Source organism: Paenibacillus sp. FSL L8-0641, from assembly GCF_038006265.1.
In the GTDB taxonomy this organism is placed as follows: Bacteria; Bacillota; Bacilli; order Paenibacillales; family Paenibacillaceae; genus Paenibacillus; species Paenibacillus polymyxa_D.
This window is the reverse complement of the sequence record NZ_JBBOUW010000001.1, coordinates 4,530,626-4,645,968: the sequence shown is the minus strand read 5'-3', so window position 1 is coordinate 4,645,968 and position 115,343 is coordinate 4,530,626. Positions and strand designations below refer to the sequence as shown.

Annotated in this window: 91 protein-coding genes, 5 pseudogenes and 1 riboswitch (2 of these 97 running past the window's edge); of the genes and pseudogenes, 63 read left to right on the top strand and 33 right to left on the bottom strand. The window is 45.4% G+C overall.

Translation table 11 applies throughout. The features are described from left to right. Positions 1-870, bottom strand: the 5' portion of a protein-coding gene (locus MKY16_RS21115; protein ID WP_340956901.1) for an ABC transporter ATP-binding protein. Its footprint begins 90 nt before the window's first position; only the first 870 of its 960 coding nucleotides appear in the window; it begins with the start codon at positions 868-870; its stop codon lies beyond the left edge, outside the window. A gap of 366 nt (positions 871-1,236) precedes the next feature. Here MKY16_RS21115 and MKY16_RS21110 point away from each other — a divergent pair, with 366 nt between their 5' ends. The 4 genes from MKY16_RS21110 (at position 1,237) to MKY16_RS21095 (ending at position 6,883) form a co-directional block, all read left to right on the top strand. Continuing rightward, the gene (locus MKY16_RS21110) at positions 1,237-2,469 is read left to right on the top strand and encodes a radical SAM/SPASM domain-containing protein (protein WP_340956900.1); all 1,233 of its coding nucleotides are present in this window, start codon (positions 1,237-1,239) and stop codon (positions 2,467-2,469) included. Positions 2,470-2,490: 21 nt separating this feature from the next. Then, on the top strand, positions 2,491-3,537 hold the full coding sequence (locus MKY16_RS21105; protein WP_340956899.1) for a radical SAM/SPASM domain-containing protein: 1,047 nt from the start codon (positions 2,491-2,493) through the stop codon (positions 3,535-3,537). 128 nt (positions 3,538-3,665) lie between these two features. Beyond that, on the top strand, positions 3,666-4,343 hold the full coding sequence (locus MKY16_RS21100) for an ABC transporter ATP-binding protein (RefSeq protein ID WP_039273985.1): 678 nt from the start codon (positions 3,666-3,668) through the stop codon (positions 4,341-4,343). Continuing rightward, positions 4,340-6,883 carry an ABC transporter permease gene (locus MKY16_RS21095; protein WP_340956898.1) on the top strand — a complete coding sequence of 848 codons (2,544 nt, stop codon included), beginning with the start codon at positions 4,340-4,342 and terminating at the stop codon, positions 6,881-6,883. Before MKY16_RS21100 ends, MKY16_RS21095 begins: the two co-directional genes overlap by 4 nt. Before the next feature lie 44 nt (positions 6,884-6,927). Here the strand turns inward: MKY16_RS21095 and MKY16_RS21090 are convergent. Further along, a pseudogene (locus MKY16_RS21090) lies at positions 6,928-7,824 on the bottom strand (IS30 family transposase). Positions 7,825-8,208: 384 nt separating this feature from the next. Here MKY16_RS21090 and MKY16_RS21085 point away from each other — a divergent pair. The 3 genes and pseudogenes from MKY16_RS21085 to MKY16_RS26185 form a co-directional block, all read left to right on the top strand. Continuing rightward, complete coding sequence (locus MKY16_RS21085) at positions 8,209-8,343, top strand: hypothetical protein (RefSeq protein ID WP_268988512.1); 135 nt, start codon at positions 8,209-8,211, stop codon at positions 8,341-8,343. Positions 8,344-8,675: 332 nt separating this feature from the next. Then, complete coding sequence (locus MKY16_RS26190; protein ID WP_445744868.1) at positions 8,676-8,852, top strand: transposase; 177 nt, start codon at positions 8,676-8,678, stop codon at positions 8,850-8,852. 181 nt (positions 8,853-9,033) lie between these two features. Further along, positions 9,034-9,204 (top strand): annotated as a pseudogene (locus MKY16_RS26185) (transposase); the annotation flags it as partial. Positions 9,205-10,332: 1,128 nt separating this feature from the next. On the opposite strand, the gene MKY16_RS21075 reads toward MKY16_RS26185, so the two are convergent. From MKY16_RS21075 to MKY16_RS26175, 4 genes and pseudogenes are all read right to left on the bottom strand, one after another. Continuing rightward, positions 10,333-10,473 carry a hypothetical protein gene (locus MKY16_RS21075; protein ID WP_155271719.1) on the bottom strand — a complete coding sequence of 47 codons (141 nt, stop codon included), beginning with the start codon at positions 10,471-10,473 and terminating at the stop codon, positions 10,333-10,335. 532 nt (positions 10,474-11,005) lie between these two features. Then, a pseudogene (locus tag MKY16_RS26180) lies at positions 11,006-11,273 on the bottom strand (sensor histidine kinase); the annotation flags it as partial. 14 nt (positions 11,274-11,287) lie between these two features. After that, on the bottom strand, positions 11,288-12,133 hold the full coding sequence (locus tag MKY16_RS21070) for an IS4 family transposase (protein ID WP_340956896.1): 846 nt from the start codon (positions 12,131-12,133) through the stop codon (positions 11,288-11,290). A 231-nt stretch (positions 12,134-12,364) separates the two neighbouring features. Then, a pseudogene (locus tag MKY16_RS26175) lies at positions 12,365-12,840 on the bottom strand (histidine kinase dimerization/phospho-acceptor domain-containing protein); the annotation flags it as partial. 111 nt (positions 12,841-12,951) lie between these two features. Between MKY16_RS26175 and MKY16_RS26170 the strand changes: the two are divergent. Then, a pseudogene (locus MKY16_RS26170) lies at positions 12,952-13,144 on the top strand (IS3 family transposase); the annotation flags it as partial. A gap of 714 nt (positions 13,145-13,858) precedes the next feature. On the opposite strand, the gene MKY16_RS21055 reads toward MKY16_RS26170, so the two are convergent. From MKY16_RS21055 to MKY16_RS21010, 10 genes are all read right to left on the bottom strand, one after another. Further along, positions 13,859-16,450: an ABC transporter permease gene (locus MKY16_RS21055; protein WP_340956892.1), complete on the bottom strand. Its 2,592-nt coding sequence runs from the start codon at positions 16,448-16,450 to the stop codon at positions 13,859-13,861. Beyond that, the gene (locus MKY16_RS21050; RefSeq protein WP_322252841.1) at positions 16,447-17,124 is read right to left on the bottom strand and encodes an ABC transporter ATP-binding protein; all 678 of its coding nucleotides are present in this window, start codon (positions 17,122-17,124) and stop codon (positions 16,447-16,449) included. The genes MKY16_RS21055 and MKY16_RS21050 overlap by 4 nt, the downstream gene beginning before the upstream one ends. Positions 17,125-17,453: 329 nt before the next feature. Next, positions 17,454-19,997, bottom strand: a complete 2,544-nt coding sequence (locus MKY16_RS21045) for an ABC transporter permease (RefSeq protein ID WP_340956890.1) — start codon at positions 19,995-19,997, stop codon at positions 17,454-17,456. Further along, positions 19,994-20,671 carry an ABC transporter ATP-binding protein gene (locus MKY16_RS21040; protein ID WP_340956885.1) on the bottom strand — a complete coding sequence of 226 codons (678 nt, stop codon included), beginning with the start codon at positions 20,669-20,671 and terminating at the stop codon, positions 19,994-19,996. Before MKY16_RS21040 ends, MKY16_RS21045 begins: the two co-directional genes overlap by 4 nt. A gap of 331 nt (positions 20,672-21,002) precedes the next feature. Then, positions 21,003-23,552 carry an ABC transporter permease gene (locus MKY16_RS21035; protein WP_340956889.1) on the bottom strand — a complete coding sequence of 850 codons (2,550 nt, stop codon included), beginning with the start codon at positions 23,550-23,552 and terminating at the stop codon, positions 21,003-21,005. Further along, positions 23,549-24,226, bottom strand: a complete 678-nt coding sequence (locus MKY16_RS21030; RefSeq protein WP_340956888.1) for an ABC transporter ATP-binding protein — start codon at positions 24,224-24,226, stop codon at positions 23,549-23,551. Before MKY16_RS21030 ends, MKY16_RS21035 begins: the two co-directional genes overlap by 4 nt. 331 nt (positions 24,227-24,557) lie before the next feature. Continuing rightward, complete coding sequence (locus MKY16_RS21025) at positions 24,558-27,095, bottom strand: ABC transporter permease (protein ID WP_340956887.1); 2,538 nt, start codon at positions 27,093-27,095, stop codon at positions 24,558-24,560. Next, a complete protein-coding gene (locus MKY16_RS21020; RefSeq protein ID WP_340956885.1) occupies positions 27,092-27,769 on the bottom strand; it encodes an ABC transporter ATP-binding protein in 678 nt (225 codons plus the stop codon). Before MKY16_RS21020 ends, MKY16_RS21025 begins: the two co-directional genes overlap by 4 nt. Before the next feature lie 109 nt (positions 27,770-27,878). Next, on the bottom strand, positions 27,879-28,796 hold the full coding sequence (locus MKY16_RS21015; RefSeq protein WP_340957615.1) for a sensor histidine kinase: 918 nt from the start codon (positions 28,794-28,796) through the stop codon (positions 27,879-27,881). Then, positions 28,793-29,470: a response regulator transcription factor gene (locus MKY16_RS21010; RefSeq protein WP_209949891.1), complete on the bottom strand. Its 678-nt coding sequence runs from the start codon at positions 29,468-29,470 to the stop codon at positions 28,793-28,795. The genes MKY16_RS21015 and MKY16_RS21010 overlap by 4 nt, the downstream gene beginning before the upstream one ends. 323 nt (positions 29,471-29,793) lie before the next feature. On the opposite strand from MKY16_RS21010, the gene MKY16_RS21005 reads away from it, so the two are divergent. The 7 genes from MKY16_RS21005 to MKY16_RS20975 all read left to right on the top strand — a co-directional run bounded on the left by MKY16_RS21005 (position 29,794) and on the right by MKY16_RS20975 (position 35,881). After that, a complete protein-coding gene (locus tag MKY16_RS21005) occupies positions 29,794-30,747 on the top strand; it encodes an ABC transporter permease (protein WP_340956884.1) in 954 nt (317 codons plus the stop codon). Beyond that, positions 30,737-31,687: an iron chelate uptake ABC transporter family permease subunit gene (locus MKY16_RS21000; RefSeq protein ID WP_340956882.1), complete on the top strand. Its 951-nt coding sequence runs from the start codon at positions 30,737-30,739 to the stop codon at positions 31,685-31,687. The genes MKY16_RS21005 and MKY16_RS21000 overlap by 11 nt, the downstream gene beginning before the upstream one ends. Next, entirely contained in the window at positions 31,681-32,439 is a 759-nt protein-coding gene (locus MKY16_RS20995; protein WP_029519266.1) for an iron ABC transporter ATP-binding protein, read from the top strand. The genes MKY16_RS21000 and MKY16_RS20995 overlap by 7 nt, the downstream gene beginning before the upstream one ends. A gap of 12 nt (positions 32,440-32,451) precedes the next feature. Further along, on the top strand, positions 32,452-33,432 hold the full coding sequence (locus MKY16_RS20990) for a siderophore ABC transporter substrate-binding protein (protein ID WP_340956880.1): 981 nt from the start codon (positions 32,452-32,454) through the stop codon (positions 33,430-33,432). Positions 33,433-33,465: 33 nt separating this feature from the next. Further along, the gene (locus tag MKY16_RS20985) at positions 33,466-34,209 is read left to right on the top strand and encodes an alpha/beta hydrolase (RefSeq protein ID WP_340956878.1); all 744 of its coding nucleotides are present in this window, start codon (positions 33,466-33,468) and stop codon (positions 34,207-34,209) included. Between the two features lie 280 nt (positions 34,210-34,489). Beyond that, a complete protein-coding gene (locus MKY16_RS20980; protein WP_340956874.1) occupies positions 34,490-35,401 on the top strand; it encodes an aldo/keto reductase in 912 nt (303 codons plus the stop codon). A 153-nt stretch (positions 35,402-35,554) separates the two neighbouring features. Next, on the top strand, positions 35,555-35,881 hold the full coding sequence (locus MKY16_RS20975; RefSeq protein ID WP_025721930.1) for a thioredoxin family protein: 327 nt from the start codon (positions 35,555-35,557) through the stop codon (positions 35,879-35,881). A gap of 136 nt (positions 35,882-36,017) precedes the next feature. Here MKY16_RS20975 and bacA read toward each other — a convergent pair whose 3' ends face one another. Both bacA and MKY16_RS20965 read right to left on the bottom strand, forming a co-directional pair. Next, a complete protein-coding gene (bacA, locus tag MKY16_RS20970) occupies positions 36,018-36,815 on the bottom strand; it encodes an undecaprenyl-diphosphate phosphatase (RefSeq protein WP_029519259.1) in 798 nt (265 codons plus the stop codon). Positions 36,816-36,940: 125 nt separating this feature from the next. Next, the gene (locus MKY16_RS20965) at positions 36,941-38,311 is read right to left on the bottom strand and encodes a hemolysin family protein (protein WP_029519258.1); all 1,371 of its coding nucleotides are present in this window, start codon (positions 38,309-38,311) and stop codon (positions 36,941-36,943) included. Between the two features lie 225 nt (positions 38,312-38,536). Here MKY16_RS20965 and MKY16_RS20960 point away from each other — a divergent pair, with 225 nt between their 5' ends. From MKY16_RS20960 to MKY16_RS20825, 28 genes are all read left to right on the top strand, one after another. After that, positions 38,537-39,337, top strand: a complete 801-nt coding sequence (locus MKY16_RS20960) for a DUF1836 domain-containing protein (RefSeq protein ID WP_039273781.1) — start codon at positions 38,537-38,539, stop codon at positions 39,335-39,337. Positions 39,338-39,541: 204 nt separating this feature from the next. After that, the gene (locus tag MKY16_RS20955) at positions 39,542-40,483 is read left to right on the top strand and encodes a glycosyltransferase family 2 protein (protein ID WP_029519255.1); all 942 of its coding nucleotides are present in this window, start codon (positions 39,542-39,544) and stop codon (positions 40,481-40,483) included. Positions 40,484-40,523: 40 nt separating this feature from the next. Continuing rightward, on the top strand, positions 40,524-41,477 hold the full coding sequence (locus tag MKY16_RS20950) for a glycosyltransferase family 2 protein (protein WP_340956872.1): 954 nt from the start codon (positions 40,524-40,526) through the stop codon (positions 41,475-41,477). A 73-nt stretch (positions 41,478-41,550) separates the two neighbouring features. Next, positions 41,551-42,930 carry a lipopolysaccharide biosynthesis protein gene (locus MKY16_RS20945; RefSeq protein WP_028541812.1) on the top strand — a complete coding sequence of 460 codons (1,380 nt, stop codon included), beginning with the start codon at positions 41,551-41,553 and terminating at the stop codon, positions 42,928-42,930. Then, complete coding sequence (locus tag MKY16_RS20940) at positions 42,905-43,879, top strand: polysaccharide pyruvyl transferase family protein (RefSeq protein WP_029519250.1); 975 nt, start codon at positions 42,905-42,907, stop codon at positions 43,877-43,879. The genes MKY16_RS20945 and MKY16_RS20940 overlap by 26 nt, the downstream gene beginning before the upstream one ends. 340 nt (positions 43,880-44,219) lie before the next feature. After that, positions 44,220-44,801, top strand: coding sequence for a peptide deformylase (def, locus tag MKY16_RS20935; RefSeq protein WP_023990342.1), 582 nt, complete (start codon positions 44,220-44,222; stop codon positions 44,799-44,801). 170 nt (positions 44,802-44,971) lie between these two features. Next, positions 44,972-46,762 carry a cache domain-containing sensor histidine kinase gene (locus tag MKY16_RS20930; protein ID WP_340933203.1) on the top strand — a complete coding sequence of 597 codons (1,791 nt, stop codon included), beginning with the start codon at positions 44,972-44,974 and terminating at the stop codon, positions 46,760-46,762. After that, the gene (locus MKY16_RS20925) at positions 46,755-48,413 is read left to right on the top strand and encodes a response regulator transcription factor (RefSeq protein WP_340956870.1); all 1,659 of its coding nucleotides are present in this window, start codon (positions 46,755-46,757) and stop codon (positions 48,411-48,413) included. Before MKY16_RS20930 ends, MKY16_RS20925 begins: the two co-directional genes overlap by 8 nt. 403 nt (positions 48,414-48,816) lie before the next feature. Next, a complete protein-coding gene (locus tag MKY16_RS20920) occupies positions 48,817-50,223 on the top strand; it encodes a cytochrome ubiquinol oxidase subunit I (protein WP_069011655.1) in 1,407 nt (468 codons plus the stop codon). Beyond that, the gene (gene cydB, locus MKY16_RS20915; RefSeq protein WP_080710733.1) at positions 50,210-51,223 is read left to right on the top strand and encodes a cytochrome d ubiquinol oxidase subunit II; all 1,014 of its coding nucleotides are present in this window, start codon (positions 50,210-50,212) and stop codon (positions 51,221-51,223) included. Before MKY16_RS20920 ends, cydB begins: the two co-directional genes overlap by 14 nt. Next, positions 51,223-52,980, top strand: coding sequence for a thiol reductant ABC exporter subunit CydD (gene cydD / locus MKY16_RS20910; protein WP_069011656.1), 1,758 nt, complete (start codon positions 51,223-51,225; stop codon positions 52,978-52,980). The genes cydB and cydD overlap by 1 nt, the downstream gene beginning before the upstream one ends. After that, positions 52,964-54,772 (top strand): thiol reductant ABC exporter subunit CydC, encoded by a 1,809-nt coding sequence (cydC, locus tag MKY16_RS20905; protein WP_340956863.1) that lies wholly within the window; start codon positions 52,964-52,966, stop codon positions 54,770-54,772. The genes cydD and cydC overlap by 17 nt, the downstream gene beginning before the upstream one ends. 90 nt (positions 54,773-54,862) lie before the next feature. Then, complete coding sequence (locus MKY16_RS20900; protein WP_209949899.1) at positions 54,863-55,279, top strand: cupredoxin domain-containing protein; 417 nt, start codon at positions 54,863-54,865, stop codon at positions 55,277-55,279. Between the two features lie 482 nt (positions 55,280-55,761). Further along, complete coding sequence (locus MKY16_RS20895; protein ID WP_029519240.1) at positions 55,762-56,775, top strand: ABC transporter permease; 1,014 nt, start codon at positions 55,762-55,764, stop codon at positions 56,773-56,775. Positions 56,776-56,790: 15 nt separating this feature from the next. Beyond that, positions 56,791-57,693, top strand: coding sequence for a carbohydrate ABC transporter permease (locus MKY16_RS20890; protein ID WP_029519239.1), 903 nt, complete (start codon positions 56,791-56,793; stop codon positions 57,691-57,693). Positions 57,694-57,766: 73 nt separating this feature from the next. Continuing rightward, positions 57,767-59,461, top strand: coding sequence for an ABC transporter substrate-binding protein (locus MKY16_RS20885; RefSeq protein WP_039273751.1), 1,695 nt, complete (start codon positions 57,767-57,769; stop codon positions 59,459-59,461). 106 nt (positions 59,462-59,567) lie between these two features. Beyond that, the gene (locus MKY16_RS20880) at positions 59,568-62,039 is read left to right on the top strand and encodes a glycoside hydrolase family 95 protein (protein ID WP_340956861.1); all 2,472 of its coding nucleotides are present in this window, start codon (positions 59,568-59,570) and stop codon (positions 62,037-62,039) included. Between the two features lie 5 nt (positions 62,040-62,044). Then, positions 62,045-63,391 (top strand): GH1 family beta-glucosidase, encoded by a 1,347-nt coding sequence (locus tag MKY16_RS20875; protein ID WP_069011659.1) that lies wholly within the window; start codon positions 62,045-62,047, stop codon positions 63,389-63,391. A 220-nt stretch (positions 63,392-63,611) separates the two neighbouring features. Beyond that, on the top strand, positions 63,612-63,860 hold the full coding sequence (locus MKY16_RS20870) for a hypothetical protein (protein WP_029519233.1): 249 nt from the start codon (positions 63,612-63,614) through the stop codon (positions 63,858-63,860). A 344-nt stretch (positions 63,861-64,204) separates the two neighbouring features. Next, positions 64,205-65,188 (top strand): ubiquinol oxidase subunit II, encoded by a 984-nt coding sequence (gene cyoA / locus MKY16_RS20865; protein ID WP_029519232.1) that lies wholly within the window; start codon positions 64,205-64,207, stop codon positions 65,186-65,188. A gap of 25 nt (positions 65,189-65,213) precedes the next feature. Then, complete coding sequence (locus MKY16_RS20860; RefSeq protein WP_025723659.1) at positions 65,214-67,190, top strand: cbb3-type cytochrome c oxidase subunit I; 1,977 nt, start codon at positions 65,214-65,216, stop codon at positions 67,188-67,190. Next, positions 67,190-67,798: a cytochrome o ubiquinol oxidase subunit III gene (gene cyoC / locus MKY16_RS20855; protein ID WP_013373104.1), complete on the top strand. Its 609-nt coding sequence runs from the start codon at positions 67,190-67,192 to the stop codon at positions 67,796-67,798. The genes MKY16_RS20860 and cyoC overlap by 1 nt, the downstream gene beginning before the upstream one ends. Next, a complete protein-coding gene (gene cyoD, locus MKY16_RS20850; RefSeq protein ID WP_029519230.1) occupies positions 67,799-68,134 on the top strand; it encodes a cytochrome o ubiquinol oxidase subunit IV in 336 nt (111 codons plus the stop codon). 186 nt (positions 68,135-68,320) lie between these two features. Next, complete coding sequence (locus tag MKY16_RS20845) at positions 68,321-69,445, top strand: NADH:flavin oxidoreductase (protein WP_029519228.1); 1,125 nt, start codon at positions 68,321-68,323, stop codon at positions 69,443-69,445. Between the two features lie 149 nt (positions 69,446-69,594). Continuing rightward, a complete protein-coding gene (locus tag MKY16_RS20840; protein ID WP_007432172.1) occupies positions 69,595-69,963 on the top strand; it encodes an ArsR/SmtB family transcription factor in 369 nt (122 codons plus the stop codon). 188 nt (positions 69,964-70,151) lie between these two features. Then, the gene (locus tag MKY16_RS20835) at positions 70,152-72,488 is read left to right on the top strand and encodes a heavy metal translocating P-type ATPase (RefSeq protein WP_340956859.1); all 2,337 of its coding nucleotides are present in this window, start codon (positions 70,152-70,154) and stop codon (positions 72,486-72,488) included. Between the two features lie 305 nt (positions 72,489-72,793). Continuing rightward, positions 72,794-74,245 (top strand): PEP-utilizing protein, encoded by a 1,452-nt coding sequence (locus tag MKY16_RS20830; RefSeq protein WP_340956856.1) that lies wholly within the window; start codon positions 72,794-72,796, stop codon positions 74,243-74,245. A 430-nt stretch (positions 74,246-74,675) separates the two neighbouring features. Next, a complete protein-coding gene (locus MKY16_RS20825; RefSeq protein WP_340957611.1) occupies positions 74,676-76,658 on the top strand; it encodes a heavy metal translocating P-type ATPase in 1,983 nt (660 codons plus the stop codon). 88 nt (positions 76,659-76,746) lie between these two features. On the opposite strand, the gene MKY16_RS20820 is transcribed toward MKY16_RS20825, so the two are convergent. Both MKY16_RS20820 and MKY16_RS20815 read right to left on the bottom strand, forming a co-directional pair. Further along, a complete protein-coding gene (locus tag MKY16_RS20820; RefSeq protein ID WP_029519221.1) occupies positions 76,747-78,270 on the bottom strand; it encodes a DHA2 family efflux MFS transporter permease subunit in 1,524 nt (507 codons plus the stop codon). A 9-nt stretch (positions 78,271-78,279) separates the two neighbouring features. After that, a complete protein-coding gene (locus tag MKY16_RS20815; RefSeq protein ID WP_025724158.1) occupies positions 78,280-78,915 on the bottom strand; it encodes an HlyD family secretion protein in 636 nt (211 codons plus the stop codon). Between the two features lie 134 nt (positions 78,916-79,049). Here MKY16_RS20815 and MKY16_RS20810 point away from each other — a divergent pair, with 134 nt between their 5' ends. Together MKY16_RS20810 and MKY16_RS20805 are read left to right on the top strand one after the other, a co-directional pair. After that, positions 79,050-79,607: an NAD(P)H-dependent oxidoreductase gene (locus MKY16_RS20810; protein ID WP_165149444.1), complete on the top strand. Its 558-nt coding sequence runs from the start codon at positions 79,050-79,052 to the stop codon at positions 79,605-79,607. Positions 79,608-79,617: 10 nt separating this feature from the next. After that, positions 79,618-80,079, top strand: a complete 462-nt coding sequence (locus tag MKY16_RS20805; RefSeq protein WP_165149442.1) for a hypothetical protein — start codon at positions 79,618-79,620, stop codon at positions 80,077-80,079. 82 nt (positions 80,080-80,161) lie between these two features. Here MKY16_RS20805 and MKY16_RS20800 read toward each other — a convergent pair whose 3' ends face one another. Then, positions 80,162-80,893 carry a ZIP family metal transporter gene (locus MKY16_RS20800; protein WP_013311970.1) on the bottom strand — a complete coding sequence of 244 codons (732 nt, stop codon included), beginning with the start codon at positions 80,891-80,893 and terminating at the stop codon, positions 80,162-80,164. Positions 80,894-81,174: 281 nt separating this feature from the next. On the opposite strand from MKY16_RS20800, the gene trxB reads away from it, so the two are divergent. Both trxB and MKY16_RS20790 read left to right on the top strand, forming a co-directional pair. Next, the gene (gene trxB / locus MKY16_RS20795; RefSeq protein ID WP_039273728.1) at positions 81,175-82,116 is read left to right on the top strand and encodes a thioredoxin-disulfide reductase; all 942 of its coding nucleotides are present in this window, start codon (positions 81,175-81,177) and stop codon (positions 82,114-82,116) included. A gap of 58 nt (positions 82,117-82,174) precedes the next feature. Further along, positions 82,175-82,405: a glutaredoxin family protein gene (locus MKY16_RS20790; protein WP_069012164.1), complete on the top strand. Its 231-nt coding sequence runs from the start codon at positions 82,175-82,177 to the stop codon at positions 82,403-82,405. Positions 82,406-82,497: 92 nt separating this feature from the next. Here the strand turns inward: MKY16_RS20790 and MKY16_RS20785 are convergent, their stop codons facing one another. Then, positions 82,498-83,670: an ROK family transcriptional regulator gene (locus MKY16_RS20785; protein ID WP_069012163.1), complete on the bottom strand. Its 1,173-nt coding sequence runs from the start codon at positions 83,668-83,670 to the stop codon at positions 82,498-82,500. 134 nt (positions 83,671-83,804) lie between these two features. Between MKY16_RS20785 and xylA the strand changes: the two genes are divergently transcribed. Together xylA and xylB are read left to right on the top strand one after the other, a co-directional pair. Continuing rightward, positions 83,805-85,121 carry a xylose isomerase gene (gene xylA / locus MKY16_RS20780; protein WP_039273722.1) on the top strand — a complete coding sequence of 439 codons (1,317 nt, stop codon included), beginning with the start codon at positions 83,805-83,807 and terminating at the stop codon, positions 85,119-85,121. Between the two features lie 58 nt (positions 85,122-85,179). Next, positions 85,180-86,703 carry a xylulokinase gene (gene xylB / locus MKY16_RS20775; protein WP_340956852.1) on the top strand — a complete coding sequence of 508 codons (1,524 nt, stop codon included), beginning with the start codon at positions 85,180-85,182 and terminating at the stop codon, positions 86,701-86,703. 86 nt (positions 86,704-86,789) lie between these two features. Here the strand turns inward: xylB and MKY16_RS20770 are convergent, their stop codons facing one another. The 3 genes from MKY16_RS20770 to MKY16_RS20760 are packed head-to-tail and all read right to left on the bottom strand — an operon-like array spanning position 86,790 to position 89,432. After that, positions 86,790-86,966 (bottom strand): FeoB-associated Cys-rich membrane protein, encoded by a 177-nt coding sequence (locus MKY16_RS20770; RefSeq protein WP_080658679.1) that lies wholly within the window; start codon positions 86,964-86,966, stop codon positions 86,790-86,792. 37 nt (positions 86,967-87,003) lie between these two features. Then, positions 87,004-89,013, bottom strand: coding sequence for a ferrous iron transport protein B (gene feoB, locus MKY16_RS20765; protein ID WP_340956851.1), 2,010 nt, complete (start codon positions 89,011-89,013; stop codon positions 87,004-87,006). Further along, positions 89,004-89,432: a FeoA family protein gene (locus MKY16_RS20760; RefSeq protein WP_239645267.1), complete on the bottom strand. Its 429-nt coding sequence runs from the start codon at positions 89,430-89,432 to the stop codon at positions 89,004-89,006. Before MKY16_RS20760 ends, feoB begins: the two co-directional genes overlap by 10 nt. Positions 89,433-89,533: 101 nt before the next feature. Here MKY16_RS20760 and MKY16_RS20755 point away from each other — a divergent pair, with 101 nt between their 5' ends. Further along, positions 89,534-90,661 carry a transglutaminase domain-containing protein gene (locus tag MKY16_RS20755; RefSeq protein ID WP_340956849.1) on the top strand — a complete coding sequence of 376 codons (1,128 nt, stop codon included), beginning with the start codon at positions 89,534-89,536 and terminating at the stop codon, positions 90,659-90,661. Between the two features lie 46 nt (positions 90,662-90,707). After that, positions 90,708-92,084: an MFS transporter gene (locus MKY16_RS20750; protein ID WP_029519207.1), complete on the top strand. Its 1,377-nt coding sequence runs from the start codon at positions 90,708-90,710 to the stop codon at positions 92,082-92,084. A 130-nt stretch (positions 92,085-92,214) separates the two neighbouring features. Here MKY16_RS20750 and MKY16_RS20745 read toward each other — a convergent pair whose 3' ends face one another. From MKY16_RS20745 to MKY16_RS20730, 4 genes are all read right to left on the bottom strand, one after another. Beyond that, positions 92,215-93,681, bottom strand: coding sequence for an amino acid permease (locus MKY16_RS20745; protein WP_029519205.1), 1,467 nt, complete (start codon positions 93,679-93,681; stop codon positions 92,215-92,217). A gap of 134 nt (positions 93,682-93,815) precedes the next feature. Next, positions 93,816-94,018: riboswitch (Lysine riboswitch) on the bottom strand. Between the two features lie 121 nt (positions 94,019-94,139). Beyond that, entirely contained in the window at positions 94,140-95,273 is a 1,134-nt protein-coding gene (locus MKY16_RS20740; protein WP_340956848.1) for a virulence factor, read from the bottom strand. 290 nt (positions 95,274-95,563) lie between these two features. Further along, positions 95,564-96,802: an MFS transporter gene (locus tag MKY16_RS20735; protein ID WP_340956845.1), complete on the bottom strand. Its 1,239-nt coding sequence runs from the start codon at positions 96,800-96,802 to the stop codon at positions 95,564-95,566. A 90-nt stretch (positions 96,803-96,892) separates the two neighbouring features. Then, positions 96,893-97,447 (bottom strand): MarR family winged helix-turn-helix transcriptional regulator, encoded by a 555-nt coding sequence (locus MKY16_RS20730; RefSeq protein ID WP_340956843.1) that lies wholly within the window; start codon positions 97,445-97,447, stop codon positions 96,893-96,895. 351 nt (positions 97,448-97,798) lie between these two features. Between MKY16_RS20730 and MKY16_RS20725 the strand changes: the two genes are divergently transcribed. The 4 genes from MKY16_RS20725 (at position 97,799) to MKY16_RS20715 (ending at position 101,512) form a co-directional block, all read left to right on the top strand. After that, a complete protein-coding gene (locus MKY16_RS20725; protein WP_340956842.1) occupies positions 97,799-99,145 on the top strand; it encodes a cytochrome ubiquinol oxidase subunit I in 1,347 nt (448 codons plus the stop codon). Beyond that, the gene (locus MKY16_RS20720) at positions 99,142-100,173 is read left to right on the top strand and encodes a cytochrome d ubiquinol oxidase subunit II (protein WP_165179345.1); all 1,032 of its coding nucleotides are present in this window, start codon (positions 99,142-99,144) and stop codon (positions 100,171-100,173) included. The genes MKY16_RS20725 and MKY16_RS20720 overlap by 4 nt, the downstream gene beginning before the upstream one ends. Before the next feature lie 6 nt (positions 100,174-100,179). Beyond that, on the top strand, positions 100,180-100,290 hold the full coding sequence (cydS, locus tag MKY16_RS26165) for a cytochrome bd oxidase small subunit CydS (RefSeq protein ID WP_007432143.1): 111 nt from the start codon (positions 100,180-100,182) through the stop codon (positions 100,288-100,290). Between the two features lie 211 nt (positions 100,291-100,501). Further along, positions 100,502-101,512 carry an MBL fold metallo-hydrolase gene (locus tag MKY16_RS20715; protein ID WP_340956838.1) on the top strand — a complete coding sequence of 337 codons (1,011 nt, stop codon included), beginning with the start codon at positions 100,502-100,504 and terminating at the stop codon, positions 101,510-101,512. A 121-nt stretch (positions 101,513-101,633) separates the two neighbouring features. Here the strand turns inward: MKY16_RS20715 and isdG are convergent, their stop codons facing one another. From isdG to MKY16_RS20695, 4 genes are read right to left on the bottom strand one after another with little or no spacing between them, the layout of a single operon-like run. Beyond that, entirely contained in the window at positions 101,634-101,984 is a 351-nt protein-coding gene (gene isdG, locus MKY16_RS20710) for a heme oxygenase (RefSeq protein WP_013311953.1), read from the bottom strand. Between the two features lies 1 nt (position 101,985). Continuing rightward, positions 101,986-102,777 carry an ABC transporter ATP-binding protein gene (locus tag MKY16_RS20705; protein WP_340956833.1) on the bottom strand — a complete coding sequence of 264 codons (792 nt, stop codon included), beginning with the start codon at positions 102,775-102,777 and terminating at the stop codon, positions 101,986-101,988. Then, complete coding sequence (locus tag MKY16_RS20700) at positions 102,774-103,772, bottom strand: FecCD family ABC transporter permease (protein WP_340956831.1); 999 nt, start codon at positions 103,770-103,772, stop codon at positions 102,774-102,776. Before MKY16_RS20700 ends, MKY16_RS20705 begins: the two co-directional genes overlap by 4 nt. Positions 103,773-103,781: 9 nt before the next feature. After that, positions 103,782-104,762 (bottom strand): ABC transporter substrate-binding protein, encoded by a 981-nt coding sequence (locus MKY16_RS20695; protein ID WP_340956829.1) that lies wholly within the window; start codon positions 104,760-104,762, stop codon positions 103,782-103,784. A gap of 399 nt (positions 104,763-105,161) precedes the next feature. On the opposite strand from MKY16_RS20695, the gene isdC reads away from it, so the two are divergent. The 8 genes from isdC to MKY16_RS20655 all read left to right on the top strand — a co-directional run. After that, entirely contained in the window at positions 105,162-105,677 is a 516-nt protein-coding gene (gene isdC, locus MKY16_RS20690; RefSeq protein WP_340956828.1) for a heme uptake protein IsdC, read from the top strand. A 72-nt stretch (positions 105,678-105,749) separates the two neighbouring features. After that, a complete protein-coding gene (locus tag MKY16_RS20685) occupies positions 105,750-106,217 on the top strand; it encodes an NEAT domain-containing protein (RefSeq protein ID WP_340956826.1) in 468 nt (155 codons plus the stop codon). 32 nt (positions 106,218-106,249) lie between these two features. Continuing rightward, a complete protein-coding gene (locus tag MKY16_RS20680) occupies positions 106,250-106,747 on the top strand; it encodes an NEAT domain-containing protein (RefSeq protein WP_340956823.1) in 498 nt (165 codons plus the stop codon). Positions 106,748-106,846: 99 nt separating this feature from the next. Then, positions 106,847-110,818 (top strand): NEAT domain-containing protein, encoded by a 3,972-nt coding sequence (locus MKY16_RS20675; RefSeq protein ID WP_340956821.1) that lies wholly within the window; start codon positions 106,847-106,849, stop codon positions 110,816-110,818. A gap of 280 nt (positions 110,819-111,098) precedes the next feature. Further along, positions 111,099-112,058: a heme ABC transporter substrate-binding protein IsdE gene (gene isdE, locus MKY16_RS20670; RefSeq protein WP_340956820.1), complete on the top strand. Its 960-nt coding sequence runs from the start codon at positions 111,099-111,101 to the stop codon at positions 112,056-112,058. A 14-nt stretch (positions 112,059-112,072) separates the two neighbouring features. Beyond that, the gene (locus MKY16_RS20665) at positions 112,073-113,056 is read left to right on the top strand and encodes a FecCD family ABC transporter permease (protein WP_241113419.1); all 984 of its coding nucleotides are present in this window, start codon (positions 112,073-112,075) and stop codon (positions 113,054-113,056) included. Beyond that, positions 113,046-113,825: an ABC transporter ATP-binding protein gene (locus MKY16_RS20660; RefSeq protein ID WP_029517161.1), complete on the top strand. Its 780-nt coding sequence runs from the start codon at positions 113,046-113,048 to the stop codon at positions 113,823-113,825. Before MKY16_RS20665 ends, MKY16_RS20660 begins: the two co-directional genes overlap by 11 nt. A 283-nt stretch (positions 113,826-114,108) precedes the next feature. Then, positions 114,109-115,343, top strand: partial view of an ABC-F family ATP-binding cassette domain-containing protein gene (locus tag MKY16_RS20655; protein WP_013311942.1) — the 5' portion only. 394 nt of this gene lie beyond the right edge of the window; 1,235 of the gene's 1,629 nt are visible here — the first part of the coding sequence; it begins with the start codon at positions 114,109-114,111; its stop codon lies off the right edge, out of view.

Sequence of the window (115,343 nt, the reverse complement as noted above, 5' to 3'; positions counted from 1 at the left end):
TTTAATGGGGCCTATAATCTGATTCGAATAATAAACAAATACCGTTAGTATACCCATGCTGGTTTGACCATCCATTACTAAAATGGCACCAACGCCTAAAAGAAGAACACTTCCAACAGAGGTAATGATTGAAGGAACAGTGGAGGCAATTATAAGTGTGTTTACTCTCTTTCTATTAGCCTCAAGTGATTTCCCCTCCAAAGGCATATACTTTCCAAGAATATAGTCCTTTATGTCCATTCCGATGGAATAAAGGAGTGAAACAAGGGTATTTCTGATATAAAAAAAAGAATTGTCGTAGGCTTCCATAACTAATTTAGTCTTTTGAGTGATTTTTTTATTAAGGAATATTTGACAAATTAAAGTGAAAATCATGATCAAAAGGATAAGTGCAAATAATTTGTAGTTGTAAAGTAGTAATACGATACAAATCACAATTAGAAAAAGTAAGTTGGATATTAGCACAGGAATACCATTGGATATCAATCTTTCGATTATCCCGATGTCGTTCATAAACAGAGATAATAATTTATCATTGTTAGCAGTTATAATTTCTCCTGGTAAAACAAACATCTTTTCTAATAACTTCTTCTTCATATTGTAAGATATTCTTTTTCCTAATTCTGCAAATACAAATTCAGAAATTAAACTACATAGGTGAGAAAATATATATAATCCAACTGTAATACCTATAAATTTTATAATTAAAGACAACTCTTTTGAAACTAATCCTGCATCAACAATTCTACTTATGTATTGAGGAATTATCATGCTGAGTATTGTATCTAAAGCTTGGAAAACCAATATCAATATAGTAAAGAAATGAAATTTGTGAACCCCTTTAAAAAGCCAATTATATTTTTTATACATAAGTTTATCCGCCTTCCTGATGCAATTATAAAAGCTTTAAAGAAATAGGTTAAAGAATATGTACTATACTTTGACGTTGTGAAACTATTCATTACTTTCTATTTTACTATTGGATATCTGATTATTATATTCATGACATAAACCACTTTTTTAATGTCATGAAATACATTTTATTAGACTTCGATACAAACCATTTGTATGTAGCACCATAATCTTTTTATGTCATTAAAGCATCGAATTATGACATAACAACAATTATTAGAGGATTTAATGATGTATTTAATAGAAAAAAGCAATTGGATTGTATGGGTCTATCTAGTTTTAGTAGATCACTTATTCTTGAACTAGTCGAAAGGAGATTAGATTGTGGCATATGTTTTTAATCCTTATTCACATGAATTATTTCATGATGATCAGGTGATTATTGCAAATACAAAGTCAGGTATTTATATGAAAACATCTAAATCTTATTATCTTGTGCTAAAGGATATGGTTAATAACGGGGAAATTCAGTTGCTACTAAATCCCGCAAAAAGTTCACAGCATATCGAAGTTGTTCATAATTTAACGAATCTTTTTCATGAATTAGTGAATATTCAATGCATTCTCACGGAAGATCAATTATCAGATGTTTATAAGGAGTCAGTTGATGTTGTATATCTAGCTTTAACGAATAGGTGTAATTTACATTGTAAACATTGTAGTGCTTCGGCTGATATAAGGTTTACCGACGCTTTAACAACAGAGAAAGTAAAAAAGGTTATTGATCAAATTGTTGTCCTTCGCCCTCAGGCTATTAATGTAACTGGTGGGGAACCTATGATGCGTATTGATATCATGCATATATTGGTGTACCTGAGAAGCAAATTTGATGGTATGGTTTTGTTGTCCACGAATGGTCTATTCATTTCTGAGAAAAATGCTGAACAGCTTCTTGAATACGTAGATAAGGTTTCCTTTAGTGTGGATGGTTATGATGAAGACACTTGTTCCCAAATTAGAGGAAAAGGCGTTTTTAATAGGGTGATTAAAAGCATTAAATTATTGCAAAGCAAGGGTTTACAAAAAATTGCCTTGTCGATGACAATTACTAACTATACCCTTGATGGGGGAAAAGAAAAATTTTTGAGTTTATGCAAGGAATTAAAGGTTGAACCTATATTGCGCACCATGACACCTGAAGGAAGAGCTGGAGAAAATAGCGATGAGATTTTCCCGGTGAAACCTTTTGATGGTGATCTCACCTCAGAAGATGTTGCATGTCGTCTTTGTTCACCTGGAAAAAGGGAATTGTTCATCGGGGGGGATGGGAATATTTACCCCTGTGGTGGACTGATGGAGTCTGTAGATTTTGTGTTAGGAAATGTATTTGACAATAATATAGTAACACTCCTAGCCGATAGCAATCTAACAACGGATTATGCTCAAATTGAACGTATACGACCTTGGAACTTTGAGCCATGTGCTGATTGCGATGTTCATTTATTTTGCCATCACTGCATTAGTAATATTTATTATCTGTATCAAAATCAACAGTTATTCGATTCCGTTTGTCAAAGGAAAAAGAAGCAACTTCAGAAATTAATTTGGAATAACTAAGTTCATAAGGAGGGCGACAAAATGAATTTCACCTTTTGGGTGACAGAAGATTGTAATTTGAAATGCAAATATTGCTATGTTAACAAAGCACCAAAAACGATGGAGCAAAAAACTGCAACTAAAGCTATTGAATTTATAGAAAAAGTACTTACTGCAAACCCTGAAAAGCAAAATGATAAGATCCATATAGGGTTACATGGGGGGGAACCACTGCTTAATTTTCCGATTATTCGATTTTTTATTGAGGAACTGAAGTTAAAATTCTCAAATAACATTGATTTTTCAATGACAACAAACGGGACAATTCACAGTAAAGAGATACTTGACTATGTTGTAAACCATGTCCAATTAACTGTAAGTGTGGATGGCGAGCAGGGAAGCCATGATCTTAATAGGGTATATAAAAATGGACAGGGTAGTTATAGACGGGTTATGGAGACTATTGAGTATTTAAACAACCAAGCACAATTTTATCGTGTAAGAATGACGGTTACGGCTAACAACGTCATGCATTTTGCTGAAAACTATATTTATCTTTCTGAGAAAGGCTGCCCGCTTGTCACCTTTGCTATAGATGAAAGCGATCCCCATTGGAACAAGGAGCTTATGCGAATTTATCACCATAATCTTAATGATATTTTTACCTATATGGTTGAAAAGGATCTCAGGCATGCGCAATATCATTTATACAACTTTAAAAATGAGTACTTCCGTCCAAGAGGGGCCTGCGATGCTTGCTTAACAAGCTTCCATTTCTCCAGCACAGGTGAAATTTATCCTTGTATTTATGCGGTAGGACACAGCGAATTTTCTATGGGCAATGTGTTTGATGGTTTGAATTTACAGCAATTGTCCAACTTGCATAAAGTTAATCAACACGAAGAGGGAACTTGTACTCGCTGTGCAATGTATAATAATTGTCGCAGCAAAATGTGTAAAATTATCAACAAAATACAAACTGAAAATTATTATAAAGCTTCTCCTGTATTCTGTACGGCTCAAAAAATCCATTATTCCACGGTAAAAAGCTTTGAGCATATATTAGAAAACTTTGCGGTAGGTAAGTAATTTACAATTAAATCGTTAGAATTATTACAATACTGTTAGATTTGAGAAAGATTGTGGAAAGATTAATATGATAATGTCTGTATTGTGGATTACTACGATACAGACATTATTTGTTTGGAGGAGAGCAAATGAAGATATTAGAGACCAAGAATCTAAAGAAAATTTACGGCAGTGGAGATACCACTGTTCATGCTTTGAACGGAGTGGACTTGAAGGTAGATCATGGAGAGTTTGTTGCCATCATTGGTACATCTGGGAGTGGAAAATCCACCTTGCTACATATGCTCGGTGGGCTGGACCGACCAACAAGTGGAAACGTCACGGTGGATGGAAAAGATATTTTTCCACTAAAAGATGAAGAGTTAACGATCTTTCGTAGACGAAAGATCGGGTTTATTTTCCAAAATTATAATCTGGTTCCTGTTTTGAATGTACGAGAGAATATAATACTACCCATTGAATTGGATGGGAAGCAACCAGATAAAGTCTATGTAGAAAAAATTGTGAATACGCTGGGGCTTGAGAATAAACTAGACAATCTGCCGAATAATCTTTCGGGAGGACAGCAGCAGCGTGTAGCTATTGCAAGAGCATTGGCGACGAAACCGGCTATCATTTTGGCAGATGAACCCACTGGTAACCTAGACAGTAGAACCACTCTGGATGTCATGGGACTTATTAAGGTGTCAAGCCAACAGTTTCGCCAAACGATCGTGATGATTACCCATAACGAGGAAATCGCGCAAATGGCGGATCGTATCATCCGTATTGAGGACGGTAAAATTATCGGTGGTGATATAAAATGATCAAAGTTAGAAATAAAAAGGCAATCCGCAATTTGGCAGACAAAAGCTATAAGGCCAATAAAACGAGAAACCTCATTGCCATTATAGCCATAGCTCTCACTTCATTGCTATTTACAACATTGTACACTATGGGGCTGGCCACCGTGGATAACATGCAACGAGCTATGATGCGGCAGTCTGGTGGGGATGGGCACGCCGTGCTTAAAAATATCAATGAAGAGGTATTTATAAAGATTAAACAGCACCCGTTGATCAAAGAAATAGCGTATAGACGTATATTATGTGACGGTGTTTTGAACAAGGAATTTTTAAAACGCCAAACGGAGTTCTGGTATTACGATGATGTGGCATTAAAGCTAGGATTCATTAAGTTGGATGGAGGTCATAGACCTATAGCCGAAAATGAAGTGATAGTAGATACTCATACGTTGCAATTGATGGGTGTTCCCTTGAAAATTGGCGCACCTTTGACACTAAAGCTTAATATTCGGGGTGAAGAAGTGCGACGCGATTTTGTTCTTTCCGGTTGGTGGAAGAGCGACCCACTATTTAATGTAGGACAAATCTACGCTTCTAAAGCATATCTAACGGCATATGCCACTGAACTGCAAAACACACATAAAGAAAACCACTTCTACACTGGTACTATTAATCCCTATATCATGTTCGACGATAGCCTTAATCTGCGGAGCAAGCTTGATCAAGTAATTGTAGAAAGCGGATACTCCTTGGATAAAGAAGCAGAAAACTATGTGGAAAGCAATGTTAATTGGGCATACCTATCAACCAACTTCATTATGAGTCCTGGAATTATCGTGGCACTCATTTCAGGCCTACTACTAATCATGTTGACAGGGTATTTGATTATCTATAACATATTTCAGATTTCTGTAATGCGTGACATTCGTTTTTATGGTCTTCTGAAGACGATTGGGACAAGTGGCGGGCAGATTCGCAGGATCATCCGCAGACAAGCTCTACTCCTTTCCACCTTCGGAATTCCCATTGGCTTAATTATAGGTTACATGGTTGGTAAGTCGCTTGTGCCATTGATCATGAAAAACACCAAGGCAGCTAGCATAGAAATATCGGTATCCCCAAGTCCATGGATTTTTATATTAGCTGCGTTGTTCGCAATTATGACTGTATCTATCAGCATCTATAAACCAAGCAGGACGGCTTCAAAAGTGTCACCAGTTGAGGCGATAAGATATGTGGACCGAGACCTCAAGAACAAGGTAATGCTGAAAAAAACTACTCAAGGAGTAAACATGCACAGCATGGCACGTACCAATTTGGGACGTAACAAAAAACGAACTATTTTGGTGGTCACCAGCCTCTCTTTGAGCCTTGTATTACTGAACACGACGTTTGCGCTCTCCCAAAGTATGGATATGGATAAATATTTGTCTTCCCGATTCAGTGACACAGACTTCCTAATTGGACATGCAGATTTGTTTAGACAGAATTTTGAAGGTTTAGAGAGTGAAACTTCTGGAAGTATTATTCGGGCCGTACAATCTCAACCTGGATTTGAAGGAGGAGGCCGTTTGTATGGTGACCCTCAGCTGTTAACAGTGGAGAAACCAAAGAATACTACTATAGAAACAAGTGATAGGCTTGATGCTTACAATAACTATACGGCACAAGTATATGGGCTTGAAGAGCTGCCGTTACACCAACTGCAATTAATTGACGGTGAACTGGATTACGGTTTATTAACTTCAGGAAAGTATATTCTGGAAGGAGTTGAGCTCAATGATAACGGCAAACCGAAATCGGATTGGATAAAATACAAGGTTGGTGACAAGATAACTCTCCATAGCTATATGGGCACCAAGGAAGCTCCAATGGACAAAGAGTATACAACGCATAAATTCATAATACTTGGTCACGCAGCAATTAAAAACTCCAATTCTGATCGCAGATTAAGAGACTACAACTTTTATCTTCCAGCGGATATTTATAAAAGATTGACACCGCATCCTATTGTGATGAGTTATGCTTTTAATGTATCCTCTGATAAGGAAACAACCATGGAAACTTTCTTAAAAAGCTACACAAAAATAGTAGAACCCCTAATGGATTACCAATCCAAGTTTACAGTAGAAAATGAAGTATCGGATATGCGAAAGACGGTCAGTTTAATTGGGGGCACGCTTAGTCTGATCATTGGCTTGATTGGGATCCTGAACTTTTTTAATGCGATTTTAACCAGCATATTAACGCGACGGCAGGAATTTGCCATGCTACAAAGCATTGGTATGACCAAAAAACAGCTGCGCAGTATGCTAGCCTTTGAAGGACTGTACTATACAGTTTGTACAAGCGTATTTTCTATCCTTTTGGCTATCATGTCCTCTTTGTTTATTGTAAAACCTATCAGTAGCATGATATGGTTTTTTAGTTATCATTTTGTGATCTGGCCTGTATTAGTTATATTGCCGCTTTTATTTGCTCTTGGAGTGATCATTCCATTAGTAATTTATTTTTTGAACAACAAACAAAGTATTGTAGAGCAACTTCGGCAGGCAGAGTAAATATTATTTTTATTGAAATTTTCTATTATTTATAAGACGGATTGTCAAGCCAAGTGCGACAGTTCCTCTGAAAAGGATTCGTGAGCGGTTTTCCAGCCCATGCATTTTCGGGGGCTGTGATTTATGAAGTGGAGAGCTGCCTCCAAGGTCTCATCTGTGATTTGGGCGAAATCCGTACCTTTAGGGAAGAATTCACGCAAGAGGCCATTGGCATTCTCGTTAGAGCCTCGTTGCCAGGAGGAATACGGATCTGCAAAATACACCTGTACGTTATGGGTAGCTTCCAGACTCGCATAGCAGGCAAACTCTTTGCCACGGTCAACTGATGCGGTTTGAAATGCCCCGGAGGGGTATTGGGAGGCGGCTACTCCAAAGGCGATCTCCATGGACAACGCAGTACGGTCAGGCACCGAATGGCGGTGTACAGACGTGTTTTGCGTTCGATAAACGTGGTCACACAGCCCTTGCTTTTTCCACGGCCGGAGACGACCGTGTCCAGTTGCCCATGACCAAATGTTTTCCGGGATCGAACCTCTTTGGGACGCTGGGTGATAGACTTGCCTATCGCAAATGTACCACGTCTCTCCGCTGGCTTCTGCCCTTTTCCTTTGTGCCTGAGGACCGTGAGAATGCCCTTCTCTAAACGTCCGTGATACAGCCAACGATATATCGTTTTAAAGCATACGATCGCACGCCTCTCCTGACGCAATCTCTCCATGATCTGCTCGGGGGACCAGGTCGCTTGAAGCTTATTTTGGATGCTACTAGCCAGCTCTGGCGTCCACTTGCCCTGCAGGAACCGAAGCCTTGCGGCGCTGGACATAGCTCTTCTGAGAGGTCTCAGCACGGTAAGGCTGCTCTGTTGCATTTCGGCGGATTCCCGGCTGATGCAGGATTTCTAGCTTGCTGCGTTCGATTATGCTAAGATGTGAGTAGCTCATGGTGGATTCTCCTTGTGTGAATGTGGGTGTAGGAACTTTCATTCTACACGAATCCGGTCATGGGCTCTTTGTCTATTTATATCCAGTAGGTGTCGCACTTCATATTACAATCCGTCATAAATTAAAGTATTCTGCAAAATATCGATTACGTAACTGACATTGTATATTGGTATCCATCTGGAAAGTTTATATATAATACCTAACATAACAGAAGAACGGTTTTTTATTACATTTGTATTTTAATCTTGGTTATTGATTGTATTCTATATAAGATCAATTATATAAATAAGAAGCTACTATTACCTCTCAAGGGTTGATGGAGAACTATTAAATAAGTTAACTATGCATCTGATATATATTAATTTAATTAAAGGAGAGTATACAATGGAAAAATTAGAATTATTGGATGTGGATGAATTTGATATGTCAATTCAAAAATGTGATGGGAGCAGATGTCAGTATGATTGTGCTCCTGATAGTAATGGGAACTGTAGTGCTGCTTGGACTGGATATTTATAAAATAGCAAATTTAAATTTCTGAATTATAAAAGACATGTGCGGATCTAAGCAGTAAAACTCAGATGCATAGTTATCCTTTTTGTGAAAAAAGTAATCTGAGTTTGGAGTATTGGTATGAATAAACGCAAGAGATTCTCTACTAAAACAACGATTTTCTTTTTATTAGAAAATCGTTGTTTTGTTATCTTTAATTTTACCTTCTTTTAAAAAGAAGACAACTGTACTATTCGTAAAATACTCACTAGGGAGTGTCTGAAAACTATCTATTGATTCAAATAAGGAATCACAGCATAATTTTACAGGAGAGAAATCACAAGGAGGCCTGTAATCCAATGCTAAGTCATGAAATTAGGGATCAGGATTGGGAACGGATTCACGGTCTATTGCCAGCCGAAAATACAGGCGAAGGCAGACCCTCGAAGCCCAATCGAGTGATGCTGAATGGGATTTTTTGGAAGGTGAAAACAGGCGCTCCCTGGCGTGATTTGCCGGGACGTTTTGGTCCCTGAAAAACCGTGTATTCCCGGTTCGCTTGTGGAGCCAAAATGATCTTTTTCAAAACATATTTGAGGCCTTGGCCAGCGACGCTGACTTGCAGGATGTCTCCATCGATAGCACTTCCTGCAAGGTTCATCAGCATGCAGCGGAGGCTAAAAAGGGGCTGAGAACGCCGAAACCCATCAAGAGACCGGACTGTCCCGAGGCGGCCGAAACACCAAAATTCACGCTGTAGTAGATGCCTTGGGTAATCCCATTCGCCTGTTTTTAACACCTGGAAATATCCATGACAGCACGGTGGCCATTGAAGTTCTCTCTGGTGTAACGCGGCCTGGAACTGTGGTTTTAGCTGATAAAGCCTAAGGAACTCTGAACATTAGAACATATATCGAATCTTAAGACGCTATGTTCTGCATCCCGCCAAAGTCTAATGCGGCACATCCTTGGGAATGCGACTTTTACTACTATAAAGAACGGCATGTGGTGGAATGTTTTTTCAACAAACTCAGGCAATTCCACGGGATTGCCACACGGTATGATAAGCTTTCTCGAAACTTTCTGAGCTTTGCCTTTTTTGGCTTTTGCCATGGTTTTATTGATTTAGCACCACTTGGTTGAGTTTTCAGATACACCCTAGTTAATTCCGTTGAATCTTTAAAGAAAGTAATCGTGGAGGCTCGTAGGAGATTTTTTCTACCCAAGATCCACTACGATTAACGTAGCAAACAAGGTTGCCTAGGTTCTTTATCATGGAAAATGAAGAGGAATAAGGCTGCATATAGCCTTGAATTCGGTGTTTCCTCTAGTGTCTATAGTCGCCATGAAAGTCCGGTTGGTTAAGAATTTTATCAGCTAGGCAACATACTAATTAAGAAACAAAACTTGAAAAAATAAATCATTATTACCTCTTCATTAACGAAGGGCAAGGAAATCTTACATACCAGTGGGGAACCACGCAATGACGTTCTGAGAAGTGCCTGCGTAGTGATTTTTGGCGATGTCAACAGACATTAAATTAGCGTGACGATGAAACTGATGTATGTTGCGGAGTAGAAGTCGCAGCGATGTACAGAGCCTGTTGGCGGATCGCACTGTTTTTTCGAGGATTAAGCAGGATCTAAATGTGTTACTCTGTTTGGATTACCTATGACGGGCAACGCTTCTCAGCCTTAATCGACTATGTCTTACTCTATAAATGTCACACACGATTTGCATGAAAAAAACCTCGCATTATGGAAGGATTTCCCGATATTTTAAATGTTATATTTAATTAATCTAATAAGATGTATTTCAGGTAAACTAGGGATTTTATACAATCAGCAGATGCGCTATTAAAATTTTAAAGTTTTGATGCTAAACACAAGCAGCACGTATCGGCAGAATGCTGAAACGTGCTGCTTGTGTTTAAAATAAGATAACTATGCATCTGAGTTTTAGTACCTAGATGTATACATACCGTTTATTGAAATTTAAAAAATTAATTTGCTATTACTACAATAAACCAGTAAAAGCAGCACTACAGTATCCCTTACTATCAGGTGCACAATCATACTCACAGCTATCTGCATCACAAATTGGTCCTTGGATTGACATATCAAAATCTTCTATATTCAATAACTCCAATTTTTCCATTGTTTACTCTCCTTTAATTAAATTGATATATATATCAGATGCATAGTTAACTTAATTAAATAGTGCCCATAAGTTTTGGGAAGCGATAGTAGACCTTTAACAGACTATTCATATACAGGATACGACCAAACGCCTAGTGAAAAATACAATTGTAATAAAAAACACTTTTTCTGTAATACTTGGTTGCCTGTGAAATTTTAATAATCCATTAAACCATGCCCTTTTTATGGATGAAGCTTTTTATTTCATTCACTGACTAATCCATTTCTAATATCGAACATTCGTTCTGTTTGTCACTAATAATGGTAATAATGAACCAAATAACATGGAGAATTAAATACTTAGCTTACTACTGCAGGATGTACCAGTAATCGCGACTAAAGGTACATTACCTCTTAAGGAGTCAACGACAATATCCTCGTTGCTCACCTCTTGAGTTTTTAATAGAGTAATTAAACTTCTCCTCCATGAGAAAATAGTATGTATTTCAGTGTTTTATAAAACAGGACATGCCATACTTAAAATTCCTCAATTAAATATTTTTCATAGAATTACTTGCTATCGGAAGAAAAATTGAGAAGGTCGAGCCGCTCCCCGGACTTGGTCGTAACTTGATGTTGCCCCCTCAGCGGCAATGATTTCTCTCGCCCAAAATAGCCCAATACCAACTCCCTCCTTCGAGTTCACAGTTTGTGATCGATAGAACGCTTAAAGATTTTGCTGTGTTCTTCCTGTGAAATTCCAATTCCGTTATCGGTGTTATCAATACGGCCGAATAAATCATAGGCAATCACCTGAATAACAGGTCTGTTGATTAACCAGAATAAGTAATTTGATTCATAGAAGCAGAGATACGCTCAAGAAGAACATGCTGAATCTGGATCAGCCATTCCACTGGTAGTTTTTGCAGAAGAAAAAGACGAGAAAATCGAGCAAAGGAAAGAATGGCATGTTTGGGCCACGCCGTTTGAGCAGCATCAAATAACCATTTAAGCAGGACATAAACGATGAGCGCGCAAAAGAGTTGACCATAGACCGCATTTTCGGTCGTGCCAAACAGCGTTGGGATATTCAAATGTTGCTTGATCCATCGGAAAAAGACTTCAATCTGCCATCGAGCCTTATACATCTGTGCGATTTGTTCCGCCGTGACCTGCATTAAATCGGTAACGACTCGGATTTCTCGACCTTCAAAATCCCGAAACATCACCACACGATGACGCTGCTTGGAACGACACTGTGGTGTCCCTAACTGGCAGGTGATATCCCGAATGACGGATGAATCTACCTCCTTGAGACGGGAAAGGGCATGAGGCTTTTCCAAATGGACGTTGTCCCGAAGCCGAATGACAAAGGATTGTCCTTGGATTTTGAACTCATCCAGACGCTCCAATTTTCCATAGGCACGGTCCATCACCACGATGTAATCCGGTTGAGCTAACGCTTCACTCATGGGGCCATCATGCTTGGAGCCCAGCGTTTCGACCACTTGAAGAGGTTGCCCATCTTCTGCTCGTAAAGCGACATTAAGCTTAATACCTGCACGCTCCCCGTGATAATGAGCCCAAGGTAACCGCGTTTTTCCCACCGTCATCGTGGTAGAATCGATGAGTAATAGTTCTTTTGGAAAGTTAGCTTCCGGCGAGCTTCCCAGTTGCATTTGCGAACAAGTAGATGGAAAAGTTCCTTAAATACGGAAAACGGGACTTCGGCGGCTTTGGTGGAAAAGCGTGAATAATGGACGACAGGCAGGCCAGAGAGAGGCGCAAAATCTACGCTGGATCGATAGCTTCTCCATTGTTCCAAGGCAGCCACACACCAGTATTGGAGTACATGGTATACCGTGAACTTGCGGGCTTTGTCTTCATAGCAACGGAGATCCCTTTAGCATCTGCCTTGGCGAAACTGTGATAATCTCCGTTTCAAGTTTGCGAGGTTTTCAACATTGCATGTATAAGGAAATGAAGTTTTTCGGCTTGTGTGGATAGAGATTTTATAAAGAGGAGCTATCCTCCAGCAAATCATATTCGCTAAGCAGTTGTGAGTAAAGGAAGATGTTAGCAATAGGTGTTTCGTTTGATGTGAGATGTCAGAAATGAGCTCGTTTATTTTATTTGTTTATGCCAACAAATTTTTCGAAGAAACGGAGCAAATGGAAAGAAATTGCGCAGGCTTGGCCTCTACTGCTGACATAACGGATTCGTCAAAAAAACGCTCTGAGAACTCGCCACTAATTGCAGCTTCAACCATATGATCAATAGTTTTCATTGTTTTACGTACGTTATTACGATATATAAGAATGACAGCCCCAGCAAAGAATAAAGTAGTAACGGCACCTCCAATACACACATAGTTCAGGGGAGTCATTTTTCACCGCCCATGTGTAAGCCGATCCCATATATGTCTTAATGTACTGGGGACAGGAGGGAAGATTCTCTAGCTTGTCACGTAGCCTTTTTATGGTGACTGACAAGCTAGAGGATCTTCCTAGATCCATGCCGTTTGTATGGCAGCCAGAAGGTTAATAAAGCTTTGGTTCAACAAGGAGTTACCGTGTCGGAAAAAACGGTAGTACGAATCATGAAGGAGCTTGGTTTAAAGTCCAAAACCATGAAAAAAATACAAAGCAACCATGAACTCCAAACATCAGCTGCCTGTTGATGCGAACCTCTCTAAATCAGTATGAACGGTTGCACCGAAAACCCAATTGAAATCCTCTACTTTGGGTATCCATTCTAACAGTAGTCCACTCTATTTAATTATGTCGAAAAAGTAGCTGATTTTTACATTAAAAGAATCAGGGGTACATACTAATGTATCTTAATAGTGAAGGGAGGTGATTACATGGAAAATCTCGAGATTTTGGTAGCCAATGATTTTGATATGATAGTACAAAAAGACTGTACTGGTAGTTGTACCTCAGATTGCCAAACACAAGATGGTCATTGTGATTGTAATGTCACCTGTTGGTGGTAGCATTCCCACATTAGAATTTTTGCTTGTTAAACGATTAAAGGCGGAAAAGGAGAAGTGTTTACATTTCTTCTTTTTTTTGCGTTCTATAGATATGCTTATAATTTCCTCATCTTTCTTGACTTTATAGTAGATCTGCGTCCATATAGACAATCGAATAGATACCTTCATAGGGCGATTATGAAGACGATTTAAGAGTTTCGTGGGTGATCCAATTCTGTGCCGTAGTCAGCTTATTCTCCTTGATGGATGTCCACAGTTGCTCTTTCACCAAGGTCCTATGTTTTTTCTCATTATTTTAATAAATTCAGGGAGGTTAGGGAACGGGCACTAATTATACAGTTGAGCAACTAAGAAATGACCTAGCCAGAAGTTTTTGCTAGGTCATTTCGTTTCTTGACTAGGGGGAGATTTATTCTGCTGTTCGCAGTCGTTCTACGATAGTTTTCTTGTTGCTCAGAGAATAAATAGCGAGAGGAAGACAGATCCCAAGCACGAGCAGAACAGGCAGCACGAGGATCAGCGGCCAAATAATAAATTTATAACTCATAAACCACATTACGTTACTCAAGGGTCTTGCAATCAAGACGGAAAATAAGCTTCCTAATAAGATGGAGCATATGCTAGTACCGAGCACATAGTACAGACCCTCATAAATGAGCATTGTCTTTAATTGTTTATTAGTCATACCGATACTTTGTAGTATAGCAAATTCTTGATGGCGGGTCAGAATGCTAGTTAGAAGCGCGTTTGCAAAATTAAGAGTACCAATCAAACCGATAATAACGCTGAGCATACCGCCAATCATCAAAATAGTATTTCGCATACCTAATAACGCGGTAATTACGGTAGATTTGGATCGATAGTGCATCGTTCGCTCCTTTACTCCGGTATAGTTCTTTAAGAAGCTCTCCATCGTTTTTTCTTTACTGTTGGATACATTAAAATCATAACTCATCACCGTAGGCTTCTTCACAAGTGTTTTGTAGATATCCGCCGGAAGAAAGAATTCAACATTAGCCCCTATTACACCATTATTAATTCCTTTTCGGGCGACATGACCGAGGACTGTGAATTCATGGCTAGTATACTCCTGGACTTTTGCTGTGTCCATATAGTTATGAAGGACAACCTTTTCACCTATCTTATATGCCGAATATTTCATTTTGGGATTACCATCGTTATCCAGTATGACATTTTCCAGGATATATTTACCCGAAGCCAGCTTGCCATAATCAAGCTCACCGTCAATTAGTTGTAGTCGGTGAAGAGGAAACTCTTCGAGACCATATGCTGCTGCTGATATGTTGCCACGAGCGTCGGTGTCGTATGGTAAAGAGCCACAAGCATTAATGCCTGGGGTTGCAGATAAGTTGACACGAGCGTCGGTGCCGTCTCCCTTTAAGGTCTCTTTACAATCAGCAGTGAGTAAATTGCTGCCACTGTACAATCGTCCACCTTCTTCAAAGCCAGGTTGTGCTTGTACGGCCTGGATATAACTTTCCGTCGTTGCATTGTCAGGACCTGTGAAATGTTCTTGAAAATAACCTGCATGTGCAATCACAAAGTCAGCGTCAATGCTTCTAGACACATATTTATCCATATCCAGACTTTGGGATAATGTAAAAGTAATATTCAGTAGCGCCAGACTTAGAGAAAGGCCAATCAGCACTAAAGTAGTCCGTTTCTTATTGCGCCCTAAGTTGGCTTGAGCCATCAGCGGCATTTTAGCACCGTTAGTTGATTTTTTCAGTTTTTTCTTACCCTTTTTGATAGCTCCGTCTACGTATCTTACTGCCTCGATTGGAGATACAGTCGCTGCAATCCTAATAGGCTTATAAATACTGATGATAACTGTAATGGCTGCAAACAAAGCGGAGCTGATAAAAATCCATGGGTTGGGGGATAGGGTTACCTCAGCGTGCCCAAAAGTGTTCATAAGCAGAGGGAGAAGCGATTTTCCGACCCCAAAACCCACAAGTAAGCCGATGGGAACTCCGACCAAGGAAAGAAATAATGCCTGTCTATGAATGAGCCTACGGAGTTGGCTACTGCTTGTGCCGATGGTTTTTAGAAGACCGTAGAAACGAATATCACGCATCACCGAGATTTGGAAAATATTATAGATGATCAAATAGCCAGTAAGCATGATCAGTAACAGACCACCAGCTAAGATAAAGACGACTTCAGGGTTTGAACTGAAAGTGTTGGAAAAATATGTCCAGTTCACAGAACTTGCAATGTAGTTCGGTGCATTTTGGTCTAGGGAATAACCGCTTTCTGTAATCACTTGATCAAGTTTTCCCTGGATGTTCGAGCTGTTATCGAACATGATATCTGCCCTGATGGCTCCGGTCCGATTATAATCCTGCTTATATGTGTTAATTAATTCTTCAGCATGGGCATCCACATAAGCTTTAGAAGCATAGATTGTGCCTACGTCCATCCCGGCGGCGAGGTCACTCTTCCACCAGCCGGCGAGGATAAATTCACGCTGCACCGTTTTGCCGTGAACCTCAAGCTTCAAGGTCAACGGAACGCCCTCTTTCAGGGGAATACCCAGTAACTGTAAGGTGCTAGAGTCCGCGATAACCTCATTTTCTGCCACCGGTTTGTGGCCTTTTTCTAGCTCAACCAATCCTAGCTTTAGCCCTAGATCGTCACGATACCAGAACTCTGTTTTGCGCTTTAAAAATTGCTCGTTTGTTACCTTTTGACTTAACGAGCGGCAATATGCTATCTCCTTAATAAGAGGGTGGTCTTTGATGTGATTAAATTCCTCATCGTTGATAAATTTGAGAGAAGCATGCGCTTCCCCACCGGCCTGTCGCATCGTTGCCTGCTGGAAACTTTCCATCGCGCCAATCCCCATAGTAAACACAGATGTAAATAACAAAGTGGACAAGGCAATAGCGATAATCGCAATAATATTGCGAGTTTTGTTCGTTTTCAAGCTCTTGTCTGATAAATTACGGATTACTCTTTTGTTCTTTACCTTGATCATTTGCCTTTACCACCAACTATTTTACCGTCCTCAATACGAATGATCCGATCGGCCATTTGCGCAATTTCCTCGTTGTGGGTAATCATCACCATTGTTTGGGCGAACTGTTGGCTGGATACCTTAATCAATCCCATTACATCCAGACTGGTTTTACTGTCCAGATTTCCGGTGGGTTCATCAGCCAAGATAATGGCGGGCTTGGCTGCCAGTGCTCTGGCAATGGCTACACGCTGCTGTTGTCCACCGGAAAGATTGTTTGGCAGATTATTCATTTTGTGGTCAAGGCCCAAGGTATGTACTATTTTATCTATGTGGGTTTTGTCTGGTTCTTTACCATCCAGTTCAATGGGGAGCACAATATTTTCATAGACATTTAAGACGGGCACCAGGTTATAATTTTGAAACACGAAGCCAATCTTTCGTCTGCGGAAAATAGTTAATTCTTCGTTTTTCAATGTGAAAATATCTTTGCCGTCAATCGTAACACTTCCGCTTGTCGGACGATCCAGTCCACCCAGCATATGGAGAAGGGTGGATTTGCCGCTCCCGGACGTACCAACAATAGCGACAAATTCACCGCTTTCCACCTCCAGATTCACGCCGTCTAAGGCATGAACAGCAGTATCTCCGTTCCCGTAATGCTTCCTTAATGCCTGAGTTTTCAATAAAGTCACTTTTGTTTCCCTCCAAGAAATAGTCTGTATCTCCTTGCTATACTATACAGACCGTATCATAATAATCTTTCAACAATCTTTCTGAAATCTAACAATGTTGAAAGAATAACCTGCCTATGGAAAGAAAAATGGAAGAGGTGGAGCCGCGAAGATTTTACCATATTCCTCTTCCACAATGCCTATGGAATGCAGAGTAGGGTATGGGGAAGCAGCTACGGTAAGTAGGTCTTTCACCAAAAGGCCTTATATAGCCAGCGATAGATGGTTTTAAAGCATACGATAATGACCTAGCTATAAGTTTTTGCTAGGTCATTTCGACTAAGGGGGATTTATTCTGCTGTTCGCAGTCGCTCTACGATAGTTTTCTTGTTGCTCAGAGAATAAATAGCAAGGGGAAGACAGATCCCAAGCACGAGCAGAACAGGCAACACGAGGATCAGCGGCCAGATAATAAATTTATAACTCATAAACCATATTTGGGCACTCAAGGGTTTCGCAATCAAGACGGAAAGTAGGCTTCCTAATAAGATGGAGCATATGCTGGTGCCGAGGACATAGTACAGACCCTCATAAACAAGCATTGTTTTTAATTGTTTGTTGGTCATGCCAATGCTTTGTAGTATAGCAAATTCCTGATGCCGGGTCAGAATACTAGTTAGAAGTGCGTTTGCAAAATTAAGAATGCCAATCACACCAATAATAATACTGAGCGTACCACCGATCATCAGAATTGTTTTTTGCATACCTGAAAGCTCGGCAATTACGGTGGATTTGGACCGATAGTCCATAACGGGCTCCTTTGCTTCGGTATAATTCGTTAAAAAGCTCTCCATCGTTTTTTCTTTACTGTCGGATACATTGAAGGCGTAACTCATCACTACAGGCTTCTTGACAAGCGTTTTGTAGATATCCGCCGGGAGATAGAAGTCAGTATAACTAGCAACGTCTACACCAGAATTGGATGATTTTATTCCGACATGACCTAGAACTGTGAATTTATGGCTAGTATACTCTTGGGCATTTGCTGTGTCTATATAGTTATGAAGAGTAACCTTTTCACCTACTTTGTATACGGATCGTTTCATTTCAGGATTTTCGTAATCGTCTAACCAGACTCCTTCCAGAATGTACTTTCCCGAAGCTAGCTTGCCATAATCAAGTTCACCATCAATTAATTGTAGTCGGTGAAGGGGGAGATCTTCAAGCCCATACATTATTGCAGATAAGTTGCCGCGAGCGTCAGGAGTGACGATTTCCCCCTTCCCCTCTTTGTTATCTTTATGCTCGATAGCGAATAGATTGCTGCCACTGTACAATCGTCCACCTTCTTCAAAACCGGGTTGTGCCTGTACGGCCTTAATATAGCTTTCCGTTGTTGCATTGTCATGGCCTGTGAAATGTTCTTGAAAATAATCAGCATGTGCAATTAGAAAGTCAGTGTCATGGCTTTTAGACACATACTTATTCATATCCAGACTTTGGGATAATGTAAAAGTAGTATTCAGTAGCACTAGACCTAGAGAAAGGCTAAGCAGCACCAAAGTAGTCCGCCTCTTATTGCGCCCTAAGTTGACTCGAGCCATCAGCGGCATTTTAGCACCGTTAGTTGATTTTTTTAGTTTTTTCTTATCCTTTTTGGTAGCTCCGTCTACGTATCTTACTGCCTCAATCGGAGACACAGTTGCCGCAATTCTGCTAGGCTTATATGCACTGATCATAACTGTTATGACTGCAAACAGAGCGGAGCCGATAAAAATCCATGGGCTGGGGGATAGGGTTACCTCAGCGTGCCTATAATTGTTCATAAGCAGCAGAGGGATAAGCGATTTTCCGACCCAAAAACCCCCGAGCAAGCCGATGGGAACCCCGATCAAGGAAAGAAATAATGCCTGTCTTCGGATAATTCTGCTGATTTGCCTGCTGGTTGTGCCGACGGTTTTTAGAAGACCGAAGAAACGAATATCACGCATCACCGAGATTTGGAAAATATTATAGATGATCAAGTAGCCAGTAAGCATAATCAGTAACAGACCAATGGCTAGGGGAAAGACGGCTTCAGGGTTCGAACTGAAAGTGTTGGAAAGATAAGCCCAGTTAACATTACCGTTAATATAGTTTGGTGCATTTTTGTCCAGGGAATAACCGCTTTCTGTAATCACTTTATTAAGATTTTCCCGCATGTTCGAGCTGTTATCGAACATGATACCTGCATTGATGGTTCCGGTCATATCATGATCCTGCTTATATATGTAGCGTAATTCTTCGGCATGTGCATCTACATAAGCTTTAGAAGCATAAATTTGACCTCTGGCTATCCCGGCGGCGGGGTCACTCTTCCACCAGCCGGAGAGGATAAATTCACGCTGTACCATTTTGCCGTGAACCTCAAGCTTCAAGGACAATGGGGCGCCTTCTTTCAGGGGAGTACCCAGTAACTGTAGGGTCTTCGAGTCTGCGATAACCTCATTTTCCGCCACTGGTTTGTGGCCTTTTTCTAGCTCAATCAATCCTAGCTTTAGCCCTACATCGTCATGATACCAGAACTCCGCACGACGCTTTAAAAATTGCTCGTTTGTCACCTTTCCACTTAACAGGCGGTTATATGCTATCTCTTTAATAAGAGGGTGGTCTTTGATCTGATTAAATTCCTCATCGTTGATATATTTGAGATAACCATGCCCTGCACCACCAGACTGTCGCATCGTTGCCTGCTGGAAACTTTCCATCGCGCCAATTCCCATAGTAAACAGAGATGTAAATAACAAAGTGGTTAAGGCAATAGCGATAACCGCAATAATATTACGGATTTTATTGGCTTTTAAACTTTTATCTGATAAATTACGAACCGCCTTACTGTTTTTTACTTTGATCATCTAGTCGCACCACCTACTATTTTACCGTCCTCAATCCGAATGATCCGATCGGCCATTTGCGCAATTTCCTCGTTGTGGGTAATCATCACCATTGTTTGGGCGAACTGCTGGCTGGATACCTTGATCAATCCCATCACATCCAGACTGGTTTTACTGTCCAGGTTTCCGGTGGGTTCATCTGCCAAGATAATGGCGGGCTTGGCTGCTAGTGCTCTGGCGATAGCTACACGCTGTTGTTGTCCACCGGAAAGATTGTTTGGCAGATTATTCATTTTGTGGTCAAGGCCCAAGGTAAGTGCTATTTTATCTATGTGGGTTTTGTCGGGTTCTTTACCATCCAGTTCAATCGGAAGTACAATATTTTCGTAGACATTCAAGACAGGTACCAGGTTGTAATTTTGAAACACGAAGCCAATCTTTCGTCTGCGAAAAATGGTCAATTCTTCGTCTTTCAGTGAAGAAATATCTTTGCCGTCAATCGTAACGTTTCCGCTTGTTGGACGATCAAGTCCACCCAGCATATGGAGAAGGGTAGATTTGCCGCTCCCGGACGTACCGACAATAGCAACAAATTCACCGCTTTCCACCTCCAGATTCACGCCGTCTAAGGCATGAACAGCAGTATCTCCGTTCCCGTAATGCTTCCTTAATGCCTGAGTTTTCAATAGGCCCATATACATTCTCCTCCACAAAAAAATGTCTGTATCGTAGTCATCTACAGTACAGACATTAGCACACTAATCTTTCTACAATCTTTCTGAAATCTAACAGTGTTGAAAGAATAACCTGCCTATGGAAAGAAAAATGGAAGAGGTGGAGCCGCGAAGATTTTACCATATTCCTCTTCCACAATGCCTATGGAATGCAGAGTAGGGTATGGGGAAGCAGCTACGGTAAGTAGGTCTTTCACCAAAAGGCCTTATATAGCCAGCGATAGATGGTTTTAAAGCATACGATAATGACCTAGCTATAAGTTTTTGCTAGGTCATTTCGACTAAGGGGGATTTATTCTGCTGTTCGCAGTCGCTCTACGATAGTTTTCTTGTTGCTCAGAGAATAAATAGCAAGGGGAAGACAGATCCCAAGCACGAGCAGAACAGGCAACACGAGGATCAGCGGCCAGATAATAAATTTATAACTCATAAACCATATTTGGGCACTCAAGGGTTTCGCAATCAAGACGGAAAGTAGGCTTCCTAATAAGATGGAGCATATGCTGGTGCCGAGGACATAGTACAGACCCTCATAAACAAGCATTGTTTTTAATTGTTTGTTGGTCATGCCAATGCTTTGTAGTATAGCAAATTCCTGATGCCGGGTCAGAATACTAGTTAGAAGTGCGTTTGCAAAATTAAGAATGCCAATCACACCAATAATAATACTGAGCGTACCACCGATCATCAGAATTGTTTTTTGCATACCTGAAAGCTCGGCAATTACGGTGGATTTGGACCGATAGTCCATAACGGGCTCCTTTGCTTCGGTATAATTCGTTAAAAAGCTCTCCATCGTTTTTTCTTTACTGTCGGATACATTGAAGGCGTAACTCATCACTACAGGCTTCTTGACAAGCGTTTTGTAGATATCCGCCGGGAGATAGAAGTCAGTATAACTAGCAACGTCTACACCAGAATTGGATGATTTTATTCCGACATGACCTAGAACTGTGAATTTATGGCTAGTATACTCTTGGGCATTTGCTGTGTCTATATAGTTATGAAGAGTAACCTTTTCACCTACTTTGTATACGGATCGTTTCATTTCAGGATTTTCGTAATCGTCTAACCAGACTCCTTCCAGAATGTACTTTCCCGAAGCTAGCTTGCCATAATCAAGTTCACCATCAATTAATTGTAGTCGGTGAAGGGGGAGATCTTCAAGCCCATACATTATTGCAGATAAGTTGCCGCGAGCGTCAGGAGTGACGATTTCCCCCTTCCCCTCTTTGTTATCTTTATGCTCGATAGCGAATAGATTGCTGCCACTGTACAATCGTCCACCTTCTTCAAAACCGGGTTGTGCCTGTACGGCCTTAATATAGCTTTCCGTTGTTGCATTGTCATGGCCTGTGAAATGTTCTTGAAAATAATCAGCATGTGCAATTAGAAAGTCAGTGTCATGGCTTTTAGACACATACTTATTCATATCCAGACTTTGGGATAATGTAAAAGTAGTATTCAGTAGCACTAGACCTAGAGAAAGGCTAAGCAGCACCAAAGTAGTCCGCCTCTTATTGCGCCCTAAGTTGACTCGAGCCATCAGCGGCATTTTAGCACCGTTAGTTGATTTTTTTAGTTTTTTCTTATCCTTTTTGGTAGCTCCGTCTACGTATCTTACTGCCTCAATCGGAGACACAGTTGCCGCAATTCTGCTAGGCTTATATGCACTGATCATAACTGTTATGACTGCAAACAGAGCGGAGCCGATAAAAATCCATGGGCTGGGGGATATGGTTACCTCAGCATTTGCGTGCATAGAAGTGTTCATAAGCAGCAGAGGGGTAAGCGATTTGCCGACCCCAAAACCCCCGAGCAAGCCGACGGGAACTCCGATCAAGGAAAGAAATAATGCCTGTCTGCGGATGATTCTGCTGATTTGCCTGCTGGTTGTGCCGATGGTTTTTAAAAGACCGTAGAAACGAATATCACGCATCACCGAGATTTGGAAAATATTATAGATGATCAAGTAGCCAGTAAGCATGATCAGTAACAGACCAATGGCTAGGGGAAAGACGGCTTCAGGGTTCGAACTGAAAGTGTTGGAAAGATAAGCCCAGTTAACATTACTGTTAATATAGTTTGGTGCATTTTTGTCCAGGGAATAACCGCTTTCTGTAATCACTTTATTAAGATTTTCTTGCATGTTCGAGCTGTTATCAAACATGATATCTGCATTGATGGCTCCGGTCATATCATGGTCCTGCTTATATGTGTAGCGTAATTCTTCGGCATGGGCATCTACATAAGCTTTAGAAGCATAAATTTGACCTCTGGCTATCGTGGCGGCGGGGTCACTCTTCCACCAGCCGGAGAGGATAAATTCACGCTGTACCATTTTGCCGTGAACCTCAAGCTTCAAGGTCAATGGGGCGCCCTCTTTCAGGGGAGTACCCAGTAACTGTAGGGTCTTAGAGTCCGCGATAACCTCATTTTCTGCCACTGGTTTGTGGCCTTTTTCTAGCTCAATCAATCCTAGCTTCAGCCCTACATCGTCATGATACCAGAACTCCGCACGACGCTTTAAAAATTGCTCGTTTGTCACTTTTTCACTCAACAAGCGGCTATATGCTATCTCTTTAATAAGAGGGTGGTCTTTGATCTGATTAAATTCCTCATCGTTGATATATTTGATAAAAGCATGCGCTTTCCCACCAACCTGTCGTATCGTTGCCTGCTGGAAACTTTCCATCGCGCCAATTCCCATAGTAAACAGAGATGTAAATAACAAAGTGGTTAAGGCAATAGCGATAATCGCAATAATATTGCGGATTTTATTCGCTTTTAAACTTTTATCTGATAAATTACGAACCGCCTTACTGTTTTTTACTTTGATCATCGGGTCGCACCACCTACTATTTTACCGTCCTCAATGCGGATGATGCGGTCTGCCATCTGCGCGATTTCTTCATTATGAGTAATCATCACCATCGTTTGGGCGAACTGTTGGCTGGATACCTTGATCAACCCTATGACATCCAGGCTGGTTTTACTGTCCAGGTTGCCAGTAGGCTCGTCGGCCAAAATAATGGCTGGTTTCGTCGCCAGTGCTCTCGCAATGGCTACCCGCTGCTGCTGCCCTCCCGAAAGATTACCCGGTAGATTATTTAATTTGTTCTCAAGCCCCAGCGTATTCGTAATTTGGGTCAGATAGGCTTTGTCTGGTTGTTTCCCATCCAGTTCAATGGGGAGCACGATATTTTCGTAGACATTTAAGACTGGAACTAGATTATAATTTTGAAATACGAAGCCAATCTTTCGTCTGCGAAAAATAGTCAATTCTTCATCTTTGAGAGAGAAGATATCCTTGCCGTCAATCGTGACATTTCCACTGGTTGGACGATCAAGTCCACCCAGCATATGGAGAAGGGTAGATTTGCCGCTCCCGGACGTACCAACAATAGCGACAAATTCTCCGCTTTCCACCTCCAGATTCACGCCGTCTAAGGCATGAACAGCAGTATCTCCGTTCCCGTAATGCTTCCTTAATGCCTGAGTTTTCAATAGGCCCATATACATTCTCCTCCACAAAAAAATGTCTGTATCGTAGTCATCTACAGTACAGACATTAGCACACTAATCTTTCTACAATCTTTCTGAAATCTAACAGTGTTGAAAGAATAACCTGCCTATGGAAAGAAAAATGGAAGAGGTGGAGCCGCGAAGATTTTACCATATTCCTCTTCCACAATGCCTATGGAATGCAGAGTAGGGTATGGGGAAGCAGCTACGGTAAGTAGGTCTTTCACCAAAAGGCCTTATATAGCCAGCGATAGATGGTTTTAAAGCATACGATAATGACCTAGCTATAAGTTTTTGCTAGGTCATTTCGACTAAGGGGGATTTATTCTGCTGTTCGCAGTCGCTCTACGATAGTTTTCTTGTTGCTCAGAGAATAAATAGCGAGAGGAAGACAGATCCCAAGCACGAGTAGAACAGGCAGCACGAGGATCAGCGGCCAAATAATAAATTTATAACTCATAAACCACATTACGTTACTCAAGGGTCTTGCAATCAAGACGGAAAATAAGCTTCCTAATAAGACGGAGCATATGCTAGTACCGAGCACATAGTATAGACCCTCATAAATGAGCATTGTCTTTAATTGTTTAGTAGTCATACCGATACTTTGTAGTATAGCAAATTCTTGATGCCGGGTCAGAATACTAGTTAGAAGCGCGTTTGCAAAATTAATAATACCAATCACACCAATAATAATACTGAGCGTACCGCCGATCATCAAAATTGTTTTTTGCATACCTGAAAACTCGGCAATCACGGTGGATTTGGATTTATAATGCATCGTTGGCTCCTTTATTTCGGTATAGTTCTTTAAGAAGCTCTCCATCGTTGTTTCTTTACTGTCGGATACATTAAAGGCATAACTCATCACCACAGGCTTCTTCACAAGCGTTTTGTAGATATCCGCCGGGAGGTAGAAGTTAGCATAACTAGCACCGTCTATATTCAAATTGGTTCTCACGCTAACATGACCAAGCACTGTAAATTCATGGCTGGTATACTCCTGATTCAGCGAAGCTTTTGCTGTACCCATATAGTTATGAAGAGTAACCTTTTCACCCACCTTATATTTTTCACTTTCCAAATACGGCTTGTTATTGTCATCTAGGTTAACGTTCTCCAGAATGTACTTCCCCGAAGCCAGCTTACCATAATCAAGCTCACCGTCAATTAATTGTAGTCGATGAAGAGGTAACTCTTCCAGCCCATATGCTATTATAGGCAAGTTACCGTGAGCGTCGGTTTCGTACCCCTCTTTGTTCTCTTTATACTCGACAGTGAGTACATTACTGCCACTGTACAATCGTCCACCTTCTTCAAAACCGGGTTGTGCCTTTATGGCCTGAATATAGCTTTCCGTCGTCGCATTGTCAGGGCCTGTGAAATGTTCTTGAAAATAATCAGCATGTGCAATCAGAAAGTCAGTGTCATGGCTTTTAGACACATACTTATTCATATCCAGACTTTGGGATAATGTAAAAGTAGTATTCAGTAGCACTAGACCTAGAGAAAGGCTAAGCAGCACCAAAATAGTCCGCCTCTTATTGCGCCCTAAGTTGACTCGAGCCATCAGGGGAATCTTAGCACCGTTAGTTGATTTTTTTAGTTTTTTCTTCCCCTTTTGGGTAGCTCCGTCTACGTATCTTACTGCCTCAATCGGAGACACAGTTGCCGCAATTCTGCTAGGCTTATATGCACTGATCATAACTGTTATGACTGCAAACAGAGCGGAGCCGATAAAAATCCATGGGCTGGGGGATAGGGTTACCTCAGCGTGCCTATAATTGTTCATAAGCAGCAGAGGGATAAGCGATTTTCCGACCCAAAAACCCCCGAGCAAGCCGATGGGAACCCCGATCAAGGAAAGAAATAATGCCTGTCTTCGGATAATTCTGCTGATTTGCCTGCTGGTTGTGCCGACGGTTTTTAGAAGACCGAAGAAACGAATATCACGCATCACCGAGATTTGGAAAATATTATAGATGATCAAGTAGCCAGTAAGCATAATCAGTAACAGACCAATGGCTAGGGGAAAGACGGCTTCAGGGTTCGAACTGAAAGTGTTGGAAAGATAAGCCCAGTTAACATTACCGTTAATATAGTTTGGTGCATTTTTGTCCAGGGAATAACCGCTTTCTGTAATCACTTTATTAAGATTTTCCCGCATGTTCGAGCTGTTATCGAACATGATACCTGCATTGATGGTTCCGGTCATATCATGATCCTGCTTATATATGTAGCGTAATTCTTCGGCATGTGCATCTACATAAGCTTTAGAAGCATAAATTTGACCTCTGGCTATCCCGGCGGCGGGGTCACTCTTCCACCAGCCGGAGAGGATAAATTCACGCTGTACCATTTTGCCGTGAACCTCAAGCTTCAAGGACAATGGGGCGCCTTCTTTCAGGGGAGTACCCAGTAACTGTAGGGTCTTCGAGTCTGCGATAACCTCATTTTCCGCCACTGGTTTGTGGCCTTTTTCTAGCTCAATCAATCCTAGCTTTAGCCCTACATCGTCATGATACCAGAACTCCGCACGACGCTTTAAAAATTGCTCGTTTGTCACCTTTCCACTTAACAGGCGGTTATATGCTATCTCTTTAATAAGAGGGTGGTCTTTGATCTGATTAAATTCCTCATCGTTGATATATTTGAGATAACCATGCCCTGCACCACCAGACTGTCGCATCGTTGCCTGCTGGAAACTTTCCATCGCGCCAATTCCCATAGTAAACAGAGATGTAAATAACAAAGTGGTTAAGGCAATAGCGATAACCGCAATAATATTACGGATTTTATTGGCTTTTAAACTTTTATCTGATAAATTACGAACCGCCTTACTGTTTTTTACTTTGATCATCTAGTCGCACCACCTACTATTTTACCGTCCTCAATCCGAATGATCCGATCGGCCATTTGCGCAATTTCCTCGTTGTGGGTAATCATCACCATTGTTTGGGCGAACTGCTGGCTGGATACCTTGATCAATCCCATCACATCCAGACTGGTTTTACTGTCCAGGTTTCCGGTGGGTTCATCTGCCAAGATAATGGCGGGCTTGGCTGCTAGTGCTCTGGCGATAGCTACACGCTGTTGTTGTCCACCGGAAAGATTGTTTGGCAGATTATTCATTTTGTGGTCAAGGCCCAAGGTAAGTGCTATTTTATCTATGTGGGTTTTGTCGGGTTCTTTACCATCCAGTTCAATCGGAAGTACAATATTTTCGTAGACATTCAAGACAGGTACCAGGTTGTAATTTTGAAACACGAAGCCAATCTTTCGTCTGCGAAAAATGGTCAATTCTTCGTCTTTCAGTGAAGAAATATCTTTGCCGTCAATCGTAACGTTTCCGCTTGTTGGACGATCAAGTCCACCCAGCATATGGAGAAGGGTAGATTTGCCGCTCCCGGACGTACCGACAATAGCAACAAATTCACCGCTTTCCACCTCCAGATTCACGCCGTCTAAGGCATGAACAGCAGTATCTCCGTTCCCGTAATGCTTCCTTAATGCCTGAGTTTTCAATAGGCCCATATACATTCTCCTCCACAAAAAAAATGTCTGTATCGTAGTCATCTACAGTACAGACATTAGCACACTAATCTTTCTACAATCTTTCCGAAATCTAACGGTGTTGAAATAATTAAGTATCCATAGGAAGAAAAATAGAGAAGGCAGAACCACGGCCGTAGTGTGACCGTACTTTGATGTACCCACCCTCCGCAGCGATGATTTCTCTAGCTAAAAACAGACCAATCCCGACGCCCTCCTGCGAGTTAACAGTAGGGGAGCGATAGAAGCGAGTAAAGATCTTCCCTTGTTCTTCTTCTGCAATGCCTATGCCGCTATCAGTAATATCAATTCGACAAAACAATTCGTATGCCATCACTTTTATATCCATGCTTCCGCCTGTCTCTGTATATTTTATAGCGTTATCCATAATGTTATAGACAGCTTCACTGGTCCACTTTAGGTCAAAATAAGCATGAATAACGGTGTCCTCCCTAATAACTGAAATCCCTTTGGCATCTGCTTTTGGCGTTATTTGCTCCAGTGCAGCATCAAGGAGCTTATGAACAGATTCTTGCCTTGGCGCTACCGTGATAATCCCCGTTTCAAGCCGCGATGTTTTCAACAATGCCTGGATTAGGAAATTAAGCTTTTCGGCCTGTGCAGATAGAGCTTTCACACAAGTGGAGGTATCCTGTGATAGTTCGTATTCGCTAAGTAGTTGGGAATAAAGCAGGATGTTGGCCAATGGTGTTTTCGTTTGGTGTGAAATATCGGAAATCAGCTCATTTATTTTATTCTTTTCAGCAAGCAGATTTTTGGAGGACACGGAACAAATGGAAAGAAATCTCACGAATTTAGCTTCTATTGAAGAAAGAACGGATTCATCAAAGACATCCTCTGAGAAGCTGCCATTTATCGCGGCATCCAGCATGTCCTCAATGGTTTTCATTGTTTTATGGATGCTCCTGCGATACAGCATAATAGCACCCACAGCGGTGCATACAGCAACAACGGCAATTCCAATACATATATATAGGAGTGTTGTCATTTCAACGCCCATGTGTAGCCCAGCCCATAAACCGTTTTAATATATTGTGGGGAAGAAGGATGATCCTCGAGCTTGTCACGTAGCCTTTTTATCGTAACCGACAAGGCATTTTCACCTACATATTCAGCACCGTCAGTCCAGATGCTGTCTATCAAATGATCACGCGAAACGGTATTTCCTCGATTGTTGATTAGGATGCGCAACAATTTTTGCTCCGTTTTACTTAGTTCAATAGGTGTACCATTTTTAATAAATTCCATTCTCTCGAATGAAAAAGAAAAATTGTCTAGCTGAGTGGAGTCTGCAAGCGAGTATCTGGATTTCTTTAGCTGAACGCCAACTCTTGCTCTCAGTACCATAAGACTGAAGGGTTTGGTGATATAGTCGTCAGCACCCAGCTCAAAACCAGTGACGACATCTGTTTCCATATCATTCGCAGTCAGAACGATGACGGGTATAGTTGTTTTTTTTCGTATATCTGTTAAAAGATCAAGCCCGTTTCCATCTGGTAAATTAATATCAAGAATGACTAAATCAAAAGCAGTGATGTTCAATTGTTCTTTTGCAGCAGCAATGTCATACGTTTGTGTAAATACGTTGTTAGGTTCTTTAAGAGCAAGAACAATACCGTTACTCAAGGCGATATCGTCCTCGACGATTAGTATGTGATTCATCATTCTCCTCCTGTTTTTTTGGTCCATCAAATTAATGAAACCCCAATTCCAATATTTTCTACAGTAATGAAAGAAAGGGCAATCCTAAATATTCCATCTCTATTTTACAGGATATTGCTCTTATTTGCTCATTCGCTCTTTAGACTATTCAGGTTTTGCTAACACCTTTCTTGATATGGTTTATTCATTGCAAAAAAATTTGACAGATACAATATCACTGATATAATTTATGCTAGTTGATTTTGATAATCATTATCATTATTGGAGGGGAGGACAGGGCCGAAGCTTGGTACAGGTTATTGGACAGGCTCCCTTAGTTAGAGATGAAATTGCGCTATTTAATACTGGCTTTTCTGGTACTGGCTTTCGCCTCGGTTTTTATTGGTGTTCATGATGTAACTCCACTTGATTTGTTCCACTTAACCAACGATCAGGCGCAGGTACTCCTGATTAGCAGATTCCCACGATTGATCAGTATCATTATCGCAGGGGCGAGTATGAGTATCTGTGGATTGATCATGCAGCAGCTTACCCGGAACCGATTTGTTTCTCCCACCACTGCAGGGACGATGGATGCGGCACGATTGGGTGTGCTGATGGCTATTATGGTGTTTGGAGCGGCGGAATTCTGGACGAAGATGCTGACGGCTTTCGGATTTGCTCTAGGGGGAACACTGATTTTTATGAAAATACTGGATAAAATCCGTTTCAAGGACCCGGTATTTATCCCGCTGGTCGGTTTGATGTTTGGAGGCATCTTAAATTCGGTAACGACTTTTTTTGCCTACAAATATAATCTGATTCAGGGCATTTCTTCGTGGATGCAGGGAGATTTTTCTCTCATTATGAGTGGTCGCTATGAGATGCTGTATCTTAGTGTTCCTTTGGTCGCGTTGGCGTACATATATGCGAATCGTTTTACAATTGCAGGCATGGGTGAGGATTTTGCAGCCAATTTGGGAGTTCATTACAAGCGTACCGTCAATGTCGGGTTAGTGATCGTGGCTTTGGTTTCCTCTGTTGTCATCTTAACGGTCGGGACAATTCCCTTTTTGGGGTTGGTTGTACCTAATCTCGTCAGTATGTATATGGGGGATAATCTGAAAAAAAGCCTGGCCCATACAGCGATCTTGGGCGCCGTTTTTGTGCTGTTTTGCGATATTTTGGGGCGGGTGATCATTTATCCGTATGAAATTTCTGTAGGGCTTACGGTGGGTGTGATCGGGAGCGCGTTGTTCTTGTATTTGCTGCTGAGGAGAAGGGCTTATGAATCCTAAATTAAAAATCGGCATATTAGCCGCTGCCGCGCTTGTGTTGATTGCTGCTTTCGTGTTTATAGATCTTCCGCATACCTGGCATTACGCGCTGCCACGACGATTGAAAAAGATCGCAGCTTTCATTCTGACAGGTGGCTCCATTGCTTTTGCAACCGTTATTTTCCAGACGGTTACGAATAATAAGATTTTGACTCCGGGTATTATCGGGCTGGATTCGCTGTATATGCTGATTCAGACGACGATTATTTTTGCATTTGGTTCCGTTCCTTTCATTTCGACCAGCAAAGAAGTGAACTTTTTGCTGTCGGTGGGGCTGATGGTGCTGTTCGCAGGACTGCTATACAAATTAATTTTCCGCAAAGATGGACGCGGGATTTATGTGCTTTTGCTGATTGGTCTGGTGTTCGGCACACTATTCAACAGTCTGTCTACCTTTATGGAGGTACTGATTGATCCGAACGAATTTGCGAAAATTCAGGACAAGAGCTTTGCCAGCTTTAGTAATGTAAACACCGAACTGTTATGGCTTTCTGTATTCGTGCTTGTGCTCGTATTTGCTTATGCGTGGAGATTCATCAAGTATCTGGACGTGCTGTCGCTCGGACGAGAGCATGCGATTAATTTAGGTCTCCCTTATGGTTTTATTATCAAAAGGCTGCTAATTATCGTAGCGATTCTCATTTCCATTTCTACAGCGCTTGTCGGGCCGATTACGTTTCTCGGATTAATTGTGGCCAATGTGGCTTATCAGGTGATGAAAACCTATCAGCATCGTTATATTATTCCGACCTCTATCTGTGTCAGTGTTATTGCGTTGGCAGGATGCCAACTGCTGGCAGAAAGAGTATTCGACTTATCGACAACAGTCAGCGTCATTATTAACTTTATCGGGGGGGTGTACTTCCTGTACCTTTTGCTGCGGGAGAATAAGTCATGGTAGAAGTCAAAAACGTAACCAAACGCTACGGGAATAAAAATGTGGTGGATCAGGTATCTGTCACTGTACCTAAAGGCACGATTACCTCCTTTATTGGACCTAACGGCGCTGGAAAAAGCACCTTGTTGTCGATGATCAGTCGCCTGACTGACAGTGATGAGGGAGAAATCCTCATTGACGGGCAGGCCGTGAGCCTGACGAAAAGTGAGGAGCTAGCTCGGAAGATATCGATTTTAAAACAGACCAACGATGTCAACATCCGCTTAACCGTGAAGGAACTAGTCAGTTTCGGTCGTTTTCCGTATTCCAAGGGCAGATTGAACAGCGAGGATCGCAAAATGGTGGAGCAATCTATGGCTTACATGGGACTGGAGGATATGAAGGACAAGCATATTGATTTGCTTAGTGGGGGACAGCGACAACGGGCTTTTATTGCCATGATTTTGGCTCAGGACACAGAATACATCCTCCTGGATGAGCCACTGAACAATCTGGATATGAAGCATTCGGTTCAGATTATGAAGACGTTGCGTGGTTTAGTTGATGATCTCGGCAAAACGATTCTAGTCGTGCTGCACGACATTAATTTTGCATCCTGCTATTCAGACTATATTGTGGGGATGAAGGATGGCAGGTTGCTAAAACAAGGAACGGCAGACGAGATGATTGATAGTCAGGTATTAAAGGACTTGTACGATATGGATATTCCGATTCAACAGATTGGTGACCATAAAATTTGCGTTTATTTCACTTAGGGGGAATGTTAAATGAAGAAAAATATGATGTTTTTAACGCTGATGCTTGCATTGGTACTGATCGCGTCAGCCTGTGGCAAAGCAGCTCCGGCAACACAAGAGACGACTGGAAACGGCTCCTCTGCTGCAACAACGGAATCCAAAACCATCTCGGTCAAACACGCACTGGATGAAAACCCGGTCCAAGTCAAAGTTAACCCCAAAAATGTCGTTGTCTTTGATTTTGGTTCATTGGATACGCTCGATAAGCTGGGTGTTGACGTTGCGGCAGTGGCGCAGCAGGATCTTCCTACGTATTTGAGCAAATATAAAGATTCCAAATATGCAAGTGCGGGCACGCTGTTTGAACCGGATTACGAGAAAATCAGTGATCTGTCTCCTGAACTGATCATCATCGGCGGCAGACAAGCTGATGCATATAAAGAGTTGAGCAAAATTGCACCGACCATTTCGATGGCGGTAGACACCAAGGATTATATCCATTCCTTTAAGAAAAACGTTGAAACACTGGGGCAAATCTTCGACAAAGAGGATGCTGCCAAGCAGGAACTGGCTGCGATTGATAGCTCCATCAAGGGCGTACATGACAAGGCTGTAGCGAGCAAAGCTAAAGGACTGATCGTGCTGACAAATGAAGGAAGCCTGAGCGCATATGGCTCACAATCCCGTTTCGGTATCATTCATGATGCTTTTGGCGTAACCCCTGTAGATCCTGGCATTAAAGTATCCACGCATGGACAAAAAGTTTCTTTTGAATATGTACAGCAAAAAAATCCGGATTATATTTTTGTCGTTGACCGTGGAGCAGTGGTGGTCGAAGAAGGCAAGGAGCAGGTTACAGGTAAACAAACCATGGAGAATGAACTGGTGAAGAAAACCAATGCATTTAAAAACGGTCATATTATATACCTTGATCCTAACTACTGGTACCTGTCAGGTAATGGTCTGGAATCCGTATCTGAAATGATCAAGGAAATGGATGCTGCATTGTAATGCATACATTTACATCATGGGGGACTGTGTAGGATGAAAGGTCATGTAGATGAAATTTCATTAGATGGGTATCTTGTGCACGTCTATACACCTCCCGTCTCCGTGAATCATAATGAGCTGTATCCGGTGCTGTATGTGCAGGATGGTAGCTCTTTATTTCTAAGCGGATTAGATGAGCTGGAAAGAGGTTTTTCTACGGGGGAGCTGCCCCGTGTGGTGCTGGTAGGTATTCAGCCCGTAAATCGGCTGGATGATTATACGCCTTGGAAGGCAGCTGCTTTAGTAGAAGGAAGACCTGCTTTTGGTGGTGGTGGAGATGCCTATCTGGCGTTTGTGGTTACAAAAGTAATGCCATACGTCGAGGCAAAATATCCAGTGCATACTGGAACGGAGCATACGGGCATTATCGGCGCCTCATTGGGCGGATTAATTTCCATGTATGCCGTCTTCCAGTATAAGGACGTATTCGGACGCGTCGGTTCTATCTCAGGCTCGTATTGGTATCCGGGTATGATTGATTATATGCAATCTGCATCATGTGCAACTGTGAGGGATGGGACACAACGCTTTTATATATCTGTCGGGACCCGTGAAGGTGAAGGAAAGACGAATGTACAAAAAGATATGGTTCCGCTCACCCTCCAGGCATACGAGTTGCTGCGGACACAGGGACTGGATGCAAAAGATGTGCTTCTTGAGCTGGATCAGGATGCGGTGCATCGTGTGGATTGTTTTCAACGTCAATTTCCTAAGGCCGTCCAATGGCTGTTCGGATAGCATGGGATGGAATACGAATCTCATACAACAACCTCAGAGGATTGGAGAGCGTGGAGTCTCTATGCCTTTGGGGTTGTTTTTTTTGTATATTTTTTTCGTATAATAGAATCAATTTCATAATACCTTCAGTAGCTTTAATAAAGAGTACATATAGATCAAAATGGTTTAATTTGTCTATATGTACTATACACTTCGTTGGTTTAATCATTTATGAAATTGATTCAATAGAGAAATATTGAAAATTTAAAGTTATACGTTATTGGAAGTGAGGGGAGCATAAATGAAAAGAAACCGCCTAGGATCATCAGATTTGCTGGTAGGTGAGATTGGCCTGGGATGTATGTCGGTCGGTACGGAGGAGCAGCAAGCTGTTTACTTGATTCATGAAGCGTTGGATAAAGGCGTAAATCTGTTGGATACGGCTGATTTGTACCAGCATGGACGCAATGAAGAAATTGTGGGGGCAGCGATCCGTGGACGGCGGCAGGATGTTATCCTGGCGACCAAGGTTGGGAATCGGCGCATACCAGGGCAGGAGGGCTGGGAATGGGACCCGTCCAAGAAATATATCCTGTCAGCTGTTAAAGAAAGTCTGCGTCGCCTGGGAACGGACTATATCGACCTGTATCAGCTGCATGGAGGGACAATTAACGATCCGATAGACGAAACCATTGAGGCTTTTGAGCAGCTACAGCGGGAGGGCGTCATCCGTTATTATGGTATTTCCTCCATTCGCCCGCACGTCATCCGTGAATATGTCAAACGCTCGAATATCGTTAGTGTTATGAATCAGTATAGTTTACTGGACCGACGTGCAGAGGAAGAGGTACTGTCTTTGCTTCAGGAGCGGGGAATCAGCGTGATTGCACGTGGACCCGTAGCGAGCGGTGTATTGGCTGATAAGGGGGAAGAAAAGGCAGCGAAGGGATACCTAGACTACGAAGAAGCAGAGCTGCTGGACGTGCGTAAGCAATTAAAGGCTTTTGCAGGGGCGGACCGTAGTATGGGGCAGACAGCTATCCGTTATAGCCTTTCACATCCGACTGTCGCTGCTGTGATCCCGGGTGCAAGCTCTTTGGGACAATTGGAGCATAATATTTCTGCTGCGGATATTGCACCGCTAACTCAACAAGAGCGGCAGGCGCTACAGCAAATTAGCCGAGCCAATCGTTATGATACGCAATACCGCTGATCCGGGCAATGATGGGACAAGTGTCAAACATGTAGCCGTCCCAGTTGCAATTTATAAAAGAACCATTACAATATAAGAATAAGCTTCCGTTTATATAATTCCATATGTGAATATGGAGATGTTTTGTAAATACAACCTAGGAGGGACTAACGAATGGAACGCATCGAATCTCAGCAGCAATATCAGGATTTAATTAACGGTGACGGTCTGACCGTCGTGAAATTTGATACAACCTGGTGTCCGGATTGCAAGACACTGGATAAATTTATGGACGGCATTATTGAAGAAAACGCGGATAAGCGTTTCTTTGCGCTTGATGCGGAGAAATTCCAGCCGATTGCCGACGAAAATCAAGTGCGCGGCATTCCGAGTCTGCTCGTGTTCCGAAATGGCGAAAAAATTGCTCATTTGCACAGCAAATACGCTAAAACGCCAGCTCAAATCTCGGAATATTTGACTACGCTGGAATCCAAACAATAATCAGAACGCATGATAGGGGGATCGTTCAGTACGATCTATCCTTTCTGCAAAATAGTAAAAGGGATATCCAAGGCTGATCATTCAGACCCTATGGATATCCCTTTTTAGTTATTGGTTATTGGTACCAAACAATGGCTTATAAAATAATGAAAAAGAACACAGCCGCCAGCACGAAGCGGTAAATGGCGAACGTAGTCAGACTCAAGCGTTTGAGCAGACCGAGGAATGTTTTGATCGCCAGCATCCCGACGATAAAGGAAGTAATAAAGCCTGCTGCGAACACCGGAAAATCACTCATAGACAGATGATCCATACTTTTAATCATATCAATACCCGATGCACCCAGCATGACCGGAACCGATACGAGGAATGTAAATTCCGCGGCTGCCGTATGACTTACACGTGCGAATAGGCCCCCAGACATGGTTGAGCCTGAACGGGAGAAGCCTGGCCATAGAGCTAGGACTTGGAACAGACCGATGGTAAAAGCCTGTTTGTACGTGATCTCATCCAACGTATGTGATCTAATGGGCGGATGAAATTTCTCGGCCGCAATCATCAACAGGCCTCCGATGACCAAACTATAGAGAACCGTTTCAGGACCAAACAGGTATTGCTTAATTACATCACGGAACAGTACGCCAATTAGCCCAGCTGGGATCATGGCTAAAATAATATGTAGCAGGTTTAGACGTGGCTGACTCGAGATTTTGCGTCTGAAATCAAACAGGCTCAGGAATCTGCGCCAGTATAATACGACGACTGCCAGCACAGCACCTAATTGCACGATAACCTCAAACGTTTTGACCGTATCATTCTCTGTGTTTAATCCTAGAAGATCAGCCGTGAGGATCATGTGACCCGTCGAAGAGACCGGCAAAAACTCTGTCAGCCCTTCAATAATTCCCATAATAATAGAAGATAAAATATCCACTTTACTAGCTCCTCCTTACACGCGTGCAGGGCAAACGACCTAAGCCGTTTGCCCTGGAGATATGTCATTTCAGTAGGAGTGAACACAAGTGTCAAGTGCAAAGATAAACGCTCAGGTCACACGGTTCATTCCCGGGAAGAAGTGTCCGATTCTGCTTCCAATTCAGATGCGGGGGATGTGTAGTGTAAAATAATCTCCACCCGACGAATACGATTTTTACCCATTTCACGAATGATAAATTTCACATCTTCTTCTATGAATTCCTTGCCCTGTCTAGGTTCCGGAACCCGGCTATACACCCACCCTCCGACAGTATCCACGTCTTCATCGTCCAATGTCAAGCCAGTCAGATCACTCAGATCGGAAAGCATCACTTTACCATCCATCAAATAACTGTTCTCCGTCAGTTTCTCGATTTCCTTCCGTTCATCCTTATCAAATTCGTCCCGAATTTCGCCAACAATCTCCTCCAAAATGTCCTCGATGGTAATGAGACCGGAGGTTCCACCGTATTCATCGACCAGGAGAGCGATATGAACCTGCTCCTTCTGCATACGTTTCAGCAGTGTGTTGACGGGGATAACTTCCGGAACGGTCAAGATCGGTTGAATCAGGCTGTCGAAAACAAGCTCGGGATTGCGATCATACTCAAGGAATAGCTGTTTGGTATTAATCATACCAATGATCTGATCCTTGCTATCTGTCGCCACCGGAAAACGGGTATACTGCTCTTCGTGAATAGTCAGCATGTTTTCTTTTAGCGAGCGATTCGTAAACAAGCATACCATATCTGTACGTGGCACCATAATTTCTTTGGCAACGGTCTCGTCAAAAGCAAAGATACGATTTACGTAGCCATATTCGGTGTTATTGATCTTACCACTTTCCACGCTTTCGGACAAAATGATCTGAATTTCTTCCTGAGAGTGCGCTTCTTCATGCTCACTAGCCGGTTGAAGACCAAACAGACGAACCAGACGATTGGCCGAGCCGTTAAGGAGCCAAATAAACGGATACATAATCCGGTTAAACCACACGATGACTGGAGAGGTTAACAAACTGACAGCTTCCGCTTTGCGGATCGCCAATGTTTTGGGAGCCAGTTCGCCGATCACCACGTGCAGGTAAGTTACAATGACGAATGAAATAATAAAGGCCAGGATATGTGAAAAATCCCCATTGATGTTGAGCTGTTGAAAGAGAGGCTCCAGCAATTTGACTACGGTCGGTTCACCGAGCCAGCCGAGTCCCAACGCTGTAATCGTAATACCAAGCTGACAGGCGGACAGGTAGCCGTCCAGATTATTGACGACCTTTTGTAGCGCCAGTGCGTTTTTACGGTTCTCCACAACCAGCTGATCGACCCGGCTGGAACGGATTTTAATAATCGCAAACTCGGTAGCCACGAAGAAAGCACTAAATAAAATCAACACCGCAAACAAAAATAGACTGACACCTATACCCATATAATTTTCACTCATCCCTTTTTCGTTCAATTTTTTTAAGGAACTCCATTTTAAGTTCACTTGAACTTATTTTAAGAACTTAAAAGAAAATATACAAGGTTCATATGGAATCGTAGCAGGTCGCCTACCTCCAATTTACACAGAAAATAAGGCATAATAGAACCCGCACGTCTCATTGCTTCACTTTACAAGCCTAGTTTGAGGGCGTATGATGAGTTCAAATGAACTTGAAATGTAATAAAGGGAGGAAAGCAGATGGAGTCTTTTACCCTTACTCGTCGTGATATGGCCCATTTGCTGCTGGCCATGGAAGGTCGCCGCGAATTGCAGCCTTTGGCCGTTCTGCAGGACGCCTGGAGGCGCACTCATAGCCATCTCGCCCGCTCCGGGAGCGCGATGCCGACATTTTTATACACCGATGTGACACCTGTGCTAGATAAAATCATCAAGGGTAAGCACAGCGCAGCCTTTTCGCTGCAAGAGATTGTTTCCCTGGGACAACTAGTCGAGTACAGCCATGTGTCACTAGCATCTATGCAAAATTGGGTCAAACGCGACTTCAAGGAATTTCTCGGCGCTCCGAAGATCGGCAAAAAATACTCGGTCAACCAGGCAGCTATATTGCTCATTGTAGAAGATTTAAAATCATGTCTTGATTTTGAATCCATTCGTCAGCTATTTCATATCCTGTTCCAACAGCCCGAAGATGATACGGACGATCTGATTCAGCCGGTCGATTTGTACGCTGCCTACTCAACTTTGTTTGAGGAGCTGGATGCGAACGGAGACCAACTGCTCGATGTTGCTGGTGCAGGCTATGTAAAGGATAACGGAGATTCCGTTACAGTACAGCAGCGTCAGGAAGGTGCGACAGAGGAGTTGCTGGTTCAGGCGGCTGATCAATACACCAGTCGTTTACAGCATTTGACCCCTAACCAGTGTGAAGCAGTGCGTAATACTTTGCTGGTGGCAGCAGTAGCGGTGCAAAATAGTTATTTTTTGTCCATGGCACGTCGGTATGTGAATGCGACGTTGTTTCTGGACTTCCAAGGGTAAATAAGGATTGGCACTAGAAGCCAATCCTATTTTTTTACTCTTTTTAGAGGATTGTCTACCCTTTTGGAGACTGAAAAAGTATACAAAAGAGGTATATACACTAAAACGCTGTCAAAGATACAATAAACATATATAATCCAGCAATTGGAAAAACTTTGAATATCTCTTCCAAAGCATCTGGATACACACACAGGAGGTAATGGCATGTCCGATGTCTCCATCATCATTTGTACCCGCAACCGGATCGAAGACCTGACACGCTGTATACAATCTATTGCAGTACAGCAGCAATTGGAGCATACGGCTGTAGAACTGCTGATTGTTGATGACGGCGATATTTCCGACCAACAGATCGAGCAGTACCGTCACATGGTATCCGGATTGCCTCAAAGCGTTTTGAAATATTATAAAAAAAGTCGTCCCGGCGTTTGGTTATCTCGCTATGAGGCCTTGTCCCTTGTGCGGTATGATATTGTGCTGTATTTTGACGACGATGCAGAACTGGACGATAAACTCTATATCCGGCGCTTGCTCGATACCTATGATCAGGATAAAACGATTGTGGGTGTTGGAGGGATTGCAAAGGGATTACATTCGAGCCGGGCAGGAAAGCTGCTGGGCGTTTTGACATTTCAGATGTCTTCATCCCTCGGCAAGCTCTCGCCTAGTAGTCTGGCAGGTTCTTTGCTGCGATGGGGCGAAGCAACAGAGGTTTTCGATACAGAATTTTTCCATGGCTGCAATATGTCATTTCGGAGGGATGCGCTTCGGGACATGAAGCCGTATCCGTGGATGACCAGTTATGCCGTGGCTGATGATTTGTACATGTGCCAGTTAGCGAGCCGTTACGGCAAATTGGTTATCAATCCTGACTTAACCATTATTCATCATGAATCTCCAAGCTCGCGCGATAAGGCGGGCAAAGTAGCCAAGGCTACAGCGATTAACCACTATTATTTTCTTGCTTTGAAAAAGGCTGGAGTGATTCAGTATGGAGCCCTTTTATGGACCTTATCCTACTTGATGCTCAAAGAAACGCTGCGTCGCAATTTTAATGCCGCAGATGGATACAAGCAGGGGGTGTTGTTCATTCTGAACCCGCGCAAGCAAAAATATAACGAATATTTAGGCCCGGCGGTTCAGTAATCTGTTTTTTTACACATTGACAGGATAAAGGGGGAGTATGATGTTAAGCTTGTCCATTGCTCTGTGCACCCGAAATCGGGTTGACGATCTGACCCGATGCATCAATTCAATTGCCATTGGGGGAGCACCGGAGGCATGTGAAACCGAGCTATGGATTATTGACGACGGAGAACTGCCGAAGCATGTGCTGGAACGCTATGAGCGTCAGTTGGGCGGAGCGGGAATTACCTACCGATATCATCGTAAGGAGCAGCCGGGATTATGGTTATCTCGTGTAAAGACAGCTGAACTTGCGCAGGGTGACATTATTTTGTTCCTTGACGATGATGTTGAGTTGCCGAGCAACTATTTAAATGAGTTGATGCGTACCTATGAGGTTTACCCGCAGGCTGCTGGTGTCGGCGGTATTGCACAGGGAATGAGTAACAGCTTCATGGGAACGATTCGATGCTTGCTGTCATTCCAGCAGTCTTTGTCCAAAGGGAGGTTGTCCCTCAGCGGTCAGTCCGGCTCGATGTATAACTGGCATAAGGCCAAGAAGACGTTTAGAACCCAGTTTTTTCATGGCTGTAATATGTCATTTCGCCGTGAGGCGATTCGCAGTCTAGAGCCGGTACCTTGGTTGCAAAGCTATAGCGTAGGCGAGGATTTATTACTTTCGCGCATCGCGATGAAAAGCGGTCCGTTATACATTAACCCGGCGCTTACGCTACTTCATCACGAATCGCCGTCCTCACGCGACAATATGGAGCAGGTTACTTATATGCGGGTGATGAATCATATTCATCTACTGCGTGAAGAGGGATCTGGACCGATTGGTTATGCAGCACTATATTGGACGACGTTGTATCAGATTTTGAGAGAAAAGCCCAAGAAAAATCATACTGCCATTCAAGGCTATAGAAGAGCGTTGAAAGCGATCTTTTCAAGTCCGAAGGAGCCTGTTGGTGGGGGACAGTTGCCTGAACGCAATTCCAAAAAAACGGTAGGCTGATGGAGGTGCGTCAAAAGACGCGATGCGAGCATAGAGACGAGAGGCTTAATAAGGAACAGGAGTTGGACGTAACATGAGCACTTGGACAGCAGCAAGGAAAGTATTCACGGGTGACAGTCTCGCCAAAACGATCATGCGCACGAGCTTTAACAATTTTTTTGTGCTAATCGTTACGACCCTGACTTCCATCCTGACCGCACGTATGCTCGGAGTAGAGGGGAAAGGAGAACTGGCGGCAGTTCTGTTCTGGCCTACGCTGATCGGCAGTGTGTTGAGCTTCGGGTTACCAACGTCGTTAATTTATAACATCAAGAAGAAAACAGGCACGACGGAAGAATTGCTGGCGTTGTCGCTCTGGATTCAGTTGCCTGCCAGCTTGTTGGCAGGAGCGGTGGCCTGGATATGCATGCCGCTGTGGCTGAATGGTTATGGTGCGGACATCATCCAACTGTCCCAGCTTTATTGTGCGGCAGCCATACCGCTGGCAGTGCTTACAGCGCTGACGACAGCATTGTCGCAAGGGCTGGATCGATTTAGCGTATATAATGGTCTGTTGTTTTACTACCCCCTACTGAATTTCATCGGTCTGGTGACACTGTGGCTGATGGGCTTGCTCAATGTGCAGCTGGCAGGAGCAGTGAATTTTGCCGCGAGTTTCCTAGCACTAGTGTGGGCGTTCCTCCGTTTGCGCAAGTATATGAATTTGCGTGCTTTCCGCCCATTTACCAGCCGCCAAGTGCTTCGTCCTTATTATAGCTATGGAGCGAGGGTTTACGGGATGGAGCTGATGGGGACGCTGTCCACACAAACGGACAAAATCGTTATTGTGGCGCTGCTATCACCCAAAGCGTTCGGTCTGTACTCTGTCGTCTACGCCTTGTCTCGTGTGTTCAATGTGGTGCAAAATGCCGTCACAAACGTTACCTTTCCCAAGGTGACGGGGATGGAGCACAGCAAGATTGTCGAAACGGTAGGTCGTGCTTTTCGCATCTCTATGGCTGCGATGCTAATCGTCATTGTGCCTGCTCTCTTCATTGGACGATACATGCTGGGTTTGCTGTACGGCCCCGCTTTTCTGGAAGCATCGCTAACGTTCTACCTGCTGTCACTGGAATGTATCATTGGTGGCGGCTCATGGATTCTGGCTTCGGCCTTTAACGCGCTGGGACGTCCGGGACTGGTATTGTTCCGGCAAATTGTAGCCTATGCGATCACCGTTGGTCTATTTTTTATTTGTACACCAATCTTTGGTCTGGACGGCATTGCGATTGCTTTGCTTGTAGGCGCTTGTGTACGGTTGGCGTTCTCACTGTTCTCGTTCCCCATGTTTTTCAATGTTCCGCTATCACGGATCATTTTTGATAAAAGTGATATTACATTTGTCATTCAGACTATACAAAAGAAGCGCAGGAAGGGAGAACTGAAAGATGCCGAATTTGCATCCCATGGCTAAACTGAAAAACAAGCTGAGCGTCATTCTCGACGTAGTCCCCCAAGGTTCGAATATCATTTATGTCGACTATCCCGTCTATAATAACGGTGGGGATGTACTCATCATGAAAGGCACTGAGGCGTTCTTCAAGGATAATGGCATCCGTGTCCGTGCCCGTTATAGCGCCATGGATATTCCCGATCAGCTTCAAATCCCGGGTGACTGGATTATCGTGTGTCACGGCGGCGGCAACTTCGGCGATCTCTATTCAAATCACCAAAATTTGCGGGAACGCATCGTTCGCGATTTCCCTAACCACCGAATTGTGATTATGCCGCAAACGATCCACTTTCAATCTGAACAGAAGGCTAATGAGGTCGCTGCCCTGTTTAATGCTCACCCGGATCTACATATGTTTGTGCGGGATACTCGCTCTTATCAGTGGGCTAAGGACAAGCTGAACCAGTGCAGTATCACACTATGTCCTGATATGGCTCACCAGCTCTGGCCATTGAAGCCGACTACGGAAACGGTGAAGGATGTATTGTATTTCCTGCGGACTGATATTGAAACGGTGGGTGGACAAAAGAAGTTCGATGACGAGGCAGATGCCGCTCACCGTCTGGACTGGGATACTTTGTTCACTCCGCTGGAAGTGAAGGGAATTGTCTATTTCCAGAAGTTTTACCGACTGGATAAGAAAATCGGCGGCCCGTTGCCCACGCGTACATTCTGGTACAAGTACACAGATCATCTCATGAACAAAGCGGTTACCCTGTTCAGCTCTTACCGCGAGGTTCGCACTTCACGGCTGCACGGTCACATTCTGGCCTGTCTGCTTGATATGCCGCACGTTGTCATTGACAACTCCTACGGCAAGAACTCGCAATATTATAATACCTGGACACACCCGAATCCAAAGGCGAAGCTGTTTAGTGAAGCTCCAAGTGCGTTGGAGCAGCCATCTTAATAGTAAGAAAAATTATTTTCAAAAGCCTCCTGATCATTGAAATGATTTAGGAGGCTTTTATATAGAGACAAAATCATTTAATGTGATAAATAATAAAGGCAGTGTATATTTAATGACTTAATCTAAAAGAGTAGGACGCCCCCGTAGAGGTCTTTATTGCGCCAATTTCCCCCCAAAAAAACGTCGCTTTATTTTGACAATTCATTTCATGAATAGATATAATTTATGGGATAAAACTTGCAGAAAACCGGGAAATCCCACAGTTTTTGCACCGCATCACATATTACATGGCAGTACATCACATGAAAATATATTTATTTTAATGAATCGAGGCTGACGAATGAGTAATCAATCGATGGACATGCTTCTCACGAAGGATATCGTGCGTGAAGGGGAGTCTATTTTGCGTACGAAGGTTGATCCGGTATGCTTGCCACTATCTGAAGAGGATCTTCAACAGATGCAATGGATGCTGGATTATCTGAAAAATAGCCAAAATGAAGAGCTGGCTACCCGCTATGAACTGCGCCCGGGTGTGGGGTTATCTGCAAACCAGGTAGGTTTGAACAAAAGAATGTGCGCTATTTATTATGAAGATGGAGACAAAACGGTAGAGTATGCGTTGTTTAATCCGAAGTTAGTCAGCCACTCCACGTCCATGATTTATTTGGAGCAGGGTGAGGGGTGCTTGTCGGTAGATCGGTACGTAGCCGGATATGTACCGCGTTACGAAAAAATTCGTATTAAGGCCACTTTACCAGACGGAACACAGGAGCTATTGACGTTCAAAGGTTATGCAGCGATTGTTGTACAGCATGAAATGGACCATTTGGATGGTATTATGTTCTATGACCGTATCAACCCGGAAGATCCGCACAAGCTACCGCAGGGAGTGCATATCGAACCTTTTGTACGTAAATAGTTTAGGAATCGTAAAGTGTGGTGACTCTGTTCGCCACATTTTTTAAATTTTGCAAAAAATATAGATAAAGAGGTTACGAAGCATTAAACTGGATACATACATATAGGTCGAGATGGAGGATGTGATAAGGCGCAAAAAAATGTAAGCGCTTATTTTGTGGGAGGGATGGCATGAATCGTGGAGTATGGCTTCTGATGAGTAATATGCGTATGCGGAATAAGCTGCTGTTCTCCTACGTACTAATTGTCATGATTCCGGTGCTGGTGGTTGGCGGCTGCGTTACTTTTTATTTGCGAGAGCAGGCATTGAATAGTGCAATTGCCCAGACGGTAAACAATGTGGAAAAGATCAAGAGCCAGACGGCAAATTTACTGCGTGTGCCAACGGATATTTCAAATGGGCTCATGTTCGATAAAAGGCTGAGGGAGATGGCGAACCGACAGTATCCGGGTATGGTAGAGCTGATGAATGCGTACCATCAATACAAGGATTTTAATGAGTATACTCAGCAATATAGAGAAGTTGCTACTATCCGGTTCTATTCGTATAATCCGACGCTTGTCAATAATCTGGAGTTTATTCCAGTGGATTCTAACATTGAGCGGCAGCAGTGGTTCCAGACGGCTTTGCAGGGAACGGCGATTAACTGGTTTTACATTCAGGATAAGGAAGATAACCCGGTTAATCGCCTGAGCCTGGTACGGCAAATTCCATTTCCCGAATACAATACCAAGGGAGTTCTGATGATATCGCTGAGTCAGACCGAGTTGAATCATATGCTGAGCAAGGAGCCTTTTGAAACATTGATTGCAGATCGTAACGGGATTGTGGTCGCAGCTACTCGTCCGCAGTCGGTGGGCCAGACGTTGAGCGATTTACATTTGGGCTTTGACGTCCAGCGTGCGGGTAAGGGAATATATGAAGCGAAAATCAACGGAATGCCCTCCAACATCATCGTGGATGAGCTGCTGCCCGCCTCCAGTGTGAGCGGATTTACGATTATTTCAGTGTTTTCGACGGAGCATATTGTACAGGGAGCCAACCGAATCAGCCTGATTGGTGCTTTATGTGTTCTTGCAGTGCTGGTTATGGCACTGATTCTGATCACCATCATTTCCTGGCTGATTACCAAACGCCTACAGCGGTTGAGCTATGAGCTGGGTAAGGTAGCCGCGGGCGATTTTCATGTGGTATCGAGTGTGGAGGGAAGGGACGAGATCGGGGATTTATCCCGCCGTTTCAACTATATGGTGAGTAGTATTCGCCAACTCATGGCGCAGGTCTATGAGACGAGTGAGCACAACAACAGGCTGGAATTGGCACAAAAGGATATCAAGTTAAAAATGATGGCCAGCCAAATTAATCCACACTTTCTGTTTAATGCATTAGAATCTATTCGAATGAAAGCACATCTGAATGGGGAAGCGGAAATTGCAACGACGGTGCGTTTGCTTGGCAGGCTGATGCGCCGGAATCTGGAGATTGGCAGTGGTAAAACGACGGTACTACAGGAGCTGGATATGGTGCGATCCTATTTGCAAATTCAGCAGTTCAGATTTGGAAATCGCTTGATCTATGAAGTGAATTTGGAAGAAGATGCGACGGACATGTCGATTCCTCCCTTAATCATACAACCGCTGGTGGAAAATGCGGTCATTCATGGACTGGAAAATAAGGAAGAGCCGGTTACCGTGAAGGTAAATATTGCAATAGAACAAAGAAAGTTGAAAATTAAAGTAGAAGATGACGGGATCGGCATGGAAGCTGGGCAACTGACCCGTCTGCTAGCTCGGATCAGGGGGACGGATGAGCCAGAAGGGAGCAGTATTGGCCTGCGTAATGTACATCAACGTCTGACATTGATGTATGGTGAACGTTATGGATTGCATATTGAAAGCGCATTACAAGTAGGAACAACCGTATACTTTTCCATACCAAGGGAGGAAGAGTCGAATGTATAAAGCAATGATTGTAGATGACGAGCCAGCGATTCGTGAAGGATTGTCCTCCATTATTGACTGGGGGGATTGTGGCTTCCGTATTGTCGATACGGCAGGGAATGGACGCGAGGCTCTGGATAAGTTCGGAGAGCATCGGCCGGAGCTAGTCATTGTAGATATTCGTATGCCCGGGATGAGTGGACTGGAGGTTATACGTAGCATACGTGAAAAGAACGGGGAGCCGTATCATTTTCTCATTTTAAGCGGATATGCAGACTTTGATTATGCACGGCAAGCCATGGGCTTCGGAGTAGATGGCTATCTACTGAAGCCAGTTGATGAGGAAGAAATGACGACAGAGTTGAAGCGGGTACGGCAAAACATTGAGGATGAGAAAGAAGTCGGCAAATGGGGAAGTCCGCCTTCTCATGAGCGTAATTGGATCGAAGCTCTATTGTTTCCGGTTCATCGAGAGTATACTCGTAATGCTGTAGAAAGCAGCGATTCTCTGCACAGAGCATCCAAGCAGGCTGAACATCAAAGCGGTAACGGAAAACATGGACAACAGCCAGCGTTACCAGCATTGGACTGGAGTAGCTATCAGATTATTCTGATAGATTTACGTATACCTGACTGGGATCGGCAAGCCCGGCAGTCGGCAGCAAAGCAGCGACTAACAGAAATGTGCCATGAGCAAGGCAGAGGTATCGTGTTTGAGGCTGGAATATATGTGGGTCTTTTGCTTCCCGCCACGTTAAAAACGGAGAGAGATGCTGTTCAGTTACTGGCTGTTTGGCGACAGGACCTAAAGCCGTGGGCAACGGAAATTTATGCGGCTGCCGGTGATCCTGTAGCCATTCTTAACGACATTCCCAGATCTTTTGAGCAGGCACTGCGATTATTGGAGCGTACGTTTTTGTTCCGGGCAGAAAGAGTCATGCTTCCTGGAGACCTACACGAATTGGAGACAGTCGAGACTGAAATGAGTGGAGCGTCTGATAGTGCCACAGATGATCCCATACGTTATGCAGAAAAGCTGTACTATGCGCTAGATATGGCTAATAGTGAAGCTGCAACCCGTGTCATTAAGGAAATGGAAGTCCAATTTCCGCGGATTTATCGCACAGAATCCGCAATCAAGGCGGCATTCGCCCAAACATTCACACTGGCGTTGAACAAGTATGCAGCCGGACAGGATCACAGTCGAACCGTGCTGGAGGAGCACTCCAGCTTTATAACCGATGTATATGCTTATTCCACATTGGGCGAGCTGGTGGATCACTCGCTGGAGCATGTGTTGCAATGGATTGGACAGACTGATCCCGGTGGCAAGGACATCATCATGAAACAAATGATTGACTTTATTCATAGTCATTATGATGAAAATTTGCGATTGGAGTTACTGGCAGATATGTTTAATTACAATAGTGGCTATTTGGGCAAATTGTTCAAAAGTCATACTGGCGAGGCCTTTAATGCCTACCTGGATAAGGTGAGGATTGAGCGAGCAAGGGAGTTGCTTGCACAAGGAATTAAGGTACACCAGGTGGCGGAACGCGTAGGGTATGCGAACGCAGATTATTTTCATAGTAAATTTAAAAAGTATGCTGGAATGTCACCTTCCTCCTATCGAAATCGGGTTCAAAAGAACGGAGGAACAGATGGCTGTTGATAGAATCCTAGGTATAACGCTATGAAGTCTCTCTTGCAGATGTCGGAGGTACAACCTCCGAACGAAGAGAGGCTTTTTTTGCATGATGAAAAAAAGATAGATCAATAGGAAATGTCACATTTATTATGGGATTTAGGCTGTTTTCATCAAATCGCCATCGTTATGACACAGCTTTGACACGATGTTCACATTTTCGATTCTATTTCATTTAAATTTATTCTATATAATGGGGATAATCTGAAGCCGGATCATGACACCATGGTGAAGGTAGTTGAGTGAGTCATTTTCTAAAAGGTGACCGCTGCATATGTAAGAATGTGAATACTGTCACAAATGTAGAAGACTTCAGATTACAGACACTATAAATCAATGTTAAGAGAAGTACAGGGGGAGGAGCAACATCATGGACGTATTGGATTTGGCACGGTTGCAGTTTGCAACCACAACGATTCTTCACTTTGTTTATGTGCCGATCTCCATTGGATTGTCGTTATTGGTGGCAATTATGGAGACTATGTATGTTATTAAGAAAAATGACTTGTACAAAAAAATGGCTCAATTCTGGGGAACGTTTCTGCTGATTAACTTTGCACTGGGCGTAGTCACCGGGATTTTGCAAGAATTTCAGTTCGGGATGAACTGGTCGGACTTTTCCCGTTTTGTGGGTGATGTATTTGGTACGCCGCTGGCGATTGAAGCGCTGCTTGCATTTTTCCTGGAATCGACCTTTATCGGATTATGGGTATTCGGTTGGGAAAGATTGTCCAAAACGGTCCATTTAATTTGTATGTGGTTGGTATCTATCGGTACGATGTTATCGGCATTGTGGATTCTAGCTGCTAATTCCTTCATGCAGCGTCCAGTAGGCTATGAGATTCAAAATGGACGTGCAGAAATGAAAGATTTTGCTGCTCTGCTAACGAATGAACAACTGTTATGGGAATTCCCACATACATTGTTTGCTGCTTTTGCGACAGGAGCATTTCTGATCGCGGGTATCAGTGCATGGAAGCTGATGCACAAAAAGAATATGGACTTTTTTAAACCTTCTTTTAAATTGAGTATTATTGTTGCCTTAATCAGTGCCATTGCTATTCCTTTGTTTGGTCATGGACAGGCTCAATATTTGGTGAAAACACAACCGATGAAGATGGCTGCCAGTGAGGGATTATGGGAGAACAGTGGTGACCCCGCTCCTTGGACCGTTATCGCATGGATTGATCCTGGAAACAAGGGAAATACCTTTGAGATTAAAGTTCCTTTTGCTTTGAGTTTTCTATCCTATAGTAAATTTACCGGCTCTGTGCCTGGTATGAATGAGCTGCAAGCCCAATATGAAAAAACGTATGGTCCGGGCGATTATATCCCGCCAGTACGTACCACGTTTTGGAGCTTCCGCATTATGATTGCGGCTGGATGTGGCATGATTGCACTCGCCTTATACGGGGCTTACCTGACGTTCCGTAAAAAGCTGGAAGGTTCACATCGCTGGTTCTTCCGTCTGATGATATGGGGGATATCCCTTCCATTCATTGGGAATACTTCAGGTTGGATCATGACTGAAATAGGTCGCCAACCGTGGACGGTATTTGGTTTGCTTCAAACGAAAGATTCTGTTTCGCCTACCGTTGTGGCAGGAGAAGTGCTATTCTCGTTCATCTCATTTACTACATTGTATTTAATTTTAACAGGTGTGCTGGCGTTTCTGTTTTACCGTACGGCTCGTAAAGGTCCAGATATTGAGCCACATCAGCAAACGGTAATTCATGATCCTTTTGCTCAAGGGGGTGACACCATTGTCGCTAAATGATTTATGGTTCTTATTGATCGCTGTGCTGTTTACCGGCTTCTTTTTTCTGGAGGGCTTTGATTTTGGCGTAGGAATGGCCACAGGATTGGTGCCGCGTAACGACCAACAAAAACGTTTGATGATCAATACGATTGGTCCATTCTGGGATGCCAACGAAGTGTGGCTGATTACAGCAGCAGGTGCAATGTTTGCCGCTTTTCCGCATTTTTATGCGACTATGTTCAGCGGATATTATCTCGTATTTGTGTTTATTTTGCTAGGTTTGATCTTGCGTGGAGTTTCTTTTGAGTTCCGCGGAAAGGCTGAAGGAAAATGGTGGACAGGAACGTGGGATGCCTGCATTCTGATTGGCAGCTTTCTACCGCCGATGCTGTTCGGTATGGCTTTTGCGGCTTTGGTGAAAGGTGTACCTATTCAGCAAAACATGGATTTGAAAGCTGGATTTTCCGATGTATTCAATGGATATACCGTATGGATTGGACTGACAGTGGTCGGAATGTGCCTAATGCACGGACTGACGTTTATTTCTCTGCGGACGATTGGAGAAGTACGGGATCGTGCTCGCGTGATGGCATCCAAATTTCTTCCGGTATTGGGCATTTTACTTGCGGGCATGGTGGTATGGACTTATTTTGCAACGGATTTATTTGCGCGTCGCGGTCCCTTTATGTATGCTGCGGTAGCAGTCGGAATTGTCGCCTATGTGCTGACGTGGTACTTCCTGAAGCAGCGCCGTGAAGGATGGGCCTTCGGGATGACAGGTGCAGTGATTTTGCTGACCTTCGTTTCGTTATTCGTCGGTTTGTTCCCAAGATTTATGGTGAGCTCGATTAACAGTGCTTTTGATTTGACGATTTATAATGCAAGCTCCAGTCATTACACCCTGAAAGCCATGACGATTGTTGCAGCAACGCTTTTACCCTTTGTGCTGGCTTATCAGGCGTGGAGCTATTTTGTTTTCCATAAGCGTCTCAGTGAGAAGGATCATTTGGAATACTAATGGATAAGGCATGGTTTGAATTAAAGGGCATTCGGCCAGTGATGCTGCTACTGGCTGCCCTTTCCCTGCTCCAGGGGGCCGCGGTGATTGCACAAGCAGTCTTCTTGGCAAAGGCTGTTACGATTTTGTTTGAACAAAATCCGCTGGTGATGGCTTGGCCGTCGCTGGCGTTGTTTTTCGCTGCTTTTGCAACGAGGCATACGGCGATCTGGCTGCAACGCCGGACAGCAGGCCGTTTTGCTGAAGCTTCAGGCGCTTCCTTACGGGAGCGTCTGCTTGCACGTTTGTTCGAACGGGGGCCGGGTTTTGCAGCGCAGGAAGGTAGCGGCAAGTTGGTGACGCTGGCGCTGGACGGCATGGATCGTTTTCGCACGTATTTGGAACTGTCCATTCCTCGAATGATTGACATGATGGCTGTCACTATACTTGTACTTGTGTATGTTTTCACATTGGATGTCATTTCAGGTGTGATTTTGACGACTACGATGCCGATCCTGGTAGGCTTCTTTATTTTGCTCGGCTTGGCAGCGCGGAAGCAGGCAGACAAGCAGTGGCGTTCCTATCGTCTGTTATCTCATCATTTCACGGATTCGCTGCGTGGACTTCAGACACTAAGGTTTTTGGGTCGTAGCCAAGAGCATGGGGAAACGGTTGGGAAGGTCAGCGACCAATACCGCACGGCAACAATGCGCACGCTGCGGGTAGCGTTTCTTTCCTCATTTGCCCTCGATTTTTTTAGTATGCTATCGGTCGCTTTTGTTGCGGTAGGCTTGGGTTTGCGCCTGATTAGTGGCTCGGTGGGTTTGGAGGCAGCGCTTGCGGTGCTTATTCTGGCCCCAGAATATTTTATGCCCATACGCCAGTTGGGATCAGACTATCATGCTTCACTGGATGGTAAGGAGGCTTGGGGAGCAATCCGCTCCATTCTCAGTAAAGAAGATGACGCGACCGAGCCGAATAAACAGGCAGCTAACGATAAAGGATTGGACATCACGGGACAGGACATTCTTGAGCTGTCCGATGTGTGCCTCCTTAATGAAGACGGTTCGGCTCGGCTTGAACATGTGTCTGCCAATGTTGAACCGCACATGAACATGATCGGCATCGTTGGAGCTAGCGGTGCAGGTAAAACGACGCTGCTTAGCCTGCTTGGCGGTTTTGCTGATCCCACTTCGGGCGAACTGCTCCTGAATGGATGCAGATTGGCTGGGGATGCAAAAGCTGAATGGCAACGGCATATTGCGTATATTCCACAGCATTCATACCTGTTTAGCGCTTCTCTGGCAGATAATATTCGTTTTTATGAACCGGAGGCATCCAACCAGCAGGTGGAGTGGGCGGTTGACGCGGTTGGACTGCGTGAACTGGTAGACGGTCTTCCGGGTGGAATGAATGAGTCCATTGGTGAAGCGGGTAGGACGTTGAGCGGAGGACAGGCGCAGCGGATTGCATTGGCGCGGGCGTTGCTCAGTAACCGTCCGGTCATTTTATTGGATGAGCCTACGGCGCATCTGGATATTGAGACAGAGTGGGAGCTAAAACAGACGATTTTATCGGTTTTGAAACACAAAAGAGTGTTTCTTGCCACCCACCGGCTACATTGGATGCCAGATATGGACTGTGTCTGGATGATGAATCAAGGTCGTCTGGAAGAAGTAGGTTCCCATCAGCAATTGATTGCCCGTAAGGGGGCATATTACCGATTGCTGACGGGGATGTCGGAAGGAGGGAACGGACGATATGAGAGTAACGGATAATAGCAGACAAGGCTGGTTTGTGACGTATCTGAGACAATATTTTTGGGCCTTTCTGCTAGCTGCTCTTTTGGGCGCGCTGGCCATTGGATGTGCGGGCGCGTTGCTTTTTACGTCCGGTCATCTGATTACCCGTTCGGCCTTAAAACCGGAAAATATATTAATGGTGTACGTTCCAATTGTGCTTGTGCGAACATTTGGTTTTAGTAAAGCGGTTATTCAGTACCTGGAACGCTTGGTAGGACATGATGCCGCACTGCGTCTGGTGTCCCGTATGCGGGTACGCTTATATCGGGCAGTAGAACCGCAGGCGCTGATGATCCGCAGCAAATTCCGTACAGGGGATTTATTGGGGTTGCTGGCAGAGGATATTGAGCAGCTTCAAAACATCTATCTGAAGCTAGTTCTGCCTGCGCTATCGGCTTTGCTGATTTATGCAGCAGGCATCTCGGCGCTCGGACGGATGGACGGAACCTTTGCCTTGCTTATGGCGCTATATGGAGGATTTTTGCTTTTTATTGCCCCAGCTATCTCACTATGGACCTCACTCGCCAAACGGCGAATGTTCAAGCAGGAACGGAGTAAAGCCTATCAGGACCTGACGGATGCTCTGTTCGGCATGAGTGATCTGGTGCTGAGCGGACGGACTGGGCATTTCCTGAGTACCTTTACACAACGGCACAATAGGGCTGCCGTGATGGAAAATTCACTTCGCCGGGGCGAGTGGCGTTCTCATTGGATCGCACAATGCGTTGTAGGTGGCGGGGTTGTGATTATGACTGTGTGGGCGGGAGGACTGGTAGCACAGAATCGTATAGAAGCCACATGGCTGGCATCCTTTGCCCTTGTGGCTTTTCCGTTGCTGGATGCTTTCGTTCGCGCTGGAGAAGCAGTGGTGCATGCGCCGGAGTATCAGGATTCCCTTCGACGGTTGAAGGATTCGGAGAAAGATACACATACACCTGTGTCATCATCGCTTCCGGTTACTGTGGATGCAGGACACCCAGCAGCAGGCGGCACAGCTGACACTATAGATGAGCAGGCTACCGCTCTGGGATTGGGCCACGGAGGAGACCTGCTGCTGAACAACGTAAGCTACCGCTATGCGGCAACGCAGGAATGGAGCGTGCGTGATATCTCTTTGCACGTACCGCAGGGGGGCAAGGTTGCATTGCTTGGTCGCAGTGGTGCGGGCAAGTCCACGCTACTGAACCTGATTCAGGGAGCATTGCAGCCTGATGAAGGGAGCGTCACTGTCGCAGGGATTCCCGTATACACAGGTGGAGCATACTCCAATCTATTTGCGGTGCTGAACCAGCAGCCGTATTTATTCGATACAACGGTAGCGAACAATATTCGGCTGGGACGACCCGATGCTACGCTGGATGAGGTGCGTGCAGTGACGGAGCAGGTAGGGCTTGGAACTCTAATTGATTCTTTGCCGGAGGGCTACGATACCCGAATGCATGAGACGGGCCTTCGTTTTTCCGGTGGAGAAAAACAGCGAATTGCACTGGCGCGGATTTTGCTGCAAAATCACCCGATTGTTTTGCTGGATGAGCCGACAGTGGGGCTTGACCCGCTGACAGAGCATGAGCTCATGCAGACGATGTTTCGTGTGCTGAAGGGCAAAACATTGATCTGGATCACGCATCATCTCACAGGAATGGAGCATATGGACGAGGTGATCTTTATGGAGCAGGGCACCATTTCCATGCGCGGCAGTCATGAGCAGCTGTGGCAGGAGCAGTCTCGTTACCGTAATCTGTATGAGCTGGATCATCCGAGCCTGTGAAATGAGGTATTTAAAATTTTGATTAACTTTTATATACTGGTTAGAGTTGATGCGTCACATGCAGACATTCAACTGGAGAGGCTGATATGAATGAAAACACTAATCTCTAAGCATTGGCATTTGATGCTGATTGGTTTTGTAGCCCTGAGCATGGGCGGGTTTGTCTTGTTTTATTTTCAGGGGAGCGTGTCGTCGTTTCCGGCCATTCAACCTAAACAAGCTCAGGAAGAGCCAGACAAAACTAAATATGAGATTGTTACAGTGGGTGTAAAAGGGGACGGTTTCTATCCTAAAAATATTGAAGTGAAAGCCGGCGTTCCAACCAAAATCAATTTCAAGAAAATGACATCCTTCACTTGCATTGATGAAGTGCAGTCGTTGAAGATCGGAATGGACGTTTACCTGGATCACGAAAATAATTATTTTACCGTCCAGGACTTGAAACCAGGCGTATATGAGTACAATTGCGGTATGTACATGTACTACGGGACCATCACAGTAAAATAAATCAAAAAAGCTTTCTGGCACATTGATGCCAGAAAGCTTTTTTTCCTTCAATCAATTAGGTTAATTGCGACAGTATGTGTATATATATCATCATCCACCTGTGCTGCAAGCACTATCCTTTACCTCTAATCAGCTTACATTGCTGATCTTTTGTTTTTTACAAGACTTCTTTCAGGGAATTTACATTAGAACGGAACAGGCGGAATGTGCTGGACAAGCGAAGCGGTCGCCTTAAAGCTTTCTGCAGGAAAGTTCGCATCGCAAGCATAAACTGTCCCCGGCTTTCTACCTTTGTGTGCTTATTCAAGAAATCCGGGGACAACAGCGATGGGAAGCACCATCCGCATGCGTAGTGGCACGAATGTAATTTTTTTCATCCCATATATCTAATTTTGAACTGATTTTTCTCCTAATTCGTCGGGTATCCGCTTCCAAGCCAGCAAAGTATGATAATAGTATCTAGAGATGAGGAGGAGCTTGTTATGGGATCTTCAACTGAAACCGCTTCCAACAATAGTGCTTTGATTCCTGAATCCAATAGGGGAAGACCACGCAAGGCTCGCGGCCCGAAGCCTGACCGTGGTAAAAAAGGCTTGTGGGACAGTGTGAAGCAGCAAAAGTATCTTTATTTTATGTCCATTCCTTTCGTCATATGGGTGTTTGTTTTCAGCTATCTTCCGCTTTGGGGCTGGACGATGGCGTTTCAAAATTATAAGCCAGCCAAATCTTTTACGGACCAGAAATGGGTAGGGCTGGATAACTTTATTGAGCTATTTCAGGATGAACGATTTTATCTGGTATTACGCAATACGCTAGCGATGAGCCTGATGGGGATTGTATTTGGTTTTGTCGTACCGATCTTCTTTGCAATTCTGTTAAATGAGCTGCGTGGTATGCTGTTCAAACGGTTTGTGCAGACAATATCCTACCTCCCGCATTTTGTATCCTGGGTAGTTGTGGCCGGCTTGGTCACCAAGATGCTGTCCATTGACGGAGGCATTGTCAACGATGTATTGGTAGCGCTTCATATTGTGGATGAACCGATTCAGTTCATGGCAAAGGGGAGCTGGTTCTGGTATATTGTAACCGCTTCCGACATATGGAAGGAGACAGGTTGGAATACGATTATTTATTTAGCTGCAATCACCGGAATTGATCAAGAACAGTATGAAGCATCGCGCGTGGATGGAGCGAGTCGTTGGAGACAGATGTGGCATATTACACTGCCGGGTATCCGCTCGACGATTGCCATTCTGTTCATTATGGCGATTGGACATCTGGTGAGCAACGGTTTTGAAAAGCAGTTCTTGCTTGGCAATAGTCTTGTGACGGATTATTCCGAGGTGCTGGATCTGTACGCGCTCAATTACGGGATTAATTTGGGTCGCTTCTCTTACGGGACGGCAATTGGTATTTTCAACTCGCTGGTTAGCATTCTGCTGTTGTTTACGGCGAACGGTATATTCAAAAAACTGACCAAAGAAAGCATCATGTAGGGAGGGAGAAGCGAAATGACGAATAAGGCATTTAATGCTACCCGGTCTGAGAAGCTGTTTGACCTATTTAACTATATCCTCATGGCTCTGATCGTGGTGTTGACGCTGTACCCGTTTCTGAACGTACTTGCGATTTCCCTGAACAATTCAACGGACACGGTTCGTGGTGGTATTTATATATGGCCCCGCCAATTTACGCTCGAAAATTACAAAACGATTTTCCAGTACGATGGCCTTCTTCAGGGACTGCAAATATCTATTCTTCGTACTTTGGTCGGGACGGTACTCGGATTGATCTGCGCATCTATGCTTGCTTTTACATTGAGTCGGGTCGAGTTTCGTGCTCGTAAGTTTATTTCTACGTTTTTGGCGTTGACGATGTATTTTTCCGGCGGGATGGTGCCCGTGTTTATTTTAATGCGGGATTTGCATCTTCTGGGCTCGTTTTGGGTGTACATTTTTCCAGGCTTAATCAGTGCATTTAACGTGTTTGTCATTCGTTCCTTTATGGATGGTTTGCCGTATGCGTTGCAGGAGTCTGCCAAACTCGATGGAGCGAATGATTTTACGATTTACTGGAGAATTATTTTGCCGCTGTGCAAACCAGTATTGGCAACGATTGCTCTTTTTCTAGCAGTAGGTCAGTGGAATGCTTGGTTTGATACGTATTTATACAACGGTGGGGCGTCGCAATGGACGACGTTACAGTATGAGCTGATGAAAATACTGCAAAGTACGCAGCAAGGCGGCTCCAGTATGACGAATAGCAATGACATGGCTAAACAAATGGCTCAAATTTCACCAGAGTCGATCAAAATGGCAATCACGATTACGGTTACGCTCCCCATCCTGATGGTGTATCCGTTCTTGCAAAAGTATTTTGTAGGCGGTATGACGCTGGGGGCAGTGAAATCATAAAAGCCAGGATTCTGGCAGTAAATAGTAGTTATTTGCAGGAGAAGTCATCATAAGAATATAGGAGGATTTATACATGAAAAAACACTGGTCCAGATTTGCACTGATTCCCTTGCTCGCGGTGTCACTTACCGCACTCGCAGGTTGTGGGGGAAGCGATAAAGCAGCGAAGGAGAGCACATCCAGCGGTACAGACCCGATTACGTTTAGCTTCTTCGGAGCAGATACAAGCCCACAATGGAACGGAATGAAGGATGAAATAGGCAAGGAAATCACCAAGAAAACAGGTGTAACCTTGAATGCGGAATTTGATGTCAGCGGTGGAGGTGGAGATGACCGAATTGCTTTGATGGCAGCAAGTGGAGAATACCCGGACTTGGTTTCTCCTAAAGCGAATATTAATAAGCTTGTGGATGCGGGGGCCATGATTGATCTGACAGATCTGATCAACGATCACGCACCTAATCTCAAAAAGCTATATGGACCCTATATGGATCGTTTGAAATACAGTAATAAGGATCAATCCATCTATGTCCTTCCTACGTATGCAGGTGTGGGACAGGAAAGTTTTGACGCAACAGGGGGATTTGAAATTCAGCATAAGGTGCTCAAGGAGTTAGGTTATCCAAAGGTAAGAACGCTACAGGATTATGAAAACGTACTCAAAACCTATACTGCCAAGCATCCGACGATCAATGGCAAAAAAACAATCCCACTCACGCTGGATGCAGATGACTGGAGAATTATGATTACCGTAACGAATCCTGCCTTCCAGACGACTGGAGCGCCGGATGATGGTGAATATTTTATTGATCCCAAAACATTTGAAGCCAAACTTCATTACAAACGTCCAGAAGAAAAGGAATATTTTCGTTGGTTGAACCACATGTACAATGAAGGGCTGCTCGATAAAGATTCGTTTGTGCAAAAAAGTGATCAATACAAATCCAAAATTGCCAGCGGCCGTGTCCTCGGTCTGATTGACCAGGAGTGGGGGTATCAGGATGCTGAAAATGCATTAAAAGCGTCAGGTAAGGCTGATGCCAGCTACGCGCATTTTCCAGTTACACTTTCGGAGGAATACAAGGATCGTTCCTTTCAGGATATGGGCTTCGTGTCCGGTTATGGTGTAGGTATTACGGAAAATTGCAAGGACCCGGTGCGGGCTATAAAATTCCTTGATTATTTAGCTTCCGATGAAGGACAGGTGCTAGTGAACTGGGGGATCGAGGGCAAGCATTATGAGATCAAAGATGGCAAACGCATCATTCCGGCTGATGTGCTGGAGCAAAAAACGAACAATGCAACCAACTTCAGCAAATCCACGGGTATAGATTTGTACACGCTCATCAGCGGACACTATGGTGACGGCGTGAAGGACCCTACGGGTAACTACTATACTGCCAAATTCCCGGAGCAAATTATCGCGGCTTATTCGAAGCCGGAGAAAGAATCCCTTAAAGCATATGGCGTAAAAACGTGGAAAGATCTGTTCCCAGACAAGAAAGAATTTGATGTAAAGCCTTGGGGCGCAGCCTATAACCTGACAACAGACAATGAATCCAACTATAACGTTACATTCAAAAAAACGACCGACATTATCCGCAAACGTATACCCGAAGCTATTTTAGCACCAGCTTCCAATTTTGATACGGTATACGACAACATGATTAAAGAACTGGATGCCGCCGGAGCTGTCCAAATGGAACAGCAATACACGCAACTGGTGAAGGACAGAGTGGAGTTATGGAGCGGTAAGGCTTCTAAATAGCTGACTGCTTTTAACGAAATTTTGAATGCCGGAATGACAGAGCGCTTGTCCTTAAGGTCCATACGGGATTAGCGCTCTGTTTGATCTTGATGGGGGAGGGTTTGATGTGACGAAAGGCGAAAGGCCACAGTCCCTGCGTTTATGGTATCGCCAGCCTGCTGAGGTATGGGAGGAAGCATTGCCAGTCGGCAATGGAAGGCTGGGAGCTATGGTATTTGGCGGAATCAGAGAGGAGCATTTGCAATTAAACGAGGATACGCTCTGGTCCGGGTTTCCCAGAGATGGCGTTCAGTATGATGTATTGCGATATTTGCAGCCTGCCAGAAAGTTGATTGCAGATGGAAAATACAAGGAAGCGGAACAACTGATTAATACGAATATGCTAGGTCGCGATACGGAAGCCTATCAGCCTTTGGGAGATTTGTGGATTACGCAGGAGGGCCTAGGGGAAATTGCACATTATGAACGGAAACTGGATTTGCTGACCGGAACCGCAGCGGTCACTTTTCAGAGTGATGGAGTCCGCTATACCCGTGAAGTTATCGCCAGTGCGCCAGATGGAATCATCATGGTGTCACTGACTGCGAATAAGCTTGGGAAGATCCAAGCATCCGTGCGCATCACTTCCCCCCATCCTTGTGAAGACGAGGTTGGAGAGGATGTACATTTTGGTGATTCATCCAAATGGGATAGCGATAAAGAGGATGATCCATCCGAGGAGCCATCCGGGGACTTTATGACATTGACTGGACGAGCGCCCAGTCATGTGGAATCTAATTATCACGGTGATCATCCACAGTCTGTCGTTTATGAAAATGATTTGGGGATGGCTTTTGCAGTTCAGGCGAGGGTTATTCCCGAGGGAGGAACCTTGACGAAGGACACTGATGGTGCGCTGATCATCTCAGGCGCGGATAAAATCACGGTGTATTTGGCAGCAGCTACTGGATTTAGGGGATTTCACGCTATGCCGAATAGTGATGCAACGGAGTCAGCAGAAGCATGTCAAGTCATTTTAGACGGAGCAATTTCGCTGGGAACTGAGCAGGTGCGGCAACGCCATGAACAGGATCATCGAAAGCTGTTTGACCGCGTTGCATTAGAACTGGGAGGTGATACTCTAACCGACGAATTCGTTCTACCGACCGATCTGCGATTAGAACGTTATCAGAAAGGTCAGGCCGACCCGGGGCTGGAAGTGCTGTTATTTCAGTATGGCCGCTATTTGCTCATGGGTAGCTCGCGTCCGGGGAGTCAGCCTGCCAATCTTCAGGGCATCTGGAATGACCGGGTGCAGCCGCCGTGGAACAGTAATTATACAACCAATATTAATACTCAGATGAACTATTGGCCCGCAGAAGTATGCAATCTTGCCGAGTGCCATGAACCCTTGCTGCACATGATTGGAGAAGTGGCTCGTACGGGACGGAGGGTAGCCTCCATCCATTATGGTGCTCAAGGATGGGCGGCTCATCACAATGTAGATGTGTGGAGATACGCCGGACCTTCAGGGGGCCATGCCAGCTGGGCATTTTGGCCGCTTGGAGGTGTATGGCTAACTGCTCACCTATGGGAGCGCTATCTGTTCACCTTGGATACAGCCTATTTGGCAGAACAAGCTTATCCGCTCATGAAGGGGGCGGCAGCCTTTTGCATGGACTGGCTCGTAGAAGGCCCGGAGGGTCAGCTTGTGACGTACCCATCCACATCACCTGAAAATAAATTCAAAACGTCGGATGGCGAGGATTGCAGTATATCTATGGGCTCCACCATGGATATGACGCTGATTCGAGAGCTGTTGGGGAACTGCATTCAAGCTGCGGATCTGCTGGAATTAGACGATGAGTTCCGCAACCGCTGCGAGGAGACACGAGACAGATTAATGTCCTATCAAATTGGTCGCCACGGTCAGCTACAGGAATGGTTTGTCGATTTTGAGGAAGCGGAGCCTGGGCATCGACATGTTTCGCATCTATATGGGTTATATCCTGGTCGACAAATTCACATCCGTGATACCCCGGAGCTAGCTGAGGCGGCTCGCATATCGTTGCGTCGACGGCTTGATCACGGTGGTGGGCATACCGGATGGAGCTGTGCCTGGTTGATTAACCTGTATGCTCGACTGGAAGATGGCGACGCCGCACATCGGTATGTTCGCACGTTGCTGTCGCGATCAACCTATCCTAATTTATTTGACGCTCACCCGCCTTTTCAGATCGACGGTAATTTTGGTGCGACGGCGGGGATCGCAGAAATGCTGCTACAAAGCCGTCCGGGAGAGCTGACGTTACTGCCTGCCCTGCCAACGGCATGGCCGGAGGGACGGGTCAGTGGATTGAAGGGACATGGCGGGATGACGGTCGGCATGGAATGGTCCGGTTCCCGGCTTGTCCGTGCAGAACTGGCCACATCCATCTCAGCAGGAAGCTGCACGATTCGCAGTGCACATCCATTTAGCGCAGATGCTCGTCAGGCTCTGCCTGATCCTGAGCACGGAGGATTTATTTTGTCATGGATTTTTACCAAAGAACAGGAAATAACGAACGGGCATACGATTATAATTGAAGGAGAGGAATAGACAATATGACCATTTTTCAATTTCCGCAGGAATTTATGTGGGGCACCGCGACGGCAGCCTATCAAATCGAAGGAGCTTATGAGGAGGATGGGAGAGGCTTGTCGATCTGGGATACCTTTGCCCATACGCCTGGCAAAGTATTCAACGGTGATAACGGCAATGTAGCTTGTGACAGCTATCATCGCTACGAGGAAGATATCCGCCTAATGAAGGAGCTGGGCATTCGTACATACCGTTTTTCCGTGTCCTGGCCGCGTATATTTCCCAATGGTGACGGTGAAGTCAATCAAGAAGGATTGGACTATTATCATCGCGTAGTCGATTTGTTGAACGAAAACGGGATTGAACCGTTTTGTACACTGTACCATTGGGATCTGCCTCAAGCGCTTCAGGATGCTGGAGGATGGGAGAATCGTCACACGATTCAAGCATTTGTCCAGTATGCAGAAACGATGTTCCGCGAGTTCCACGGTAAAATACACCATTGGCTAACATTCAATGAACCATGGTGTATCGCCTTTTTATCCAATATGCTGGGTGTTCATGCCCCAGGTCTGACAAATCTTCAGACAGCCATTGATGTAGGACATCATCTGCTAGTTGCACATGGTCTTTCTGTGCGCCGCTTCCGTGAGCTGGGCACCAGTGGCCAGATCGGTATCGCTCCCAATGTCTCATGGGCTGTCCCTTACAGTACATCTGAGGAAGATAAAGCTGCTTGTGCGCGCACCATTTCCCTGCACAGTGACTGGTTTCTTCAACCTATTTATCAAGGCTCGTATCCTCAGTTTTTGGTAGACTGGTTCGCGGAGCAGGGAGCTACCGTGCCTATTCAGGATGGTGATATGGATATTATTGGCGAGCCTATTGATATGATCGGTATTAATTACTATAGTATGTCGGTTAATCGCTTTAATCCTGAAGCCGGGTTTCTTCAATCTGAAGAAATCAATATGGGGCTACCTGTAACAGATATCGGCTGGCCAGTGGAGTCGCGTGGGCTGTACGAGGTACTGCATTATTTGCAAAAATACGGTAACCTCGATATTTATATCACAGAGAATGGGGCTTGTATCAACGATGATGTCGTGAATGGCAAGGTTCAGGATGACCGTCGCATTTCGTATATGCAGCAGCATTTGGTGCAGGTACACCGGGCGATTCATGACGGCCTTCATGTCAAAGGATATATGGCATGGTCACTTATGGACAATTTTGAGTGGGCAGAGGGATATAATATGAGATTTGGCATGATTCATGTCGATTTTCGCACACAGGTCCGCACCCCGAAGGAAAGTTACTATTGGTATCGAAATATAGTAAGTAATAACTGGTTGGAGACCAGACGTTAAACGAAGAGCAATTTTTTTAAAAAATATAGCAAAGACGGATCTGTCTTCATTCCCTTTTGTTTGAATACTGGGTCTTCCGGGGTAATAATAGTCAGGATATGCAGAGGGTTGTTTCAGGTATGTAGAGACCAAAGGGAATAAAGAAGCAAGATGTGTGCATACTGACAAAAATACCGAACGAGGGCGTTAAAATTATTTTGGACCGAAGGGAGTGGAGGGGATGGCTGCAAATTTTAGAAAATCAGGATCAACTGACGGGCAGATGAGCCGTACGGTATCTGTTATCGCTTTGATCGCTTGTATTGCAGGTATTATCCTTATTTTGCTTGATATAGGAAATTTGACTGATCGAAATATATATTTAATGACAGGCATTGGCTGCGTTGTTGCCGGGATTTTTATTTTTCTCGTTGGGAAATCATTTGTCATTGCACGCAAGAAGGAAGACCAGGAAAACGGTCGCAGTTAATAAAATTAAAAATGATTTAAAGCAAATATATACTGAAAACAACAACGTGGGGCTTCGAGCAGTGTAGGATGATAACTGTAGGGAGTCCCGCTTTTTTCTTTAATATAACTTCTTTAAGATACACAAATAACGTTTTTAATATGTCATCTTTGAATTATAATATATTTTGAATTTGCAAGAGAAATTTTATTTTTAGAGATATTTTTCACAAAAATCGGACAAATAATCGACAATTCTGTTAACAATAAAAAAAGTGGCCGCTTTTCTGCTATCTTATATAGGGGCAACATTACAGGAGTTCGTTAAGTTTTGAGTAATTTATTATTTAAGGAGAGGGGAACAACATGAACAAAAAACCAAAAGCGATTATTGCGTTGGTTTTGACCGTGCTCACGGTAGCATTGCTCATTTGGACGTGTTTTTATGCTGGCGGAAAATACGTTGTTTTCGATCCGAAAGGACCCATTGGGCAAGCACAAAAAGAGCTGATCATTCTTACAACGGCATTGTCTGCGCTAATAATTGTACCGGTCATGATTTTGACTTTCTTCATCATTTGGCGGTATCGTGATACACCGACAAACAAGGTGAAGTACCAACCCCACTGGGATGACAGCAAAAAGCTGGAGACCACATGGTGGGCTATTCCAATTATCGTTATCTGTATTATTGCGGTTATTACTGCAAGATATACCTACTTGCTGGAGCCTTCCAAGCCGTTGGCAAGTACGCAAAAGCCAGTAACCATTCAAGTGACTTCACTGGACTGGAAATGGCTCTTTATGTACCCAGAGGAAGGTATAGCTACAGTTAACCAAGTTCACATTCCTAAAGGTGTTCCAGTCCGTTTTGAACTGACTGCTGACGCACCGATGAACTCGTTCTGGATTCCGCAATTGGGCGGACAAATCTACACCATGTCAGGCATGGCTATGAAACTGCATTTGCAGGCCGATCACGAAGGAACTTACTTTGGTTCGGGTGCAAACTTTAGCGGTGAGCATTTTGGACAAATGCGTTTTGATGTAGAGGTCCAGTCGGATGAAGAGTATAAAAACTGGGTCGCTGACATCAAGAAGCAGTCTAAGCCGCTGACGAAAGACGGCTATTTGGCGCTTGCAAAACCAGGTTTGTCCCAGCCTGATGAGTATTCTTCGATTCCAGATGGCTTGTTCAAAGAGATTGTCAACAAGTATGTAGTGGAAGGGGCTCCTAACCCCCATGCTGGACATGGCGGAGCTACATCCACAGAAGATTCAACCAAGTCCGGCACAGAAGATCATGCTGGAATGGACATGAGTCATATGAATATGAGCGGACACAATTAAATGATTATAAGGAAGGAGGCCCCCAATGCTTGACAAAATAAAAGAGTTTGCATCCACTTTCTTCGTTACTGGAGACCCAATGATCTATGGAGCGGACGTCTCCATCGCATTAGCGACGATCGGGATCGTGTTTGTGCTCACTTATTTCAAAAAATGGGGCTGGCTTTGGAAAAACTGGTTGACTACTGTTGACCATAAAAAAGTCGGTATTATGTATATTCTTGCGGCCATCTTGATGTTATTCCGCGGAGGCGTGGATGCATTATTGATGCGTGTTCAACTGGCTACACCGGATGTGACACTTCTGCATCCTGAGCATTACAATCAGATTTTCACAACTCACGGCACGATCATGATCCTGTTTATGGCGATGCCGTTGATGTTTGGTTTGTTTAATATCGCCGTACCCCTTCAAATTGGTGCGCGCGACGTTGCGTTTCCTTTCCTGAACGCATTGAGCTTTTGGCTTTTCTTTATGGGAGCGATGTTGTTCAACTTGTCCTTTGTTATCGGCGGTTCGCCAGATGCAGGGTGGTTGAGTTATCCACCGCTTTCAGAACTGCAATTTAGTCCTGGCGTCGGTCAGAACTTCTATATCTGGGGTATTCAGATTTCTGGTATAGGTTCATTGGCTACGGGGATCAACTTTATTGTGACCATTATTAAAATGCGTGCACCTGGTATGACTTGGATGAAAATGCCTGTCTTCACGTGGTCCGTATTTTCGTCATGTGTTATTATCATTTTCGCATTCCCGATTCTGACGGTTACTTTGGCATTGCTGTTCCTTGACCGCTTTGGAGGAGGACACTTCTTTACGCTTGATTTCGGCGGTAACCCGATGATGTATATCAACTTGATCTGGATGTGGGGTCACCCTGAGGTATACATTGTAGTTTTGCCTGCCTTCGGTATTTATTCCGAGGTCATCAGTGTATTCTCCAAAAAGAAATTGTTTGGCTACAAATCCATGGTTTACGCTATGTTCATGATTGCGATCCTGTCCTTCTTCACCTGGGCGCATCACTTCTTCACGATGGGATCAGGCGCAGATGTTAATGCATTCTTTGCGATTTCGACGATGGTTATCGCTATACCGACAGGGGTTAAAGTATTTAACTGGCTGTTCACGATGTATCGGGGTAAGATTACATTCAAGACCCCTATGATGTGGTCAATTGCTTTTATTCCGAACTTCTTGATTGCTGGTTTGACGGGCGTCATGTTGTCTGTAGCGCCTGCTGACTTCCAGTTCCATAACAGTTACTTCTTGATCGCTCACTTTCACTCCGCTCTGATTGGTGGTGTAGTGTTTGGTTACTTGGCAGGTCTGTACTATTGGTGGCCTAAAATGTTCGGTTTCACATTGCCTGAAACGCCTGGTAAATGGGCTTTCTGGTTCTGGAACATCGGTTTCTATGTATGTTTTATTCCACAATATTCTCTCGGTCTGATGGGTATGACGCGTCGTCTGAGCACTTATGGCTGGGATACCGGCTGGCAGCCGCTTAACCTCGTTTCGACCGTTGGGGCATTCCTGATGGGGATTGGGTTCTTGTTCCAGGTTCTTCAAATTCTTCTGGGCATCAAGAATTACCGCAAGCTGAAGGATACAACAGGCGACCCTTGGGGTGGCCATACGTTGGAATGGTCGATACCTTCACCTGCACCGGAATACAATTTTGCTACCATTCCACAAGTAGAAGAACGTGATGACTGGTGGGCAGAAAAAGATAAACGTGCAAAAGGTATTTTCAGAAAGCAACCGCCAATTGAAGCGATTCATATGCCGAAAAACTCGGCGATTCCATTCATTATGTCGGTATTCTTTTTCATTGCAGGTTTCGGGTTCGTATTCGGATGGTCGTTCTTCTATATTCCAGGGCTGATCGGTGTGGCAATTTGTATGATTTGCCGTTCGTTCTTCTCCTACGATGGCGACTACTATATCCCTGCGGATGAAGTAAAACGCACGGAAGCGGCAATAAGGGGGTCTGTATAATGGCACAAGCTGCAGCACATCACAGCCATGATCATGACCACGGGCATCACGATCCGCAAGAGCTGAAGATGCTTGGTTTTTGGATCTTCCTCGTAACGGACGTAATCCTGTTCAGTACCTTGTTCGCAACCTTCGTTGTCCTTCGGAATAACACGGCCGGAGGACCAGGTGGCGCAGAGCTGTTTAACATGACGGGCGTTATTATTGAAACGTTCCTCTTGCTCACGAGCAGCTTCACAAGTGGTCTGGCTGTGTTGGCTATGAACAAAGGAAGCATGAAGGGATTAATCAGCTGGTTAATCGTAACAGCGATCCTGGGTCTTGGTTTTATCGGTTTTGAAGTTTACGAGTTTGTTGAAATGGTACACGAAGGAGCCAATTTTGGAACCAGTGCGTTCTTGTCGGCATTCTTCACTCTAGTCGGAACGCACGGACTTCACGTTTCGTTAGGTCTGGTTTGGATGATTGGACTCATGTTCCAGTTGAAAAAACGCGGGCTTACACCAGAGACGAAGGGGAAAGTTTCGGCATTGAGCTTGTACTGGCACTTTTTGGACGCTGTCTGGATCTTCTTGCTGACAGTCGTCTATTTGATGGGGGTGATGTAGATGGCACAGCATCAATCAGGAGCGGGTTCGCATGGTCATGATGATTCTCACGGTTCAGTGAAATCCTATGTTATCGGGTTTATTCTGTCCATCGTACTGACCATCATTCCTCTCTTCGTGGTGATGAATCATATGTTGAGCCGCACTTCGACCATGGTTGTTATTTTAGCCGCGGCAGTGCTGCAATTTCTGGTTCAGCTTTTCTTCTTCATGCACATCCGTGAAAGCAATGGACCACGTTGGAATGTTATGACCTTGATTCTTGGTGTAGTGATCCTGTTGACCGTCGTTGGTGGTTCAGTATGGATTATGGAATACAACATGGTAGCACACTAAAAATCACACAAGTACAAACTAATTAGGAAAGAAGGAGCGGACTTAGAACCGCTTCTTCTTTTTTTTGTGTAGCTTATTAAAATTAAAACTGTGGTTTCTTGAACTCAAGTTTACGTATGTGTAAAATGGAATTGTATAACAGTAGAGTGAAAACGATAATACTAGTGGAGAGCGGAGGGAAAAGTAATGAACACAGAATTACTGTTTAAACCTTTTAAGGCAGGTAATTTATCTCTTCCCAATCGGATTGTTATGGCGCCAATGACACGAAATTTTTCTCCTCAAGGTATCCCAGGGTCTGACGTGGCGATGTATTATCGTCGGCGTGCAGAAAATGCGGTTGGTTTGATTATTACGGAGGGAACTGCTATTAATCATCCCGCAGCTGTAGAGCACACCAGCATTCCTAATTTTTATGGTGAGGGATTAAAGGGGTGGGCCAAGGTAGTCGAGGAGGTTCATGCGGTAGGTGGCAAGATTATACCGCAGCTCTGGCATGTGGGTACAGCTCGCCAAATAGGTGCGGATAACCAACCGAATCCCGAGGCATTGCCTGTCGGTCCGTCCGGTATTTCTCCTGCCGGTGAAAAGGTAGTTGAGCCGTTGACCGAGACCGAGATTGCGAATATCATCTCCGCTTATGCTCAGGCTGCTGCCGATGCCCAGCGAGTGGGTTTTGACGGCATTGAGCTTCATGGGGCACATGGCTATTTAATCGATCAGTTTTTCTGGGACAAAACGAATAAGCGTACCGATCAATATGGAGGCAATTTGGTCCAGCGTACTCGATTTGCGGTGGAGGTCATTGAGGCTTGTCGTCGTGCAGTAGGGCCGGATTTCCCAATTATACTGCGATTCTCCCAGTGGAAGATGTACCACTATGAAGAAAAGCTGGCACAGACACCTCAGGAACTTGAACAGTTTCTCGCTCCATTAGTGAAGGCAGGAGTGGATGTATTCCATTGCTCAAGCCGCCGTTTTTGGGAACCGGAATTTGAAGGGTCCGATCTAAACCTGGCAGCTTGGACGAAAAAGATAACAGGTAAGCCAGTTATTACTGTAGGCTCCATTGGCTTGGAGAAGGCGTTTTTGAGTGATTTTGAAAAAAATAATAATCGTCAAACCGAACAATCCAGTAGTGTAGAGGCAAGATTAGAACAACTCGTGGGGCAAGTAGAACGAGAGGAAGCTGATCTGGTTGCGGTTGGACGTGCTTTGCTGGTTGATCCAGCGTTTGCGGTGAAGTTACGTGATCAACAAATAGAAGAAATTATTCCTTACAGTGATGAAGTATTAAAGACGCTGAATTAAGCTTTATGTACTGTAAAGCTATAGCGTTAGGCAAGCATTTGAGACTTGGAAGTCTTCTGTTACAGGGCAAGCTGTAATATAAGCTATTCGTAAACTCTACGAATTTGCTATAATAGGAGCATCAAGTCGAAATACACGGGGTGAAAAGGATGAATTCTGAAACGGAAGCTTTGGATTGCGAGCCGGCTTGTCACGGTTCAGATCAGGAAATCGAGCGCATAAAATCTTCCCTTGTTGAGGATTCCATCGCATACAAAATGTCGGAGCTGTTTAAAGCTTTGGGTGACCCGACACGAATCAAGCTGATTTATGCCCTGGCACAAAAAGAACTGTGTGTTCATGATCTGACCCAGGTGCTCAATATGGGACAATCTGCGGTATCCCACCAGCTTCGTTATTTGCGCAACCTGCGTATTGTCAAACGACGCAAAGAAGGCAAAACGGTGTTTTATTCACTGGATGATAATCATGTGGAGCAGATCTTTTTGCAAACCCATCAACACATATCACATCAATAATCTTTTGGGATAAAACAACAGAGGGCGCCAAGCGATTGGCGCTCTTTTGGCGTTTGTCCGTTGAAGTCGATTTTTTTGTTAAAAAGGGCTAGATGTCATTGACTTTTGACCCTGATCCTGAATATAATGACCTTAATAAATAATATATGAACAGTTGCTCATATATAGTTAATTGGAGGCCAATGATTATGGATGCTCTAAAAAGAACGGAACGGCATGAATGGATTTTGGAAGGTTTGGATTGCGCCAACTGTGCGCTCAAGATTGAAAATGGAGTCAGTAAAATAGAAGGGGTCATGGATTGCTCGGTCAATTTTGTTACGAAAACGTTGACGATGACCACAAGTTCGGATCAAAAAGAAGAGGTTTTTCGCCAGACGGAACGGAAGGTTCATAGACTTGAGCCACATGTTCGGATGGTGGTAAAAAGTGCCCGTGGCCACCTACATGAAGACAGTCGAAGCCATGCTGGTGCAGTACAATCAGATAGCGTAGAGGATTGTGCATGCGGTCATGAGCATAATGATGAAGGTGAAGGACATACACAAGAGCATCACAACCACCATGCAGAGCACAAACATGGTGAATCCACCCATGCTCATTCACATTCGCATGGAGATGATAGCCACGCTGGGCATACGCATGATCACGGTACGGACGGTATGCGCCGCATGATTGCGCGTTTGGCTATTGGTGCGGTCGTTGCGGCTGTTGCCTGGTGGTTACCTGTCGAAGGTGTAGGCAAGCTGGCCCTATTTTTACTGGCATATATCATCGTTGGCGGTGATGTTGTCTTGCAGGCTGCACGCAGTCTGGTGCGTGGAATGGCCTTTGACGAGTACTTCCTGATGACGCTGGCTACTGTTGGTGCATTTGCGATTGGGGAATACCCGGAAGGCGTAGCTGTCATGTTCTTTTATCAAATCGGAGAACTGTTTCAAGGTGTTGCAGTTAACCGTTCACGTAAATCCATCAGTGATCTGATGGATATTAGACCGGACTATGCGAACCTGAAGACGGCTGAGTCCGTACGGAGAGTGTCTCCAGAAGACGTTCGCATTGGGGATTTGATTGTGATTAAGCCAGGCGAGAAGATCCCGCTGGACGGTAAAGTTGTAGATGGTAAATCGCATGTGGATACCTCTGCGTTGACTGGTGAATCGGTGCCTCGTACTGTGGAGCCGGGAAGTAGCGTGTTGAGTGGATTTATCAATACGAACGGGCTTCTAACGGTAGAGGTTAGCAAAGAGTTTAGTGAATCCGCGGTCTCTAAAATTTTGGAATTAGTGCAAAATGCGAGTGCCAAAAAAGCGCCGACTGAAAAGTTTATCACGAAATTTTCCAGATACTATACTCCCGTAGTGGTTATTGTAGCGCTGTTGTTGGCGGTTGTTCCACCGCTTGTTGTGCCAGGTGCACAATTTGCAGATTGGGTGTACCGTGCGCTTGTTTTCCTCGTTATTTCTTGTCCATGTGCGCTGGTAGTATCTATTCCACTGGGCTTCTTTGGGGGAATCGGGGCAGCCTCCCGTTCAGGTATTCTGATCAAGGGCGGGAATTATCTTGAAGCTCTGAATCATGTAAAATACGCTGTTTTTGATAAAACAGGCACACTCACCAAAGGTGTTTTCCGTGTAACAGGGATTTATCCTGCCGGGGATTTTACAAACGAAACCCTGCTCGAAACCGCCGCTTTGGCGGAGCTGCATTCCACACATCCTATTGCTGCGTCTCTGCGTGAATCCTACGGTAAAGAACTCAGAGCAGAACGGGTTCAGCAATATAGTGAAATATCCGGTCACGGGATTCAGGCACAAATTGATGGTCGTCTGGTATCAGCCGGGAACGCCAAGCTGATGGAGCGGGAGCATGTGGCTTTTAACGTGGCGCAGCAAGCAGGGACGCTGGATGAAGGAACGGTCGTACATGTGGCTGTAGACGGAACGTATGCCGGGTGCATTCTGATTTCAGATGAGGTTAAGGAAGATGCAGCCCAAACGGTTGCTTCACTGAAAAAGTTGGGTGTGGTGAAAACCATCATGCTGACGGGTGACAATCGGACAGTTGCCGAGGCTGTAGGACGACAGCTGGGTTTGGATGAAGTACGGGCAGAGCTGTTACCTCAGCACAAAGCCGAAGCCATCGAGGAGTTGTCTGCAAGTAAAAAAATGAGCGACAAAATTTTGTTCGTAGGCGATGGGATTAATGATACACCCGTACTGGCGCTGGCGGATGTCGGTGTAGCGATGGGCGGTTTGGGATCGGATGCTGCGATTGAGGCGGCAGATATCGTAATCATGAACGACGAGCCTTCAAGGCTGGTTACGGCGATCCATATCGCCAAGCGCACGCGTCGTATCGTATGGCAAAACATTATATTTGCGCTAGGTGTCAAAGCTGTGTTTCTTACGCTGGGAGCATTCGGTATTGCCACTATGTGGGAGGCTGTATTTTCCGATGTAGGTGTAACATTGCTAGCCGTATTGAATGTGATGCGTGTATTGAAGGTTCGTTCTTACGAGTAAAAAAATAAACACCCCCGGGTTAACATCGGATGTAGGCATCCTGTGAAGACCGGGGGTGTTTTTTTATAGGTTCTTTTTTCGAGAGGTCACGTGTCAGCAGTATACTGAGGTTTTTTGTGATGTATGGTAGTTGTGCTGAGATGTATAAATGTGTAGCGTGCCTAATACGTTAAGGTAGGGGCTTTACAAGTAAGGCCCATGTAAGATTCGGTTGCTCCATTATGAGTAAGCGTTTTCCTTATTTGGAGGGGTACTCAAATTCGTGTGTGCCAACTTGCTGACGGAAGAAAGGATGGATTAATAGCATGGAGGCTAAACTGATGCATGTATTCGCAGAGCTGTTGGGCGGCAAAAACAGCCGGGATCTCAAAGATCCAGAGTCGGGTATGGAGACTGCTGCACAGAGGTTGGCTATGGAGACGCTAAGGGCAGGCAGCCATGAAGTATCTGCTACGCAGGAGGAAGATCCGTTGGGCTGGCTGGTTGGTTTAGCTGAGCAGGGCGTAATCAGCCGAGCGGAGGCTTTGATGGCTGCGAATCCCGAATTACTTGGGGAAACGATGCTGAATAGCGGCAACGATATTGGGCAAGCAATGGGTACACTCCTAAAATGGAGCGATGAATACAGACGTACCTTCATACGGATTTATGCCGATGCTCCTACAAGTATGAGTCGTATAAGTACAGAGACAGCAACAGAAATAGGCAGTTTCGACGGTTATAGTCTTCTGCATGGCCCCTTGTCACAGGCCTCTGGCCGCGTGGGGGAATTATGCTATGCCTATCTGGACGTAGCTGAGTCTGGACAGACGATTCATGCCCCTGACGGGGAGCCCGACCCCATCCTTATTCCCGGCTCTCGTGCATCTGACACGTACAAAACCTTTAACCAGGCATCTGGCCTGCCTGGATTGTGTGAGCATTTGTCCCGCCGAATCATCAGCTTGCTGGAAACAGAGTATGAAGGCTTATTCGAGTCTCTGAACGGATCGCCACTCACTGTCGCCCTAATGGAGCAGAACAATGCAGTGGGTATTGGCAGCTTGCAAGATATGCAGCTGGAGGCATTACTGCGTGCGGCGTTGCGGAGCGTGCGGCAGGGGGGAGAACCCAAGCTGGAGATTATGGTACGCAATCCGGCTGACGTGGACGAATTCCGGGCAACCCGAGACTGGATTGACGGCGTTGCGGAGCAGACCTTATGCGGACGTCTTCGGTGCATTCCATATCGGGTAGGCGTGCTTTTGACAGTTGCCCCGTCTTTGGTGCCTAACATAAGCCCAACATGGAACAAGGAAGCCGCGCGGTCGGAGGAGTCAGCCAACCCCAATAACATATCCAAAGTGGGTGCACGACAGATCAAGCAGGTGGCTCAAGCTGCAGATCTGACACGTTTTGCCGATACGGTCATTTTAGAAGTCATGCCAACTCCATCCGATGATATTAGGACTGAGGATCAGTTGATTCCACCCGGTGTCGATGGTCATGAGAATACTAGTGATACGATAAAATGCATAATGGAAGCTGTTCGACGTGTAAAGCCCGAGCTTCCTTTATGGATAGCAATAGATGAAATTAACCAGTCTCTGGATGGGATTTCGATCTGGGAGAATGAGCTGACGGGGGTCATTTGCCCGGACACAGCAATTCCCGCCGCACGCCTTGCAGCTGCGCGTTTGGAACTGCAACAGCCCGCAGATCGTCAGCACACTTCTGGGACTGCACACAACCATGCGTGGAAGTTTCCTTTAGCCTGAAGATAACCTGAATTCATGTAATAGAGGATTTTGCAAAAATCCAATAAGCGATTTTCAAGGAACAAAATATAGATCGAAATGGTCTAGTTCGTCTATATATTGCACTTTGGAGCGACTGGAATCGATTTTTGCAAATCCTGAATCGGATGCTCTAAATATGGAGGATACCTGTGGTGTTTGCGCGGGTATCTTTTTTTATTTAGACTATTGCTGGTTTACAAGTGGAAAAGAAAAGGTATATAATAAAACAAAAGTTTCTCTAAACCAAAATAATTGTATAGATGCAAAAATGATTATCATTCTCATTTGCTAAACATGCTGCTTCGGGCTTCCCGAAGCAGCATGTGCTATTTTAAGGCACTTAACAATGGATATCATTCTCAATGAGATGCTAGTACAAGGAACAAAATATGGAAAGGAACGTGACATGATGCAAGCTGTTCAACGATTACAAGATACATTGTCTCCCTCTGACCGAACCCTTTCAAAAAACAGTGGCAGCGGACGACCCGGTCCGAATCGTAAGCCGCAATTTCAGCTTAAAAGTATGCTGAAAAACAAGGAGATGCAAGCTGCTCTAGGTAGTGGATTGCTGATGTTGATGGCATGGGGAGTCTCACATTGGTGGCAATGGCTATCGGTCATTCTGTATGTGGTGTCCTATGCCCTTGGGGGCTGGTCCAAAGCCAGGGAAGGAGTCGAAACACTGATCCGAGAACATGATCTGGATGTTAACCTGCTCATGATTGCTGCCTCCTTAGGAGCTGCGGCCATTGGCTATTGGAATGAAGGAGCCATGCTGATCTTTATTTTTGCGCTCAGCGGTGCGCTGGAGAGCTATACCACCGAGCGTAGTAGTAAGGATATTTCTGAGCTTATGGCGTTGAAGCCGGAAACGGCTTTGCGCTTGTCTCGCGACGGGACCGAAACGGTCGGCATTGAGCAGCTGTTGCCAGGCGACCTGCTGCTGGTGAAGCCGGGCGAACTGATTCCGGCGGACGGCCGAATCTCTAAGGGCGTTTCGGCAGTGAATCAGGCATCGATTACCGGTGAATCTATTCCGGTAAATAAGGTGGAAGGTGACGAAGTATATGCGGGCACCATTAATGGAGAAGGGGTGCTATATGTAGAGGTTAGTCAGTCCTCAGAGAACACTTTATTTTCAAAAATCATTCGTATGGTGGAAGAGGCTCAGACCGAAGTTCCTGATTCCCAGCGTTTTATTAAAACGTTCGAATCGGTGTACGCTCGAATTGTTGTTGCTGTCACGCTGATCGTCATTGCCGGTGCACCCATAGCATTAGGCTGGACGTGGGCAGCAGCGTTTTACAAGGCTATGGTGTTCCTCGTCGTGGCCTCCCCCTGTGCGCTCGTATCATCCATTATGCCAGTAATGCTATCGGCCATTTCCAACCGTGCCCGACGGGGCATCCTGTTCAAAGGTGGTGCACATGTGGAGAATATGGCATTGACTTCTGTTGTTGCTTTTGACAAAACAGGCACGTTAACGATGGGGTCACCTGTCGTCACGGATTGGATTACCGCCGCAGAATACGATGCCGATGAGTTATTGCATATGGTCGCCACAATTGAAAGCTATTCTTTGCATCCACTGGCGCGAGCGATTGTAGCCAAAGCCGAAGCTGATTTGGGACAGAGAGATCTTCTTCCAACCGAAGAAGTGCAGGCACTCACCGGATGGGGAATGGAAGGCATCATAGGTGGGGTGAAGTGGAAAATTGGGCGTACAAATGTACTGGATGAACCTGGTTCTCTGGCAGAGCCAAAGTGGATGGAGAGTCGGGCCCGGCTGGAAGCTGAGGGCAAAACCGTATCCATCATCCTCGCGAATGATCGGATTGCCGGAATGCTGGCACTACGCGACGAGCTGCGTCCGCAGGCCCAAGAGTCCGTGAAACGACTGCAAGCGCAGGGTATCCGGGTTGTCATGCTAACCGGGGACCGTCCAGAAACGGCCGCTGTGATCGCGGCGCAGGCCGGAGTTGACGCCGTGTATGCTGGCTTAATGCCGGAGGACAAAGTCAGCCATATTCGCATGCTGCGGGAGCAGTACGGGCATGTCGTCATGGTCGGCGACGGTGTGAACGACGCTCCTGCGTTGACAGCGGCAACCGTAGGACTAGGCATGGGGATGCATGGCAGCGGAGCCGCACTGGAGGTCGCAGACGTTGTGCTGATGAACGATGGAATCGAGGAGATTGCTCCGACGGTAGCACTGGCCCGCAAGGCGCAGCGGGTGGTTAAACAAAATATGATCTTTGCGGTAAGTGTCATTTTGCTGCTTGTGATCAGCAACTTTGTGCAAGATATAGCCCTGCCATTTGGGGTTATTGGGCATGAAGGTAGCACATTACTGGTTATTTTGAATGGCCTGCGCTTATTACGGTCATAGGGCTAATAATCACAAGAAGGAGCATTCATCCTCTTAAAAATTCAAGGGGTGAATGCTCCTTCTTTTGCAGCCTCGCAACGCTGTACGTCTATCTTCGTCGTGGCGTAGACCGTCGTAAGAACAAGGAAAACAATAGCCCTGCCAGCGCAATCCCTGTAGCAATGATAAAGGCATCATTAATGCCATGGATCGTCGATTCCGTAACAGCATTTCGGTACACCTGTTGTAGCGCTAACGATGAACCACTTTCTGTTGAAATGCCCGCCGTTTGCGCGAGGGTTTGTCCCAACTGTGCTACCCCTTCGGTTAAAGGAACATTGGCGGTGGTAGCGACATTCGCATAATCCGCTACATGAATCGTGGTTCGGCTGCTCATTACAGTAATGAGCCAAGCGGTACCGATAGACCCGGCAATTTGCCGTACTGTATTGGACATGGCTGTACCATGGCTACCGAGATGGGGAGGCAACTGGTTTAGCCCTTCCGTCTGGACGGACATCATCAGCAATGACATTCCGAAGCTGCGAATCGTATAGATGATCATAATATGTCCGTAGGTGGTGGCGTCGGTCAGCAGACTGAATTCCCATGTCGTGACTGCCGTAATGATCAGTCCAATGATCGCCAACGGTCTTGCGCCTATACGGTCAAATACTGCCCCTGATATCGGTGACATCACACCCATCAGCAGTGCACCCGGCAACAGCAGCAGACCGGATTGCAACGGTGTAAAGCCGCGTATATTTTGCAAATAGATTGGCAGCAGCAGCATACCGCCAAACATCGTCATGTTGACGGTAGCCCCGACTAAGGTTGATACAGTAAAAATATCATATTTAAACACACGGAACTCCAGCATCGGCTGTAGCATGTTCAGCTCGCGCACGATAAACAATACAATAAACACAATCCCGGCAGCGAGTGTGAGTATTACTGTATTGCTACCCCAGCCTTTGTCCCCAGCTGAACTAAAGCCATACAGCAGGAAGCCAAACCCAAGGGTGGAAAAGACGGTTCCCAGCAGGTCAAAGTTCGGTTTCGTTAGCTTGGATACATTTTTGAGCCAGCGTATGGCAAACAGAATATCAATGACCGCCAGCGGAATAACAAGTAAAAATAGCAGCCGCCAGCTGTAATGCTCCACAATATAGCCGGATAAAGTTGGTCCAATCGCCGGGGCAAACATCATGGCGATTCCCATAGTACCCATGGCAGCGCCCCGTTTTTCTGGAGGAAACACAGTCAGGAACACGTTCATCACCACAGGCATGATGATGCCTGCTCCGCTGGCCTGGATAACACGTCCAACCAGCATAGGCGCAAAGCCGGTACTGGCAGCACAGACGACAGACCCGGCAGTAAATAACCCCATCGCGGAGATGAACAGCGCACGTGTTCCGAAGGACTCAATCAGAAAAGCAGTGATAGGAATCAAAATCCCGTTGGTTAGCATATATCCGGTGGAAAGCCATTGAACGGTTGTGGCAGACACATTGAAATCATTCATTAAGTGTGGAATGGCCACGTTAAGCAGCGTTTGATTCAAAATCGAAATGAAGGCGCCTAGCAGCAGCACGGACAGAATACGTCCGACGGACATTTTTTGATCCATGACAGCCCCCTACTTGTGAACTCTGATAGTCGCACTCATTCCCGGGATAATACCCAGCCCCTTGTAACCTTGAATGGAAATATTGACAGGCACGACCTGCGTCACCTTGGTATAGTTGGCAGTGGTGTTGGAAGTGGGCAGTAGTGAAAAAGTCGATGCGGTCGCCAGGCCGATCTTTTCGAGTTTACCGCTCAGGGACGTATCCGGGTAAGCATCAATATATACATCTACGGTTTGTCCTACTTGAAGATCCTGTACAGCCGTTTCGTCTATATTGGCGGTAATCCATAAATTGTTTAGATCAAAAGCCTTCGCTAAAGGCGTGCCTGCCCCAACAATTGAGTTGTTGACCGCAGATTGCTGCACGATGGTACCATCGGTTGGAATCGTAACGCTAATTCGGCTTCCGCCTCCTTCTACATTACCCAGTGTGCTTCCAGCGGTGTAGGTTTTACCAACTTCAGCATTCCAGCCTGTGAGCTTGCCAGCGCCTGGAGAGGCAACGGTAACCGCTTGTCCACTCACTTGGGCATTATCGGTTTTTATGTAGTTGGCGGATTGATTGTAGTAATAGGCGGCGGCTCCACCTCCTGCCAGAATAATGATAATAACTAGCAAGTTGACTAATATGGCGCGTGAATTCATGTGTTAACATGCCTCCCTAGTTCTTGGATTTTCAAAGTATGCGTCAAACGATTCATAATATTCAGATGGATTTTGGGCAAGGTTAAGAGCGCATGCGAAAAGGATGATTTTGCTGACAAAGGATGATGCGCATAATGACGACGACCAGAATCATGATTGTATATGACAGTGAAAATGGGCATACCGAACGTCTCGCACGCTCAATTGCAGAAGGAGCACACCTTGAGCACACGGAAGTGTTGTTAAAGCATGTAAATGAGGCCGATGTGAATGAGCTAGTGAGTGTGGATGCGATCCTATGGGGTTGTCCGGGGCATTTTGGTACGATCAGCAGCGGTCTGAAAAGCTGGATTGATAAGCTGGGGTATCTGTGGGCGCAGGGCAAGCTGGTGGACAAAATCGGCGCTGTGTTTTGCACAACCGCTACCGTTCATGGTGGATTGGAATCCACACTTCTGAATTTGATTACTCCAATGCTTCATCAAGGCATGATTATTGTAGGACTGCCCGCCAATATTACGGAAAATGCATTATACGGCTCCTATTACGGCGTAGGGATAACATGTCCGGTGGAGACTGACCCCAATGGACCACCTAATCTTCCAACGGGTGATGATCTTGCACTAGGCCGCTCTTTGGGCAAACGGGTCGCTGAAATAGCGGGACGGTACCGTAGCGCTGAAAGAGAATAGGAGGCTACCGATGACCATTGCTTTTATCGTAGTAGCTGCGGTTGCCTTTATTTTTTTGCTGGTATTTAATACGAAGATGACGCGCAAGTCCTCTTCCAAGACTCGCTCTACCGAAGAGGACTCACGGCAAAGAAGCAAACGTCCTTATCCTGTACAGGTGGAACCCGAGGCGCGTGAATGGATAGATCCTGCGCAAGAGACGCCTCCTAAGGATATCGATGTCGAAGAGCATCATGCGGAGGAACAACACAAGGTGCCTGATATCCAGACGGATAAGAAGGTGGAAAAAGATCGCGAGAATATTAAAGATGCTTACGGAGATCAGGATTATCGTGCGGCTTTACGTGGTTTTACCAAAAAGGACGAAGAAAAGGAAAGACGTTCTCCAATATCCAATGGAGAGAAGGAGACTTACAAAAGTGAGGACGAGCAGTACCGTGAAGCACTGCGCTCCATGAACCAAAAAAAATGACGTATCTCCATATGAACATGCCAAAAAGGCTGCTTATCTGTCTGGATTACAGGCAGATAAGCAGCCTTTTTGTGTTGCTCGGCTATAGCCATTCGGTTAGCCCAATCATCGTAATTAAGCCGAGAATAAAAGAGAATGTGGCGATCCGCTGGTTGCCATCCCCGTGACTCTCGGGAATCAGTTCCTTGTAGACGATAAACATCATGGCTCCGGCGGCAAAAGCAAGGCCGTAAGGTACCAGTCCGTTCACCCAGCTACTCAAATAAAAGCCGATCAGACTCGTAATGATTTCCACAGCTCCGGTGAGGGTAGCAATGCCCAAGGCCTTGAAACGGCCGATGTTTTGATTCACAAGGAACAACGCTACGATAAAGCCTTCCGGGGCATTTTGCAGGCCGATAGAGAAGGCGATCAGATTGCCGAGATTGTGAGTCTCACTCGCATAGCTGACCCCAACAGAGAGTCCTTCCGGTAAATTGTGCAATGTAATAGCTGCGATGATGAGAAAAGATTTGGATTCCAGTTGAAAGGTCTTGGAATCTGGGTCCTCCAAATCCGCATGGGGAATGTACATCTCCATCACCAGTAATACGAGGCAGCCGAGCAGAATTCCCGCAGTCAGCACGAACCAATTGGAATGCTGGATCGCTTCGGGAATGAGGTTATACACGGAGGCAGAGGTCATAATTCCTGCGGCATAAGCCAACAGAACATCGCGAAGCCGATGTGTGATATTGCGCATAAACAGTATGGGCACGGCGCCGAGCCCAGTGGACAGGGCAGAAATAAAGCTACCTACAAAAACGTCATTCATAATCGGGATAATCCCTCCATACCTGATTTATCTTTAAGCTTCGCTTCATGAAAACTTCATTTGACTGTTTACAGCTATTTCCGCATAATGAAATTAGGATTTAGAATCAGTCTAAGTCATAAGAAGCTACAAAACAAGTGATTCGTTTTTGCAATATCCGGGTGTCCACATTTTGGGATAAGCTTCTGGTGGAATTACTTTTAGAGTATATGCAGCTGCCCAGCGCCCGGTTCCGAAAACTCGTTATATAATACTTATGATATTTTAGGAGGAACCAAGATATGTACAAGTCCATTATTATAGGTACCGGTCCTGCCGGTTTGACCGCTGCAATTTATCTGGCACGTGCCAATATGAACCCACTGGTGATCGAAGGACCACAGCCAGGCGGACAATTAACCACGACTACAGAAGTCGAAAATTTCCCAGGCTTTCCTGAAGGAATCATGGGACCCGATTTGATGGATAATATGCGTAAGCAAGCGGAGCGTTTTGGCGCTGAATTCCGCACAGGCTGGGTAAATAAAGTAGATACAACTGCTCGTCCATTTACATTAGATGTAGAAGGTTTGGGTGAACTGGTTACTGATACGCTGATTATTTCCACAGGGGCGACTGCCAAATATCTGGGTATTCCCGGTGAACAGGATAATATCGGACGTGGCGTAAGCACTTGCGCAACATGCGACGGCTTCTTTTTCCGTGGCAAAGAAATTGTTGTCATCGGCGGCGGAGACTCTGCATTGGAAGAAGCCAATTTCCTGACTCGTTTTGCCTCCAAGGTAACGTTGGTGCATCGTCGTGAAGAAATGCGCGCCTCCAAAATTATGCAGGATCGTGCTCGTGCGAACAACAAAATTGAATGGGCACTTAATCGTACTCCTGTAGAAGTGATTGCGGACGAGAACGGAGTCACTGGCTTGAAAGTGCTGAATAATGCAACAGGCGAAGAGGAGATCATTACAGTTAGCGGCGTATTCGTGGCAATTGGTCATCATCCGAATACGGGCTTCCTCGAAGGGCAAATTACAACGGATGCGAACGGTTATATCGTCGTAAATCCGGGTACTTCCGAAACAAACGTGCCTGGCGTATTCGCTTGTGGCGACGTACAAGATACACGTTACAGACAAGCGATTACTGCAGCAGGTAGTGGCTGCATGGCCGCTATGGACAGCGAGAAGTACATCGAAAGCCTGGAGCACAGCGCACTGGCTCTGTAATGATTCTTGGAAATATGAATAAATATGATGTAACAAAATAAATGATGAGGTGATATTCATGGAAAAAGCAATCGTATACACATCTACAAACTGCCCGCATTGCCGTCAAGTAAAGAGCTACTTGAGTGAAAAAGGCGTAGAGTACGAAGAACGCAACATCGAAACGAATGAAGCTTATGCGCAAGAGGTTTGGGATATGGGTATTCGTGCCGTTCCATTGACGCTGATCGGGGAAGAACGTATTTCCGGTATGAACAAAACCAAGTTTGAAAAAGTGTTGAACGCTTAATCCAACCTAACAGCAGACGACGGTCCTATGATCGTTATATGGTTAAGAAAAGGCACCCATCGCAGCTAATACTGCAATGGGTGCCTTTTTACTTATAAGGACACACGTACTCGCCCGAGAAAAGGAGCGGTTGCCGCATAGGCGGCACCTAGCATCGTCGAACGGCTGCCAAGCGTGGAGAAACGAATCTGTAGTTGCCGACGATGATAGGGCAGGGCACGTTCGTCAATCACATCACGCATACTTTGCTCCAACCAAGGTCTGGCTTCCGCCAGTGGACCGCCGATGATAAGCATTCCGGGGTTGAGGCTGTTCACAATGTTGGTAATACCCACACCCAAATATCGCCCAATATCATCAAGGACGCTTAATGTACTTACTTCACCTTGCTGAGCAAACGGCAGTAATTCCGCTGTATTATGTGCAGGTAGTTTCAATGTGGATGCTACATACGCCTTCTCTGAAGCATAGAGCTCCCAGCAGCCGCGACTACCGCAGGAGCAGAGTCGTCCGTTCCAATCAATAGTCATATGACCCGTCTCTCCGGCGTACCCCCAAGCTCCTTGATACGGTTTGCCATCAATGATAATCCCGGCCCCGATCCCGGACCCTGCACTGATGTAGACCAGATCCCGCACCTGCTGTCGGTGATCGCCGTCCATACCATAGTACAACTCGCCCTGTGCGCCGACGTTAGCTTCGTTATCCACTACGACGGGCAGACCTAGCTCGGCCTCAAGCTGCTGCCGCAGCGGAACCTCTTCCCAGCCCAGATTGGGTGCGAACAAAACGGTTCCGGTTTCATCCACCATACCCGGCACCCCCAGCCCAATGCCGACGATACCATGAGGGGATGGAGGAGTGGCCTGCATGAGCTCCTGAACAAGCTTTCGAATCTGTTCCATAACAAAGGCGGGATCATGCTGATTTAGGGAAAGGGTAAGCTCAGTTTCAATGGTACCTGACAGATCAGTTAGAGCGCCTTTGATGTACTGTACGCTGACCTCAATACCGAGTACAAAGCCTGCACGGCTATTGAACAGCAGCATTAAAGGCTTACGCCCGCCGCTGGATTCCCCTAATCCTGTCTCATACACAAGTCCATCGGTAATGAGCTCTGCCACCAGATTGGAAACGGTTGCCTTGTTTAATCCAGTTTGACTGGATAACTGTGCCCGGGATAGCGGAGCATGAAGGCGAATACGCTCCAGCACAATGGATTTATTCAGCTTTTTGACAAGCGCCTGATCGCCAGTGACATTCATGGTTCATTCACTTCCTGTTGGTGTAATTCCTGATATTATATCATAAAAACAAACTTAGTTTAAGCAATAGACAAAGTCTTTTGGCTGTGCTAGAATCGTTTTTGTAAACGTTTACTATAAAGGAGGAACTTATAATGGCTTATTTCGAACAGGTATCTAAAATTAACTTTGAGGGCAAGCAATCCGACAATCCTTTTGCGTTCAAATTTTATAATCCACAGGAAATTGTAGCGGGAAAAACGATGGAGGAGCATTTACGTTTTAGCATGGCCTACTGGCATACACTGGTTGCAGGCGGCTCCGATCCTTTTGGTGTAGAAACAGCGGAACGTCCATGGTCCAAGTTTACCGGGCTGGATTTGGCGAAGGCACGTGTGGAAGCTGCCTTTGAACTGCTGGATAAGCTGAATTTACCTTATTTCGCTTTCCACGATGTGGATATTGCACCGGAAGGCGCGTCATTAAAGGAATTTTACAGCAATCTGGATACCATCGTGGATCTGATTGAGGACCATATGAAAGCTACGGGGAAAAAACTGCTGTGGAACACGGCGAACATGTTTAGCCATCCACGTTATTTGCATGGTGCTGCCTCGACTTGCAATGCAGATGTATACGCACACGCAGCTGCTCAGATTAAAAAAGGACTGGAAGTGGGCAAACGTCTGGGCGCAGATAACTATGTTTTCTGGGGAGGCCGTGAAGGCTACGAAACACTGCTGAACACGGATTTGAAGCTGGAGCAGGACAATTTGGGACGTATGTTCCATATGGCCGTAGACTATGCGCGTGAAATTGGCTTTGACGCTCAGTTCCTGATTGAGCCAAAACCGAAGGAGCCAACGAAGCATCAGTATGATTTTGATGCTGCGACGACGATTGCTTTCCTGCAAAAATATGATCTGGATCAGCATTTCAAGCTTAATCTGGAAGCTAATCATGCAACTTTGGCGGGTCATACTTTTGACCATGAAGTACGTGTAGCACGGATTAACGGCATGCTGGGATCACTGGATGCAAATCAGGGAGATTTACTGCTAGGCTGGGATACGGACGAATTCCCGGTTGATCTGTATGATGCCACACTGACCATGTATGAAGTGCTGCAAAATGAAGGCTTGGGCCGTGGTGGTATCAACTTTGATGCCAAGGTACGCAGAGCATCGTTTGAGCCAGAAGACTTGTTCCTCGCGCACATCGCAGGTATGGATACGTATGCGAAGGGGTTGAAGGTAGCTGCCAAACTGATCGAGGATCGTGTGTTTGAGGACTTTATTGAGAAGCGCTACAGCAGCTTTAAAGAAGGTATTGGAGCAGACATCGTATCCGGAAAAGCAACGCTTGCTTCTCTGGCTGAATATGCTCTGGCGAACGAAACACCACGTAAAAACGTATCCGGTCGCCAGGAATATCTGAAAGCAACATTAAATCAATACATTTTGGCTGACTAATACCAGAATTCTATATATGTAATAGAAGCTGCACGATAACAGGGAAGGAGGTACTCCAATGCAGGAGAAGCTAAATCAGGAGCAGGAACGCTATGTCATCGGCGTAGATTTGGGTACCAGCGCGGTCAAAACGGTGCTGGTTAACCTCAAGGGTCAGGTGGCTTATGAAACATCTCAGTCTTACCCGCTCCATCAGCCGAAGGCAGGATATAGCGAACAGCATCCTGAGGACTGGGTCAGTGGCACGTTAGCATCACTGAAACAGCTTGTGGAGAAGGCCGGAATCGGCGGCACAGATGCCGTAGACGGTATTAGCTTTTCGGGACAGATGCACGGGCTTGTGCTGACTGACAAGGAAGGCCAAGTGCTTCGTCCGGCTATTCTGTGGAATGACACGCGTACAACAGCACAATGCCGTCGTATTGAAGAACAGCTCGGGTCGGAGCTGCTGAACATCGCACGTAATCGCGCGCTGGAAGGCTTCACGCTGCCCAAGCTGCTATGGGTGCAGGAGCATGAGCCAGATGTGTTGGCCCGTGCGTCACATTTTATGCTGCCCAAGGATTATGTGCGCTACTGTCTGACAGGAGAGCTGGCGACGGAGTATTCGGATGCGGCGGGCACGCTGCTGCTGGATATTGCGAACAAGCAGTGGAGCGAAGAGATCGCTGCCGCGTTTGATCTACCGTTGTCGCTGTTCCCGCCGCTGGTGGAATCCTTTGATCAGACGGGTACGCTCTTGCCGGAGATTGCGAAGCAGATCGGGCTTTCGCCTGAAACGAAGGTCTTTGCAGGTGGTGCGGACAACGCATGTGGCGCGATTGGTGCCGGCATTTTGAGTGAAGGCCGCACCCTATGCAGCATCGGCACCTCAGGGGTTGTACTTTCTTATGAGGAACGCAAGGATATTGATGTGCAGGGGCGGGCGCATTTTTTTAATCATAGTGAGCAGGATGCTTATTATATTATGGGGGTTACGCTCGCGGCCGGATACAGCTTGACTTGGTTTAAGGATACCTTTGCACCAGAGCATTCTTTTGATGCACTATTGGCAGATGTGAACTCTATTGAGCCAGGCAGCCGAGGGCTGCTGTTCACGCCTTATATCGTCGGCGAGCGTACACCTCATCCAGATGCAACCATTCGAGGCAGCTTTATCGGGATGGATGCGGGACATAAGCTTGCGCATTTTACACGAGCGGTACTGGAAGGAATAACGTTTTCGCTCAAGGAATCTATAGATATTCTTAGAGGGACGGGCAAAACGGTGAATGAAGTGATTTCCATCGGCGGCGGTGCGCGTAATGAGGCATGGCTGCAAATGCAGGCAGATATTTTTAACGCGGATATCATCAAGCTGGAAAGCGAGCAGGGACCTGCCTTGGGGGCGGCCATGCTGGCTGCTTATGGTAGTGGCTGGTTTGAATCTCTGCAAGCGTGTGCTGAAGCATTTCTGCATGAAGCAGCGAGATATTCGCCGAACCCGGACCGTGTGGCACAGTATGAAGGTCTATACGAGCTGTATCGTGAAGTTTACTTGCACACGCGAGAGCTAAATGAGCATTTGGCAGTGTATCGCTGAATACGGTGAGCTTTAAGCGTAAATAAGAAACGGCTTCGGGTGTAAGAAACCCCCGAAGCCGCTTTTCATGTGATGATGAGTTGGAATTAAATACTTTTCTTGATTTTCGCATAATCTTCATGCATAGAGCTGGCTGCACAACCCGGACATGACTTGCTCGACGAACACCCCGCACAGGCGCCTTGACGGCTTTTTCGCAAAAATCGTACCAGCACCCACGCACTATAACCGAGGATCGCCAATAAAATGATGATATTGATCATGGAATTCACTTCCTTTTATTTACTATAGGGCCTGACTTTAACCCCAACCTAATAATCTGCCGCATTGATAGATCAAGACGGCAATGATATATGCAACGGCCAAAGGATAGATCACAGAAAATGCGGTCCAACGCCACGAAAGGGTTTCTTTACGAATGACCGCTACCGTAGCCAGACACGGAACATACAACAGAATGAACACCATAAAGCTAAGAGAGGCAAGCGGTGTAAAGGCATGTCTGACTTGTAGTTCAAGTCCCTGCATATCAGGAACGTGGTAAATAATATTCATCGTTGATACGACAACTTCCTTGGCCATAAAGCCTGTGAGCAGGGAAGCCCCTGCTTGCCAGGTGCCAAAACCGAGAGGGGCTAGTAATGGAGCGAACCAACCTCCAACGGTGGCAAGCAGGCTGTCATCCATTTCTACCCCGAAGCCCTGCGGACCGAAATTGGACAAGAGCCAGATGCCAACCGAGCCTGCAAGAATAATGGTTCCGGCTTTACGGACGAAGCCTTTAACCTTCTCCCATGTGCTGCGGAATAGTGTAAGAGCCTGCGGCACTCGATAGGGAGGAAGTTCCACGATGAAGAGGGAGGGCTCACCCGACAAAATGGATACTTTGGAAAAAATTTTGGCAAGTATAAGTGAAACGACGATTCCTAACACATACATCAGCATGATGATGCTTGCCGCATGTGTTGGGAAAAACACACCCGCAAACAACGCATATACCGGCAGGCGGGCCGAACACGACATAAAGGGCACCAGCAACGTGGTAATGAGACGCTCTCTGGGCTGTTCAATGGTGCGTGCTGCCATAATCGCAGGGACATTGCAGCCAAATCCGATGATGAAGGGAATGAAGCTTTTCCCGTTCAAGCCCACGGCTTGCATCAGACGATCCATGAGTATCGTGACCCGTGCCATATACCCGGAGTCTTCGATCACCGAGATAATCAGAAATAAAATAGCAATTTGAGGCAGAAAAACAAGCACACCCCCGACTCCAGCCACGATGCCGTCCACGACTAGACTTTGCGTAAAGGCAGACGCGTTCAAGTGAACGAGTAATTCAGAAATCCAACTGCTGAGTGCACCTGAAAAAAATCCATCCAGCATATCTGAAAGGATCGTACCCGCCCAATCGAAGGTGAACTTGAAGGTAGCGTACATCAGCAGCAAAAAGATCGGAATCCCCAGATACCGGTGAGTTAATAGTGCATCTAGCCTATCCGTTAGGCTGTGCGGCTTGAGCTTGGAGGTGTCGAGTGCCTTGGTACACAGATCAGCAATCCATGCTGTTCGTACAGAACGAATATGCTGAGCAGGCGTGATGGCACAGCCTTCACTGAGCAGCTCTTCTTCGCAACGGCGAATACGCGCAGTTACTTGTTCACGCTGCACCTCATCTGTCATCCATTCCATGACGACAGGATTGTTTTCCAGACATTGCAGTGCGGCCCATCGGAGTTGCGGTACAGATGCATTCGGCAGTAAGTTGCAAATATCATGAATAGCCGCTTCGACGGCTGGGCCGTAATCCAGTTGAAAAGTATTGGATGCATGTCTTACTTCTCGAAGAGATGCGAGCATTTGCTTACTTCCACTACCTGTGCGTGCCACCATAGGAATGATGGGAACGTTCAATTGTTCAGCCAACAATTCCTTGTTTACGCGAAGACCCGTGGCATCAGCTACGTCAGTCATGTTTAAGCCAAGTACAAGGGGACGGCCATATTCCAGTAGTTGTACGGTCAGATACAGATTACGCTGGAGCTGGGAGGCATCCACGATATTGATCAGGGCCGCAGGCGGCTCTTCCAGCAAATATCGGGTTGCAACACCTTCATCCAGCGAAAGAGGGAGTAAAGAGTAGGCACCTGGCAAATCCACCAATACGGCAGACTTGTCACGCAGGAGCCCTGTTTTCTTTTCCACGGTGACGCCGGACCAGTTCCCTACTTCTGCATACGTACGAGTCAGCTTGTTGAATAATGAGGTTTTTCCTGTATTGGGATTGCCAAATAGAGCGATCATGTCCATGTCGGAACGACCTCCAGTTGTTTCACTTGATTTTGACGGAGGCCGACCAGTTGGCCGTTGCATTCAATGACGATCGGGCCGCCCAATAAACTGATTTTTTTTAAGCGTATGATGGAACCTTCGTTGATGCCCATGTCTGTCAAGCGGCGGCGCAATGAGGGATGAAGAGGGTCAAGGGATTGCAAACGCACAGTCTGACCTAGTGGCGTACGAAGAAGTGAAATACATTCTGGCATGGTGTTCAGCCTTTCTGATCTAGAATGAGAATCAATATCATTTACTTCCGATGCCAGTACCATATCATGAGGATACTTAGATTGCTGTGATAAAATTCGCTGCGAACGACATGTTTGCCCCTTGCTCCCATCTGTTATATCGCCGAGTATGTGTGTCGCAACCTGTCTTTTTAACTGTCCCATTACTCGTCTGCAACCGACAAAACTAGAGCGTTTGGGGCAACTGTTTTTATGGTAAGATAGAGCTGTTTATAACTATGCTAAGAAGGGCAGGAACGCTCTGTATGAACAGAAAAATCGGGGTTAGGCTTGTAAAATGTCTGGTTGCGGGTGCAGCGCTGGCTGTGTTGCTGCCGCAGGCTGTGGAGTGGGGCAGCAATGTGTATGCGGCGTCGATCAAGCCGGCTCCATCGGTATCATCGCAGCAGCTTCAGAACAAGCTTTTACAGGCAATGGCTACGCGGAGTGAAACGCTGACCTTTACATATCAAGGGCGAGTGAACGGTCTCAAGCAGCAATTACAGACGGCCATCCAACAGGCCATGGAGAGCGATCCGTATGTGAATTATACGATCAAAAGCTACGCATTCAGCTATACAGGCACAACGACCTCCGCTCAGGTTACGATTCGTTTAAGCTACCGGGAGACGAAGGAACAGACAGCTTATGTGGATAGCACAGTTAAAGCGGTGCTGGGGGATATTATTATGAAGGGAATGACGGATCATGAGAAGGTGAAGGCCATCCATGATTGGATCGTCGTGCGCCTGAAGTATGATGAAGCACAGCAAAAGTACACAGCCTACGATGGCCTGAAAACGGGAAGCACGGTCTGTCAGGGTTATTCACTGCTGGCCTATAAAATGCTGGAACGTGCAGGCATTACGAATCGGATTGTGGAAGGTAGAGCAGGGGGACAGCTGCATGCATGGAATCTTGTTTTATTAGATGGTCGATGGTATCACATGGATACGACATGGGATGATCCAACCCCAGATCGCGCGAACGAAGTAAGCACTTCATATTATCTGCTGACGGATACCGAAATGCGGCGGGATCACTCATGGGTGAAACCGTATCCTCAGGCGAATACATCGTATCGGGAAACCTTATCAGCACTGGTAGCTGCCGGAGGATCAAAGGCTGCTGTGTATCAAAAACTGTACAATACCCTCGAATATCCGCTGCAAGATGGTAAGGGTCTGGTTAAATCATCTGCTGACATTAAGGAACAGGTACGTAAGATTGCAAATAAGGGAGGGACGACACTTACCTTCGCCTATCAGGGAACGGAGCGAAGTCTCAAGGAGGATTTACAGTCCTTATATCAACTCGGCTTAAAATCCATTTCTTATCAGATTACGGACCTTGGAAGTACCGGCAATCTTCGGGTAACCCTGAAATGGACCTAATCATCTGCTGTAAAAAGCTACATTAACAAAGGAGTATTTTATTTATATGCACAGGCGTTCCTTTACCTATTTGCTTGGCACGCAGACCATGTCCAATGCGGCCGACATTCTTTATATTATGGCACTTGTGTCTTTGGTTTTTCATGAAACAGACTCCATCTTCTCTTCGGTGCTCGTTCCGTTGCTGCGAATGGGGGCACAGATGATCAGCGGCTTTTTAGCACCGCTCATTTTGGCCCGATTCCAGCTTCCTTTTATTTTATTCGTTTCTCAGTTCGGGCAACTGGCTTTCTTTGCTGTTCTGCTGGGCCACTTGTGGTCAGCAGGCACGGAGCCGATATGGGTGATTGTGTTTACGTTGGTGGCAGCCATGTCCTTTCTGGACGGATGGACTACGCCTGCGCGTAATGCGCTGATTCCTCGCCTTGCGTCCGGGGAAGGACTTATGCGGGCAAACAGTCTGGTATCGGTCAGCGATCAGACGGTGCAATTAGCGGGGTGGGGGCTTAGTGGTGTGCTCGTAGCCATGCTAGGTTCGGAAAAAACACTACTGGTTGCTGGCGGATTATATATGATAGCCATGATCTTCACCAGCCTGATTCGAGATCCACTAGAGGGCAAAGCTCATTATTTGCTGCAACCTGGAACAAGGGTGCGAGGTGGAGATGTCTCAGTTTTCGAAGCTCTAACTGAACCCGGGCAAGGGCATCATGACTTGCCTCCTGCACAGTTGGAAGATACACTATATGGCCCGGAATCTGAGAGCCCCACACTACCTCCCAAGCGTAAAAAGGAAATACTTCGTGAAGGCTGGAGCCTCATCGGAGCCAGTCGCAGACTGAAAGCTCTTATTTTTATGGATATGATTGACCTTCTAGGGGGTTCGGTTTGGGTAGGCGCGTTCACGCTTGCTTTCGCTCAGCAGGTCTTGCACAAAAGTGAGGCATGGTGGGGATACATCAATGCAGCGTATTTTGCAGGAGCGATTGGCGGCGGTATCGTGGTCCTCGCCTGCGTCAAGTATTTGCAGCGCAGACTGCTGCCCGCCATGTTGGCGGGGATGGCAGGTTATGGGCTGCTGACAGCTTGGTATGCACTGAACACATTACCGCCACTAACGCTGCTTATCGTGCTGTTGATGGGACTACCTGCGGAAATGTCCGTCGTATCCCGCCGTACGATGATGCAAATGAGTGTGTCTGTACATGATTTGCCTAAGGTGCTGTCCGCCCAGGCTACGCTGACAAGCCTAACGTTTTGTATTTCGCTGCTTTTAATGGGCTGGATTGCAGATCATTTGGGTATCGTTAATTTGTACTTGTTTTCAGCAGGGTTGACGCTGATTGCTGTCATATACGGTATTTTTAGTCGTCGTGCCTTATCTATGTCTTTATCAGCTGAAGTAGCTGCTTCTTCCAAATAAACAAAAAAAGAAAAAGAAAAGGCCCGTCTCCGGGCATATACAGGTGAACATGCGGATAAACAGTCTTGGACCAGGTTTACCAGCGTGTTCTCCCTGATATGTGGAGACGGGCTTTTTTTAATGTCTTCTATTATTTATCCGAAGAAGCATCCGGGCTCAAATCACATTCTTTTAATGGAACGATTTTAGTACGTTTGGTCCATTTGTAGCCGAGCCACAGCAGAAGGAATAGCGGCACACTCATGTACGTAGCGATCATCGTTTTCCAGTCAATCTCCTGTCCGGTGAAGGCATCCGCCCCTTGCCCGATAATGACAATGATACACAGAGCGAAGGCGAACAACGGGCCAAATGGGAACCAACGGGCTTTGTATGGAAGCTCACTCAGACTGTGACCCTGTGCATTAAAGGCACGGCGGAAACGATAATGGCTGACTGCAATTCCGACCCACGTAATAAATCCGCACATTCCAGAAGCATTCAGCAGCCAGTTATAGACTACACCGTCTCCATACAGGGAGGCGAGAAAGGCTAGCATACCGACAGCGGTCGTGATCAGCAGCGCGTTCATAGGAATGCCGCGTCTATTGATACGTCCGAGGAAACGCGGGGCTTTACCTTCTCGTGCCAAAGCGTACAGTACCCGAGTGGCCGCGTACATACCCGAGTTACCTGCCGACAATACGGAAGTCAAAATAACGGCGTTCATAACAGAGGCAGCAATCGCAAGCCCTGCTTTTTCAAATACGAGCGTGAACGGGCTGACCCCGATATCACTGATATCTCCCCGCAGCAGATTCGGATTGGTGTACGGAATGATCAATCCAATCACGAGAATTGCGAGAATATAAAAGAACAGGATGCGCCAAAAGATTTGACGGATGGCGCGCGGCACATTTTCACGCGGATTTTCGCTCTCTCCTGCGGCTACCCCAATCAGCTCCGTTCCCTGAAAGGAAAAGCCCGCTGCCATGAATACACCCAGTACAGCAAAGAATCCACCATGGAACGGGGCGTCTCCTACCGTGAAGTTGGCAAAGCCGACCGCAGGACCACCCATAATGCCGAAGATCATCAGCACACCTACAGTCAAAAAGATGACCACAGTCACAATTTTAATCATGGCGAACCAGTATTCAGACTCACCGTAGCCTTTGACGGTCAACGCGTTCAGTGCGAAGATTACGGCCAGGAATAACAGACTCCACCAGGCAGAGTGACTTTCCGGGAACCAGTATTTGATCAGCACGGTCGCTGCTGCCAATTCGGCAGCAATCGTCACCGCCCAGTTGTACCAGAAGTTCCAGCCCATGGCGAAACCAAAAGCCGGATCGACGAAGCGACCTGCATAGGTGTTAAAAGAGCCGGATTCAGGCATAAATGTAGCCAACTCACCGAGGCTGGTCATAAGGAAGTAGACCATGAGGCCAACTGCTGCATAAGCCAGCAGGGCACCACCGGGTCCAGCTTCGGCAACTGCGCCTCCACTGGCGAGGAACAGACCTGTTCCGATAGAACCGCCGAGGGCGATCATCGTCATATGGCGGGCTTTGAGACTTTTACGCAAGGTTCCGTCAGATGTTGCTCTGTGTTGCACGTTCAAACACTCCTTCATGAAATTGTATTTCATGTCAGGGCAAGAGCTAGAAGGAGGGGGAGTATATAAATCAAAAAACCGCAGGGAATACGCCTGCGGTTTTGTCTATGCATTCCGCACCATACCTTCTTCTATAACAAGATAGCTCAACACACGTGTCTGTGTTAGGACAGCGTGTGACAGTTCTGCTCCTTTCGGTTAGCAGCCCCAGCATTCGGAGTATTTACAAAGAGTCAGCTCCGCATACTTCGGCGGGTGTACCTTTCCACTGGAATCTCAGACGGCTCTTATCGTCTCCTCCGGTGTACCGATTACATCCGCGACCTCTACCTCATCATAAAACAGGGTTGATGAGGTGTATGACATGATATTTTATTGTATAGCGAATTACAGTATATCGTACCTGTACATCTTCTGACAATCGACAATTTTTTGAAAATCACTCGTAGAATCTTAAATTAAGAGTTCCGCTTGGCCATCTGCTGCCAAACTGTGCCCGCGGCTTGTTCGCCTGATTCGATGCGTTCCAGCGCCATTTTAGCCTGTAGACTGACCTCGAATTCGGGATCATCGACCGCCTTCTCCAACGCATCACGCGCATCCTCGGTTCCCACCTCGTATAAAAAACGTGCCGCCCGCCAGCGCACCAACTTGCTGCTATCCGACAGGGCTCCGATCATTGCACTGGTAGCGACCGGATCGCCGATGTCCGACAACGTGTCGCCTGCGGTGCGGCGTACTGCCGCTGAAGGATCGCGCAGCGCCTCGGCTAGCAGTTCCATCGCCTCCGGTGAGCGAATATCGCCCAGATAGACGACGCCCAGTCGCCGCAGCTGCATTTTGTCGTCATGCAGCGCTTGCCGAATAAGCGGCAAATGCTCGGGCGTCGGGTCCAGCCGATCCAGCGCAGCGTAGCGTGTACGCCAATCTTCGTGTTGCAGGGCCTGCTCCAGCTCGGCATCGCTCCACTCGCGGCGTTCCTCCACGAATTCGCTGTTGTTTGCGCCGTGGGCAATCGCTTGTTGGATAATCTGCTCCAGCCGCTCTTGTGGAAAGGCTGCCTCCAGTTCCTGCTCAACCTCACGTGCAATGTCCGGCAGTTCACCATAGCGGACGCCGTAATCACTCAGCTTGCGTTCCTTAATCAGCGTTGCGCTCGCTACACGGGTAACGGCTTGCACAAAGCGGTCGGACAAGGAGATTCGTTCCTCCTGCTGCCCTGCCTTGACTCGAATTTGCATAGGAATGCCGCGAAAAAATTGCACAAAAACCTGTGCCTCGCCAAACGCTTCTCCAGAGGTTTCCTCTGGCAAATCCCAATTGGCGTCAGCGCCTTCCTCGCCTAGCTGATCTCGGACTTGACCCAGAATGGTAGACCAATCTGCATTCCCTTTGCGGTCAAGGGCTACGAAGTCGGTTGTGTGAAACACGCTTTTGACCCCTTCAATGCCCAGCATGCGCCGGATAAATGGGGGAGCGGAACGCTCATTGTCTCGTGTATATGTTCTGCGGATACCCGCTTCCAGTCGCTCATCCAGATGCAGCATCATGGTGTTCGGACTGGGAGTTGGCTCGATAGATGTTATTTTCATAGCTCAGTACAGCCTCCTGTTCAAAAGTTCTCCATATATAGCTTATCTGTATTGTAACTCATTCTGCGAATGTCTCCAAAGAGAAGTTCGCGTTTCACAGGAAAATGCAATGACATATATCACGATGATTCATATAAACATGGCTGATGAATATGGAGGTTTTTTTAATAAAAACAGGATGCTATATAAGCCGAACTCGGAAAATTAACATGAAAACGGAGTAGGCGGAATGGTGCTGTACAAGCGTAGCGGTCGCTTTGGTCCCCGGATTTTTACCCTAATCATAGGCCTTATTCTAGAAATCCGGGGGCGGTGGCGATGGGAAGTAGCATCCGAATGCGCAGGGAGGCGATAAATCCCACAGACAGAACTGCCGCCAGCAGCATAAATGTAGTCATCTGATTGCCGCCATTCCCCATCAAACGAATGGAGAGCATAGGAGCTAGACTTGTACCGGCAAACAGGATGAAGGTATATAGTGAGACAGCTATAGCCCTCGCTGCACCGCCGAGCTGGCCGACGATTGCTATGAGTGAAGGAACACTCAGGGCAATGCCGCTGACAAAGCATACACTCAACACCACGATAGTCATAAGAGAGTGTGTCATTCCCATCAGCGCCAAACTCAGAATGGAAAGAATAAGAGCTGTACGTAATATAAGGTGCACACCGTATTTCTGGGCTAGCTTTCCGGCGAATGGTGAAAGGAGCATGCCGATGATACCAGCGGATCTGACATAAAGCATCTGTCGGCTATTCAGGCCAAATTCAGGGCCGCCAAGATAGCTACCCAAAACCGTATACATGCTCACAAAGGACATCAGGAGAACAAAAGCAACCGTGTAGCTTAACCATAAAGGATACGAGCGCAGAACGGTACCCAACTGACTGAAAGCTGCCCAAATGCGAACACCTCGTTGAGGGGAGGGGGTTTTAGGTAGGAAAAAAAGGACGATTAGGAAGGTAATTGCATACAAAATGCCTAGCATCCGAAATACTGTATTCCACCCCATTTGTTCGCTAATGACAATACTAAATACCTGACCAGCGATACCTGCTACTAGAAAACCGGTGCTGATAAAGCCGATAGCCGTTACCCGTTTTTCGATCGGGAACATATCGACAGCGTATGCAAGAGCAACGGGGGAAAAGGTGGCTGCAGCCAAACCTTGAAGCAAGCGCAGTATAACCAATACAGAATACTGACTGGTTAAACTGATGGACAAAGAAATAATCGTTAGTGCAAGCAGTCCGGTGACGATAACTTGCTTTCGTCCAAAGCGGTCAGACAATCCACCATAAACAAGACATCCTGCCGCAAAGCCTAAGGAAAAGATACTGCCCGGCAGGGCTGCTTCAGCAAGCGTTTTTCCAAATACTTTAGCAAAGAAAGGGAGCAAGGGGATCGTCACATACAGGCTGGACATGACGACAACCGCTGACCAACATAGGATTACAGTCATCCATGCATAAGGGAGAGCAACATTTCCTTTCTGTATAACGGTATGATGGGTTCGTAATTTACTCATCAATTAAACACTCCTTAATCATAAAGTAAGCAACTTGTTAATACGAACAATTGGATATATTAGATAACCTAATTATATGTTTAAAAAAATTTATCTACCCACCCCCAGTCTGCCTTCCATATGATGATGGATTTTCTCTATAATCTGCGAAAAAACGACCTGCTCCTCAGGCTCCAAAATACTCGCTAGGGAAGCACAGGAAGACCAAAAAACAGGGAGCACTTGCTGTACAAGATGAGAACCCGCCTCTGTAATGCGTACATGAATTTTGCGTCGATCTGAAGAATTATGTTCTCTGATAATCCAGCCTCGTTGCTCTGTCCAGTCCAGAAGAGATGTCACAGATGCACGACGAATTCCCAGACGGTCGGCAATCATTGAAGGGCTCATCTGGGCCTGAGATTGGTGCAGTGTCAACAGCAACAATAAATCTAGCTTACTCTCTGTCAGGCCATAAGCAGCTAGATCCAAATCTATTGCGTCGAGCGTATTATCACCCGTCCATAGCAAGAAGAGACCAATACGGGCGAGTTGTCGATTCGTTTCTGCAAGAGCAGTTTGATCCATTAGCTCCAGATAAGGTTCTGGACCCAGACGGGGAAGAGGTTGCTGGACGGTGTCCCGCTTACTTTGCTTTGGTGGCATACATTCACTCTTTTCATATAATTAGGTTATCTAACTATATATCAATATAGCGTATTGAAATGCATAAAACAATATCTAAAAAGAAATACTGCTACATTCAATGCAGAAGCAGGGTTAAAACTCGACAGAATGAACCAAACTGTGAATAGGTTACCAAAATGCGCCAATAGATAAGTGAAGGAGGCGTTCCTATGTTCCGCAAGCAGGAAAGAACGCTCATTATTGTATGTATAGTAATTGCGGCCATTATGCTATATGCCGTAATTAAAAGCATAGCTCGCTTGACTCCTTAGTTGGTAATCCAGAGTGATCCGCGATGTTTAAAATGTGAAATGAAGGAGTGAAACCCATTTGTCTTCACTGGACCCTGTATTACTAAGCCGGATGCTGACCGGAATTACCCTGTTTGTTCATATCGTATTTGCATCTATCGGCGTCGGCGTACCCTTAATGATTGCACTAGCAGAATGGCGCGGGCTGCGAACTGGTGATCCGCATTATACACTGCTGGCCCGACGGTGGGCGCGAGGGTTTGTCATTACCGTTGCCGTGGGTGTCGTTACAGGTACCGCCATTGGTCTGCAGCTCAGCTTGCTTTGGCCCACCTTTATGCGGGTGGCTGGACAAGCGATTGCGCTGCCTCTGTTTTTGGAGACGTTTGCTTTTTTCATCGAAGCTATATTCCTGGGCATCTATTTGTATACTTGGGATCGGTTTAAAAGCAAATATTTTCACCTGATGCTGCTCATCCCGGTAGCGATTGCCTCATCTGCATCAGCGGTTTTTATTACGACTGTGAACTCGTTCATGAACCAACCTCAAGGCTTTACACTCAAAAATGGAGTCATGACAAATATTCATCCCATCGAGGCCATGCTAAATCCGGCTACGCCGACCAAAGTTTCTCATGTACTGGCTTCCTCGTATACATTGAGCGCTGGGGTGCTGATGGGACTGGCTGCTTACAGTATGCTGCGGGGACGTAATCACGCTTATTTTAAAAAGGCGCTGAAGCTCACTGCCACCTGTACCATTGTGTTTGCCATCAGTACAGTGATGATTGGAGATGCATCCGGTAAATTTCTGGCCAAATATCAGCCGGAGAAGCTGGCCGCCGCTGAATGGCATTTTGATACGATGACGCACGCGCCCTTCGTATATGGCGGATACATGGATAAGAACGGTGAAATCAAATATGCCCTGAAAGTGCCTTATGCACTTAGTGTGTTGGCTGGTAATTTGCCCAGTACGGAGGTTAAGGGATTAAATGACTATCCGGTCGAGGAGCGTCCGCCGCTGTCTATTCATTATATGTTTGACCTCAAGATCACCACAGGAGTGCTGATCCTCGTCATCCCACTGCTGTATCTGATCCGAAAGCGCCTGCCAGGTCGCAAGCCATACCCCAAATGGCTGCTGTTGGCGCTCATTTTGGTAGGGCCGATGGCGATGGTAGCTATTGAGCTCGGATGGATGTTTGCGGAGGTCGGTAGACAGCCGTGGATTTTACGCGGATATATGAAGGTGTCCGAAGCAGCAACCACTTCTACGAGTGTCGGGTGGATGCTGGTGTTGTTTGTTATTTTGTATCTGGTGTTGTGTTTCTCGGCCATTAAGGTACTCAGCAAGCTATTCCGCAATAAGGATGCGGTGGAAGAGATCAGGCAGCTGGGCCTGGAAGGGGCTGAAGGCAAGTGAGCTATGAAATTGTAGGTATCGCCATTTTGTGGACGTTCCTATTCGGATATTTGCTTGTGGCATCCATTGATTTTGGTGCAGGGTTTTTCAGCTTTTACAGTGTGTTGACAGGCCACCAGAACAAAATCCACAATATCATTCAACGGTATCTATCCCCGGTGTGGGAGGTAACAAACGTATTTCTCATCTTTTTTGTGGTGGGATTAAACGGGTTCTTCCCGGATGCGGCATATTACTATGGTACGGCGTTACTCGTTCCCGGCAGTATTGCGATTGTGCTTCTTGCGATCCGGGGAGTGTATTATGCATACAATACGTATGGGCATTCCGGTACAAATAATATCGTCTACATGGCGTTGTACGGTGCGACAGGGTTGCTGATTCCGGCGGCACTGTCGACGGTCCTCGCTATATCGGAAGGCGGCATTATTGTGGAGAACAGTACAGGTGTGCACCTGCAATGGGGGCAGCTATTAAGTAATCCCTATACGTGGGCGGTTATTTTTCTGGCGTTGGTAAGCGTACTGTATATCTCGGCGATGTTTTTGGCCTATTATGCCAAAAGGGCAGGAGACAAGGTCGCTTTTGAAATCGTACGAGGATATGCACTGCTTTGGAGCGGTCCAACGATTGTTGCGAGTCTGCTCGCATTTTTTCAGATTAACAAACAAAATCCAGATCATTTTACCAATATGCTGAACATAGCCTGGATGTTTGTCGCATCCTTCATATGCTTTGCGGGAGCAGTTTATCTGGTATGGCAGCGGCGGCATCTAGGGGTTTCGTTCATATTGGTGATGCTGCAATTTGCATTTGCCTGGTATGGCTACGGCCGCTCGCATCTCCCGTATGTTTTGTATCCCTACATTAATGTGTATGACAGCTTTACAAATTCTACGATGGCGTATGCGTTGATTACGGCGTTTGTTGCAGGTCTGCTGGTGCTGATCCCTTCGCTGATCCTGATATTAAGATTGTTTCTGTTCGATGCAAAATATGTGCGCGGACATGAAGGAAAGAAAGGGTGAGTTAGAGTGGCTGCTTTCGAGCATTTTACAATTATGTATGAGTCACCTATCATTATTGTCGTGGCGATTGTGTTTTTGTTTATTTATTCGGCACGCTTTAAAAATCCACAAGATTGACAACAACAGGTGGAACAGGCCTTCCTGATTGATCCGGGAGGTCTGTTTTTGCTGTATTATCGCAGAATTTCCTTTACAGACGTGATTGAATTATACTTTACATATATCAGGATGTTGCATCATTTTATGTTCACACTCGAATGACAATATATAGTTAAATTGAACCGCTGCATTTTTTGGAGAACGGGTTCATCAGGGAGGGAGCTGCATCATGCCCAAAGTTCGTTTTAACAATATGGATCATGTAAATACCGATAAAACCATCAAGCAATTCAGACAATGGCGGCAGGAGCGACGCAGCAAAATAAAGGATTATACGTTCGTTGTGCCAAACCATCCCCCGGAGCTGGAGTTTCTGCATAGCAATCGGGAGATGGCGACAGCCACCTGGGTGGGACATTCCACCTTTTTCATCCAGTATCTTGGGCTGAATATCGTCACCGATCCGGTATGGGCAGAGCGTATGGCTTTTGATAAAAGGTTGGCTCCACCCGGCATTCGTATTCAGGATGTACCCCCACTGGACATCATTCTGCTGTCTCATTCCCATTATGATCATTTACATTTAGAATCGTTGCGGAAATTATATCGTGCAGATACGCTGATGCTTGTACCCTCAGGGTTAAAGGCGAAAATGATCCGCAAAGGTTTTCGCAACTGTCATGAGCTGCAATGGTGGGAGTATTTTACGGTAGGAGGGGTACGCTTCACATTTGTTCCAGCCCAGCATTGGACACGACGCACACCGTTTGATACCAATACTTCGCATTGGGGTGGATACGTTCTGCAAAGTGAACAGCAGGTGATTGGCTCTGCCACGTCCGTCACGGAATCCAATCCTCATTCTAGTGCAGACTCAGAGGATGCACCAACGTTGTATTTTGTGGGAGACACCGGATATTTTCGTGGGTTTAAGGAGATTGGCGAGCGCTTTGCCATTGACCTGACCTTTATGCCGATTGGCGCGTATGAACCGGAATGGTTCATGACCTCGCAGCACGTGACACCGGAGGAGGCATTGCAAGGGTTTGTAGATTGCGGCGCAGATCAAATGATTCCGATGCACTACGGGGCCTTCAAGCTGGCGGATGATACGCCAAGAGAGGCGCTGGATCGTCTCGAAGCGGAGCGTGACCGTATGGGTATTGCGAAGGAACGTATTCATGTTCTTGGGCACGGAGAGACGCTGAAAATTGGACGTCGCTGCTCAACTACAATCTGAGGAATTCGACATAATCTTATATAAGAGGATTTTGCAAAAATCCTGATAAACCAAGCGGCTCGGCGGACAATTAATTTTGCCTGCCGAGCCGCTTGGTTTGGTTTTTAGCTATAATGCAGGATTAAACGGCTTCGGAATCACTTGCCAAAGAGGAATCGCTGTTGGCGATGGGATGACGAACGATTTTAACTTCATAGAACGTGATTTTATTTTCAATAATATAGTCCGGAATTTGACGATGGCTATGGGATTCGCGGAATGCTTCGCTTTTCGTCCAGCCTTGGAAGTTCTCTTTTTCTTTCCAGCGTGTACTGATTGTTACTTCCTCATAATCCTGCGTGTTTTCAGTCAGCAGTACTTCCAGACCGAGAAAGCCCTCCATTTTCTCAACTTTTCCTTCTTTGTTAAATCTTTCGATGAGTAAATGTGCATTGCCCGGTGTGATTTTAGATGTATTTGTAACGATAACCATATTAAATTCCTCCTGAATGATGTGGTATGGTCGGTATAATAACCGGATAGCCATCCTCAAATTTGATGGTAGCGTTCATTTCATAAATGTCACGAAGAAAAGCAGACGTCAAAATCTCACGGGGTTCACCGGCAACGGCGATTCGTCCCTTTTTAAGCGCGATCATATGATGACAATAGGCCGCAGCTTGCTGCAAATCATGCAGTACCATAACAATCGTCAAGCCGGACTCGTGATGGATACGCCGCAGCATATCCATAACTTCAAATTGGTGGGCGATATCCAGAAAAGTGGTCGGTTCATCGAGCAAAAGAATACCTGTTTGTTGGGCCAAGGCCATTGCAATTCGCGCTTTTTGTTGTTCACCTCCTGATAGAGTATGGAACATTCGATCTGCATAGGGCTTGATGCCCGTAATCGTCATGACATGGTCCACGATTTGCTGGTCCTGTCCGGTATGGCGTACCCTCAAGCCTTTGGCATGAGGAGATCTTCCGTAAGCGACCAGCTCGCGGACCGTCAATAACGGCAGCATATCTTTCATTTGCGGCAGCATTGTAATCGTCTGGGCAAAATCACGCCGCTTGTATTCCTGCACGGGTTTGCCCAGTACGGAAACCTGACCCTGATCCTGCTTAAGCAACCGGGTCATAATCCGCAAAAGTGTGGACTTGCCTGAACCGTTCGGCCCGACGATCGCGGTGAGCTGACCAGCGGGCAAGGTGATATTCACATCAACCAGCTTGAAATAACCACGTTGTAAGGAGATATGCTCACCCTGAATGGCTGTCATCCGAAATTCCCCCGTTTCTTGAGCAGGATTAAGAAGAACGGTGCCCCGATGACGGCCAACAAAATGCCTACTGGTAGTTCAATCGGGTCAAACCAGGATCGTGCCACCGTATCTGCCAGGACAACCAGCGTTCCACCGCCTACAATGGAAAGGGGAAGGAGGAAACGATAATCTTCCCCGATTAGCAGCCGTATGACATGGGGAACGACCAGCCCTACAAAGCCGATTAGCCCGGCTACACTGACCGCTGTACCGGCGAGCAGAGCAGAAAGCAGGATAATGAGCATACGTTGAAGCTCTACTCGCTGACCAAGTAGCTGTGCTGAATCGTCGCCCAGCAGCAGTAAATTAGCAGGTTTAATCGCAAAGAAAGAGGCGATTAATCCAATGATGGCGTAAGGCGTCATGAACTCTAGATGATGCCAGCTTCTTCCGTTTAATCCGCCGGATAGCCAAGGAAGAACGGCCTGTACGCGGTCGCTATACATGACCATTACGCCGTTGGTGAGTGCGCCCAGCAGCGCGTTGATCGCAACGCCAGCGAGCACAATTTTGACAGGCGATGCCCCTCGGTCCCAAGCCAGCAGATAAATGACGATTGCGCTCAGAAAGGCTCCCAAAAAGGCGGTTATCGGAAGAAGGTAGCTGAGCTGTGGAAGCATCACCATCGTAATGACGGCGGCAAGTCCACCTCCAGCCGATACACCAATAATGCCAGGGTCAGCCAATGGATTTTTCATGACACCTTGAAGAAGTGCTCCGGAAGCTGCGAGACAAGCTCCTACCAGTAAACCTACTAATACTCTGGGTAGCCGGAGATCCATCAGGATTGTGCGATATGTAGATTCATCATTATGTAGCAAAATCTGATTGATTTCTTGAAGTGGAATTGACACCGAACCGTAGGCCAGACCGTACACAGAGACGGCCAGCAGTAGAATCGGAAGGGTAATCCAGGCGATGGTGCGTCTTCTGGCGCGCTGTAGTTTGTTCATCTCCATCGCCTATTTCGCCGGATACAGCTTTTGATGCATCAAGTCCAGCGCTTTAGTGACACGTGTGCCCGGATTCGTACCGAACAGATCTGAAGGTAAAACCTCGACCTGATTGTTTTTGACTGCTCGGATTCCGTTCCAAGCTGCATTTTCCTGCATTTCTTTTATAAATGCGGCTTTAACATCTTCCGTATTGCCATGAGTCATGATGAAGATGTAGTCAGGGTCAGCCTGTATGATACGTTCTGTGTTCAGCTGCGCATATTGCGGGAAATTTTGCAGGCCCGGAAAATCAGCGGCGATGTTAGAGCCACCCGCAGCTTCCAGAATGTTTCCACTTAGTGAATTTGGCAGTGCCGCCATGTACGTGGCTGGGGCTCCGTAGACGAGCAACACCTTCGGTTTGGAGGCAGAAGCGGTTTCCTTTTGCAGCTTAGCTACTTGTTGGTCAATTTGCTGGTTCAGCTTTACGGCCTGAGCCTGCTTTTGCAGTAATTGTCCGAACAGCGTAATTTGCGACTGTATATCCTGAACTGAATTGGCTCCTGTCAGCAGCAGCTGTGAACCCACTCCTTCAATGGCTGGAATGTCTTTTTCATTCATAGGATAATTGCCTAGCACGACATCCGGTTTGAGCATCGTAATTTTCTCCAAATCGACTTCATGAGTGGAGCCTATTTGCTGAACGTTCTCAGCAGCAGGTACGACAGCAGGTCCATTGGAGTTGGGTCTGCCTACTGCAGTTCCACCCAATGCGTATATAATATCCAGATCGCCATTGCTGAGCGCAACGATATGTTGAGGGACCTTTTGAAACGCCAATGTCCGTTTTGAAAAATCAGTAACTTGGATGGCTGCACTGCTTGTCGTACCAGAAGTGGTAGATACGGATGCACTGGTTGGTTTGTGATCTGCGGTCGAGGCACCGTTACTACATCCGGTAACTGCTAATAAAAGCGCTGCGGATGACCACAACACATAAGATTTCATGTTATTCCTCCTGCAATTTTCAAGTTAAATAATAATGATAATCATTTTCAATTATGTATAAGAGAATGATAATGAATATCATTGGGTATTGTCAATTGAAAAAAGAAAATTTTTAAATAAATTTTGAACTAAAAATAAAAGGACTACATTCGAATTATAGAAGAAGGAACTACAAATTTTTATTAAAAAATAGCATATATCAAGGGATTATGTACATGCAAATACATATTGACATTTTCGAAAAGTGTAAGATATATTGGTGATGGGTTTACTTTATTTTGCGAAATTCTGGAATAGAAAGGTGGGACGATACGGCTCAAAAAGAGCTTTTTTTTTTAATTATCAATTGAGAATGATAATCAATTACTTATATTCTCGTGGGGAGGGACTGCTGTCAAAATGAAGAAGGGGTATTCTGCAATTATTGCTGTGTTTCTGCTGGTGAGCGTGCTGAGCTTTTGGCCAACTTCGTCATCTGTAGTAGCCGCTGCGGCTTCTCCAAAATTGGCGGATGGTACATACACGCTCAAATACAATATTCTCAAGGCAGAAAATGATTCGGTGTCCATGGCTAATGATTATTTTGAAAAACCAGCTAAGTTATATGTAAAAAAAGGTCAAATGACCATGCAAATTAAGCTGAATCATAGCGAATGGACAACTGGGTTTAAAGTAGATTACAAAGGCAAAATCATCGATACAAAGGTCATCCATAAGGATGCCAAAACCGATACCCGCACCGTACAATTTCCAATTACAAGTGTGAATAGCCCGCTAATCTCTAAAATTCATGTTACTGTCCCTGCGTATAACTACGATCATGACTATACGATCCGCTTCGCTTTTGATTCCAAAAGCGTCAAAAAAATAGCAGCCGTCCAGTCAGCAAAATCAACTAAATCTTCCAAAATGTAAATTCAAGCTATCTTTATCGTTCATAAAATCAACATAAATTCAAGCATAAAAAATTGAGGAGTGTGTGTAAATATGAATATGGTAATGAATCGCTTTGAACAATTTTCCTTTAAGAGGGTATTCGTAGCATTGATCATGACAGCGCTTGTTTTTGCACTCGTTGCTCCATTCTCAGCTAAAGCGGCAGCAGCCGACGCCACGTATAACGTAGACTACACCGTTCTGAAGGACCAAACCAATGAGACTTCTCGATTGGATAGCTACCTGACGAAGCCTGCTCTGGTTACAGTAGCTAATGGAAAAAATGTCGTTCGTCTGACTGTGAAAAGCAGCAATCTGATTACAACGTTCAAAGTAGAGCAAAATGGCGTACTGCAAGATGCGACTGTGGTAAGCACAGATACTGCTAGCAACACTCGTGTAGTGGAATTCGAAGTTGCTGATCTGAATGCAAAAGTGAATGCTTACGCTGAAATCACAATTCCAGTAATCGGCTACACAGGCAAGTACGATGTACAACTGCAATTCAACGAAATCTAATCCAAAATAAAACGTAAAAGGAGATTAAGAACATGAACATGATTATGAATCGTATGGAGAAATTGTCTTTGAAAAAAGTAATGCTTACTGTATTGATGGCAGCGCTTGTTTTTGTGGTACTAGCTCCATTTTCTGCCAATCAAGCGAATGCGGCTTTGCCTAATGGAACATATCAATTACCTTATACCGTTTATAAAGATGGAACGACAGAACCCTCTTACATGGATACAAATGGTTATGTGAAAAAACCGGCTACACTGATTGTTACGAATGGTCAATACAAAGTGAGAGTAGCTATTACCAAAAGTGCTTGGGTTACTGAATTCAAAACGCAACAAAACGGTCAGTATGTAAATGCGACTGTGGTTAGCACATCAGGGGATACAAGAATAGTCGAATTCCCTGTAACTAGCGCGTCTCAAAAATTGAACGTTAAACTGCATGTAAGTGTACCGAAAGAATACACTGGTGGTATTCCATACGATCACGACTATATTGTTCAGTTCCAATTCGATGACAGCGATATCTAAGGGTTTCTTTTTGGAAATATGATTTTGAATTGAATACTCATTTGGAGCTTAGTTTCAAAGCTCCAAATGAGTATATTTTAAGTAGGGGGATACATCACCTTGAAAAGCCGATTTAACAAATACATTACGACATTCGCTGCTATTCTAATGTTCTTTTCTTTATTTTCACCATACGTAAGAGCAACACCAGAGGGTGAGTCAACTACGTCGAATTTGCCCGATTCAAGCACTACAGTGGCTAGTGCTACTTATGCTACTTATGAGATTCCAGTAGAAGTGCCTAGCACATATGCTGAGCCTATCAACGCTATAACTACTACTGATGCGACTTATGCAGATGGAGAATACCTGATCGATTACAAACCTTTAAGAAAGACGGTCAGCGGTAGCACTAGGGATTCAAGCTTCAAAACAAACTATACCTATCCTGGAGATTTGATCATTAAGGATGGAAAATACCATTTTTCATTTAAGTTTGCGGAATCTCAAGGCCTTTCGAAATTTTTAGTTGAACAAAACGGGGAAACAGTTCCCGCAAAAATAGAGGTGGATTCTGGGAAAACTTCCGGGACTGTAAGCTTCGATGTTTATGATTTTCATCAAAATGTAAATACGGAGTTTGGATTTAATAGCAGTTCTCCATGGTATGTAGATACCGATCCAGACCGTTCAGTGAAGGAATGGATTGAGTTTGATCCTTCCAGCTTGAGACTTAAAAACTCAACGGAGAATCCAACGGTTCCACCTGTAACACCACCGGTAACGCCTCCTAATACAGGAGAGAAACTCGCTGATTTGGACTTTACCCTTTTGAAAGATGAAAGCAATGAAAAGTCAATGATGGATGGGTATACGGAGAAACCAGGCTCTCTAATTGAGCGTGGTGGTAAACGATATGTCCAATTTACATTAAAGAACAGTAAGCAGATTGATGGTTTCAAGGTAGAGCAAAATGGAGTGTTAACCGACACCTCTGTTGTAAGTGAAGATCAAACTGCGAATACACGAATGATCGAGTTTGAAGTAAAAGAACTGCCTGCCAAGCTGAACGCATGGGTAAGCATCAACTGGCCTGAGCTAGGCTACGTGAATACTTATAATGTAGATCTCCAGCTGGCCTCTGTACCCGTACCATCAGATTTGGCGGATGGAACGTACTCGATTAACTTTAACGCGCTGCATGCCACAAAAGACCAAGCGTCAGCCATGGCACAATATCTGTTGTCTCCAGCGACTTTGACGATATCGAAGGGGCAAAAAGAAGTTTCCTTCACCATTAAAGACAGCACCACAGTAACGGAGTTCAAAACAGAGCAAAACGGAACGTTAACGGATGCGGATATTGTAAGTGAGGACAAGACAGCCAATACGCGTGTTGTGAAATTCAAAGTAGCCGATTTGGACGCGATTTTAAATGCACAAGTACATGTGAGCACGACTTATCCAGGTGGGGTTTATGAGATGGATCATAAGCTTCGTCTGCACTTTGACAAGAATAGTATTACAGGAAATGGAACCTCTCCAGAAACAAGTTCTAATCTGGATTTCACCCTTTTAAAGGATGGAACCAATGAAAAATCAATGATGGATGGTTATACAGAGAAACCAGGCGCTTTGATTGAACGTAATGGCAAGAAGTATGTACGTTTTACATTGAAAAACAGTAAGCAAATTGATGGCTTTAAAGTAGAACAAAACGGAGTATTGACGAATACGACCGTAGTAAGTGAAAATCAAACGGCGAATACACGTGTTATCGAATTTGAGGTTAAGGAAGTGCCTGCCAAACTGAACGCATGGGTAAGCATCAACTGGCCTGAGCTGAACTATGTAGAAACCTATGATGTTGATCTTCAATTAGGAGCGGCAACAACCCCGGTTGATCCTGGGACGCCAGGTACGCCCGGAAAGGTTATAGCTGATGGAACATATTCGATCCAGTTCAATGCACTACACGCAACAAAGGATCAAAAATCGGCAATGGCACAATATTTATTATCTCCAGCGACTCTGACGGTGCTCAGAGGCAAGTATGAAGCCTCCTTTACTATCAAAGACAGCACCACGGTAACGGAGTTCAAAACAGAGCAAAATGGAACGTTGACAGATGCAGATATTGTAAGTGAGGACAAGAATGCGAATACACGTGTTGTGAAATTCAAAGTGGCCGATTTGGACGCTATTCTGAATGCACAGGTACATGTGAGCACGATCTATCCAGGTGGGGTTTATGAGATGGATCATAAGCTTCGCCTACAATTTGACCGCAGCAGTATTACAGCTAAAGGACCGGATAACGGAACCACAACTCCAGTTGAAAATGGCAGATACAGCATTGATTTCTCCGTACTCAAAAACGGAAGCAATGAAATATCTGTGATGGATGGATATATGCAAAAGCCAGCCACACTATTAAAACAGTCTGGTAAAAATATCATTCAGATTAAAATGGACAAGAGCAGCTGGATTAAAACGTTTAAAGTAAATGGTGCAGAAGCTCCGGTGGTTGAGCAATCGACCTCCGCAGATACAAGAACAGTACAATTTGAAGTGCCAAATCTCTCGGATAAAGTGACAGTGAATACACATGTGATCGTACCTGAATTGGATTTGGGTGGCATCCCATACGATCACGTATATGATGTGCAGTTCCAATTCGAGCCTGCTACCATTCGCAGCTTTGTAGAACCGTCCTCTTCAGGAGCAGCTGATCCCATGGTTAAATTGGATTTCGACAAGCTTGCTAATGGCAAATATGCTTTGAAATTCAGTATCGTATTGTCAGATGGCTCAACAGCAGTGGATTCACATGCTCAACGCTTCATCACTGACGAGCCGGCGCAATTGGTCGTGGAAGGCGACAAACGGTTTGTAGGTCTGAAGCTGCAAAACAGTAATGAAGTGAAGGCGTTGCGCATTTGGGACAACGCAAGCGGGGACTACCGAGACGCAGAAGTGACCCAGGAAGATGCAGCAAGCAATACGAAGCACGTCCGTTTTAGCGTAAATGACTTTGAAAACAATGTAAAAGGCCAACTGGTTGTTTATGAGGCCCCTAAAGTGGCAAGTGCCGCTCCGATGGTCTTTAAGGCTGAGGATCGTGTTGAAAAGGTATACGATTTTGAATTTAAATTCGATACCAGTAATGTAGCTTATTACAACGACAAGAAGTCGGTTGAAGCAGAAAAAGGGAAAAACAACTTAGCGGATGGAGAGTATACTGCGAACTTCCGTGTGCTTGCGAACGGAACGGACAAGGATTCTCTAGCGGCTCCTTTTGTACAAAATCTAGCGAAATTGATTGTGAAAAATGGTAAGATTCAGGCCCATGTAACCGTTACGGACAACCAGGCTTTGAAGCTATTCCAAACGGATTTTGAAGGCCGTTATGCCAATCCGACGATTATGGGTTCGGACACCAAAGGTGGTACGCACACGATCGCATTCGAAGTACCTGATCTGGATAAAAAGTTGAGTGTGTACACACAGGTATATCTGCCTGAGAAATACATTCTAAATGAGAAATTCGGCGGACAGATTCAATTTGACCGTGCATCGCTTAAAGGTGAGGGAGTCCATGCAGCTACAACCGTAACCCCTACTGAACCGATAGTAGCTTCTACGGACAAGGCAGCAGAAACAACTGCATCTGTAGCTGAAACCAAACCAGTAGTTGAGCAACCGGTTCAAATGGCTTCCGAGAAGCAATACACGATTAATTACAACGTATTTAAAGACAAAACGAGTGAAGCTTCCGTTATGGACGGTTATCTCGACAAGCCAGCCACACTGATTGAAAAGGGAGACAAGCGCTATATCCAAGTAACTTTGAAAAATAGCTCTTGGATGCCAACTTTACAAGTGGAGCAAAACGGTACCCTGAAAGATGTAGAAGTGATCTCGACATCCGGCGATACACGTGTTGTTCAATTCGAGGTAGGGGACTTGTCCCAGAAAATCAGTGCTTACACACACGTTATTGTGCCTGGCTTGGTTCTTGGCGGAGTGCCGTATGATCACTGGTATACAGTTCAGTTCCAATTTGATGAAGCAAGCCTGAAAGCGAAGTAGCCTCAGGTTGTGACGTCAATGAAGCCCGAATAACAGCAAAGTTTGTATGCGAGCAAGTCTTGGTGCCTCGGCGTCAAGACTTGTCAGCATTTACATACCCGAGGAATTTGCAAAAATCCAATAAGCGACTTCTAGTGAACAATATGTAGATCAAACAGTCTAGTTCGTCTATATATTGCACTTTGGAGCGACTGGAATCGAATTTTGCTAAATCCTGATACCCGAAAAGTTAGGGTTCCTAATGCAGTTCTATATTTTGAATTGAGGTGACTGGATTTTCATGAAACGATATATAGCATGGGCTCAAGGAAGATCGTTTTGTTTGTATATGTTAATCGGCATCGTGATCTTGTTGCTGGCCGGATGTTCGGGAGGAGGACAGGCTGGACAGAATCAGAGCGATGGTTCGAAATCAACGGCAACATCTGATGCAACCGGAAAGTCGTCTGACGGTAAAGCTCAAGCTCCTCGTATTGTGGCGACTACGGTAGCCATTGCGGAAATCACGGATGCGCTGGGCTTGGATTTGGCAGGTAAGCCGACAAGCACGAAAGTGCTGCCTGACCGTTACAAGGATGTGCCTGATGTGGGTAATCCGATGAGCCCTGATATGGAAAAAGTGATGTCATTGAAGCCGACGGATGTACTGTCGGTGACGACACTGAAATATGATCTGGAGCCTAAATTTAAAGATTTGAACATCAATGCCAAATTTTTGAATTTTGAAAGTCTCGCGAATATGCAAAAAGAAATTCAAAAGCTGGGAGACACGTTTGGCAAAGCCGAAAAGGCTAAAGAGATTAATGGAGCTTTGGATGCCAAAGTAGCCGAAATTCAACAAAAGATCAAAGGAAAGAAATCTCCTAAAGTATTGATTTTGCTGGGAGTACCGGGAAGCTATCTGGTGGCTACCGAGCATTCCTATATTGGGGATCTGGTTAAAATTGCAGGCGGAACAAATGTGGTTCAGGGCGAGAAGGTGGAGTTCATTGCCCACAATACCGAAGCCTTGCAGCAATCCAACCCTGATATCATTTTGCGCGCTGCACACGGGATGCCGGATGAAGTAGTGAAAATGTTCGATGAAGAGTTCAAAACCAACGATATCTGGAAGCATTTCAACGCTGTGAAAAATGGGCATGTCTATGATCTGCCTGAACCGTTGTTTGGCACAACAGGGAATCTAGCGGCAAACTCGGCGCTAGATGAGCTGATGAAAATGCTGTATCCTTCGAATTAAAGGAAGCTGATGACATGTCCAAAAAAGGTTGGAGTCTTATTGTTGTAATGGTCTTGCTCGTCGGCGTCATGTTATATTCAGCGATGACAGGTAGTCTCAAGGTGGATTTGAGTCAGTTGGTCACCGGATTGTGGACAGGTACAGATGATCAGGTGAATGTGGTCAAGGACCTGAGACTACCGAGAATTATCGTAGCCGTGATGGCAGGTGCAGCACTTGCAGTGGCGGGTGTCTTGCTGCAAGCTGTTATGAAAAACCCGCTGGCAGATGCCGGAGTTATCGGCATTTCTTCGGGAGCAGCATTGATCTCGCTGATTGCGGTGACGGTCTTTCCAATGCTTTATTTCTGGATGCCGTTCTTTTCATTTATTGGCGGTGCGATAGCTTGTTTAATGGTTTATGGATTTTCATGGAGATCCGGCTTGCATCCGATTCGTCTCATTCTGATCGGGGTAGCTGTGAATGCCATTTTTTCTGGTTTAGGTCAGTCATTTAATTATCGAGGCAGTTATGCGGTCACCAGCATTAACCAGGTTACTACTTCAACCTTGTCTATGAAAAAATGGGTAGATGTCGAGGTTATTGTGACCTATGGCGGGATTGGACTAATTTTGGCCATGCTCGTGTTCTCTTGGTGCAATTTCTTGTCCCTTCAAGATAAAACAGCTAAAAATCTGGGATTCAATGTAACACGCGCACGACTTTTGATTTCTGTGATTGCAGTGCTGCTTGCAGCAACGGCTACAGCCATCGCAGGAGTGATTGCCTTTATCGGCCTGCTCGTTCCGCATTGTGCCCGCTACCTAGTTGGCTCGGATCATAAGTGGTTGATTCCATTTTCAGCCTTATGCGGTGGCTTGTTGCTGCTGCTCGCGGATACTCTGGGGCGGACGGTGCTTGCTCCCAATGAAATCCCGGCTTCTATTATTATGGCCGTCATTGGCGGGCCGTTCCTGATATTCCTGATCAGAAAGGCGGATCGCAGCTATGGACATTAAGGATATAACCTTCTCATATGATCGGAAAACAGATCGTCTGCACGCTATTCATGCTGTTATTGAGTCGGGACGGATTACGACCATTATTGGTCCCAACGGATGCGGCAAATCGACGCTGCTCAGCGTGATGTCCAACAATGCTGTTCCCCGCTTGGGACAGGTGATTCTGGACGGCAAAGAAATAGCCCACTACAAGCCCAAGGAGCTGGCCCGTCAATTGGCGGTAGTCCATCAGCAGAACGAGGCACCTTCCGACCTGACTGTAGAAAAGCTCGTAAGCTTCGGCAGGTTGCCGCATAAGAACATGTTCACAGCGAGGCGTGACGAGGATGAGGAGGCGATTGAGTGGGCGATAGCCTGTACTAACCTGAACGAACGTAGAACTCGCACGTTGGATCAACTCTCAGGAGGAGAACGGCAGCGTGTATGGATTGCAATGGCCTTGGCACAGCGGACGCCCATTTTATTTTTGGATGAGCCGACCACCTATTTGGATATGTACTACCAGCTTGAAATTTTAGAGCTCATTCGGCAGTTAAACCAGGAACATGGACTGACAATCGTGATGGTGCTGCATGATATCAATCAGGCTATTCGGTATAGCGATGTAATGATTGCCATGAAGGAAGGGCGTATTATAGCGAACGGCCCACCTACAGAGGTCGTTACATCTGAACTGATCCAGGCAGTTTATGATGTGGAGGTCGTAATCAAACAGGATGATGAAGCGGGCATGTATCTCATTCCGATAGGAGTCGGGGCTTCCTGACATTTACAAGCATACGGAACATTATTGCTGCGACTGAATAACGCGTTTGTCCTCACGGCATTTCAACGAATTTAAAACATGAAAATGGCTCTGGTCCATGTGTTTTGTTAGGTGACAACCGTGGAGACAGAAGCATTTTTTATTTTATTTATAAGATATTGGATGAGATTCAGGGACGGTTATGCTTATACTACGGTTCGAATCCGATCTTTTGTGTGTTATACTATTGCCGTCGGTAATTTTGTGTTTAGCACTTAACTAATGATAAGGATGGTATGCTTATATGATCAGTACAAGCGGCGTAACGCTTCGTTATGGGAAACGCCCACTTTTTGAAGACGTAAATATCAAATTTACTCCTGGGAACTGCTACGGCCTGATTGGGGCGAATGGCGCGGGCAAATCCACTTTTTTGAAAATTCTTTCCGGTGAAATCGAAGCCAATTCAGGCGAGGTTCACATGACACCGGGCGAACGGATGGCAGTGCTCAAGCAGAACCATTATGAATACGATGAATTCCCGGTTCTGGAAACCGTTATTATGGGTCATACGCGTCTGTATGAAATCATGAAGGAAAAAGATGCGCTGTATGCCAAAACAGAATTTACTGAAGCAGACGGCCTGCGTGCCGGTGAACTGGAAGGCGAATTTGCGGAGCTGAACGGTTGGGATGCTGAGCCGGATGCAGCTTCCTTGCTGATCGGTCTTGGTATTCCTCGCGACCTGCATGACAAGAACATGTCTGAGCTGAGTGGTAATGACAAGGTACGTGTTCTCCTGGCTCAAGCGTTGTTTGGTCGTCCGAACAATTTGCTGCTTGATGAGCCTACCAACCATTTGGACCTCGAATCCATTCAATGGCTGGAAAATTTCTTGATGGACTATGAAGGCACCGTCATCGTCGTATCCCATGATCGTCACTTCCTGAACAAGGTATGTACGCATATTGCGGATATCGATTTTGGCAAAATCCAGATGTACGTCGGCAACTACGACTTCTGGTATGAGTCCAGCCAGCTTGCGCTTGCCCTGACGCGTGATGCCAACAAGAAAAAGGAAGAGAAGATCAAGGAACTGCAAGCCTTTATTCAGCGCTTTTCCGCGAATGCTTCCAAGTCCAAACAAGCTACTTCACGTAAAAAACAACTGGATAAAATTACGCTGGACGACATCCGTCCATCGAACCGTAAATATCCTTTCCTGAACTTCAAGCCTGAACGCGAAGCAGGCAAACAACTCTTGACAGTAGACCGCCTCAGTAAAACCGTTGAAGGCGAGCAAGTGCTGAATGAGTTCAGTCTGGTTGTGAACAAAGGCGATAAAATCGCGTTTGTTGGGCCGAACGGTTTGCCTAAATCGACGCTCTTCCAAGTATTGATGAACGAGATTGAAGCAGACAGCGGAGAATTTTCTTGGGGGATTACAACTAGCCAAGCTTATTTCCCGAAAGATAATTCCACCTATTTTGAAGGTGTGGACATGAATCTTGTGGAATGGCTCCGTCAATATTCCAAGGA

Excerpts from the sequence above, each read along its gene's own strand:
- MKY16_RS21105 (WP_340956899.1), top strand. The coding sequence starts at position 2,491 with ATGAATTTCACCTTTTGGGTGACAGAAGATTGTAATTTGAAATGCAAA.
- MKY16_RS21100 (WP_039273985.1), top strand. The coding sequence starts at position 3,666 with ATGAAGATATTAGAGACCAAGAATCTAAAGAAAATTTACGGCAGTGGA.
- MKY16_RS21095 (WP_340956898.1), top strand. The coding sequence starts at position 4,340 with ATGATCAAAGTTAGAAATAAAAAGGCAATCCGCAATTTGGCAGACAAA.
- MKY16_RS21085 (WP_268988512.1), top strand. The coding sequence starts at position 8,209 with ATGGAAAAATTAGAATTATTGGATGTGGATGAATTTGATATGTCAATT.
- MKY16_RS26190 (WP_445744868.1), top strand. The coding sequence starts at position 8,676 with ATGCTAAGTCATGAAATTAGGGATCAGGATTGGGAACGGATTCACGGT.
- MKY16_RS21075 (WP_155271719.1), bottom strand. The coding sequence starts at position 10,473 with ATGGAAAAATTGGAGTTATTGAATATAGAAGATTTTGATATGTCAATC.
- MKY16_RS21070 (WP_340956896.1), bottom strand. The coding sequence starts at position 12,133 with ATGCAACTGGGAAGCTCGCCGGAAGCTAACTTTCCAAAAGAACTATTA.
- MKY16_RS21055 (WP_340956892.1), bottom strand. The coding sequence starts at position 16,450 with ATGATCAAGGTAAAGAACAAAAGAGTAATCCGTAATTTATCAGACAAG.
- MKY16_RS21045 (WP_340956890.1), bottom strand. The coding sequence starts at position 19,997 with ATGATCAAAGTAAAAAACAGTAAGGCGGTTCGTAATTTATCAGATAAA.
- MKY16_RS21040 (WP_340956885.1), bottom strand. The coding sequence starts at position 20,671 with ATGGGCCTATTGAAAACTCAGGCATTAAGGAAGCATTACGGGAACGGA.
- MKY16_RS21035 (WP_340956889.1), bottom strand. The coding sequence starts at position 23,552 with ATGATCAAAGTAAAAAACAGTAAGGCGGTTCGTAATTTATCAGATAAA.
- MKY16_RS21030 (WP_340956888.1), bottom strand. The coding sequence starts at position 24,226 with ATGGGCCTATTGAAAACTCAGGCATTAAGGAAGCATTACGGGAACGGA.
- MKY16_RS21025 (WP_340956887.1), bottom strand. The coding sequence starts at position 27,095 with ATGATCAAAGTAAAAAACAGTAAGGCGGTTCGTAATTTATCAGATAAA.
- MKY16_RS21020 (WP_340956885.1), bottom strand. The coding sequence starts at position 27,769 with ATGGGCCTATTGAAAACTCAGGCATTAAGGAAGCATTACGGGAACGGA.
- MKY16_RS21015 (WP_340957615.1), bottom strand. The coding sequence starts at position 28,796 with ATGACAACACTCCTATATATATGTATTGGAATTGCCGTTGTTGCTGTA.
- MKY16_RS21010 (WP_209949891.1), bottom strand. The coding sequence starts at position 29,470 with ATGAATCACATACTAATCGTCGAGGACGATATCGCCTTGAGTAACGGT.
- MKY16_RS21005 (WP_340956884.1), top strand. The coding sequence starts at position 29,794 with ATGAAATTGCGCTATTTAATACTGGCTTTTCTGGTACTGGCTTTCGCC.
- MKY16_RS21000 (WP_340956882.1), top strand. The coding sequence starts at position 30,737 with ATGAATCCTAAATTAAAAATCGGCATATTAGCCGCTGCCGCGCTTGTG.
- MKY16_RS20995 (WP_029519266.1), top strand. The coding sequence starts at position 31,681 with ATGGTAGAAGTCAAAAACGTAACCAAACGCTACGGGAATAAAAATGTG.
- MKY16_RS20990 (WP_340956880.1), top strand. The coding sequence starts at position 32,452 with ATGAAGAAAAATATGATGTTTTTAACGCTGATGCTTGCATTGGTACTG.
- MKY16_RS20985 (WP_340956878.1), top strand. The coding sequence starts at position 33,466 with ATGAAAGGTCATGTAGATGAAATTTCATTAGATGGGTATCTTGTGCAC.
- MKY16_RS20980 (WP_340956874.1), top strand. The coding sequence starts at position 34,490 with ATGAAAAGAAACCGCCTAGGATCATCAGATTTGCTGGTAGGTGAGATT.
- MKY16_RS20975 (WP_025721930.1), top strand. The coding sequence starts at position 35,555 with ATGGAACGCATCGAATCTCAGCAGCAATATCAGGATTTAATTAACGGT.
- MKY16_RS20960 (WP_039273781.1), top strand. The coding sequence starts at position 38,537 with ATGGAGTCTTTTACCCTTACTCGTCGTGATATGGCCCATTTGCTGCTG.
- MKY16_RS20955 (WP_029519255.1), top strand. The coding sequence starts at position 39,542 with ATGTCCGATGTCTCCATCATCATTTGTACCCGCAACCGGATCGAAGAC.
- MKY16_RS20950 (WP_340956872.1), top strand. The coding sequence starts at position 40,524 with ATGTTAAGCTTGTCCATTGCTCTGTGCACCCGAAATCGGGTTGACGAT.
- MKY16_RS20945 (WP_028541812.1), top strand. The coding sequence starts at position 41,551 with ATGAGCACTTGGACAGCAGCAAGGAAAGTATTCACGGGTGACAGTCTC.
- MKY16_RS20940 (WP_029519250.1), top strand. The coding sequence starts at position 42,905 with ATGCCGAATTTGCATCCCATGGCTAAACTGAAAAACAAGCTGAGCGTC.
- def (WP_023990342.1), top strand. The coding sequence starts at position 44,220 with ATGAGTAATCAATCGATGGACATGCTTCTCACGAAGGATATCGTGCGT.
- MKY16_RS20930 (WP_340933203.1), top strand. The coding sequence starts at position 44,972 with ATGAATCGTGGAGTATGGCTTCTGATGAGTAATATGCGTATGCGGAAT.
- MKY16_RS20925 (WP_340956870.1), top strand. The coding sequence starts at position 46,755 with ATGTATAAAGCAATGATTGTAGATGACGAGCCAGCGATTCGTGAAGGA.
- MKY16_RS20920 (WP_069011655.1), top strand. The coding sequence starts at position 48,817 with ATGGACGTATTGGATTTGGCACGGTTGCAGTTTGCAACCACAACGATT.
- cydD (WP_069011656.1), top strand. The coding sequence starts at position 51,223 with ATGGATAAGGCATGGTTTGAATTAAAGGGCATTCGGCCAGTGATGCTG.
- cydC (WP_340956863.1), top strand. The coding sequence starts at position 52,964 with ATGAGAGTAACGGATAATAGCAGACAAGGCTGGTTTGTGACGTATCTG.
- MKY16_RS20900 (WP_209949899.1), top strand. The coding sequence starts at position 54,863 with ATGAAAACACTAATCTCTAAGCATTGGCATTTGATGCTGATTGGTTTT.
- MKY16_RS20895 (WP_029519240.1), top strand. The coding sequence starts at position 55,762 with ATGGGATCTTCAACTGAAACCGCTTCCAACAATAGTGCTTTGATTCCT.
- MKY16_RS20890 (WP_029519239.1), top strand. The coding sequence starts at position 56,791 with ATGACGAATAAGGCATTTAATGCTACCCGGTCTGAGAAGCTGTTTGAC.
- MKY16_RS20885 (WP_039273751.1), top strand. The coding sequence starts at position 57,767 with ATGAAAAAACACTGGTCCAGATTTGCACTGATTCCCTTGCTCGCGGTG.
- MKY16_RS20875 (WP_069011659.1), top strand. The coding sequence starts at position 62,045 with ATGACCATTTTTCAATTTCCGCAGGAATTTATGTGGGGCACCGCGACG.
- MKY16_RS20870 (WP_029519233.1), top strand. The coding sequence starts at position 63,612 with ATGGCTGCAAATTTTAGAAAATCAGGATCAACTGACGGGCAGATGAGC.
- cyoA (WP_029519232.1), top strand. The coding sequence starts at position 64,205 with ATGAACAAAAAACCAAAAGCGATTATTGCGTTGGTTTTGACCGTGCTC.
- MKY16_RS20860 (WP_025723659.1), top strand. The coding sequence starts at position 65,214 with ATGCTTGACAAAATAAAAGAGTTTGCATCCACTTTCTTCGTTACTGGA.
- cyoC (WP_013373104.1), top strand. The coding sequence starts at position 67,190 with ATGGCACAAGCTGCAGCACATCACAGCCATGATCATGACCACGGGCAT.
- cyoD (WP_029519230.1), top strand. The coding sequence starts at position 67,799 with ATGGCACAGCATCAATCAGGAGCGGGTTCGCATGGTCATGATGATTCT.
- MKY16_RS20845 (WP_029519228.1), top strand. The coding sequence starts at position 68,321 with ATGAACACAGAATTACTGTTTAAACCTTTTAAGGCAGGTAATTTATCT.
- MKY16_RS20840 (WP_007432172.1), top strand. The coding sequence starts at position 69,595 with ATGAATTCTGAAACGGAAGCTTTGGATTGCGAGCCGGCTTGTCACGGT.
- MKY16_RS20835 (WP_340956859.1), top strand. The coding sequence starts at position 70,152 with ATGGATGCTCTAAAAAGAACGGAACGGCATGAATGGATTTTGGAAGGT.
- MKY16_RS20830 (WP_340956856.1), top strand. The coding sequence starts at position 72,794 with ATGGAGGCTAAACTGATGCATGTATTCGCAGAGCTGTTGGGCGGCAAA.
- MKY16_RS20825 (WP_340957611.1), top strand. The coding sequence starts at position 74,676 with ATGCAAGCTGTTCAACGATTACAAGATACATTGTCTCCCTCTGACCGA.
- MKY16_RS20820 (WP_029519221.1), bottom strand. The coding sequence starts at position 78,270 with ATGGATCAAAAAATGTCCGTCGGACGTATTCTGTCCGTGCTGCTGCTA.
- MKY16_RS20815 (WP_025724158.1), bottom strand. The coding sequence starts at position 78,915 with ATGAATTCACGCGCCATATTAGTCAACTTGCTAGTTATTATCATTATT.
- MKY16_RS20810 (WP_165149444.1), top strand. The coding sequence starts at position 79,050 with ATGACGACGACCAGAATCATGATTGTATATGACAGTGAAAATGGGCAT.
- MKY16_RS20805 (WP_165149442.1), top strand. The coding sequence starts at position 79,618 with ATGACCATTGCTTTTATCGTAGTAGCTGCGGTTGCCTTTATTTTTTTG.
- MKY16_RS20800 (WP_013311970.1), bottom strand. The coding sequence starts at position 80,893 with ATGAATGACGTTTTTGTAGGTAGCTTTATTTCTGCCCTGTCCACTGGG.
- trxB (WP_039273728.1), top strand. The coding sequence starts at position 81,175 with ATGTACAAGTCCATTATTATAGGTACCGGTCCTGCCGGTTTGACCGCT.
- MKY16_RS20790 (WP_069012164.1), top strand. The coding sequence starts at position 82,175 with ATGGAAAAAGCAATCGTATACACATCTACAAACTGCCCGCATTGCCGT.
- MKY16_RS20785 (WP_069012163.1), bottom strand. The coding sequence starts at position 83,670 with ATGAATGTCACTGGCGATCAGGCGCTTGTCAAAAAGCTGAATAAATCC.
- xylA (WP_039273722.1), top strand. The coding sequence starts at position 83,805 with ATGGCTTATTTCGAACAGGTATCTAAAATTAACTTTGAGGGCAAGCAA.
- xylB (WP_340956852.1), top strand. The coding sequence starts at position 85,180 with ATGCAGGAGAAGCTAAATCAGGAGCAGGAACGCTATGTCATCGGCGTA.
- MKY16_RS20770 (WP_080658679.1), bottom strand. The coding sequence starts at position 86,966 with ATGATCAATATCATCATTTTATTGGCGATCCTCGGTTATAGTGCGTGG.
- feoB (WP_340956851.1), bottom strand. The coding sequence starts at position 89,013 with ATGGACATGATCGCTCTATTTGGCAATCCCAATACAGGAAAAACCTCA.
- MKY16_RS20760 (WP_239645267.1), bottom strand. The coding sequence starts at position 89,432 with ATGGGACAGTTAAAAAGACAGGTTGCGACACACATACTCGGCGATATA.
- MKY16_RS20755 (WP_340956849.1), top strand. The coding sequence starts at position 89,534 with ATGAACAGAAAAATCGGGGTTAGGCTTGTAAAATGTCTGGTTGCGGGT.
- MKY16_RS20750 (WP_029519207.1), top strand. The coding sequence starts at position 90,708 with ATGCACAGGCGTTCCTTTACCTATTTGCTTGGCACGCAGACCATGTCC.
- MKY16_RS20740 (WP_340956848.1), bottom strand. The coding sequence starts at position 95,273 with ATGAAAATAACATCTATCGAGCCAACTCCCAGTCCGAACACCATGATG.
- MKY16_RS20735 (WP_340956845.1), bottom strand. The coding sequence starts at position 96,802 with ATGAGTAAATTACGAACCCATCATACCGTTATACAGAAAGGAAATGTT.
- MKY16_RS20730 (WP_340956843.1), bottom strand. The coding sequence starts at position 97,447 with ATGCCACCAAAGCAAAGTAAGCGGGACACCGTCCAGCAACCTCTTCCC.
- MKY16_RS20715 (WP_340956838.1), top strand. The coding sequence starts at position 100,502 with ATGCCCAAAGTTCGTTTTAACAATATGGATCATGTAAATACCGATAAA.
- isdG (WP_013311953.1), bottom strand. The coding sequence starts at position 101,984 with ATGGTTATCGTTACAAATACATCTAAAATCACACCGGGCAATGCACAT.
- MKY16_RS20705 (WP_340956833.1), bottom strand. The coding sequence starts at position 102,777 with ATGACAGCCATTCAGGGTGAGCATATCTCCTTACAACGTGGTTATTTC.
- MKY16_RS20700 (WP_340956831.1), bottom strand. The coding sequence starts at position 103,772 with ATGAACAAACTACAGCGCGCCAGAAGACGCACCATCGCCTGGATTACC.
- MKY16_RS20695 (WP_340956829.1), bottom strand. The coding sequence starts at position 104,762 with ATGAAATCTTATGTGTTGTGGTCATCCGCAGCGCTTTTATTAGCAGTT.
- isdC (WP_340956828.1), top strand. The coding sequence starts at position 105,162 with ATGAAGAAGGGGTATTCTGCAATTATTGCTGTGTTTCTGCTGGTGAGC.
- MKY16_RS20685 (WP_340956826.1), top strand. The coding sequence starts at position 105,750 with ATGAATATGGTAATGAATCGCTTTGAACAATTTTCCTTTAAGAGGGTA.
- MKY16_RS20680 (WP_340956823.1), top strand. The coding sequence starts at position 106,250 with ATGAACATGATTATGAATCGTATGGAGAAATTGTCTTTGAAAAAAGTA.
- isdE (WP_340956820.1), top strand. The coding sequence starts at position 111,099 with ATGAAACGATATATAGCATGGGCTCAAGGAAGATCGTTTTGTTTGTAT.
- MKY16_RS20665 (WP_241113419.1), top strand. The coding sequence starts at position 112,073 with ATGTCCAAAAAAGGTTGGAGTCTTATTGTTGTAATGGTCTTGCTCGTC.
- MKY16_RS20660 (WP_029517161.1), top strand. The coding sequence starts at position 113,046 with ATGGACATTAAGGATATAACCTTCTCATATGATCGGAAAACAGATCGT.